Source organism: Anaerophilus nitritigenes (genome assembly GCF_004138215.1).
GTDB lineage: Bacteria > Bacillota > Clostridia > Peptostreptococcales > Thermotaleaceae > Anaerophilus > Anaerophilus nitritogenes.
The window spans coordinates 1-115,343 of record NZ_RYYS01000043.1 but is presented as its reverse complement, the minus strand read 5'-3'; the positions used below and the strand labels follow the sequence as shown (position 1 = coordinate 115,343).

The following is a 115,343-nucleotide window of genomic DNA, read 5'->3' as shown; positions in this document are numbered from 1 at the left end:
CCATTTATATTTACTTTAGCACCTTGAGAATTTTCTAAAATTTGTAATTCATCACGATATAAGGATTTTTTCTTTAAATTTTCTATTTTTTGAGAAAACATATTTACTCCTTTTTTATTATTAAAAAGTATTGTTGAAAAAGATGAGTTTGTTTTTTACTCTTATGTTATTAAAATATATAATTTTAATTTATTTGTCAACTAATTTTAAAAAACAGGTTAACAAAGTTAATGTTATAAGGTAAAATACTAATGTTAAATAATAGATATTATTAAGGAGAGTGCATAAAATGAATATTTTAAAAAATGTTATCAAAGAAATAATGGATGTTATGGGGCTTTCTCCAGAGGAAATTCAACTTTCTACGCATCTTTATGATGAGCTTGATGTTGATTCATTAGATATGTCCCAAATATTACTAGCTTTAGAAAATCAATATAAAATTGACCTTCCTGATGAAGAGTTAGATCATATCGAAACAGTTGAAGATTTAGTTAAAGTAGTGGAAGAAAAATTAAAGGATAAGGAATATTAAAATGAATAACAGAGTAGTTATAACAGGGTTAGGGGTTGTTTCTCCTATTGGAATTGGGTTAGACTCCTTTGAAAAAGCAATGATGGCTGGAAAGTGTGGGATAGATTTTATCAAAGCCTATGATGCTACAAATGAGAAAGTTAAGTTAGCAGCAGAAATATTAGATTTTGATCCTCAAGATTATTTTAGTCGCAAACAAATAGGTCGCATGGATCGTTTTGTACAATTGGGAATAGTTGCTGCTAGAGAAGCAGTAAAGGAATCTAGGCTAAATCTTAAAGAGATTGATTTAAATTATGTAGGCGTAAGTACTGGAACTGGGGTAGGAGGTATAGGTACTTTATTAAAAGAAACTAAAAAACTTATGAAAAATGGACTGAATTATGTAAATGCCTTATTTATACCAAAATTTCTACCTAATATTTTAACAGGAAATATTGCCATTGAATTTGGAGCAATGGGTCCTTCTTATTCACCAACAACAGCTTGTGCGGCTGGAACAGATGCTATTGGAATTGCCTATAAACTATTAAAATATGGGGAAGCTAAGGTAATGATTGCAGGAGGAGCAGAGTCTTGTATTAATCCTTTGATGATTGCAGGGTTTACAAATATGAATGCTTTGACTCAAAGTACGAACCCTAAAAAAGCTTCTATGCCCTTTGATGTAAATAGAAGTGGATTTGTTCTTGGAGAGGGAGCAGGAATGCTAGTTTTAGAAACTTTAGAACATGCTCTTGAAAGGAAAGCAAATATTTTAGGGGAGATTTTAGGATATGGGCAGTCTTGTGATGCTTATCATTTAACATCTTCAACGCCTGGTGGAGCAGGAGCAATAAAGTCTATGGCTAATGCTATTGATGATGCCAATCTTAAAATCAGTCAAATTGATTCAATTAATACTCATGGGACTTCCACATTGATTAATGACAAAAATGAGGTTCATGCAATTATGAGCTTGTTTAAAGAACATGCAATTCATCTTCCTGTAAATTCTACTAAATCTATGATAGGACATCTTCAAGGTGCTAGTGGAGCTGTTGAAGCTATTGGATGTATTTTAGAACTGAAAAATCAATATTTACACCCTACTATAGGTACACAAACAATAGATCCAGACTCTGTTTTAGATTATTTGTTAGGGAAAGGACGTCCTGAAAGACTTAATTGTATTCTTAGTAATTCATTTGGTTTTGGAGGACATAATAGTTCAATAGTTTTTGCAAATAACCATAGCTTGTAACTTAAAAGCTATGGCTACTTTTGTTTTATGATATAGGAATATGAATATCTTTTAAAGAGATATTTTGTTTTATAATATTTTTTAAATCTTCTCCAGATAAAACTTCTTGTTCAAATAATTTTTGGGCAATACATGTAAGACAATCTTTATTTTCGGAAAGTATATTTAGAGTACTTTCATAGGCTTGATGAATTATTTTTTGTATTTCTTTATTGATTTCTTTCATATTTCCATAAATCATTTTTTCATTAAAAGTCCTATTTCCAAGCTCACTCATACCATATTCGCATACCATTGAAAGTACAAGATCTGTTGCTTTGTTTAAATCATCTTTTGCTCCAGTTGTAATTTGATGAAATATAATTTCTTCTGCAGCTCTTCCAGCAAGAAGAATTTTAATTTTTTTTATAAGATCTTCTTTAGAATAAAGAAATTGATCTTCAAAAGAGGTACTTAGTACATAACCTAAAGATTGATGAGTAGGAACAATAGAGATTTTTTCAATATTATAAAGTTTATAAATACTGCCTACTAAGGCATGACCTGCTTCATGAAAGGATACAATTCTTTTTTCTTTTATATTTACAGTAGGATTTTGAATTTTTAGTCCTGCAACTACTTTTTCAATGGCATTATGAAAATCTTCTTGTAAGATCGTAGATCGTTTATGTTTTACAGCTAATATAGCAGCTTCATTGACTATGTTTGCAATATGAGCACCTGATAATCCGTGAGTCTTTGAAGCAATAGAAGAAAGATTGATTTCTTCTGATACAGGTTTGTTCCTTGTATGAATTTTTAATATTTGTTCTCTTGCTATTTTATTAGGGTTGCCTATATATATGTGTTTGTCAAATCGACCAGGTCTAAGGAGAGCAGGATCTAAAATATCTATTCTATTTGTAGCTCCTACAACTACAATGATATGATCATCCTCACTTTTAAAACCATCCATCTCTGTAAGAAGTTGATTTAAGGTTTGATTACATTCTGCTTGACCTTCTTCTACACGCTTTGAACCTATGGCATCAATTTCATCAATAAATATAATAGAGGGAGACGATTCTTTTGCCTTTTGAAATAAATCTCTTATTCTTCTAGCTCCAACACCTACATATTTTTCCATAAATTCAGAGCCACTAGAAAGTAAAAAACTCGCATCTATTTCTGAGGCCAATGCAGATGCTAAAAGTGTTTTGCCAGTTCCTGGAGGACCATGTAGTAGAAATCCTTTTGGAATATGAGCACCCATTTTTTTATAGTCTTGTGCATATCTTATAAAATCAATGATCTCCATGAATTCTTCTTTTACTTCTTCAAGACCTGCTATATCCTTTAATGTTACAGCTGATTTTAGTTTTGTTTTTTCTTTTTCTTGTTGTTCATGAGGTTGTTGGACATGGGCATAAACTTTTGATTTATTACTTTTTCCATATATATATAGTAGCTGAAGCAAACCTATGGTAATAGAAAATACAATGATTTTATCATTATTAAACAAAGAAAAGGTTTTCCTAGTAAATATTAAGAAAATACCTATTACAGAATAAAGTAGATTAAAAAAAAGAATGATATAGAAAAAATTTTTCTTCATAGAGGCTCCTCCTTTATGAACCAGTTTTAAAACAGCTCGTTTACTTAAAAGATATTCTATGAAATTATATATAATACCTCCTTAAATCTAAATTTTATTTTAAAAAATATATAAAATTATTGGAGAAGGTTTACATTTTAAAAGAGAATGATATAATAAATATAAATTTAAGACCAATGGAGACCCATTGGTCTTTCCAATGTGAATATATTCCCAATATTGAGGAAATAATTATTCAATAACATAGAAGTAGGTGACCACTTAAAAAAAATAGTTGACACATGAATTTTATGTTATAATATAAGGGTTATAAAGGATAGAGAATATCGAAAGAATAATGATTGATAGAGGAGGAAAAAAGGAATGAGTTCAACTGTTGTAAAAAAAGAAAATAATGAAATAACTTTAAAAATTCAAGTAAGTGCTAAAGATTTCGAGGAAGGAATACAAAGTGCATATATGAAAATGAGAAAAAACTTTAATATTCCAGGGTTTAGAAAAGGTAAAGCACCTAGAAAAATTATAGAGCTTCAATATGGAGTAGAAGTATTTTATGAAGAAGCAATTAATCATGTATTTCCTAAAGAATATGAAGATGCAATCACAGAGCATAAATTAGAACCAGTAGATCGACCATCTTTAGATGTAGAAGATATTGAAAAAGGTAAAGATGTAGAATTTACTGTTACTGTTACAATAAAACCTGAAGTAACTCTTGGAGAGTACAAAGGTATAGAAGTAGAGAAAAAAGAGTATAATGTTACTGATGAGGATATAGAAAAGGAAATTGAAAGTTTAAGAGAAAGAAATTCAAGACTTATCTCTGTAGAAAGACCTGTAAAAGAAAAAGATACTGTAATTATGGATTATGCAGGTTTTGTAGGAGAAGAACAATTTGAAGGTGGTACTGCTCAAAATCAAACATTGGTTATTGGATCAGGACAATTTATACCAGGATTTGAAGAACAATTAGTTGGAGTAGAAAAAGGATCTCAAGTAGATGTGAAAGTAACCTTTCCACAAGAGTATCATGCACCAGACTTAGCAGGAAAAGAAGCTATATTTAAAGTAACCATACATGAAGTAAAAGAAAAAGAACTTCCAGAATTAGATGATGAATTTGCAAAAGATGTCAGTGAACATGATACATTAGAAGCACTCAAAGAAGATATAAAAAAGAAACAACAAGAAGCTGAAAAGAAAAGAGAAGAACAAGATCTTAGAAATGCAGTAATAGAAAAAGTAGCACAAAATGCACAAATAGACATTCCAGAAATTATGGTAGAGCATGCAATTGATGATATGATCAATGAATTTAATTATCAACTTCAATACCAAGGATTAAATTTAGATACATATCTACAATATACGGGAACAAAAATGGAAGATATGAGACAACAAATGAAAGAAGAAGCATACAATAGAGTAAAAACTCAATTAACTCTTGAATCAATTGGAAATGTTGAAAATGTAGAAGTAGCTGATGCAGATGTAGAAAAAGAAATTGAAAATTATGCGGTACAATATAAAATGGAGTTAGAAAAATTCAAAAAAACTTTAAGACCTTCTGATTATGAAAATATTAAAGAGGGTATTAAGGTAAGAAAAACAGTAGATTTCTTAGTAGAAAATGCTAAGATTGCTTAAAAATTTTACGGCTAGGAGGGATTGAGATTATGGCTTTAATTCCAATGGTAGTAGAGCAGACTAATAGAGGTGAAAGATCCTACGATATATATTCTAGATTATTAAAGGATAGAATAATATTTTTAGGAGATGAAGTGAATGATCATACTGCAAGTTTGATTGTAGCTCAATTGTTATTTTTAGAAGCAGAAGATCCAGATAAGGATATAATGATATATATTAATAGTCCTGGAGGATCTATTACAGCTGGAATGGCAATTTTTGATACAATGCAATACATCAAACCGGATGTATCAACGATTTGTATAGGAATGGCTGCAAGTATGGGTGCATTTTTACTAGCGGCTGGAGCAAAAGGAAAAAGATTTGCTCTTCCTAATGCAGAGATTATGATTCATCAGCCTTTAGGTGGAACGCGCGGTCAAGCTGAAGATATTAGAATTCATGCTGAAAGAATTATTAAAATGAGAGAGACAATCAATAAAATCTTAAGTGAGAGAACTGGTCAGCCTCTTGATAAAATTTCAAAAGATACAGATAGAGATAATTTTATGGAGGCAAAAGAAGCTGTCGAGTATGGTTTAATAGACAAGGTGATCACTTCTAGATAATAGGAAAGAGAGGTGAGAAAATGTCAAGATTTGACGAAAAAAAACAATTGAAATGTTCATTTTGTGGAAAATCCCAAGATCAAGTAAAAAGACTTATTGCGGGTCCTAGTGTATACATTTGTGATGAATGTATTGAACTTTGTCAAGAAATTATTCAAGAAGAGTTTGATGAAAGTATTGAATTAGATCTTACAGATCTTCCAAATCCACAAGAAATTCGGAAGATTCTTGAGCAATATGTTGTAGGACAAGACAAAGCAAAAAAAGCTTTAGCAGTAGCTGTATATAATCATTATAAAAGAATTAATCATCAAGGGAATAATGATGATGTAGAACTTCAAAAGAGTAATATACTTATGCTTGGACCTACAGGATCTGGAAAGACATTACTTGCTCAAACTTTAGCAAAAATATTAAATGTTCCGTTTGCTATCGCAGATGCTACTTCTTTAACAGAAGCAGGATATGTAGGAGAAGATGTTGAGAATATCCTTTTAAAACTGATTCAGGCTGCTGATTATGATGTTGAAAGAGCAGAAAAAGGAATTATCTATATTGATGAAATAGATAAAATAGCAAGAAAATCAGACAATCCATCTATTACTAGAGATGTAAGTGGAGAAGGAGTTCAACAAGCACTTTTAAAAATATTAGAAGGAACAGTAGCAAGTGTACCTCCACAAGGAGGAAGAAAACACCCTCATCAAGAATTTATTCAAATTGATACTACAAATGTTTTATTCATTTGTGGAGGAGCATTTGATGGAATAGAAAAGATTATTCAAAAAAGAACAGGTCATAAAGCTATGGGATTTGGTGCTAATATACAAAAAAAGGAAGAAAAAGATATAGGCGCTCTATTAGATCAAATTCAACCAGAAGATTTACTTCATTATGGATTGATTCCAGAATTTGTTGGAAGACTTCCAGTAGTAGTAACTTTAAAACAATTAGATGAAGAAGCTTTAATCCAAATACTCAATGAACCTAAAAATGCTTTAGTAAAACAATATAAAAAATTGTTTGAAATGGATAGTGTTGAATTAGAAGTAGATGAAGAAGCACTAAGATCTATTGCTCAAAAAGCTATCGAAAGAAAAACAGGTGCTAGAGGTTTAAGAGGTATTATGGAAGGAATTATGATGAATATCATGTATGATATTCCATCTAGAGATGATATTACAAAATGTATTATTACAAAAGATAGTGTTGAAAATGGAACAGAACCTACTTTAGTTCTTTCTGAAAATAAAAAAAGAAAAAAGAAAAAAACAGAAGAGACTGCATCATAAAAAAACCGTCAATCATTGATTGACGGTTTTTTTAGATTAAAAGATCTATCTATAGTCTAATAACTCTATTGCAGCTGTGAGCATTGGTATGATTTGTTTTTTTCTAGAAACAATATTTTTTGCAAAAGCTCCTTGCTTATGATCTATATGAAAAGCATATGATACTAAGTTTTCATTAGATAAACTATAAAAGAAATAAGACCCTTCATGAATAATATCTGTAACAGTTAAAATAAGAATATCATATTGTTGTTGATCTCTGAGTTGATTCATAAATTCTATTAATATAGATTGTTTCTTCGTTACTTCTTCTATATCCAAAGTAAATATTTGAGATATGCCTATTTTCATATTATGAATTGAAAAATCCTTAAAATCTCTAAAAAATATTTCCTCTTCTGAATATCCTTCTAGAGCTGTTCCAGCTTTAAACATCGCCATGGCATATTGATCTAGATCTAATTGAGTAATTTTATTTAAATCTTTGACGGCTTGGATATCTCTTTGTGTACAGGTAGGAGATTTAAAATAAAGTGTATCAGAAATAATGCCACTTAACATAAGGCCAGCCATAGAATAAGGAATAGGAATATGGTTAGACTTATATAATTCATAAATAATAGTACAAGTAGAGCCAATAGGCATATTTATAAAATTGATAGGTAAATTTGTAGAAACGCCTCCTATTTTATGATGATCAATAATTTCTAGTATTTGAGCTTCTTCGATGCCTTCAGCACTTTGAGAAAATTCATTATGATCTACCAATATAACTTGCTTTTTTCCAGGATTTAAAAGATGTTTTCGTCCTATAAACCCTATGAATTTTCTATTACTATCTAGAATAGGATAGTTTCTAAAATTAGTAGTGATAATATCATCTTTTATGTCGTCTATATAATCATCTAAGGAAAATTTCATCAATGAAGATGTTTTCATGATTTTAGAGACAAAATTACATTGTTGAAAAAGTTTACTAACTGTATAAGTATCCTTTGGTATTTTAATGATAGGAACCAAATGTTTTTTTGCAAGTTCAATGTATTTATGAGGAATCTCAGATTCTCCGGTAATAATTAAGAGTTGAACTTTATTTATAATAGCCATTTCAATGATATCATATCGATCTCCTACAATAATAATGTCATTTGGACCTAGTAAACCCTCGATAGATTTATAGTAATAAGCCATAACAGATACGCTACCTTCTACAAGATTATGTTTATCAGGGATATAAAGCGGAATTCCACCAAGATCATTCATAATATTAGATAAAGAAGTTTTGATATGATAAAAATCTCCATTGATCATTTCCATAGCAATATCTTTCATGGTAAGTAATCCTTCTAAAAATCCATGTTCATCTACAACGGGAATGGTTTTGATTTGGTTAGATTCCATATGATGATAAGCATGAAGAATAGAATGATCTTTTTTGATAGGAGATACTTTCGTATATTTTAAATCCCTTACTTGTATTTTTACATTTTCAAGGTAGTTGGGATGAGAAATTTCGAATTTATCTAGTACATATATAGACTCTTTTTGTATTTTTCCTAAAACTTGTGGAACAGTGGATTCACCCATTTGATTTTTAAAATAAGAGTAAGCAATGGATGAACATACTGAATCCGTATCAGGATTTTGATGACCAAATATAAGCGTTTTCATAATACACCTCTTTCTAGTTCTTTTAAAAATGATATAAATAGTTTTATGATTTGATTACATTTATTAAAATATTTATATATTTTATCATTGTACTCGTTAGGTTTCAACATTTTTAGTTTATTCAGTAGATGAATAAACTAAAAATGTGTAGAAAAAGAAAAATTGGTGTATAAATAATAAAACAGATAGAATAGGATATACTCTATCTGTTAGAAGATTGAATCATTCTCCAAACACTTGTTTTTGTAGTGCTGCTCCTGTAGGAGTAGCAGCCACTCCTCCAAGAGCAGTTTCTCGTAATGAGCATGGGAGACTTTTTCCTACTTCATACATAGCAGATACTACATCATCAAAAGGAATGTAGCTATGTACTCCACTTAAGACCATATCCGCAGTAGTAAGAGCAGAAACAGTTCCAGATGCATTTCTCTTTGCACAAGGAATTTCAACTAGTCCTGCTACAGGATCACAAACGAGTCCTAAAATATTTTTAATTACAATAGCAGCTGCATCTAAAGCCTGTGATACACATCCTCCCATCATCTCTACTACAGCAGCTGATGCCATAGCAGCAGCTGATCCACATTCTGCTTGGCAACCTCCCTCAGCACCTGATACAGTAGCATTTTTAGCAATAATCATACCTATTCCTGTAGCCGTTAAAAGACCTTTGACCATATCATCTTCAGATAAATTTAATTTCTCACCAGCAGAAATAATCGTTGCAGGAACAATTCCGCAAGATCCAGCTGTAGGAGCGGCGACAATTCTACCCATAGCAGCATTTACTTCTGAACAAGAAAGAGCTCTAGCCATTGCTTTTACCATAAATTCTCCTGTAAGAGTTTTTTTATTTTGGACATATTTATTGAGTTTAAAAGCATTTCCTCCAATGAGTCCGCTATAAGATTTTACTTCTTTATGTAAAGCTTCTTCAGCAGAAGCTTCCATTACCTTAAAAGAATTTCTCATTCTTTCAAAAACATCTTTTTCATTTAAACCACTATCTTTTGATTCTGATTGTAAAGTATATTGCCAAATCGTTATTTTTTTTTCTTTACAGATATTTATCAATTCTTTCCCAGAATTTACAAACATATTTATTCTCCTTCCGTCATAGGGTTGATAATTTTTACATCATCAATCAAAGATATGGATTTTATTGCTTGTATCACTTCATTAGATAAGGGAGCATCTGTTTCGATGACCATAGTAGCTTCTATACCTTTTTTCTTTTGATAAACTTTCATATTGGCAATATTAATGTTTTTTTCAAATAATACTTTTGTAATCTGCCATATAACTCCTGGAACATCTTTATGCTTAGTAATAATAGTAGGATTATTTCCTGTAAATTCTACAGAAGTACCATTAATATCAAAAATAAGAATGTTTCCTCCTCCAATAGAAGAGCCTGTAATTTCTGAAGTAGAACCATCTTTTTTGATAATCATAAATTTTACTGTATTGGGATGGACATTGCCTAAATCTGTTTCTATGAATTCAAAAGAAATACCCTCTTCTTTTGCTAATTCAAAGGAATTTTTCAGTCTTTCATCCCATGGATCTAGTAGTAATATACCAGCTACTAGTGCTTTATCAGTTCCATGTCCTTTATATGTTTTTGCAAAAGATCCATGAAGTAAAAATTTTACCTTTTCAATATTTCCTCCAGAAATAATTCGAGCAGTTTTTGCTAGCCTTGCAGCACCAGCTGTATGAGAACTAGATGGTCCAACCATAATAGGTCCCATAATATCAAAGATACTGTAATTTTTCATTGGTATCCCTCCTTATTATGAGTATAAGAATAAAATCTTAATAAAAATTTTGAAAATTTATTAAAAGTTAAATTTGAGTTATATGTAAATAATATACAAATAGATACACTGTTTCATAATATGGCAACGAAATTATACTTAATTTCATTATAGCATACTCGTATTTTTTGTATATTATTTTCAATTATGTATACATTACAAAATAATATGAAATAAAGCCAAGAAGAAATAAAAAATATCATTTCACCTATAGATTTAATGAAAAATATTTTTCAAGTATGATAAAATAGTCATATAAGTTTATAAGAGCTTGCACGAATAATGATGAATATAGATTGATCAATAAAAGAAGGAGAATAATATGAGAAGAAGAAAGAAAAAAGGAGCAGATGAAAAACTACTTAGTTATAGTACTTATGTGATGCAAGATCCTTTTTTATATAAAGGAAAATGGAAAAAAAAATTTAAAAATGAAAATCCTATTTATTTAGAATTAGGTATGGGAAGAGGAAAGTTTTTAACAACTCTGGCTCAAATGTATCCAAATGTAAATTTTATAGGAATGGAAATGAAAGAAGAGGTTTTATTAAAAGCTGTTGAAAAAGCATATGAATTGAGTCTTGAGAATATACTTTTTATATGGGGAGATGCAAAAGAACTACAGGAGTATTTTGAAAAAAATGAAGTACAAAAGATATTTATTAATTTTTGTGATCCTTGGCCTAAAAAGAGATGGGCCAAAAGAAGATTGACTCACCATAATTTTTTAAAGATGTATAAAAATATATTAGAAGAAACAGGTGAAATTCATTTTAAAACGGATAATGAAAAATTATTTGAGTTTTCATTAAATGAGTTTAGTAATGAATGTATGTATTTAAAAAATATATCATTAGATTTAAAAGAAAGTGATACTGAAAATGTTACAACAGAATATGAGGATAAATTTATGAATCAAGGGCTTAAAATATATAGATGTGAAGGAAAAATAGTAAATAATAACAACTTGTAAATTCTATTGACTTTATTTTAAAACTTTCATATAATATCAACAGTGAAAAAATTAAATAGTATCTTATCCAGAGAGGTGGAGGGACTGGCCCTATGAAACCCAGCAACCTAGAATTTAATTCTGTGGTGCTAATTCCATCAGGTATTACCTGACAGATAAGAATGGAAGATGACTTCTTGCATTATCTGCAAGGAGTTTTTTAGTGCGAATTTTTATTAAAAGTTAGGAGGTAGAATAATGAATAGAAATCAAAAAAAAGGAAATATATGGGCATTGATTCCGCTAGGGGTATTTCTAATAATGTATCTAGCAACATCTATTGTTATAGGGGATTTTTATAAAATGCCTGTAAGTGTAGCTTTTTTAGTAGCTAGTATTGTAGCCATTGGCATGAATAGAAATACCAGCATTCATGAGAAAGTAGAAGTGTTTTGCAAAGGAGCAGGAAATCCAAATATTATTTTAATGTGTATTATTTTTATTTTAGCAGGAGGTTTTGCTCAAGTAGCAAGAGAGATGGGAGCAGTAGATTCAACTGTAAATTTAGGTCTTAGTATATTGCCAGGAAATATACTGATTGCAGGAGTTTTTATAATAGGATGTTTTATTTCTCTATCTGTAGGTACTTCTGTAGGAACTATTGTAGCACTTGCTCCTATGGCAGTTGGAATTGCACAAAAAACTGGAATTCCTATGGGACTTGCATTAGGAGCAGTTGTAAGTGGAGCTATGTTTGGAGATAATCTTTCAATGATTTCTGATACAACAATCGCTGCCTCAAGAACACAAGGATGTCAAATGAGAGATAAGTTTAAGATGAATTTTTTTATTGTTATGCCAGCTGCAATTATGACCGCAATTTTATTTGCATCTAAAAATGTAGGAAATATGGTTCTAGATGGAAACTATGAATATAGTTTATTGAAGGTATGTACGTATTTAGCAGTTTTAATAGGAGCCTTATTAGGAGTTAATGTAATGATTGTTTTAGTAGGAGGAACTTTATTTGCAGGAGTAGTTGGTATGTATACTCATGCTTTTGATATATGGGGTTTTGTCCAAGCTGTAGGAAAAGGAATTATGGGTATGTCTGAAATTATTATCATATCTATTTTAATAGGAGGTATGGTAGAAGTTATTAAGTATAATGGTGGAATAGATTTTTTACTTGAATTTATTACAAGAAGGATTAAAAGTAAAAAAGGGGCAGAACTTGGAATTGCTCTTTTGGTAGGAATTGTAGATATTTGCACTGCTAATAATACTATTGCTATTGTAATGGCAGGGCCTATTGCAAAAGATATTGCAGATAAATATGATATTGATCCTAAGAGATCAGCAAGTTTGCTAGATACTTTTTCATGTTTTTGTCAAGGGATTATCCCTTATGGAGCCCAACTTTTAGTTGCAGCTAGTGTAGCTGAAATATCATCTTTGTCTATTATGAGATATTTATATTATCCTTATTTAATGGGTATTTGTGTAATACTTGCAATTGTATTTGGAATCCCAAGAATTAAAGAGAATTCTATAAAAGATCTAAAATTTGAAAAATAACCCCAATTTAAGATTGGGGCTTTTTATTCTTTAGTAAATTATATAAATGAATAAATTTAGGATGGTGAGGAAATGAAATTTAGTGCATATATTTATAAAAGGCCAAATATAAAAAAGTATGAAGAAAAATTTAATGATTTACTTCAAAAATTTCATGATGCACAAAGTTTTGAGGAAGAAGATAGATTTTTACAAAAGATCAATCAATTAAGAAATGAATTTGAAAGTATGAAAACTATTGTGTATATTCGTCATTGTATAGATACAAAAGATTGTTTTTATAAAGAAGAACAAAATTTTTTTGATGAATATACTCCTATTTATGAAAATTTAGTTTCAAAATATTATAAGGCGTTAACAAGAGCAAAATATAAAAATGACTTAGAAAAGAAATGGGGAAGTCAACTTTTTAAAATTGCTCATATGAAAAAAAATATAGTATCTTTTAAAATTTTAAAAGATCTTAAGATGGAAAATCAGTTGATGAGTGAGTATACAAAACTATTATCCTCAGCAAAAATATATTTTAAAGGAGAATATCAAACTCTACCTCAAATGAGATCATTTCAAATGGATATAGATAGAAATACAAGAAAGAAAGGTGTAGATCAAAAATATAATTTTTTTATGAAACATGAAAAATGTTTTGATGAAATGTATGATAAATTGGTAAAAATAAGAAATCAAATGGCTCAAAGTATGGGATATAAAAATTTTGTACAATTAGGTTATGACAGAATGCTGAGAGTAGATTATAATCAAGAGATGATTGAAAATTTAAGACATAAAATTAAAAAATATATTGTTCCTTTGAGTAATAAATTAAGAGAAGAACAAAGAGAAAGATTAGGGTTAAATAAGTTATATTATTATGATGAACTTATTTATTTTAAAGAAGGAAACGTAAAATTAAAGTTAGATGCAGATGAAATTTTACATAAAGGACTAAAAATGTATGAGGATTTATCGAAGGAAACAAAATGCTTTTTTGAACATATGATCAAAAATAATTTATTAGATGTATTAAGTAAAACAGGAAAATCTCCTGCTGGATTTTGTACTTATATAAAAAACTATCAAACACCTTTCATTTTTGCAAATTTTAATGGAACAGCAGATGATATAGATGTACTTACCCATGAAGCAGGTCATGCTCTTCAAATGTATTTAAGTCGAGATTATTTCATTTCTGAATATAATTTTCCAACATTGGATGCATGTGAAATTCATGGGATGAGTATGGAATTTTTTACATATCCTTATATGGATAATTTTTTTGTAAATGCAGATGAATATAGACAAGTTCATTTAAGAGAATTTTTACATTTTATTCCTTATGGAGCATTAGTAGATGAATTTCAACACTATATTTATGAAAATCCAAATATTTCTATGAAAGAGAGAAAATATTTGTGGATGAAATTAGAAAATGAATACATTCCTTATAGAAACTATGGAGAAAATGAGTATTTAAAACACGGAGCTTATTGGCATCAACAAGGACATATTTTTAAAAATCCATTTTATTATATTGATTATGTATTAGCAGGAATTTGTGCATTACAGTTTTTTATTCAATCTAAAAAAGATTTTCAAAGTGCATGGAAAAATTACATAAATATATGTAAAGTAGGAGGTAGCAAATCATTTTTAGAACTTGTAAATATAGGGAAAATACAATCTCCTTTTGAAGAAGATTGTATCAAAAATATAATAGAAGAAATAAAAAAACAACTTTAAAATAAATTGAAAATATAAAGAAAAAACGAAATTATATATAATAATAGAAGAAAAACTTTAAAAAATGAATAAAATCTGTTAATATCAAAGTATATAGATTAAATCAAAGAAAATAGAGATATACAATAAAAAATCTATAAAAAGGAGAGATGTGTATCGTATGAAATTTGATAAAACAGAATCTATTATAAAAAAATATAAGGTAAGCAATCAAAATAGATATTTAATTACAGCAGGATACTGTATGTATTTAATAGTATTTGGATTATTGGTAGATTCTCCTCAAAACATATTAAATGGAATTTATAAAATTATTCTACAACCAGATACTTTAATTACAGACTATATTGGAGTAGGAGGTATGGGAGCTGCTTTTGTTAATTCAGGACTATTAACACTTATATTTGTATGGATGTTATATCATTTTAAAATTTATTTTAGTGGAGCTACTATGGCTTCTTTATTTTTAATACTAGGTTTTAGTTTTTTTGGTAAAAATTTATTTAATGTATGGTTTATTGTAGTGGGTGTCTATTTATATGCAAAAGTACAAAAGGATAAATTTTTAAAATATATCTATGTAGCTTTATTTGGAACAGCTATGGCACCTATAGTTACAGAAATGTTTTTTTATACTCATTTTTCTATTTATGGAAGAATAGTGATTGGAAGTATAGTTGGAGTCAGTATAGGGTTTATTTTACCACCGTTATCTGCTTATATGATGAAGGTTCATCAAGGATTTGACTTATATAATATAGGTTTTACAGCAGGAATGATTGGAACTATATTTGTTTCTGTATTTAAGTCATATGGATTTGAACCACATATGCAATTTATATGGACTACAGGAAATAATAAAATTTTATCTGTATTTTTATTTTTTATGTTTTCATCTATGATTTGTATTGGATTTTACTTTAATGATAAATCTTTTAAAAGAGTAAAAGATATTATGAAATATGAAGGAAGATTGATTACAGACTTTATATTGTTAGAGGGATTTGCTCCTACCTTAATAAATATGGGTATAAATGGTTTATTATCAACTATATATATTCTTTTAGTAGGAGGAGATTTAAATGGACCTACTATTGGAGGAATTTTGACAGTATCAGGATTTGGAGCATTTGGAAAACACTCTAAAAATATTATTCCTATATGGATAGGTGTTTATATTGGAGCTCTTACAAAAATGTGGAGTATAAATGATGCTTCTATTTTGCTTGCAGCTTTATTTGGAACGTCACTAGCTCCTATTGCAGGAGAATTTGGATGGAAATATGGTGTTTTAGCAGGTTTTATTCATTCATCAGTAGTATTAAATGTAGGTATTTTGCATGGAGGATTAAATCTTTATAATAATGGTTTTGCCGCAGGTATTGTAGCAGCAGTATTACTACCTGTCATTCAAGCTTTTAGACAAGAAGGGATGATTGATCATGAAACACACTAAACAAAGGATCAGTAAGATTGTAGACGAGATGTTAAATTATTTTTTCTTAATAGGTGCTACAGATATTGAAGTTCATTTAAAAGATGAAGAGGAGTTTTATAAGATTTTTCTAAAAAGTAATTATACAAAAGGACAAGAAAATAGAATAGAAGAGTTGATTCGATATTTAGAAGCTCCAAAACAAGAAGAGATGGAAGAATATTATTGGGAGCTTGCAGGAGCTTGTGATATGGATACAGAACTTACTTTGATAGGGATGATGATTGATAAAGGGGAAGTGAATTTTACACAAGATAAAATAGAACTTACTTTATATAAAAAGAAATAAAAAATGATGAAACCACCCGTTTGGGTGGCTTTGTTTACATATAAAGTTTATTCATAAGGTTTTTAACTGTTCGTTCAAATGCAATCAAATAATATTTATTGTTTAAATCTTTTTCTAATTGTTTTATTTTTTCTAATTCTTGTTCAGAAAGAGTAGCAAAAGGGGGATATTGTTTTAATTGTTGATATTGTTGATAATTAATATATTGAAGCTGTAGGACATGATAAAGACATCTTTGGTATCTTAAGAATAAATCATAATTAGATGGATAACAATGCATCTATACACCTCCTCTTTTGTAAAATTATATGTATGATCATGAAGCTTTGTCCATTTTATTTTTAAAAAATTTTATCATTATGGAAAAACGTTGAAAAAAAAACCCTCTTTCTATATAATAATGTACTATAAGAAAGAGTTTGAAAATAAGTACATAGGATACATATAAGAGAATAAATTTTTTGAAATTACAAAAAATAAGCGATATCAGTGTACATAATGAGGAGTTGATGATTTTGGTAGACAAAAAAATGAAAAAACATGAATTGCCCCTGATTCCTTTAAGAGGACTTTCAGTTTTTCCATATATGGTATTACATTTTGATGTAGGGAGAGAAAAATCCATTAGTGCTTTAGAAGAAGCAATGATCAATGATCAAATGGTGTTTTTAACTACCCAAAAAGAAGCGGAAAAGGATAATCCAACACAAGAAGATTTTTATCAAGTAGGAACTATATCTAAGATTAAACAAATGTTAAAGCTTCCTGGAGATGCTATTAGAGTATTGGTAGAAGGTGTAAGCCGAGCAAAAATTATAGAAATTGTATCAGAAGAGCCATATTTCAAATGTGAAGTAGAAGAACAAATTTATGAAGAAGAAATAGAAATAGGCAAAGAATTAGAAGCATTTATGAGGACTGTCATTAATTCTTTTGAAGATTATGTAAGTCTTAGCAATCGTACTTCTCCTGAAGCATTTATGAATATCACAGAGATAGAAGAGCCTGGAAGACTTGCAGATGTAATTGCTTCTCACCTGGTTTTAAAGATTGAGCAAAAACAAGAAATATTAGATGCATTTGATCCTAAAGATAGATTAGAAGTTTTATACAAAATATTATTAAGAGAGATCGAAGTATTAGAAATTGAAAAAGATATTAATAGCAGAGTGAAAAAACAAATTAATAAAGTACAAAAAGAGTATTACTTAAAAGAACAATTAAAGGCCATTCAAGAAGAATTAGGAGAAGAAGGAGGTTTATACGAAGAAGTAGATGAATATAAAGAAAAAATAAAAAAAGCAAAACTTCCTTCTGATGTGGAAAAAAAAGTAAATAAAGAATTGGACAGGCTTTTTAAATTGTCTCCAAATTCAGCAGAAGGAGGAGTCATTAGAACTTATGTAGATTGGATACTAGATCTTCCATGGGCAAAACAAACGAAAGATACTATTAATATAAAAAAAGCAAAAAATATATTAGATGAAGATCATTATGGACTAAAAGACGTAAAAGAAAGAATACTAGAATATCTTGCTATAAGACAATTGGCAAAGGAAATGAAAGGACCTATTCTTTGTTTGGTAGGACCTCCAGGAGTAGGAAAAACTTCTATTGCAAAATCTATTGCCAGATCCTTAAATAGAAAATTTGTCAGGATGTCTTTAGGAGGAGTAAGAGATGAAGCAGAGATTCGTGGACATAGAAGAACTTATGTAGGAGCAATCCCAGGAAGAATTATGTCTGCTATGAAAGAAGCAGAATCTAAAAATCCAGTATTTTTATTTGATGAAATAGATAAATTAAGTAGTGATTTTAGAGGAGATCCAGCTTCAGCTCTTTTAGAAGTACTAGATCCAGAACAAAACAAAGAATTTACAGACCACTATCTAGAAGTTCATTTTGATCTTTCAAAAGTCATGTTTATTACTACTGCAAATAGTTTAGGAACTATCCCAAGACCACTTCTTGATCGTATGGAAGTTATAGAGGTATCAGGATACACAGAAGAAGAAAAATTAAAAATTTCACAAAGATATTTGCTACCAAAGCAAAAGAAAGAGCATGGACTGAAAGAAAATGATTTGCAAATATCAGAACAAACTATAAGAGATGTGATTAATTACTATACAAGAGAATCAGGAGTAAGAAATTTAGAAAGAAAAATAGCAACTCTTTGCAGAAAAACAGCAAAAAGAGTTGTTGAGGAAAAAGTAAAAATTGTTCGAATCAACACTAAAACTTTAGTTAATTATCTTGGAAGTAAAAAATATAGATATGAAAAAATTAAAGAAAATCATGAAATAGGTATTGCTACAGGCTTAGCTTGGACAAGAGTGGGTGGAGAAACTTTATCTATTGAAGTGACAACGATGAAAGGAAATGGAAAACTAGTTCTTACAGGACAACTTGGAGATGTGATGAAGGAATCTGCACAAGCAGGAATTAGTTATATTCGTTCTAAAATTGATGATCTTCATATTCCAGAAGATTTTTATCAAAAGTTAGATATGCATCTTCATATTCCAGAAGGAGCCATTCCAAAAGATGGACCATCAGCAGGGGTCACTATGGCAACAGCAGTGATCTCAGAGCTTACAAAAATACCTGTAGATAAAAATGTAGCTATGACAGGAGAAATTACATTAAGGGGAAGAGTTCTTCCAGTAGGAGGAATTAAAGAAAAGGTATTGGCAGCAAATCGTGCAGGTATTACTAAAATACTTCTTCCTATAGACAATCAAAAGGACATAGAAGAAATACCAGAACCAGTAAGAAAAAAAATAGAATTTATACTCATTGAAAATATGGATCAAGTATTAGAGCATGCATTGGTTCGGAAGGAAGAAAAAAATGAAGATTAAAAGTGCAGAAATTATTATTAGTGCAGTAAAAAAAGAACAATATCCAAGCATAGAGGTTCCAGAAGTTGCTTTTGCAGGCAGATCAAATGTAGGAAAATCATCACTAATCAATCTTTTATTAAATAGAAAAAAGCTTGCAAGAACGAGTTCAAGTCCAGGTAAAACTCAAACTATTAATTTTTATGGTATTAATGAAGAATTTCGATTTGTAGATTTACCTGGATACGGATATGCAAAGGTGTCTAAAGCTCATAAAGAGCAATGGGGAAAAATGATGGAAACCTATTTAAATCATAGAGAAAATTTATTAGAAGTTTTTCAACTTGTAGACATTAGGCACACACCAACTATTCAAGACAAACAAATGTATGAGTGGATCAAATCTGTAGGCTTTAATGGAATTGTCATTGCAACTAAGCTTGATAAAATTAAAAGAGGACAAAGACAAAAACATATTCAAATGATTAAAAAAGAATTAAATATGACTTCAGATGATATTTTAATTCCTGTGTCAGCAGCAAGTAGAGAAGGAAAAGAAGAAATATGGAAAATTATTACTGAAATTTTTGAAGTTAATGGTTTTCAATTTGAACAAAAACAATCACTATAAATTTTTATAGTGATTGTTTTTATATAAGAAATTTATATATATCTTAAAGAAGTGGATCTTTTCTTTTTTTAAATAAAGTAAGTTCTCCTCCTAGTTCAGCTAAAAGCATAGCAAAAATAATCAAAAATCCTCCAAACATTCCTTTAGAGCTTAAAATTTCTCCTAATAAAAAATATCCAAATATACTGGCAAAGACAGGTTCGCCTGTAAAAATAAGAGCTGTATGGGTAGCTGTAGTATATCTTTGTACAGCATTTTGAATAATAAAGGCACCAGAAGTACATATAAAGCTTAAAAATAAAACATCTGTCCATACTTTTGTACCTGTAGGAATAATAGGATTTTCAAATATTAAGCTTACAATGGCACTTAATATACTTACGACTGCAATTTGTAAGATAGCAAGATTAATAGGATCGACTTTTACTGCATATTTTGAAATAGCTAAAATTTGAAAAGCAAAACAAAACGTACATAAAAAGGTGTAAAAATCTCCTATATTTAAAGAAAGTTCTCCATCTAGGGTTAAAAGAGCGAGTCCAAAAGTAGCAATAATAATTCCTATGATACAAGGAAGATTAGGAAGCTTTTTTAATAAAAGAGCAGAAAAAACAGGAACAAACACTACAGATAAACAGCTGATAAAAGCTGATTTAGAAGCTGTAGTATAATTAAGCCCAAAGGTTTGTAATGCATATCCTAAAAACATGATGATACCAATGAATATTGCATATTTTATTGTAGCTTTATCTAAATTTAACATTCGTTTATAAAAAACAATTGCTGAGCTAGCAGCAGCAATAAAAAATCGAACAGCTAAAAAATTAAAAGTAGACATGGCATCTAAAGAATTTTTCGTAAGAATAAATGATATTCCCCAAGTCAGTGTTACTACAAATAATGCCAAATCTGCTTTATATTTCATCTTCATATAATGCTCCTCCTTATGGTATACTAATATTCCAACAAATATTCTATCATAAATATAAAAAAATTACATTATATTGTCGCATATACTTATGTATAAAATATATAATGTAAAGAGCTTCCATATATATTTATGGAAGCTCTTTAGAAACTATTCTACAATTTCAAACATATCTTTAGAAACGCCACATACAGGGCATAACCAGTCATCTGGAATATCTTCAAATGCCGTACCAGGAGCAATACCGCTATCTGGATCGCCTACTTTAGGATCATAAATATATCCACAGGGTGTACATTCATATTTTTTCATAAAATGCTCTCCTTTCAAATTTACTTATGTATTATAAAAAAATTTATTCTAAACTAATTTTACCCAACTATTTACTGTCCTAAACAAAAATAAATAATTGTATATCTACAAAATTGACAGAAAAATAGTTCTCATATACAATTTTAGGAAGAAAGTATTTTATCAAAAGATTGATTAAGTAAATTTTGCTTTGATACATTATAGAAATTATGAATAAACCATAGTTTCTTATGTATTATAAAAAAGAAAAAGAGAGGAAAATATATGAATCCATTGATAAAGATGTTTCTTATTTTTGCAAAAATAGGTACTTTCACATTAGGTGGAGGATATGCTATGATTCCACTGATCCAAAAGGAAGTTGTAGAAAAAAATAAGTGGATAGAAGAAGAAGAGTTTATAGATATTATTGCTTTATCTCAAACTGTTCCAGGAGCTTTGGCTATTAATGCTTCCACTTATATAGGCTATAGGCTTTTTGGAATATGGGGAGGCATTATAGGGTGTTTAGGAACTATGCTTCCTTCTGTAATTATTATTTTAATAGTAGCTACTTTTTTTACTCAATTTCAAAAAATTTCCTTGATTCAAGCAATTTTTAAAGGAATAAGACCAGCTGTAGTAGCCTTAATTTTAGTAGCAGTGATAAAACTATCTAAATCTATTCCTACAAATAGGCTTTATATTCTATGGATTTTAACTAGTGTTATTGGAATTAGTGTATTTCATATACATCCTATTTTGATTATCATATTTTCAGGAATTTTAGGATACAAATTGTTCAAAGGAGATAAAGATCATGGAAGTGATTGTTAAAATATTTTTTACTTTTATAAAAATTGGGGCATTTAGTTTTGGTGGAGGACTTGCTATGCTTCCATTTATAGAAAAAGAAATTGTATACAATCATCAGTGGATTACCTCGGAAGAATTTGTCGATATTATTGCCATTGCACAAATGACACCAGGCCCTATTGCTATCAATTCATCTACATTTGTAGGATATAAAGTGCAAGGAATTATAGGGGCTATGGTTGGAAGTATAGGAATTGTGATTCCATCTTTTATTCTAATTATTATTTTAGCAAAATATTTTACAAATATGAAAGACAATAAAGCTACTAAAGCTGTTTTTAAGGGAATAAGACCAGCTGTGCTAGGACTTATTTTAAGTGCTGCAATATCTGTTGGAAAAACTGCTTTATTGGATATGAAAAGTGTATTGATTGCACTTATTGTTTTATTTTTACTCAAAAAAGTTAATCTACATCCCATATTGGCAATTGTAGTTGCTGGAATTATGGGGGCGATTTTATATTAGAAAAGGGGGTAGAAAATGAAATACTCAAAGAAAATTTTCATTCTTATATTTGCTACCAGTGTAATAGTAGGAAGTCTTATTGGTATAATGAAATGGGGAACAAATAAAGAAATGAAACTTATGATTCATAATGAGGAAATAAAAGGGTATTCTTCTCCAATTGTAGAAAATAAGGAAATTTATTTGTCCTTTGAAGTTATAAAAGATCATCTTTACCAAGATATATTATTAAATGCAGAGCAAAAAAGAGTGTATATTCATCTTGGCGATGAGCTGAATATCAACATACCTATAAAAAAAATAGATGATCATAATTATGTTCCAATCAAATTATTAGAAAAGGTTTTAGGATTATCTATAGAACACAATAAAGAAGATATTGTATCTATAGATAAATCTTTTGTGAATATGGAAAATGTAAAAGAAAATATATCTGTAGAAAGAAAGGCTTTTTCAAAAAATGGGAAAAATATAAATATTGCGTGGGAATATATTCATGAAGAGTCTAAGGATATTTCACAAGAAGATAAGATTCATTCATTAGATGTATTAGTACCTACATGGTTTAGTATAATAGATGATCAGGGGACGGTTAAGAATAAAGGGGACAAAGCATATGTAATGAATGCTCATAAAAAGGGATACAAGGTATGGGGACTTGTAGACAATAGCTTTGATCCTAAACTGACATCTACTATATTAAATGATATAAATGTAAGAAACAAAGTAATAGATCAGATACTCATCTATGCAGATCTATATGAATTAGATGGAATCAATATTGACTTTGAAAATATATATTACAAAGATCAAAAAGCTTTGGTAGATTTCATGAAAGAGTTAAGTCAATATACAAAAGAGAAAAATATTGTTTTATCTATTGATGTAACAGTTCCATCTAGTAGTGAACAATGGTCTAAGGTATATGATCGAAAGGCTTTAAGTGAAATAGTAGATTATGTAGCAGTAATGGCATACGATGAACATTGGGCTAGTAGTCCTGTAAGTGGATCAGTGGCATCTATTGGATGGGTAGAGAAGGGAATACAAAATAGTCTAGAATCTATTCCAAATGAAAAAATTCTTTTAGGATTGCCTTTTTATACAAGGATTTGGAAAGAGTTTGATGGTAAAGTAGAATCAAAGGCTATTTCCATGAATTATGCAAAACAAATCATAGAAGAAAAAAATGCATTAGTGAGTTGGAATGAAGAAGTAGGACAATATTATGCTCAATATGAAGAAGATCATATGGTCTATAAAATATGGCTTGAAGATCCAAGATCTATTGCTTTAAAAGTAAGTCTTATAAAAAAATATGATCTTGCTGGAACGGGTTCGTGGAGAAGAGGATTTGAAGCAGAGGAAGTTTGGATGGTTTTACAGAAAATGACTAAAGATCAAAAAACTTATGCTCAATTAGGATATTAAGGAGAAAGCTTAGCTTTCTCCTTAATAATTTAGTATAATAAATAAGAGGTGGTACGATGTATTTTGCTTATATGGTACGATGTAGTGATACTTCTTTATATAGTGGATATACAAAAGGGATCACTCCTATGAAAAGAGTAGATGTACATAATAATGGAATAGGTAGTAAATACACTAGAGCGAGATTACCAGTAAAATTAGTATATTATGAACAATTTCAGACTAAAAGAGAAGCTATGAAAAGAGAATATGAATTTAAAAAACTTACTAAAATACAAAAGGAAGAACTAGTAAAAGAATTTGGGTTAGAATAAAACAATAACAATTATGTTATAATGTAAGAAAGACTATGAAAAATAAAAATATCGAGCATATCATATGCTCGATATTTTATTGTAACATATAGATGAATGAGTTATTAATTGCATAGAAAGTGGAGTGTTTACATGAACAAGGCTTTATATATTACAGAAAAACCTAGTGTGGCATTAGAATTTGCAAAAGTTTTAAATATTAAAGGAAGTAAAAAAGATGGTTATATTGAGTCAAATGAAGCAGTTATTTCTTGGTGTGTAGGACATTTGGTAAATATGAGTTATCCAGAAAAGTATGATCCGAAATATAAAAAATGGAATTTGGAAGATCTTCCATTTTTACCAAAAGAATATAAATATGAAATCATAAAAAATGTTCAAAAACAATTTAATATTGTAAAGACTCAAATGAAGAGAAAAGATATATCTACCATATATGTGTGTACGGATTCAGGGCGTGAGGGAGAATATATATATAGATTAGTAGATGATATGGTAAAAGTAAATAAAATAAAAAAAAGAGTTTGGATTGATTCTCAGACAGAGGAAGAAATAAAAAAAGGTGTAAAAAATGCAAAACCATTAGCTGAATATGACCATTTATCAGACGCAGCTTATCTAAGAGCTAAAGAAGATTATTTGATGGGAATTAATTTTTCAAGGTTACTTACTCTTTGCTATGGAAATCAATTGAGCAAGGAATTAGGGAAAAAATATGTAGTAATTGCTGTAGGAAGAGTTATGACGTGTGTACTTGGAATGATTGTTCAAAGGGAGAGAGAAATTCGTGATTTTGTAAAAACTCCTTATTATAAGATTTTATCAAGCTTTTTATTTGAAGAAATATTAGAATATGAAGGAGAATGGAAGTCTTTAGAAGGATCGAAATATTATATGTCTAATTTATTATTTAAGGATATTGGATTTAAAGAAAAAGAGGATGCAAAAGAGTTTATACAAGAACTAAAAAAAGATAATGAAGAATGTATGGCGATCATCGAAGATGTGAAAAGAAAAAAAGAAAAGAAAAATCCTCCTCTTCTTTACAATTTAGCAGAACTACAAAATGAATGTTCTAAGAAATTTAAATTAAGTCCTGATGAAACACTTAAAGTTGTTCAAAAGCTATATGAAAGAAAAATGCTTACTTATCCTAGGACTGATGCTAGAGTTTTGTCAAAGGCTGTAGCAAAAGAAATCCATAAAAATATAAAAGGTCTTTTAAATATCAAAAAATCATGTAATTTAGATAAAAAAGATGAAAAAATTAACGAATTTGTACAAAAAATAGTAGGTGAAGAGTTATATAAAGGACTAGAAAAAACAAAATATGTAAATGATAAAGCTATTACAGATCACTATGCTATTATTCCAACAGGACAGGGAATAGGAAATTTTAATAAATTAGCAGAAACAGAAAAAGAAATATTTTTGATTGTAGTAAGAAGATTTTTAGCAATATTTTATCCACAGGCTGTATTTAGTCAATTAGCCATTACGACTCGAATAAAGGAAGAACGTTTTTTTACTACTTCTAAAGTGTGTATACAAGAAGGATATTTAGAAGTATTAGGAGAAAATAAAAAAAGTGAAGGATCAAAAGCAGATCAAATAGAAACTCTAGAAAAGTTAAAAAAAGGACAAAAGATAAAATTTAAAGATATATCTATAAAGGAATCTGAAACAACTCCACCCAAAAGATATAATTCTGGTTCTATGATTTTGGCTATGGAGAATGCAGGAAAACTTATTGAAGATGATGAATTAAGAGAACAAATCAAAGGAAGTGGAATAGGAACGAGTGCTACAAGGGCTGAAATATTAAATAAATTACAAAAAATTCAATATGTAAAATTAAATAAAAAAACACAAATCCTTACGCCTACTCAAATGGGAGAGATGATCTATGATGTAGTTTGCAAGTCTATTCCTTCTTTGTTGAAACCAGAACTTACTGCAAGTTGGGAAAAGGGGCTTGGAATGATTGCAGACGGAGAGATAAAGTCTGATGAGTATATGAAAAAATTAGAAGCTTATATTATGAAAAATACACAAAAAGTATTAGAATTTAGTAAGGGAAGAAATTCTATGAATTCATATCCAACGACAAAGTATAAAGAAAACAGAAAAAATAAAAATTCATTAGGAAAATGTATAGCTTGTAGAGAAGGAGATATTTTAGAAAATAGAAAAGCTTTTTATTGTAGCTATTGGAAGAAAAATTGTAAATTTACTGTATGGAAAAATAGTTTAGAACTATATGGTCAAAAGGTAACAAGCGAAATGATAGAAACTATTATTAAAGACGGACAAATCCATAATTTTCATATGGTTTTACCTCAAACAAAAGAAAAATGTAGAGCAACTCTTCAATTTAAAGAAGATAAAAGTGGAGATTTACAATTTAAAAACGTAACAAGAATAGAGAAATGAGAATGTATTTCAAAAAATTTGACAAGTATTAGAAATTATAGTATAATAATAACAAATTGAAAATTTTGTACATTAGGTACTACTTAAGTTTAATAGGGAAGTTCGGTGAAACACCGACACAGCCCCCGCTACTGTAAATGATGACGAAACCTTTGAAACCACTGTGAAAACGGGAAGGTAAAGGGAGTAGAATGATTCATGAGTCAGGAGACCTGCCTATTGTCAATATTGCTACCTTCGGTGGGGAGGTAATGCGTAATGTTTTATAACTATACGTAAGTGAAACCCTGCCTAAAAGCAGGGTTTTATTTAATATTATGAAAAATGGTCTAGTTTTTCAGAAATTTTTCCTCTTTTTAAATCTCTCATGTATGGAGAGATTTTTTTTTATTTCCCTATAAACATTTGTGTATACATTTTGCCGTACTTACCACCATTCTTTACACCAATACCTACATGAGTAAAATTAGGATTTAAAATATTTTCTCTATGTCCTTTAGAATTCATCCATGCAGTATGAGCATCTTGAACAGATGGATTTCCAGCGATATTTTCACCAGCATATGCATATTCAACACCAAATTGTTTTAACATATCAAAAGGACTACCATAGGTTGGAGAGTTATGGCTAAAGTAATTATTGTCAATCATATCCTGTGATTTTAGTCGAGCTACTTTGGTAACCTGCAAGTCTAATTGAAGTGGTTTTAGACCTTGTTTTGTCCGTTCTCCATTTAAAAGACGAAGTATTTCATCTTCATTGGAAGTAAGTTGTCCTACCGTGTCTGTAGGTGTTTGTTCTTGTGTAGCTCTTGTGGGTGTTTGTTCTTGTGTAGTTCTTGTGGGTGTTTGTTCTTGTGTAGCTCTTGTAGGCTGTAGATGAGGTTTTGCGTCGTCTGAAGATACAGTTCCTACTTTTTTATCTTCTGTTTCAATAATATAAGAATTTCCCATTTCTCCTATGACATCATAAATTTCTCCCTTTGAGAGATTTTTTACAATAGGAGAGTTTTTGTCTTGTCCTGACCTACAAGTTGCATTGTCTTTTGTAACTTCAATTTGTTTGACTTGTCCTTTTTCGAAAATTGATGAAGTTAAGGGCTTTGGTTTAGGCTTTTGTTGTGGAGTTGTACAGCTTGTTAATACAAAAATTGAAAGAATGAAAAAGATCAATATTTTTTTCATATTTTTATCACCTCGATGATAGTATTACCTTTCAAAAAAAAATAATTTACACATTAATGTGTAAATTATTGTATAAACAAATAAAATATGGAATTCTAAATATTATATTTTATATTTTATATTTTTTTAATTCTCCTCTTAAGCTATTTGCTAATATTTCAAGTTGAGCAATATAATCCATCAGATCTTTGATTTTACTAGAATATTCTATAACATTGGCACTCATTTCTTGTGTTGCTGCAGAATTTTCTTCTGCAATAGCTGCTAATGAATGTATATTTTGGAATACACTTGAAATCTTTTGAGTTTCAGATGATAGAGCTTCTACTAAAGAAACAATTTGATTGGATACAATAGTAATTTCATTGGTTGCCTTCTCATTATCTATTGCTACTGTATCTAAAATTTTATTATTATGTTCAAGATTATAAAATTGATGAGTTACTTGTTCAATCATCTGTTTTACATCATTTGTAAATACTTGAAGGTTTTGGTTGATGGTTTTTACTGCATTTTTAGAATCCTCTGCAAGATTTCTAATTTCTTCCGCTACTACTGTAAATCCTCTTCCCATTTCTCCAGCACGAGCAGCTTCTATGGCTGCATTTAAAGCTAAAAGGTTAGTTTGATCAGATATTTGTTCTACAGTAGTGACAATATCGATAATATTTTGAACTCGATTCGATAAATCTTCTCCTTGTTGATTCACAATAGAAAATTCATTTTTCATTTGTAATAAACTATTAGCTACATTTTGTACTTCTCCATAAGACTTACGAATATCTTCTACTGCTTTTTCAAGTTGAATTTTACTAGTTGCTTCTTGTTCTGCTAAATGATTGAGTGTTTCTATATTATCATTGAGAGTATGCACAGAACTTTCTGTTTCTTCAGCTTGATGAACAGCTCCGTTGGCTACTTCTTGAACTAAACTTGATATTCCATCAGATACACCTTTCATTTCATTGGCAACAGTAGAAAATTTCACAATGAAATTGTGCATATCATCTGTTCCCCCTTTTAAAAATAGGAAATCCTTTTGAATATTTTCTTTGATTTGATTAATAGATTCTATATAATTCTCAAATTCATCTCCAGTTTGTATTTGGGCATGTCCTTCAAAATCTAAATCAGACAATTTAGTTAGTTCTTCTTGAACATTTTTTATTGGAGATAAAACAATACTACTTATAAAAAATGAGATACCTCCTATAAGAAGAGTTTTTATAATAGAACCTAAAAGTGAAGTATTTCCAAATGGAATCAATAATAAAATAAAAGTAAGTACAGCTATAGATAAAGCAATTTTTACAGGGACACTTTGAATAAAACCATAAGATAAAAGATGATTGATTTTATATTTTTTGCTCATTTTATTATCTTTTTCAAGAGTAATATGTACCTTCATATACTGAGTACCATCTTTTTGTTGTCCTTTTTCTAGATGTTCTACTTCTATTTTTTCGTTAAAAAAAGAAGCACTTCCTTCTAATAATCCTAAGAAGTAATCAAACATTCCGCGTTTGGATTGATATAAAATTTCAATTTTTTTAGGGCCTACCTCTTTTGCAATGAGCCTTGGAGGTTTTGCACCACTTATCATTTTGGTAAGCTGTGAATGGACATGATCCATCATCATCAAAAAGCTTTTTAGGCTATATCTTTCAAAATAAGATGGAAACCAAGAACGAAATGTTTCGATATTGTTTTTTCCTAATTCATGCCATATAGAAGATGATGTTTTTCCAGTGATTTTTCCTATAGATTCTATAACTTTTATAGGTTCATCATCAGGAATATCTTCTAAAGGAGTAATGACTTTATCACTGTCCCAGCCTACTGATTGTGTAGCTTTTTGAACAATTTCTTTTCCGTATAATTTTTCTAGACTGTTTACCCAAGTAGATACTACAGTACCCTTCATAACGGTTCCTCCTAAACATTCAATTTGATTCATATATTAATAATTTTATTATATTATATATAAGCATACAAAACAATCATATACATAGTATGTATACCTAAAGAAAAATTTTTAAAACATGTATAAAAAACAAAAAGTTGGAAAAAATTAAGATGTAAGAAAATCCATTCCATTTAAAAGTCTTTGAACTTTTAAATGCACCTTATTCCCACCCACAACTCATCATAAGAAAAGGGTAGCTATTAAGTTACCCTTTTCTTGTGCAACGAAAAAATTTTTATTGAAAGAAGGAATAATATGACAAACCTTTGGATTCCAGATCGAGTATATTTTGAACCTGTTGCCATGGAATTTTCTATCGGCAAAAGAATATTGTCATTTTGTAAAGAACATAATATTCCTATTTTACAAACTACTTCTCACAATCAAGTAAGAGATATTCCAGGAAAAACAGCAAAAGAGAAGTTTGCCAATGCAAAAAAAACATTAGTTGTAGGAACAAAAAAAAGCTTAAAACTAGAGGTGTGTAAGCCTTCAGCAGATTATCAGTTCTCCCTTATGACCAATTGTCCAGGAAATTGTGAGTATTGTTATCTTTATACAACTCAAGGGAAAAAGCCCTATGTAAGAGTATATGTAAATACAGATGAAATTTTTAATACCATTGAAAAATACATCAACGAAAAAGCTCCAAATACAACAGTGTTTGAGGTAGCTAGTACGGGAGATCCTTTAGCTGTAGAGCATATTACAGGAAGCTTAAGAGAAACAATTGAATATTTTGGAAAAAACGCACATGGAAAATTAAGAGTAGTGACCAAATTTTCAAATGTAGATTCTATTCTTGATGCAAAGCATAATGGAAATACTAGATTTCGCTTTTCTATTAATTCAGATTATGTAAGTCATAATTTTGAGCATAATACAGATTCTTTACAAGATCGATTAAAGGCTGCAGAAAAAGTAGGAAAAGCTAGATATCCACTAGGATTTATTATTGCACCTATTATGATTTATACCAATTGGAAAGAAGAATATGAAAAATTAATACAAAGTCTTTATGAACATATACATTTTGTAGAGAATGATTCTATTACTTTTGAACTCATACAGCATAGATTTACCAAAAATGCAAAAGAAATTATTTTGAATCGTTATCCAAATACGAAATTAGATATGGATGAAGAAAAAAGAAAATTGAAGTATGGAAAATACGGCAGGATGAAATATGTTTATCCAAAGGAAGAAGCAGAAGAAATAAAAAATTACTTATCTGATTTGATTATGAAATATTTTAAAAATGCAAAAATTGAGTATTTTACATAAGCTCCATTGCCCAAGAGTTTAGAATATGGTACAATTTACTAAAATTCGAAGGAATGGAGGACTTATATGAAAACAGATATTCAAATTGCACAAGAAGCCAAAATGCTACCTATAAAAGAAATAGGAAAACAAATGGGACTAGAAGAGGATGATTTAGAGTTTTATGGAAAGTATAAGGCAAAAATTTCATTAGATGTATATAAAAAAAGAAAAAATAAACCTGATGGGAAACTAATTTTAGTTACTGCTATTAATCCTACTGCAGCTGGAGAAGGAAAAACTACTACCAATGTAGGACTTAGTATGGGACTAAATAAAATAGGTAAAAAGACAATTACGACTTTAAGAGAACCATCTTTAGGACCATCTTTTGGAGTAAAAGGAGGAGCTGCTGGAGGTGGTTATGCTCAAGTAGTTCCTATGGATGATATTAATCTTCATTTTACAGGAGATATTCATGCTATTACAACTACAAATAATTTATTAGCAGCTTTATTAGATAATCATATACATCAAGGAAATATGCTTAATATAGATCCAAGAAAAATCACATGGAAAAGATGCTTAGATATGAATGATAGAGCCCTTCGAAATATTATAATTGGCCTTGGAGGAAAAATGAATGGAGTTCCTAGAGAAGATGGATTTGATATTTCTGTAGCATCAGAAATTATGGCTATATTATGCCTTTGTGATGATATTGAAGATCTTAAAAATAGATTAGGAAAAATGATTGTAGGATACACATATGATGATGAGCCTGTTACAGCAAATGATTTAAATGCTACTGGATCTTTAGCTCTTCTTTTAAAGGATGCAATTAAGCCTAATTTAGTACAAACATTAGAAAATACACCAGCTATTTTACATGGAGGACCTTTTGCTAACATTGCTCATGGATGTAATAGTGTAATTGCTACAAAAATGGCTTTAAAGCTTTGTCATTATGTAGTGACAGAAGCAGGATTTGGTGCAGATTTAGGAGCAGAAAAATTCTTTGATATCAAATGTAGATTTGCAGGATTAAAGCCTGATGCCACAGTCATTGTAGCTACAGCAAGAGCACTTAAAAATCATGGAGGAGTTTTGAAAAATGATTTAAATGAAGAAAATTTAGAAGCTCTTGAAAAAGGATTTGGAAATTTAGAAAAACAAATAGAAAATATTAAAAAATATGGAGTTCCTACAGTAGTAGCCATAAATAAATTTCCTACTGATACAGAAGCTGAACTAAAGTTTATAGAAAAAGCGTGTGCAAATTTAGAAGTAGATGTAGTATTATCAGATGTATGGGCTAAAGGAGGAGAGGGAGGTATATCTCTTGCTAAAAAAATTGTAGATTTGTGCGAAAACAATTCATCAAATTTTAAACCTCTTTATGACAGCAATCTTTCTATTAAAGAAAAAGTCTGTATTATTTCCAAGGAAATCTATGGAGCAGATGGTGTCGAGTTTACACCTAAAGCACAAAAGGAAATTCAAAAGTACGAAAAATTAGGGCTAGATAAAATGCCTATATGTATAGCCAAAACTCAGTATTCTTTATCAGATAATCCAAAGCTTTTAGCAAGACCAAAAGGATTTACCATTACTGTAAGAGATATAAAAGTTTCAGCAGGAGCTGGATTTTTATTAGTTTTAACAGGAGATATTATGACGATGCCAGGATTTCCAAAAATACCTGCTGCCAATCATATTGATCTATTAGAAGATGGAACCATTGTAGGACTATTCTAGAATAGGGGTGAATAAATGTCCATTATTGTAAACGAAGAAAATAAAGTATATGAATGGGAAGACATTTCAAAAATTATTCATGACACAACAGAATTTGATATTGTAAAAGATATTTCAGATAGGACAAAGAGAGAAGATGTATTAGCCTTTATATTGCAGTGTGATACAGAGTCTTTAAAAAATGAATTAAAAGAGGAGACAGACATTTCTATAGAAGAAAATGAAGAAGAGTATATATCAGAGCTTATGAATAAAGCAGATGAATATGCTGTAGAAATAGAAGAAAGTTTACCTGAGGATTTGCTAGCTTATTATTATGCTTATGAATATGATGAAGATCAAGAAATTATTAAAAGTATTTTAGTAGTAGCTTTTGAAGAACTTGGAGAAAGAAAGCTTAAAGATATAGGAAATAGAATGATTACTGTAGTAGGGGATTAAGATGAAGATTTTTCTTCATCTTTTTTTAAATGAAAAATAAAGAAGATTATGATACACTATGTAGATATAAAGAAAAAATAGAGGTGGAATAATGGGAAATAAAAATAGTAGTAAATGGATTGCACTTTTTATGATTTTATTTATTTTTCAAACAAAAGCTTATGCAGATTCAGTAATATTAGATAAAAATAATATGAAACCATATGAAAATACTTCTATAGAAATAATTTCTACAAATAGCCAAATACATATAAAAAATCAAAAATGTTATATTGAAAATGATTTGATTTTAAAAAATCATAAAAAAGAAAAGATGACAATGGGTATGGCATCTAATCATGTATCTGATTTGAAAATTTTATTAGAAGGAAAAGAAATATCTACTTCTATAAAAAAAGGACAAAAAAATCAAAACTGGTATGTTTGGGAGATACCAAATACTAAAGAACAAGTAAATTTAAAGATCTCTTATTATAAAGAAAATAAACTAGATTCTTCAGAAGGCGAAAAAATTAGGTATTCTATACCTAAAAATCATATTCATTATGGAAAAGTAACTTTTATGTTTGATGAAGGATTAGACCCACAAGACATAAAAATAAAAGAATATGATAAATATGAGGATAAAGAAACAGTGAATATAGAAATGATTCCTAAAGAGAATCAAATCATTTTTACTTTTTATGATTATACGGATGATTTTAATATTGAATTATATTATAAAAATGATAGAAAAATAGAAAAAGAAAAATTATTGGATCAAGAAAAAAGAACTAAAAAAGAAATAGAGGAAATAAAAGACTTAGGACAAAGAGCATATGATGCTTATATGAAAGAAGAATATGAAAAAGCTATTTCTTATATGGAAGATACCCGTGTGTATCAAAAAAATAAGGACAAAGAAGTTTCTGAGTATGCTTTGAAAATGACAAATTTTTTAGATTATTATAGAGGATGTATCTATAAAATACAAGGAAATCAAAAAGATGCTATTTATTATTTTAAAAGTAGTGGAATTCTTTATAATAGAAATCTTTATGATCTTTTGGATGTTTATCATACTTATGGAAATATAGATGAATACATGACGCTTTTAAAAAAGATTGTATATGAAGAAGGAAAAGAAGATGGAATAAGAATATGGGCACAGAAAGAAATTAATAATCTTCCAGATAAATTAAAACAAAAGCATGGTTTAGAAACTTTAGAAAAAAAATCAGTAACAAAAAATAAAGAAAAATTTTCATTTCAAGGTTTTTTATTTTTCAATACTGGAATCTCTATATTGTTATTAGTCGTATTTTGGAATATTAAAAAAGAGAAAAAATAAAACAGACAAAGAAATTTCTTTGTCTGTTTTATTTATAACATGATTTGTGCTAATATTCCAGCTGTTAAAAAAGATATGATAAAGCTTCCGATCCATATAAGAGCTGATTCTTGCCAGCTTCTTTCTTTAAAGATTACCATAATTGCTGCAATACAAGGTACAAATAAAGTAATAGCAACTAAAGAAATGACTACTTGTATAGGACTTAAAAGCCCCTTAGAAGCTAGTCCCGTAAGACCTGCAGCTCCAAAATCTCTTCTAATAATACCCATGATAAAGGTTTGAGCTGTTTCTTTAGGCAGTTTTAAAAAACCTACTGTAACAGGGGCTAAAGCATCAGATATTGCATCAAGTGCATAAGTATATTGAAGAATTGTAATGATTATAGCTCCTAAAACAAATAATGGTCCTGCTTCTTCAATAAACATTTTAGATTTTAGATATGTTTTCTTTATAACATTTTTTAAAATAGGAATTCGAATAGGAGGCAGATCAATCAATAAATCTGTAGATTCTCCAGGCATAATTTTGTTTAAAATAGTTCCAGTGAGTGTAAAGACAATAAATATTGTGGTTACATATAATAAAAGCATTTTTCCACCAAGTGGAGCAATAAGTCCTACTATGACACCAAGCTGTGCAGAACATGGAATGGCGAGACCTAAAAGCATAGTTGCAATAAATCTTTCTCTTTTAGATCCTAAAAGACGTGTAGTGATTGTTGCCATAGTTACACAACCAAAGCCTAAAATAATAGGGATAATAGCTCTTCCGTTTAAACCTAAAAAGGTAAGAAGTCTATCTACTAATGCAGCAATTCTAGGAAGATATCCAGAGTCTTCCATAATAGAAAGTACAAAGTAAAAACCAACTACTAAGGGAAGCAGTAAACCAAATAAATAAATAGGTGCCATTGTAAGGATTCCAAATTCTCCTATCAATAATTGTCCAATAAAGCTTTCTTGATGAATAAAATGGGTAGATAAATTCATAATAAAATCATAATAATATTGACCCATAATAATTTCTTCTGTTATCTCTACTACAGTTTGAGCTACAAATACTCCAATGAGCTCATAAGTTAAAAATAAAATAAAAAATAAAATAGGAATACCAGTAAGAGGCTTAAGCATCCATCTTCCAAGCTTTGTTCTAAAGGATGCACCTTGGTTGGTTTGTGATACAACTTCTTCAACAACATTATCAATTTTAGATCTTCTTAAATTATAAATTTCTTCTCTTTGACCATGCTGATTGTCTAAATGATGACGAGTGAGTACATTTTCATCTTCTTCTACTACTAAAAGTGCTTCAGCTTCTACATCTACTTTATCAATAACTTGATCCATTAGTTGCTTTACTTTAGGAATTCTATTTCCTACTTTTGCTCTTTCTAAAGCTTCTAGTATTTGATCTATTCCTTCTTTTTTTGTTGCAGTAGTAGGAATGACTTCAACACCTAATTCTTTAGAAAGCTTGTCTATGTTAATTTTAAGACCATTTCTTTGTACTTCATCCATCATATTTAATGCTACTACAACAGGAATACCCATATCTATAATTTGTTGAGTTAAAAAAAGATCTCGTTCAAGATGAACTGCATCTACTACATTTAAGATTACATCTGCAAATAAAATCACATCTCTTGCAACTCTTTCTTCATCATTGAAAGAGGAGACACCGTATACTCCAGGAGTATCCATGACAACATTATCTTTATATTGTCCCATACTGATATCTACAGTTGTACCTGGAAAATTTGAAACATCTACATAAAGACCAGTTAAAGCATTGAAAAAAACTGATTTTCCTACATTTGGATTGCCTGCTAAAACAATCTTTTTTGACCCATTTGGGATTGTCATATTGCAGACTGGATTGTGACAATTCATAAAAAACCTCCTTAATAAACACTATGATATAGATTGAATAGCTATTTTTTTTGCTAAATTTCTTCCAATGGCTATTTCCTGCATTCTATTTTGAAGGATAATAGGACCTGCAGGTAGTTTTTCGGAACAAATTAATTTTGCACCTTCATAGATTCCAAGACGAATAGCTTGGGCACGAATTGTAGCATCAGGAATATGAATAATTTCTAATTTTTGACCTTTGCAAATTGTATCTAATGTCATAAAATAACCTCCTTTAAAATACAAAATGAAAAATATTATCAAAAGAAAAATATATGTAACTTTAAGTCGATATCATAAGAATACAATGGATGAGAATGATTGTCAATATTTAATGTTGTATTTTGAAAAATGTTTATCTTTTAAAAATAAATAAAAATTGCAACATTTGAAACTTACAATATATAGTTCATACATATAACGATTATATAATTTAGAATAAATATTCGAAAGAAAATATTTTTAAGAACCATGATTGTGTTAAAGATTTTTCTAAATTAGCTCAAATGATGAAGTGTAGGTGTATATAAAGAAATTAAATAAAAATTGTGTTATAATAGGGGTATTAGCATTTTATAAGTGAGGAGGCATGGCCTATGAAAGTAAAGGATTATACCATCTATAGTCCATTGTCTATTGCAGAGAATAAAAGTTTGGATCATGTTAAAGCATTATTTGAAAATAATTTATTGGATTTTATACCTATTGTAGATCAACAACATCATGTTCAAAATATTGTATCTAGAAATAGTATATATGAACTTATATTAGACCAAAGTCTTCCATTTGATAGCATGGATGAACTCATTCAAGAGAAATTTGTAATGGTAGAAGAAAATGATCATATAGAGAAAATACTTCCAATTATAGATCAAAATATTATAGTAGTCGATCACAATAAATGCTTTAAAGGGTTTATTCAGAAAGATAAAATTATAAAAGATTATTTTCATAACCAACAATATACAAATTTAAAGATCATTACTCAAGCATTAGAAAATGAAAGAAATGCTACAGAAATATTAAAAACTATTATAGACAAAGCATATGAAGGAATTATAGTAGTTGATGAAAATGGATATATTACTATGATCAATACACCTTATGCAGAATTTTTGGAAAGAAACAAAGAAGACATTATAGGAAAACATGCCACAGAAATTATTGATACGACAAGACTTCATATAGTAGTAAAAACTGGGAAAGAAGAATTGGGAGAAGTTCAAAAGGTAAGAGGAAAAAATATTGTAGTTATGAGGGTTCCTATTTACAAAGAAGGAAAAGTAGTAGGAGCTATTGGGAAAATAATGTTTAAAGATATACAAGAAGTAAATGTATTAGCATCTCGCGTGAATCAAATGGAGAATGAACTAAAATATTATAAAAATGCACTTAAAGAAGTAAGTGGTGTGAAATATAGCTTTGAAAATATTATTGGAGTAAGTGATCAATTAAAAGAAACAAAATTTGTAGCTGAAAAAGCTACACATACTAATTCTAATGTACTCATTAGAGGAGATAGTGGTACAGGAAAAGAGCTTTTTGCACATGCCATCCATGCAGCAAGTAATCGAGTTATGGGTCCCTTTGTTAAAGTAAATTGTGCAGCCATTCCAGCAGAACTCTTAGAGTCTGAATTATTTGGATATGAAGAAGGGGCTTTTACGGGTGCAAAAAAAGGCGGAAAAATAGGAAAGTTTGAAATGGCAAATGGGGGAAGTATTTTTTTAGATGAAATTGGGGATATGCCTCATAGTATGCAATCAAAACTTTTGAGAGTTCTTCAAGAAAAAGAAGTAGAAAGAATAGGTGGAATGAAAAATATTCCTTTGGATGTAAGAATTATTGCAGCTACTAATAGAAATCTTGAAAAAATGGTTAAAAATGGAGAGTTCAGAGAGGATTTGTATTATAGATTAAATGTAATGAGTATTTATATACCTTCTCTTTCTGAAAGAATAGACGATTTGGAACCTCTTATTTATTATTTACTCCAAAAAATATCGGAACAAGTAGGAAATTATGTAACAAAAATTTCACAAGATGCTATGAATCATTTGAAAAATCATTCATGGCCAGGTAATGTAAGAGAACTTGAAAATGTTTTAGAAAGAGCTATAAATTTGGTGGATTATGGAAAACAAATAGAAATAGAGCATCTTCCTATGAATATTCGAAAAATACAAGTAACTACAAAAACAAGAGGAGATAAAGATCTAAAACAGATATTAGATGAAGTAGAGAAAGAAGTAATATTAGATTGCTTAAATAAGGTCAATGGAAATAGAACAAAAGCTGCTAAAAATTTAAATATTAGTAGATCAAGTTTATATGAAAAGCTTTGGAAATATGGAATTGAATAGATATTATTTTATAAAAAGAAGGAATCATAAAAGTCTTATCGAATAAGTACCTATATCAACTTTCTTTTTAGATTTGGATATGCTACAGAAGTGGGCACCTATAGGTGCCCAAATTTTTTTGTATATAAATTTTAAAAAAAATTAACATCTCCTGACAATTGATAAATGACGTCTTTTCTTTCTACAATGATTTGAATTTTCTTTTTCATCTCTTCATTTTTTTGTATATTTTGAATGAGTTCTTTGGTAGGGTTGATAGCAATTGGATATTTTACCATTTCAAACATAGAAAAATCTCCATTTGTATCTCCATAAGCATAACTTTTATCCATATGAATATTATATTTTTCTTTAAAGAAAAGCATAGCTTCTTTTTTATTCTCAGAGTCCCACATTTGTTTAATTTCACCTGTAAAATTGCCAGTGTCATCTATTAAATATTCAGTTCCTTTAAAATCATGAACTCCATATTTATTGGCCATTTTTTCTACAAGATGAGTAGGGCTTCCCGAAATAAAAATAACTTTATGACCTTGCTGTTGATGCCATATAATTTTTTCACGAGTATATCGATAAACTCGATCTCCTTTTAAGTGAATGACTTGATTTGCAATAAAATCTATTTGAGCTTTATTAAGTCCTTTCATAGAATCAATATAAAGATTTGCAATTTCAAGAAGGTAATCATCATAATTTCCTTGTCTTTGATCCCAATTATTATAAGTACTTTTTACATGATTGTGCCAAAGGGCAGGATCTAATACTTCATATTTTAAAAGTTTTTTAAAATGTTCTACCATTAAAGAGTTTCTGTATAAAGTTCCATCAATGTCAAAAAAAGCTGAAATTCCCATATTTTCCCCCTCCAGTATATTTAAATAAATATAATGTATATGTATGGTAATATAATATAATATATTATATTGTATACTATATTTTTATCTTTGATAATAGCACTTATGGATGATATTAACAATAATTTTGAAGTAAATTTTAACTTATAAATATGATATTATCATAAAGTGATAGTTCAAAAATCAAATTACAAATATAACATAGGATAGGAGGATTTTTACTTAGATTAAAATGTATAAACTACATATATTGTAAAAGTTTAAGGTTTATTTAAGGTTAAGATGATAATAATTTAAGTTTTATATATTATAATGATTAATATATGAATGATGAAGGTATTTAAAATAAAAAAGGAGGAATACATGTGCTAACAACAGAGCAAAAATTATGGTGTGGAGTAGCCCACTTAGGATGGATGTTGGGGGTTCCTATTTTAGCACCTCTTATTATTATGCTTGTATCTGATGATTATTTTGTAAAAAATCAAGCAAAAGAAGCATTGGCATTTCAAATAGGAATGGTTATTTTTACATTTATTTTTGGAATTTTAAGCATTATACTTATTGGATTACCTTTCTTAGCATTACTTTCTTTAGGAGGATTAATTTTTCCTATTATTGCAATGATGAAAATATGTGATAATGTAGATTATTCATATCCTATTACAGGAAATTTTGCACGAAAAAATTTATAGTCTATCAAGGAATTCACAAAAATAAGTCAAAATATTTTTAGTAGAATCTTTATGATTCAGAGTAGAACCTAAGAAGATGTTTAGTTTGTATAAAATTAGTATATGAAAATAATAGTGATATATCAGATCATTTAAGGAGTGGTAATGAATATGAAAAGAAAATTTATATCAACAGCTATACTTATGATTTTAGCAGTATCAGTTTCTATAGCAGGATGTAGCAAAATGAAAGAAAATAAAACAGAAGATAATAAAACTAACGTTCAAGAAACAGATCAAAAAATTGATGATATTGAAAAAATACAAAAATTTGAAAGTTTTGGGTTAGAGTATACACTATCTGATTCTTGGGCAAAAGCCTTTAAAGAAAATACACTTAGTCCAGAACCATGTGGAGGATTAGAGGAAGATAAAGAAAGAGAGATATTTGGTGAATTTGGATTTACATTTGTATCGAAAGAGGATATTAACAAATTACAAGATCAAATGGAAAATGCAAAAACTGAGGAAGAGCAGATGAAAGTAATAATAGATTTTCAAAGCAAGTCTAAAAGATTATTAAATATAGTAATTTTTAATAAAGACAAAGTAACAGATGAAACAAAAAATAATATAATTGCTGAATTTACAGATCATGAAAAATTAGGGGAAAAAGGTAATTATCAATTTTATTTCTTATATAATGACAAATATGATGATACAGGATTAAGTGATAGCTCCAAGAAAGAGTTTAAAGAAATAGTGGATGGAATAGATGAATTTAAGAAATCAATAAAAATTTCTACTCCAGTAACAGAAGAAGAAAAAATTAAAAACAGTGGAGTAGGAAATATTGGTGAAATCAAAACAAAAGATATTCATGGGAAAGCGGTAGATAAAAGTATTTTTAAAGAATACAAATTAACTATAGTAGATATTTGGGCAACTACTTGTGGACCTTGTGTACAAGCGATGCCTGAGCTTCAAAAGTTACAAGAAGAATTAAAAAAAGATCAAATAAATGTACTAGGGATTGTGGCGGATGCTGTTGATGATGAAACGATTGAGATTGCAAAGCAAATTGTAGATAAAAAAGGAGTAAAATATACAGACTTAGTACCAGATGAAACTTTAAAAAATGGTATATTAAAAAGTATCACAGGAACTCCTACTTTTATTTTTGTAGATAGAGATGGCAATATAGTTGGAAATCCAATTATTGGTGCAGATATGGAAAGAATAAAGAAGCAAGCATTAGATTTAGGAAAACATACAAAATAATTATATTTTGCTATTGAATTTTTTACAAAAAATCCTTTAAAGGAGGACACTATATATGGTCAAAGGTAAAACATTAACTTATGGAGTTTTACTAGGGAGCATATGTTTAATAGGAGCTGGAATATATAGAAATGAAGTGAATATAGTTTTAAAAAAAGCAGTCAATTTATGTTTGGAGTGTATAGGAATTGGATAAAAGAATTTTAACTCAGATCATTGCAACTATAGCTATGAATGGAAATATAAAAGGTTTTTTTGAAGGAAGTATATTTAAAGGGAATTCTAAAAAACTATGTGTTCCAGGATTAAATTGTTATTCTTGTCCTGGAGCTTTAGGATCTTGTCCAATAGGTTCTCTTCAAGCAGTGATAGGAAGTATAAAATATAATTTCTCATTTTATATAATTGGATTTATGTCTTTGATGGGTATTTTATTTGGAAGACTGATTTGTGGATGGATATGTCCTTTTGGATTTATTCAAGATTTACTTTATAAAATACCATTGCCTAAAATAAAGGTAAATAAAAAAGCAAATAATTATTTAAAATATCTAAAATATGTTATTTTGCTTGTATTTGTCATATTGCTTCCTATGTTTTTAGTGAATGATGTAGGAATGAGTGATCCTTATTTTTGCAAGTATATTTGTCCAGCTGGAACACTAGAAGGGGGAATACCTTTAGTTTTGATGAATGAATCATTAAGAGATACAATTGGATTTTTATTTGCTTGGAAAATAACTCTTTTGATCATTACTATTATATTTTCTATACTGATATACAGACCTTTCTGTAGATATATTTGTCCTTTGGGAGCATTTTATTCTTTATTTAATCCTATAAGCTTTTATCAATTTAAAGTAGACAAAAATCAATGTACTATGTGCAATTCTTGCTCAAAAAAATGCAAGATGAATATAGAAGTTTATAAAAATCCTAATAGTATGGAATGTATAAGATGTGGAGATTGTGCACAAATATGTCCTACAAAAGCAATTACAAAAAACTTTTCCACAAAAAATTTATAATTTAAAAAACCACAAACATAATGTTTGTGGTTAAATATATTCTGCAAAATTTTTTCCAAGGTCAACGCATTTCTTTAAAGTTTCTTCAGAAGGTGTAAATTTCTTATCTAAGGGTTCAAAAGGCATTTTAAAAGCCATTTGTTTTAAAATGTGATGTGCCATTTTGATTCCTTCTCCACTCCATCCATAGGAACCAAAGACCCCTGCAATTTTACCCATATTTGCCATAGGATCAATAATAGATAAAAGATCCCATATAGGTTTTACCATTGTTTTATTGATAGTAGGAGAACCAATCAAAATGCCTTTAGAGGTATTTATAATTTCATGAAGAGTTTGAAGATCTTCTTTTTCTGCATCTACAAATTTTACTGTTACACCAGAATTTTCTAAGCCTTCTTTTATTTTTAGGGCCATAATTTGTGTATTTTTATAAGCAGACAGATAAATTATAGCGACTTGTTTTTGATTTCTAGTAGACATCTCTTCTTGGGACCATTTAAAATAGTTTTGTATATTTTCATCGGGTTTTTCTGATAGGATAGGACCGTGAGAAGTTAATATCGTTTTTATAGGAAGATTTTTAATTTTTTCATGAGCTTTTAAATAATGTTGAGCAAATGGTTTCATAATACAATTGTAATAATGTTTAGATGCATCTTCATATTCTTTTTTATAAATATCTAAAGGATCTATACTACAGTAATGAGATCCAAAGCAATCACAACTAAATAATATTTGATCTATTTCACTATAGACAAACATAGTATCAGACCAATGTAGAAAAGGGGCAGTGATAAAGGTAAGCTTTCGACTACCAATATCTAAAACTTCTCTATCAGTGATGATATGTATTTTAAATTCTTGATTGATTTGTTCTTTTAAAAAGATACTTGCAGCTTTTGTACAAAAAACTTCTACATGAGGATTTAATTCTAATATGTATTTTAAGCTTCCTGCATGATCAGGTTCTGTATGATTGATAATTACATAATCAATAGATTCAATAGCTACCAATTGAGTAATATTTTCTAAAAATTTGTTTTTAAAGTTAGATTTAGCTGTATCAATTAAAACCTTTTTTTCATCGTCAATAAAATAAGAATTATAAGTAGAACCATAAGGAGTACGCATGATAATATCAAAAACTTCTAAATTAGGATCTAAAACACCTGTCCAATAAATTTTATTTTCGATTTCAAAAGTACCCATAAAAAGTTTCCTCCTTGTTTTTTATATTTATATACTAGTATATACCTTATGATAAGAAAATATCTTCTACTCAATAAAGGAATCATTCCTTTGAAGAATATTTATAAGATTTTTAATGATCCGAGCCGTCATTCCCCATATTATATAGTCTTTGTATTGATAAAATAAAACTGGATATTTACCAGTACGCCACTTATAATCTTTTCCACTAGGAATCATATGGAAAGGAAAATCAGTGGGCATTTGAGCATGGAGATCTACATAGTGAAGAATAGGTTTATTTTTTATAAAAAAGTTTAAAGGAACTGTAAAAATTTTAGATACTTCATCTTTATTAAAATGAATTTGTGCTGTATGTATATTTTTAAGAGTTCCTAAAAAAGGATAGAGAATAATATTGTAAGGAAGCACTAAAAAGTCTAAATCTCCTAAAATATTGATATTTGTAGATGAAATATTTAATTCTTCACAAGTTTCTCGAATGGCACATTCTTTTGGAGACTCATCTTGTTCCAATTTTCCTCCAGGAAAACATATTTCTCTTGGTTGTATATTTAAATTTTCAGAGCGAACTTCAAATAAAAGTTCAAGTTCATCTTTAACTTTTACAATAGGTACCAAAACAGAAAAAATATTATAGTTTCCTTCAGGATGAGCTTTTCTTTTACTTATTCGTTGTTTTATATTGTCTATATCCATAAAATCACCCAATCTTAAAGTTTATGTTAAGGTTTATGTATAAAAGCACTTATCTATAGTATACGATACTTTTTTAAAATTACAAATATTTTTCATATTACAAAAAATTATAAATAAAAAAGAACAGGAAAACCTGTTCTTTAATTTTTAAAACTATGTATAGGTGCAGGAATTCTTCCACCACGATTTACAAATTGAGAACTAGAAAATTGACTTACAGGCATGATAGGAGAACTACCTAAAAGACCTCCAAAATTAACTTCGTCACCTATTTTTTTTCCGTGTACAGGAATAAGTCGTACAGCAGTTGTTTTTTGATTGATTACACCTATAGCTGCTTCATCAGCAATAATACCAGAGATGGTTTCCCAAGGAGTATCTCCAGGGATAGCAATCATGTCTAGACCTACAGAGCATACGCAAGTCATAGCTTCTAATTTTTCTAAATTTAATGAACCAGCTTTTACTGCATGAATCATACCCTCATCCTCGCTGACAGGAATAAATGCACCACTTAATCCACCTACACGTGATGATGCCATAACTCCTCCTTTTTTTACTGCATCATTTAGTAGAGCAAGGGCAGCAGTAGTTCCTGGAGCACCACAACTTTCAATACCTATCTCTTCTAAAATTCTACCTACACTATCACCTATAGCAGGAGTTGGAGCAAGGGATAAATCTATAATCCCAAATGGAACGTTTAACCTTTTAGATGCTTCATTTCCTACTAATTGTCCCATTCTAGTAATTTTAAAAGCAGTTTGTTTAATCGTTTCACAAACTTCATCAAAGCTTTTACCTCTTACTTTTTCTAAGGCTGATTTTACTACGCCAGGACCACTTACACCAATATTGATAATAGATTCTGCTTCTCCTACACCATGAAAAGCACCAGCCATAAAAGGATTGTCGTCTACTGCATTGGCAAATACTACAAGTTTTGCACAACCGATGCTATCCTGATCTTTTGTAAGAAAAGCAGTTTTTTTAATAATTTGTCCCATATCTTTTACCGCATCCATATTGATTCCAGCTTTAGTAGTGCCAATATTTACAGATGAGCAAACTACATCAGTAGAAGATAAGGCTTCTGGAATGGAATTTATAAGAATTTTATCTCCTTTAGAATAGCCTTTATGAACTAAAGCAGAGAAGCCTCCTATAAAATTTATACCTACAGCTTTTGCTGCATCATCTAATATTTTTGCAAAAGCTACATAATCAGTATCATTACTTGTTTGTGCAACAAGAGAAATAGGTGTTACAGAAATTCTTTTATGAATAATAGGAACTCCATATTCTTTTTCTATTTCTTCGCCTACTTTTACTAGATTTTGTGCATAATTTGTAATTTTATCATATATTTTCATTCTTGATCTTTTACCATCTGTATCACAACAATCTAATAAAGAAATTCCCATAGTAATTGTTCTGATATCTAATTTTTCTTTTTCAATCATGTGGATAGTTTCTAGAATGTGATTAGAATTCATATTTTTCATCTCCTATTGTGAAATTTTGTGCATAGCATTAAAAATTTCTTCATGTTGAATCTTAATAGAAACGCCTAAATCCTCACCTATGGTGCTTAATTCTTTTTGAATAAATTCAAAACTACAAGTGATCTTTTGAAGATCTACAATCATAATCATTGTAAAGTAGTCTTGTAAAATAGTTTGACTAATATCTAATATATTGATTTGATGTTTAGCCAAAGTATTTGTAACTTTAGAAATAATTCCAATCTTATCTTTCCCAATTACTGTAACTACTGCTTTCATAAAAATCATCTCCTTATGGAATTTAATATAAACAAAAAAGACTATATAAATATAGTCTCTGAAGAGTTTTTGTAAATGAAAAGGTAACATTTTAAGAAAGTCAGTTTCATTTATAAAAATCCTCTGTCCTTTTACCTGAGAGATTCACCATTATATGGTTTTCCCCTTCGGTGCTCATAAGAGTCTCTCCAGAGGTTCGTCCAGTAGCGGTCGATGATCTTCCACTACTTTCATCCGATCCTATTTAATTATGTTAAATATTCTAACATAAAAGAGACGAAAGAATCAAGTACAAATTATAAAAGGATTATGATTAATGAGAAATAATATGAAAAATTAAATTGGAAATATATTTAATTAATTGAATATATTGATGTTTTATATTTTTGACAAAATCCGATATACTATAACAAAGGAGGAGTGATACAATGAAGAAAGTATTAATCAGTGCAGCTCTAGCCCTTATATTATCGGCAACAGCGATGCCATTAGGTGCTGAAGCTGCTACACAGTATTATACTGTTACATCAAGGAATACAACATGGAGATATGTGAAAAGATATCAACCTAAATTTAATTGGTATAAAACCAATAATAATACGGTAGTAACATCTCAACCAAAACAAGAGACAAATCAAAGTAAGCCAGCTGATGAACAACAAAATGTTCAAACCCCATCTAATACAACACAAACGACTCAAAACAACTCATCTACTCAAACATCTCAAACAGATACACAGCAACGTGCATATGAGAAAGAAGTAGTAAGACTTGTAAATATTGAAAGAGAGAAAAATGGACTTAAGCCATTAAAAGAAAATGAAGAACTTTCAAGAGTAGCTAGATTTAAATCTGATGATATGAAAGATCAAGGTTATTTCTCTCATACTTCACCAACTTATGGCTCACCATTTGATATGATGAAAAATTTTGGTATAAAATATTCTTATGCAGGAGAAAACATAGCAAAGGGTCAAAGAACTCCTGAAGAAGTAGTAAGGGCATGGATGAATTCAACTGGACATCGTAAAAATATTTTAAATGTAAATTATACAGAAATTGGTGTAGGATACACAAAAGATGTCAAAGGAACAGCTTATTGGACACAAATGTTTATGAAACCACAACAATAAGAAATACATAGCATGACACGTGCATGCTGTATTTCAAAAAAACTGAGGATATTTCCTCAGTTTTTATCTTTTTTTGAATTCTTTTATTTCAGCTCCAGTATGTTTAGAACCATAACATTCAAGTACGGGTAGAACAAACATAAAACCTACTCCAGGTTTGTGGATATGATCTAATTCTTCATTGATCATGTCTACAGCTTTTCTCAACTTTGCTTCTTCTCGAATGACACTAATGATTAATTTATTGTAGGGTTTATTTCCATCTACGAGTTTTCTAATACTAGAAAAAATAGGAATATCGATATCATGTTCAATAAGTACTTTTCCCATTCCTACACTGTCTATAGTGGTAGCCCCTACACCAATATCATAAAATATATTATGGATATCATCAAGCTTGTGTATGTCATTTAAAATTAAAAATAAAGCATACATAAAAAAACTCTCCTTTCATTATAGATGATTTTCTTTAGCTTTTATTATAGCATTTTTAGTAGCTAAAGGACCTATTATTTCTGTAACAATAGTAGTAGATAATAAGATGGTAATTACTAAAGAACCTAATGGTGTTCCTGGAAATTCTCTACTTACTACTATAGCAAGTCCTACAGCAACTCCTACTTGAGATAATAATCCAAAGCCTATATACTTTTTAACGACTATTGGAGCATCAGAAACAATTCCTCCCAAAGAAGCACCTAATATTTTTCCTAAAATTCTAAATACTAAATAAGCAATACCTAAGACACCAATTTGAGGAAGTAATGATATATCTAGTCTTGAGCCTGCTAATGTAAAAAAAGCTGTAATAATTGGAGGAGAGAAGCTTTCAATACTTGAAAATACTCTCCGAGAATTATTAGATATATTGACTACAATAATACCTAAAGACATGGCACAAAGCAACGGAGAAAGACTAAATTTCAATGCAATACCTACTAATAAAATAATGGAGCCTACAATAAAAGGAAGTAACTCTGTATCTTTTTTAGATATCTTAATAAGATAAGTCAAAACAATTCCTAAAATACTTCCTATCACAATAGATAAAACAATTTCTATAATAGGATGAATGAATATCTTTTGAATGGTAACTGCTTCATGGTTGATAAAGACTTTTGCAATAGAAGAAGCAACTGAATAAATCATAAGACAAATAGCATCATCTACAGCTACAACACCTAATAAAGTACTTGTAAGACAACCCTTTGCACCATATTCTCTTAAAACCATAACCGTGGCAGCAGGAGCAGTAGCAGAAGATACAGCTCCTAAAATTAAAGCAGTAGAAATATCTTTAGTAAAAAGATAAGTAACACCGCTAACTAATAAAAAAGCTCCAAAAGCTTCAAAAAAAGCAATAATAAAGATGGATTTTCCAAGTTTTTTCATAACGGAAAATTCAAGTTCACTACCAATATTAAAAGCAATTATTCCTAATGCAAAATCACTTAAAAAAGATAATTGTTCAATGATAGTATAATTTACTAAATTAAAGCCTGACTTACCTAATAATAATCCTGCAATAATATATCCAGCAACAGCTGGAACTTTTAATTTGTTCATAAATTTTCCAAACAAAATACCTACAATAAGAGCAATGCCTAAACTTATAAATGGATTCATATATATACACCTCACTTTTTTATAGAATATAAATAAAACGTCTAACTTATATCATATTCCTTTTCAAAATATAAGTAAAAGATCATTTATTTGTAATATATAGTATAGGCAAGGCTTAGATATCATAAGAGAAGTTTTAATGAGATGCATACAAGATATCTATCGATTGCTTTGATTTGCTAAAAAAGCACCCATAAATGGGTGCTTTAGACTTAAGCAGTTTTTCTTAACTTTTCTTTTTCTTCTTTTGTTCTTAATCTTACTTGTGGTTCAGCTGGTAATCCAAACATAGGAATCAATCTATCAAGACCAGTTAAAGTAAGAATTAATATAGAAGCTACAGCTACCATAGCCATAACATTGTATCTTATAATATCAAAAGCAGCAAACTCATGGAGTGGATATACAGCAGATGCGATACCTACATAGAATCCAATGTATACATGCCATGGAATAAGCTGAGAACCAAACACTCCTAAAGCATCTCCAAAAGTGGCATTTCTTAAACGAAGTTTGTACATATCTTCTTCACTAGCCTCTACGTTTTCATCTGTTAAAGATTTAATAATAGGTCCAATCGTAACGATTTGAGCCATTTCATCTGAAAGTGCAGCATTACCTACAATAGAAAGTATACCATTATAGAACATAAGTTGTCTAACACTTCCAGCAATATTAGAAATTAAGTTAGAGATTGGAGTAAATGCTCTCATTTTACCCATGATACCACCAAAAGCTCCTACCCACATCATCATAACAATAACCCAAGATCCAGCACCTTCGAAACCTGAATATACAAGATCTAAGAAACTACTTACATTTTCAACAGTTCCTGCAACAAGACCTAATATCAAAGAAGCTATAATTCCAAGACCAAGACAAGCAAGAGTAGGAAGTCCTTTAATAGCTACAACTAATACAATTAATAAAGGAATAACCATATAAGTAGGAACACCTTCTTGTACTTGATTTAAAAGCGAAACAGCAGCAGGTCTAGCTTCATTTAAATTATCCCATACTTGTTGTGGAATTTGACTAATAGCTTCAGCAGCATTCCCAGCTGTATTTGGAAGTCCCAATGTTATACCAATACCAAAGATTAAAACAGCTGCTACAACAAGACATAAAACAGACCAAACTCCTTGGTGCCTAATTCTATGAATTACTTCTACTTTTTGAATTCCTGAGCTTACTACTGTAGTATCTGAAATAAGTCCTATATTATCTCCAAAGCAAGCACCACCTGCAATAGATGCAGTAGTTAGCAATAGATCTCCACCAACAATATGATTTAACCATAAAAAGATGGGTGCACAAGCTGCAAATGTTCCCCAAGAAGTACCAGTTGCTACAGAAAGAATAGAAGTAACAATAAATCCAGTAACAGCAACTGTTTTTGCAGTCATACCTAAGCTTAAAGCTATATTTATAATAGCTGCACCTACACCAGTAGACATAAAGGCTTCTGCCATAGCATAAGCTGCCATTAAAATAAAGAATACAAGTTGCATCTCTTTAACGTTTTCCACTGCAGAATCAACTATGTCTTGGAAACTAAATTTTTCAGTAAGAATAGCAATAATTGCTGCATACACAGTAGACAATGGAGCTGCTAATAAAGCATCCATTTCTGACATCATAAGTCCCGCCATTAAGAAAACAGGGGATAATTTTAAAAATCCTATCATTGTTAAAAGTCCTCCTCTTTAAAGTTTTTTACTTTTCAAAGAATGCAATTACAAAGTTTTTAGATTTTAACGAATATTGCGAGGCCTCCTTTCTGATATGGATGTATAAATGAATGGCATGTAGCAATAAACTGTTAATGATTATAGTATAACATATTTTGAACAGATGTAAAAATTCAAAATATTTATAATAAAACAATAAATATTATAAATCAATAGGCTGTAGGGGTTGAAATTATAACATTTTCATGAAATAATAGAAAAAATAAAAAGGAAAAGGTTTACCTGTGTTAACAAAAATTAATATTACTTAATATTTAAAAAATTTAGTAAATAAAAAATATTAAGCAAAAACCATGATGTTGCTTTTGAAATTTCAAATTTAAACTATTACGAATAGTGATACAAAAATAAAAGTATTCAATGATTTCCTATATATGTATAAACAATCCAATTAAGATGCCGATAACATAATAATAGAATAATAATATTTAGATATAGAAATTTATGATGAATGAAAGGAGTATCGTATGAAAGTAAATTTTGAATATGAAGAAAATGAATATTTTCCCATTCATTCCATATCTATTATAGGAGATTTTAACAATTATGATACGAACAAAGGAAAAATGATAAAAAAAAATAATAGATGGTATTTTAATTGCAATCTTTCTTCTGGAGAATATAAATATAAATTTTTAATAAATGGAGAATTAAAGCTTAATGATCCAACAGCTAATATTTATGTACCAGATGAACATGAAGAGTTGTGGTCTATGATTTTAATCAATGAACAAGACCAAAGACTTTATAATAATACTCAATATACTACTCATATTAAAGCCTATCATATAACATCTATGGTCAGTGAGGAAAATATAATATCTAATAAAAAAAATTTTAATATTTTATTAGACAAAAAAGTTGTAACGAGGTTTGAATTTAGTAATGTAACAGGAGTACATACAGTAACAACTGCATGGTATACTCCTACAGGAAAATTATTTCAAACTACAGAAAACAATTTATTTAATTCATCAAAAGATGATCAACCCATTATGATGTGGTTTTGGATGGATTTAGAAAATAAGACAAGAGAAATTCCTTATGGGATATGGGCAGTTAAATTATTTATAGATGGAGCGTTTATACTAGAAGATAAATTTAATGTATCAACTACAAGTTCATATTCATCAAAAGGTGAAATGATATATTAATAAAGAAGGAGTGAGGAGTATGATAAAAAATTATAGTGCAATAAATCATTTGACAGCTATTCAGCCTAGTAAAATGACTAAAATGAAGGATGTAGAGGGGCGTGAATATAAAAAGAAGGTAGAAAATAAAACGATAAAAGAAATTGAAAAGGATGTTAAAGCTGTAGATGTTAGAAATAAGAATGAATTACAAAATATTGAAAAAAAAGACAATAGAGCTACAAAAAGTTCTATAAGAGATTCTATAAAATCAGCATATGAATCCCTCTCATTTACATTAGACAAAGTAAAAACTGTTGGGAACACAGCCATATCTATAGGAGAAAGTGTTAAAAGTATAGTAACTTCAGTAGTAGATATTGCTAAGGATACGATGCATTCAGTAAGTGAGAGTATGAAAGCTACTTCTGAATCTGTAAAAAATAAGATTACACACACAGCATCTTCTATAGCAAGTACAGTAAAACAAGTGACCACTACAGCATCAGATTTAAAGGAAGCAGCATTGGAGATGAAAAATTGTGCTGAATCTATTGTTAAAACAACTGTTCAGACAGCAGTTTCAGTAGGCAAGGATATTACAACATCAGCATTTATTATTGGACGTACAGTCAATCAAATAAAAAGTGGATTAAATGATCCTACTATGGGAGTAATAGGAAAGGGAGCAAACACTATATATGCTATCAAAAATGGAATAGATGATTTAAAAGAACCCATTAGTAAAATACCGAATACCCTTTCTACAGGATATACAGATATAAAAAAGAATTATGATAAAATAGTAGATACAATTAAAAATTCATCATCTGAAATACAAACAATTCAACAATCAATTGTATCTGTAGGGAAAGAAGTAATAAATACAGCTAAAAATGTAGCAGTTGAGATTAAAGAGACAAGCACAAATGTTATGGATACTTTAAAAAATTCGGCATCAGAGATTAAAAAAGTAGTAGACCAAGGGTCTAAAGATATAGTAAATACTTATGAAGAGGGTATCAATAAGCTGAATGAATTACAAAACAACAAAAAAATAAATGTAGAGCATATCACTGCATTTGCTTAAAAATGTATATCTTTTGAAATTTAATTATTTTATATCATATATATAAGATGCTACTCCTGAAAAAAGTAAGGAGTAGCATCTTTTAGTAGTTTTTATAGGAACATGATTATAAAAGAAATCCTTAAATATTTATTAAGTTGTAAGGATATATTTACAATGATCATTAAAAAAGATACAATCATAAATATGAGTAGAATGGTATGGAATCGTGTAGATAATCGTTATATTTTAGAAAAGTAAAAAATTAATATAAAGAGGTGAATATATGGCTAACAACCAATTGGAAAATATTGAAAATAATATAAAAGCACCTAGCCGTGACACATTTCATTCTAAAATTGGATTTATTTTAGCGTGTATTGGTTCAGCAGTAGGAATGGGGAATATTTGGTTATTTCCCTATCGGGTAGGTCAATTTGGAGGTGCAGCTTTTTTAGTTCCATATTTTTTATTTGTAATTGTTATTGGTATTACAGGTGTAATTGGAGAGATGTCTTTTGGAAGAGCAATGGGCACAGGTCCATTAGGAGCTTTTCAACGAGCATTAGAAAGAAAAGATATAAAAAAAGGATATTTATTAGGACTTATTCCAGTAATTGGTTCATTGTCGATTGCTATTGGATATGCAGTTGTTGTAGGCTGGATTCTTAGATTTACCATAGGTTCCATCACAGGAGCTGTGATATCAACAGCAGATAGTAGTGCTTACTTTGTAGAAATTGCTGGTGAATTTGGAAGTGTAGGGTGGCATTTTACTGGTTTGGCTCTAACTTTTATGGTTATGCTTATGGGAGTATCTAAAGGGATTGAAAAGGCCAATAAAATTATGATGCCTGCTTTCTTTGTACTATTTCTTATTCTAGCTGTTCGTGTAGCAACTTTATCAGGTGCAATAGAAGGGTATAGATATTTGTTTGTACCTAAATGGGAGTTTTTGAAGGAGCCTAAAACATGGATTTTTGCTTTAGGACAGGCTTTTTTTTCTCTTTCATTAGCAGGTTCTGGAACAATTGTTTATGGTAGTTATTTAAAGAAAACAGAAGATATTGTAGATTGTGCAAAAAATGTTGCTTTTTTTGATACTTTTGCGGCTATATTGGCAGCATTAGTTATTATACCATCTGTGTTTGTATTTGGTATGAATCCAGCAGCAGGGCCACCCCTTATGTTTGTGATTATGCCAAAAGTATTTAAAATGATGCCTATGGGCCAATTATTCTCAATTGTATTTTTTATAGCAGTATTGTTTGCAGGTATAAGTTCACTTATGAATTTATTTGAAACACCTATTGAATCATTACAGCATAGATTTAAGCTTTCAAGAAAAGCTTCAGTAACAATTATTGCAGCTATTAGTTTTTTTGTTGGATTGATGATTGAAAGTGGAGATAAGTTAGGGCTTTGGATGGATATAGTATCTATTTATGTAATTCCTTTAGGAGCATTATTAGCAGGAATTATATTCTTTTGGGTGTGTGGATCTGAATTTGCTAGAGAACAGGTACAATTAGGACGAAGAAAAAAGATTGGACCATGGTTTGAGCCTATGAGTAAGTATATATTCTGTGGACTGACAATTGTTGTATATATTCTTGGTATATTTTATGGAGGTATTGGTTGATAAATATTTGGAGTAGAAATTAATAAAAAGATCAATGGATTAAAAGAAACAAGTATTGAAAATTAGATATTTTAGTATAAACTACTCTGAAAGTGATGGAGTGTGTTTTTTATAGGCTGAGAAAAAGGAAAATGAGATAGATTTGTAGAATAAAAAATAGGTAGATGGATGTATATATTTATGAACATGCAGTAAATATAGTAATAACTAAGATCCAAATTAATAATGGTAGGTGAAAAAAATGAGTAAATCTAAAGATAGTCAATGTAAATCTATTGCAAAGTATGAAAAAATAGCACTAGATATAGCATATAGTATCTATAATGATGAATGGAAAGTTGGAGATATGGTTAAGGGTAGATCAACCTTAGCTGGAAAGTATAGTGTTTCACCTGAGACCATTAGAAGGGCACTAAAACTCCTAGAAGAACTTAAAGTAGTATCAGTAATAGATAAAAAAGGAATATTAATTCAGTCTAAAGAGGCAGCTAATACTTTTATTAAAGAGTACAAAACCAAAGATAGAATATTAACTCTTAGAGAAGATATTACAAATCTTATAGAAGAAAAAAACATTATTGAAGAAACCATTGTGAATCGATTAGATGATATTATTGAACAAGCAATGATTTTAAGAAATATCGGAATTATTTATCCTTTAGAACTAAAAATATCTAAGAATAGTCATATAGTAGGAAAATCTATTGGAGAAGTAAAGTTTTGGGAATATACAGGTGCGACGATTATAGGAATTCATAGATGCGGACATCTTTATCTTTCACCTGGACCTAAATTAATTTTTTATCCTAATGATATTGTTTTTTATGTAGGAAATGCAGCAAATATATCTGAAAAAGTAAATAGATTTGTAAATGGATAAAAGACCCCTTGTTATGTTAAAAATAACAAGGGATTTTTAATTTTATAAATATTTATATTTATAAAAAAAAATCATACAACTCTATTGATTAATGAAAGTTGCATCATGTATAATAAGAGAACAAACTTGTGAAACAAATATAAATAATGAGATAAGTTTGTTTTAAATGAAAGGAGGTATATATGTATGGAGTTGAAAAGAGGAATATTGGCAAAATACAATGGTAACAATACTACAAACCATCCATATATAATGAGATTAATAAAATTAGAAGAATTAGAAAAAGTAGTATCATTTCAAAATTTTGTTTATGATCTATTAACAGATAAGCAAATTTTGTATATCGTTTCATATGAAGATATGATAGAGGATATGAAATTAGGAGCTAAAATCATTGGTATTTTTAATAAAGAGGATGAGTTAATTGCGTATCGTCATATATCTTTTCCTGGATTATCAGATCGTAACTTAGGAAAAGATATTCAACTACCTGAAAATGAGCTAGTGAAAGTAGCTCAATTAGAAAGGACTCTTGTTCATCCTGATTATAGAGGAAATAACTTACAAAGAATTACATTTCAAGGAGCGATACCTTTACTAAAGGAACTAGGCTATAGACATCTATTAACTACTATTTCTCCGTTTAATTTATTTAGTCTTTTGAATACTATGCAAAATGGACTTAAAATTAAAGCATTAAAACAAAAATATCAAACAGGAAAAGATACAAATGATGGTTTATGGAGATTTATTCTTCACAAAGATTTAGAATCTATAATAGATATAGACTACACTCAAAGTGTAACAGTACCTTTAGAAGATCTTGAAACACAACAAAATTTGATAAATGATGGATTTATTGGAGTTGAGCTATTTACACAAAGCAAATCTGTTAAGTATATAAAATAAAGAAAAAATGGTATAGGATGACTATATCATTCTTTCTTTTATACATAGTAAATGATGTACTTAAAAAAATGAAGATTTTGTTTAAAGGATGCTTTTGTTATTTTCTTTAAATATAGTATAATAGATTGGGTATATTTATTGGATGTAAAAATAGAGGCTTTATTTTAAAGGGAGGATATTTTTAAATATGGAAATGATATCTTTGATTATTCAATCTATGATCTTAGGAATTGTAGAAGGGTTAACAGAATTTTTACCTGTTTCATCTACAGGACATCTTGTGATTTTTCAAAATTTAATAGGTTTTAAAGGAACAAGTGCAAATTATGTTGAGATGTATACATATGTAATACAACTAGGGGCTATACTTGCTGTAGTAATTCTTTATTGGGACAAAATAAAAGATACTCTTATAAATTTTTTTCCACAAAAAGTTGGTTATGAAAAATCAGGTTTTAGATTTTGGTTTATGATTTTTATTGCTTGTATTCCTGGGGGAATCTTTGGTATATTATTAGATGATTTAGCAGAGGAGTATTTATTTTCACCTATATCTGTAGCTATCACTTTATTTTTTGGTGGTATATGGATGATTTATGCTGAAAAGAAATTTAGAAGAAATAGGCACATAGGAAGAGAGTTAAGAGTTACAGTAAAACAAGCATGGATTGTAGGTTTATTTCAATGTTTAGCCATTATTCCAGGTATGTCACGTTCCGCATCTACCATTATAGGGGGATGGGTATCAGGCCTTTCTACGGTTGCAGCAGCTGAATTTTCATTTTTTTTAGCTATTCCTGTTATGGTAGGAATGAGTTTTTTAAAGCTTGTTAAAATGGGTGGATTATTCATTCTTACATTTGAAGAAATTATTTCTTTGGCGGTAGGGTTTATAGTTTCTTTTATAGTAGCTTTAATCGTTATTGGAAAGTTTATTGCATATCTAAAGAAAAGACCAATGAAGATATTTGCCATATATAGAATGATTTTTGCAATCATAGTTTTAGCATCTGGATTTTTAGGAATATTTCATTAAAATAAAATGGACAGTAGAGTGATTAAACTGTCTATTTTATTTAGGATTTATTGACATTTTTTATAACAAGAAATATAATATCATTATTATATCTGAATAATTGTTCATAATTTCACAAAATATAAGATAAGTGTATAATAACATTGTGGATGAAACAGTTACAATAAGGAGGAATTATGTATGGCTGAAAATAATATTGATTTTGAAAAATGTGATTGCAATGTTATTCATGAAGATGTTATAGAAAAAGTGAAAGAGGAAATGACTTGTGAGGAGAAATTAAATGATTTAGCAGAGTTTTTTAAAGTATTTGGTGATTCTACAAGAATAAAGATCATTTGTGCCTTGTTTTCATCAGAAATGTGTGTATGTGATATCGCTAGTTTACTAAATATGACTCAATCTGCTATATCTCATCAATTACGTGTTTTAAAACAAGCAAGACTTGTAAAAAATAGAAAAGATGGAAAAGTAGTATATTATTCTTTAGATGATGAACATGTTCAAAAAATATTTGATCAAGGTTTAGTACATATTAATGAAAGAAGATAAAAAACAATTGTATATTTAATAAAATTGTGGATAAGTCCATGATTTTTTTTAAAAAGACATAAAAATAATAAAAAACTGTAGACAAAATATTTTGTTTGCAGTTTTTTTGTTCTCAATATACAAAAAAATAAAAAATATAGAATGTACTAACATATGAATATATTTTCACATATAGTATTGACATACATAAAATGAGGGCATATAATAACAATATAATATATGAACAGTTATTCATATTTGTTAGAAGTATGATTATACATAATAGTAACATTGATTATGTTAAGAATAAGCATGAATATCACTTTGAACAAAGAATGAACAAATAATCATATATTCAGACATGAAAAAGGAGGGAATTTTATGAGTAAAATGCAATGGATGCTTGAAAATCTTGATTGTGCTCATTGTGCGTCGAAAATAGAAGATAAGATTCAAAAAATAGAACATATAGAAAAAGCAACTGTAAATTTTATGACGAAAACTTTGATACTTACATGTAAAGAGGATAGGGATTTAGACAAAATTGAGGAAGAAATAAAGGATATTGTTCACAAATTAGAACCGCATGTGGTGGTAAAGAAAAAAGTAGATAAAACGAATTTGAAGATTTCACCAAAAGAAATAAGCTGTTGTGGTGAACATGATCATCATCATAAACACCATACACATAATCATTGTGATTGTTATCATGAGCACCATGAACATAATGATGAGCATGGACACAGTCATGGAGATGGAGATACGAAAAAAACAATTTTAAAGCTTTTAGTAAGTGGGGCAATATTTACTGTTGGACTTATTGGAAATTTTAAAGGAAATGTAGAATTAGCAATATTTTTAAGTGCTTATATCATTGTAGGAGGGGAAGTTGTTTTAAGAGCTTTAAAAAACATTATGCGTGGGCAAGTATTTGATGAAAATTTTTTAATGACTATTGCAACTTTTGGAGCATTTGCTACTAGGGAGTTTCCAGAAGGGGTAGCAGTTATGCTGTTTTATCAAGTAGGAGAATTATTCCAAGATATAGCAGTAAATAAATCTCGTAAATCTATTACATCATTAATGGATATTAGACCTGATTTTGCAAATGTCAAAAGAGATGGACAATTGACTAAAGTATCGCCGGAAGAAGTATTAGTTAATGAAATGATTGTTGTGAAGCCAGGAGAAAAAGTTCCATTAGATGGAGTGATTGTAGAAGGAAAATCAATGGTAGACACTTCCGCACTTACAGGAGAATCTATGCCTCGTCATGTAGAAGAAGGAGAAACTGTTTTAAGTGGATTTATCAATCAAAGGGGTGTTATTTGTATAAAAGTAAGTAAAGAGTTTGGAGAATCTACAGTTTCTAAAATACTAGAGCTTGTAGAAAATGCAAGTAGTCGTAAAGCGAAAGCTGAGAATTTTATCACAAAATTTGCAAAATATTATACTCCAGCTGTAGTAATCATAGCAGCTATGTTGGCTATTATACCTCCAATTTTTATAGAGGGGGCAACTGTTGTAGAGTGGTTATATAGAGCCTCTATATTTTTAGTTATTTCTTGTCCATGTGCTCTTGTTATATCTATTCCATTGGGATTTTTTGGTGGAATCGGAACTGCTTCTAAGTATGGTATTTTAATTAAGGGTAGTAACTATTTAGAAGCACTTAATAATGTAGAAACAGTGGTATTTGATAAAACAGGAACACTTACCCAAGGAATATTTCATGTGACACAAATAGATGCAACAAATGGATTTAATAAAGATGAAGTTTTAAAATATGCAGCGTATGCAGAAAGTTATTCTAATCATCCTATCGCTATTTCAATTATTAAAGAGTACAAAGATAAAATTAATAAAGATCAAATCAATGGGTATGAGGAGATTTCTGGATATGGAATAGTAGTCGAAGTAGAAGGCAAAAAAGTTTTAGTAGGTAATAATAAGCTCATGTATCATAAAAAAATAAAATTTGAAGAAATGGATGATGTAGGAACTATATTATATATAGCCATAGATGAAGTTTATGCAGGAAGTATAGTTATTGAAGATACAATAAAAGAAGATAGTATAGAAGCTATTAAAAGTTTAAAAAACAATCAAGTGAAAAATATAGTTATGTTAACGGGAGATAATGAAAAAATAGCAAATAAAGTAGCAAAAGAGTTAAAAGTAGATAAAGTGTATTCGGAATTATTACCCCATGAAAAAGTAGAAAAGCTTGAAAATATGGATCAACAAAAAACATATGGGAAAAATATTGTATTTGTAGGGGATGGAATCAATGATGCTCCAGTTTTGGCAAGAGCAGATATAGGAATTGCTATGGGAGGATTAGGATCAGATGCAGCCATTGAAGCTGCAGATGTAGTGATTATGACAGATGAACCCTCAAAAATTGCTACCGCAATAAAAATATCAAAAAGAACAAAACGAATAGTAATTCAAAATATTATATTTGCATTAGGGGTTAAGGCATTGGTATTAGGATTGGGAGCATTTGGAATTGCTAATATGTGGGAAGCAGTTTTTGCTGATGTAGGAGTATCTATCATTGCAATACTTAATTCTATGAGGATATTAAGATTTCAAAAATAAAATGCAGCTAGAATTTTTATTCTAGCTGTATTTTTATATAGATGGAGCATTAGATTATATGTATAGATGAAAGTTGTATAAAAAGAAAATAGCCATCTTATTTTTAAAATAATCAGGGAAAAATATACTATAAAATGGATTAATTAGTAGAAATATACTATAATATATCTTGGAACGGAATTATTTTACATAAATATTAGATATTAAAAATGCTATAAAGTTACTAACTTTTTTAGAAAGTGGGGATAAAGATGAGAGAAAAAAATGAAAGACAAAAGTGGAAAAAAATCTTACAAGAAAAAGTACAACCAGCGTTTTTGGCTCCATGGCAAGAGGAGCACAAAGAAAAGGAGTTTAAAGAGATTGTTAGAGAAACACTATACAATATTAATTCGTTAAAAGGAGATAAAGAAGAACAAAAGTGTTTTTTAGGAGAATCTAAATATATTATCAAAGATAAAAATGATATTTTGACAGTACAGGAAAAAGCAAAAATGCCAGAAGAGTCTACTTCAATAAAAGAAGTTATGAAGGAGGTAGCTTCTTACTTTAATGGTATGTTTAATTGGGTACATCCAAAAGCTATGTTCAATGTAACACCACCTGCTGCTATTCCATCTGTAATGGGGAATTTAATGGGAGCTATGTTTAACCCTAATTTAGTAGAAGAAGAATATTCAGGAAATATAGCAGCTTTAGAGGTAGAAGTCGTAGGAATGATTTCAGACCTTGTAGGGTATGATACTAGTCAGTCTATAGGACATTTTACCTTTGGAGGAACAGGTGCTTATTTATTTGCCACCAAATTGGCTCTAACCAAATGTCTTGGAAAAGAAAGTAGATGGGAGGGAATTCGAAAAGATCCTCAAATTTTAGTATCAAAGGTGGGTCATTACGCTGTAAAGAATTGTACGGATTGGACAGGCTTAGGGATGAATAATGTAAGGGCTATAGATATTCAGGAAGATAGTTCTATGAATCTTGATCATTTAGAACAAGTAATGGAAAGGTGCTATGAAGAAGGTAAACCTATTGCTATGATTGTTGCAACTATGGGAACTACAGATGCTTTTGGGATAGATGATCTAAAGGGTATTGCGGAAATATGTGATAAATTTGTAAAAAAACACAACCTAAAAAATAGACCTTTTATTTATGCAGATGCAGTAATAGGATGGGCATGGAGTGTATTTAATTCGTATGATTTTAAAGAAAATGATATGGAGTTTTCAAAAGATACTTTAAAAGCCATAGAAGAATGTAGAGAGAAAATAAAATATTTATATCTTGCAGATGCTATAGGAATAGATTTTCATAAAACAGGATTTACATCTTATAATTCAAGTATGATTTGTTTAAAAGATCATAATTTATTAGATCTTGTGACTAGAGATAGAAACCAAATGGCGTATTTATATCAATTTAGTGCTTATACACCAGGGGAGTATACCTTAGAATGCTCAAGAGGAGGAAATTATGCTTTGGGAGCCTGGTGTAACTTAAAGTATTTTGGACTAGAAGGGTATAGGGCTATTTTAGGAAATCTAATAGAATCAGAAAAGTCTTTACGCAAAGTTATAGAAAATGAATCTTCTATGGTATGTGTCAATTATAAAGATCATGGATTGGTGACTTTGTTTAGAGTGTATCCAAAAAGCTTAAAAAAGATATTAGGAAGTGAACAATTTGCCAAGGAGCAGTATGATAAGGAGTTTAAAGATCCAAGTTATAAAGAATCTCTTGTTAAATATAATGAGTATCAATTTAAAGTAGTAAACGAGTTACAAAAAATACTATTTGAAGAAAATGGACCTGCCTTAAGTTTTACTAGTAACTTTAGAGTAACAAGTTATAAAGAACCTATAGCAGCTATAAAAGCTTATCCTATGTCACCTTATATGATATGTGCTGAAGACGAATTAAAGGAACATATTATTTCTTATATATTAAAGGCGGCAGATCGAGTAGATTGTTAACAATAAAAAAGTAAAATAGAAGGGGAAAAGACAGCTGATTAGCTGTCTTTTCCCCTTCTATTGGCATAAGAGAAAACATATGATATAATCCTTTTGCTAGAGTAAAATGATTTTGTTTTTAAAGGGAGGAGTCAATGAATTTTTAGTGGATAAAGTATAAGTGAAGATGAATAAGACTATAATTATTTTATATGAAATAATTCGTAAAATTTACAAAGTAGAAAAGTTAAGGAGGAATGATGATGAAGAAAAAGTTTGTTTTATTATGGATGATTTTATTTTTAATGACTTCAGTTTCATATGCAGATAGTTTTAAGGTAGTAACATTAGGTGCTGATTTGACTCAGGAACAACAAAATACTATGCTCAAAGAATTTGGTATAGAAGATGGAGATGGACAAATCATATATGTAACGAATGAAGAAGAAAGACAATATTTAAAAGATATTGTCTCCTTATCCAAAATTGGCAATAGATCTATATCTTGTGCGTATGTGAAACCTCTAGAAGAAGGATTAGGAATAAAGGTGTCAATTGCAAATTTGACTTGGGTAACAGAAGAAATGATTGCAAATTCTCTAACTACAGCAGGAATAAAAGATGTAGAGGTCAAAGCATCTGCACCTTTTAAAGTATCAGGTACTGCAGCATTAACAGGAATTATGAAAGGTTTTGAAAAAGCAACGGGAAAAGAATTAAGTCAAGATGCAAAAAATGCAGCCAATAAAGAAATTATTACAACAGGAGAGTTAGGAGATCAATTTGGAAAAGATAAAGCTGTAGATCTTATGCAGCAAGTAAAAAAAGAAGTAATAAGTAATAATGTAAAAACTCCCGATGATATTAGAACCATTATACAAAAAGTTGCAAAACATAATGATGTAAATTTATCAGAAGAACAGATTCAAAAGATTATAGATGTAATGAATCAGATTAGTAAATTAGATTTAAATATGAAAGAAATATCCAATCAATTAAAAGATATAAGAGGAAAGTTATCACAAGTGATTTCTCAAAATGAAGAAGCAAAATCTCTTTTGGCTAAGATTCTAGATATGTTACAAGGTATTATGAATAAAATTAAAAACTGGATATAGATATAAATATTAGAAAAGCATCTACCAATATATAGTAGATGCTTTTCTAATATTTGATTTTGGCAATTGGTTAGAAATATTATTTAAAAAACTTTTATAAAAATACAAAAAATAAGAATGATGATGAATATATGATTATGGATTTATTATTATAAGAAAATGTTAGTGTTGAAAATTCCAATAGATTAGCCACTTAATAAGATTTTTAAGGTATATAAAATTTGTTTTTAAAAGAATTTTGATATACAAAACAATGAAAAATTATAATAGAAAATATATAAATATATGCATGATGAAAATATAATTTTATGTTTTAAAATAAAAATTTTGTTAAAATATATTAAATAGTAACCAGTAAAAAATATAAAGATATAAAATCAGTAAACAAATGTTAAAAAGCAAAGATTAAAGAGGATAGTATTGGGATATATAAAACATACAACAAAATGATGCATAGAGGAGTGAAAATATGGAAAAAATAAAAATTGTAATTGTAGATGATTCCCCGTTTTCGATTAGTATTCTAAAAGATTTACTTGAGGAACAGGAATTTGAAGTAATTGGAGAAGCAAGCTCTTTAGAGGAAACTATAAAAGTTGTTAAGGAAAAAAAACCAGATGTAGTGACTATGGATATGACGATTCCAGGAACAGATGGATTAGAATGTACAAGAGCTATTCATCAGATAGATGAAAATATAAAAGTGATTATTGTAAGTTCAATGAAAGATGATGAAATTGTAAAAAAGGCAAAAGAAAACAAAGTAGCAGGATATGTACAAAAACCGGCTGATCCAGAGGAACTTTCTATTGTAATAAAAAGAGCAATGGCAGATGATAATTTATTAAAAGAGTTGCAAGGTATATATTGTGATTTATTTAAAGAAAGTTTAACAAATAATTTAAATCGAATAGCAAAAACAATTCCTATATATGAAGAGAGTATAAAATTAAGTGAAATAAATGATTCTAGAGGGATTTCTGTAGTTATAGGAATAATAGGAAAATGTTCTGGACGAATGGTTATGGATTTATCTTATGAGACAGGAAAAAAGATTACAGAAACAGCTTTAAAAAGAGAAGTAAAAAGTATAGATGAAGCATTAGCTATGGTGGGAGAATTTGCAAATATTGTTGCAGGAAATGCATGTTCTATGCTTAATAAAAAAAATAAAATATTCGGTTTGAGAGTAGCACCGCCTACTATATTTCATGGAGAATCCCTTCATTTATCAAAATCTAATATTCAAACTAATTCTATAGTAGGACAAACTGATTTTGGTGAAATATGTTTAAACATAGGATTTAAAAGGGGTGAAGAAGAATGGATGTAAGATGGATTAATCCATTTATTGAGGCTTTTTTAAACGTTATGCCTCAAATAGGATTTCAAGAAATTAAAAAAAATAATATAAGTGTTAAAAGTTCTAGTCTTACAAGCTCTGGCGTGATGATGAATTTAGGAGTGGTAGGAGATCTAAAGGGAAATGTAATCTACAATATAGATTTGGAAGATGCTAAAAAGATTGCCTCAAAGATGATGATGGGAGCTCCGGTTTTAGAATTAGATGATATGGCCCAAAGTGCTATTTCTGAGTTATCTAATATGCTTACTGCAAATGCCAGTATCAATTTTTCAAATATGAATATTTCTACAAATATATCAATTCCTACTCTTATGTATGGAAAGGATTTTGAAGTAAAGGTAAATGTAGATCAGTTTATATGTGTTCAAATGTTAGTAGATCAAATTCCTATAGATATTAATATTGCTGTTCATGAATAAAACTCAAAAGTTCTCTTTAATAGAGAACTTTTGAGTTTTTTGTATATTTTAAAAGAATATACAAAGGATAAGAATATAGGTTATTGATATAATAACTTAGAGTTTAGATATAAGTGTGAGGGATAATATGCTAAGAAAAATAGTTTTTTGCTGGATGATAGGAATAGTTACTTTAATAGGATGTTCTTTACAGCCATATACAAAAAATATGATTTATCCTCAAGAAGATACTTATTATGAAGAAAATATGAAAAGAGATTTGTTATGTTTGATGATGGCTTATCCAGAATATATCATAAATATAGAAAAAAAAGATGAAAATGTATATATAATTATGAAATCAGGAAAAAAAATACTTTACGATGACAAAAGAAAAAAAAGTTACCCAGAAAAAATAGACAATGGTGATTTACAAGATATGATGGAGGAAATTTATCCTATAGATCAGATCGATCATCTTATGGAGGAGAATTTTGATCCAGGGCGTATAAGACATTATGATTTGATGAAGGAAGTATATGGACAAACAAAAGATGATGTAGAAAAGAATATTATCAATGTGCAAACAAAATATCAAAAATTTCCTTTCAATAAAAATAATCAGGCAGCAAAAGCTTTAAAAGAGGCTATGGACGAAATAGAAAAATTGATAGAAAAAAATAAACAAATATATTCTTTTGTATATCCAATTAGTGGTACTTTTAATTATAGACTTATTTTAGGAACTTATAGATTGAGTCCCCATTCATTTGGAACTGCTATTGATCTTGCAAGAGATAAAAGAGATTATTGGAAATGGACAACTAGAAAAGAAGGAGAAAAAAGACTTTTAAGTTATCCAAAAGAGATTGTTACTATTTTTGAAAACAATAATTTTATTTGGGGAGGAAAGTGGGGACATTTTGATATCCTACACTTTGAATATAGACCAGAATTGATTTTGAAAAGTAAATATTTTGGAGATTATCATAAAACGACTAAAATATGGTATGAGGGTGTACCTAATAATGAAGGTATAAAAAAATATATTACAAAAATAGAAAATGCATTACAATAAAAAACAGGCATGTTTCTTAGAAACATGCCTGTTTTTTATACTCTAAATTTTTGAACCATTTCATTTAATTCTTGAGCTAAAGTAGCTTGACTTTCTGTTACTTTTGCTACTTCTTCTATAGCTTGACTCACTTCACCTATATTAGTAGAAATATGTTCAGATCCAGAAGAGGCCTGTTTGGTAGACTGTGATACAGATTCTATGGAAGTATTTATATTTTTCATAGAATCTGATATTTGATGAATATTTTTTGTGAATTCATTTACTAAATTACTTACATAGAAGGCATCTTTCATATATTGTCCTCCTACTTCTACTAATGTATCATAATCTGGATTGACTTTGTCATCAATAAATTTTAATAAATTAGAAGCATGATTAGAAAGATCTTCAAAAGCTTCTTGAACTTCCTTGATTACATTTTGAATGTTAGATACTGTATGACTAGAAGCTTCTGCTAATTTTCGTACTTCATCTGCAACAACTGCAAATCCTCTTCCTGCATCACCCGCTCTTGCAGCTTCAATAGCAGCATTTAGAGATAAAAGATTAATTTGTTCTGCAATTTCTGAAATACCATTAGACATTTCTTGTATTTGATTAACGATTTCTTTTTTTTCTATTGATTTTAAAATCCCTATTTGTCTTTCTTTATACAACTCTTGTGTAAGATGTTTAGATTTTTCTGCATTGTTTTTTAGTGATTTTGCTCTATTTTCAATTTTTTTTAGTACCATAGTTCCTTCCTCAGCTTTTTTTGCAAGGTCTTTTGAAGAATGAGCAACTTCTTTAACAGATAAACCAATGTTTTCAGTGGCTGTATTACTATCATTCATCCCACAGGCAATTTCTTGAGTAATATGATTAACAGTTTGTGTTTGAGCTGAGATTTCCTCTGTTGTAGCAGAAAGCTCTTCACTAGAAGCACTTAATTCATTAGCTTTTTCAATGACCTCTTTAATCAATTGATTTGTATTGGTAACAGCTTTATTCATAGCTTGAGCCAAATCACCTAACTCATCCTTTGAAGTTACCTCAATAGTATCTGTTAAATTTCCTTCTCCAAAGGATGTTACAAAATCTACACTTTTTTTAAGCTCCTTAGAGATGGAAGATGCAAAATATATGGCTATGATACTTCCAAATGAAATGACAGATAAAAGAATAATTAAGAGAAAGTTTCTTAAAGTAGCTACTTTATTAAAAGCTTCTTTTTGATTAATTTCAATAATTAAACCAGAATTTTGATCTCCAATTTTTACCATACCTAGAGTTCCTAATACAGAATCTCCTAAGTAGTTTTTATAGATTTGGTTATGATTTTTATCTATATTTCCATTTTTTATAATTTGTGCAATAGCATTTGCTCCTGTAGTTTTAATTTTTTTCTTAAGAGCAGCATCTTTTGCATATGAACCTAGAGTAGTATTTGTAAGCAACATACCATCTTCTCTTATAAGATAGGAATCAGCACTATTACCCATTTTATCTAAACCCTCATGAACAATTTGATCTAAAATTTTCTGACCCATTAAGAAATTAAGGGTTCCTATAAGTTCTTTAGAAGTTCCATCTTTATAGACAGGTGTAGATAATATAAAATTATTACTATTACTGATATCAGAATAAAACATTTCAGACCAATTTTGTTTATGCTCAAAGGCTTTCGTGATATAAGAACGTGTAGAAATATCTGCTCCTTCTCCAACTCTTTCACTATCATAGATAATCATTCCTTGATTATCTGTTAAAAAAATCTTTTCATAATCATAGGATTCTTTTGCTCCTTGTAAAAGTATGTCTAATTTTTCATAATTCAATTGCCATTCAGAAGAGGTTTTTTCTTTTTCTTTAAAAGTATCAATACCTTTGTAAATATCTTTTGTAGCTGCTAATATATGGGCATTTATTTGGGTGGATTCAAAATAGTTATTTAATTTAGATAAGGTTAAATTAAAATAGATACTATTTTTGTGAAAGATTTCAGATTCTATATTACTTTTTACTTTTTCATAAGAAAAAAAACTAAAACATAAAATGGGAATGAGCCCAGCAATAATAAAATTTAAAAGGAGTTTATGTTTTAATTTTAGTTTTCTAAGGAATTGATTCATAAGTATGCCCCCTTAAATTAGTAATTATATTAATATTCTTCAAAATGTTACAAAATCCTCCTAATTTTATGAATAAAAATAAAATTGTAAAAAGATAAAAAAACTCTCTGGAAATACCAGAGAGCTTTTTTTATCTTTTTTTACCACTTGAAAGTTCCATATTTACTTTTCTTCCTTTGATTCTTTTTTGATTCATTTTTTTAATAACGTTCTTTGTGTATTGACTAGGAATTTCTACAAAAGAATATTTATCAAACATATCTATTGTACCTACTTCATTTCCAGGAATATTGGTTTCTCCAGTAATTGCACCTAATAAATCACCTACTCTTACTTGATGACTTTTACCTACATTCATATATAATCGATCCATTCCTTCTTTAGCTCCTATAAAAGCTTTTTTTTCTTTAGTAGAAATCTCTAGATCATCTCCTTCTTTAATAGAAAGATTCATAGTTAATAAAGCAGCAGCGATTTTTAAAGGAGAATAATCATCAGTTGTATTTTCTTGAATAATTTTGATATAAGCATCAAGATTTTCTTTATCAATAATTTGTTTTGTTTTATCTAAGAAAGTACTTATTTTTGCTGAATTTACATCTTCAATAGAAGGTATATGGCCTTTTTTTATTTTTTTCTTTGTATACTGCATTACATTATGAATTCTTCTTTGTTCAGAACGATTTACTAAAGAAATAGCTTTACCAGATCTACCAGCTCTACCTGTTCTACCAATTCTATGAACATAATATTCTTCGTTCTCAGGAATATCATAATTGTATACCATTTCAATATCATCAATATCTATTCCACGAGCAGCTACATCTGTAGCTACTAATATGTTGACCATACCTCTATCAAATTTTGAAAGAACACTTAATCTTTGTGTTTGTTTGATATCTCCATGAATTTTGTCGCAAGAATAACCACGACTCATTAACATATCAGAAACGTCATCTACTCTTTTTTTAGTGTTACAAAAGATTAGAGATAATTTTGAATTATGAAGGTCAATTAATCGAGTCAAGACTTCAAATTTATGTTTTTCTTTGATGTCTAGATAATATTGTTCAACTGTATCCGTAGTAAGTTCTTTGCTTTGAATTTTTATATGTTTAGGGTTTTTTTGATATTTTTGTGCAATTTTAATAATGCCTTTTGGCATAGTTGCAGAAAACAATATCATTTGTTTGTCGTTGTGTATTTGATCTAAAATAGATTCAATATCTTCTCGAAAGCCCATGTTTAACATTTCATCTGCTTCATCTAATACAACTGTATGGATATCATCAAACTTAATAGTTTTACGATTCATATGATCCATAACTCTTCCGGGAGTACCTATTACAATTTGAACACCTTTTTTTAAGGCTTTAATTTGATTCGTAATAGAGTCTCCACCAAATACTGCTAAGACATGAAGATCGTGTAGATGTTTTGTAAGTTTTCTAAATTCTTCTGTGACTTGAACCGCTAATTCTCTTGTAGGACACAATATAATGGCTTGAGGATGCTTTAAAGATCTTTTTACTTTTTCAATGACAGGTATAGCAAATGCTAGTGTTTTTCCTGATCCAGTTTTAGATTGACCGATCATATCTAAGTTTTGCATAGCAATAGGAATAGATTCTTCTTGAATTTGTGTAGTTTCCTCAAATCCCATATCTTGTATAGCCTTTTTTAAATCCTGTGAAATATTTAATTCTTCAAATTTCATAAAATAATCCTTTCTTTATATGTATTTTAATTTAAATTAATTATTGTATACGAATAGACTAAGATAATATTTTAATATATCATTTGACTAACTAATCTATTATATTCGTTAAATCAATAAATATCAAGTCTCATATAATAAAAGTTTTAAAAATATTTTTTAAAAATAAATTTCCTTAACTATAGTATTTTCTTTTTTATAATAAATATTTCTATAAAAAATATTACTTTTCATCTTATATATAATTTTATCCAATATATAATTTTTTATAAAACTTAAAACACTAAAATAAGAACTAGGATATTCCTAGCTCTTATTTTAGTGTTTTAAGTTTTAGCAGTATTGTTGAAATATAACAACTAAAAGCAAGAAGAAAAGCAATAATTCTGTTTGAGTATGAAATAAACCACATCCATATTGAGATGCACTTGCCATTTTAACACCTCCTATATTACTTTTTCCTTGTTATACTTTATGAAAAATAAAGAGAAAATGTGATCAATAATATTTTTCAGATACAAAATGTTTTAAGAATGTTTTAAAATAGTTTTAATATTTAAAAATATTTTATTTTTATAAACAAATTTTAAAACGTTAGATAATATAAATGGTTGTTAATATAAAGATAATTCAAAGAAGGAGGTATATATATGAACAATGAAAACGTTTTAAAGGAGAAAAAACCAAGTTTTGCTGGTTCAATTTTTGTGATTTTATTTTTATGTTTAGTCATGTATATGCAAATATTTGTTTTACATCAAAATTGGGTAACACATATTAGTTTATTGTTAGCGACATTAGTGGCAACAATAGTGGCAATGGCTTATGGATTTACATGGGAAGATGTGCAAGAGGGAATTATATATGGATGTAATATAGCTATGGTTCCTATGTTGATTCTTATGTTAGTAGGGGTACTTATTGCTACTTGGATTCCAGCGGGAACGATTCCAACACTCATTTATTATGGGTTAAAGATTTTATCACCCTCTGTATTTTTACTAACTACAGCCTTTGTATGTGCAGTGGCATCAGTTTCTACAGGAAGTAGTTGGACTACTGGGGCAACTTTTGGAGTAGCTTTTATGGGGATAGGAATGGGCCTTGGGATTCCAGCTCCACTTACAGCTGGAGCTATTGTTTCAGGAGCAATTTTTGGAGATAAAATGTCACCTCTTTCAGATGCAACAAATTTAGCTGCAGGAGTTGCAGAGGCAGATTTATTTGACCATATCCGAAGTATGCTTTATACAACAGGACCTGCTTTTATAATTTCATTGATTTTTTATGCAGTATTAGGAATGAAATTTAGAGGAGGAATTATTGATACAAGTCAAATCGATGTCATTTTAAATGGATTAAAAGAAAATTATTGGATACACCCAGTTACTTTAATTCCACCTATTGTTGTTGTTATATTAGCTATAAAAAAGGTTTCAGGACTGGCAGTAATGGTAATTGCATCTTTTATTGGTGCTATGTTTGCAATCCTTTTCCAAGGATACGGAGTAGGAGAAATGTTTGTTTTTATGAATGATGGTTTTGTATCAGATACAGGAATAAAAGCAGTAGATGCTTTACTAAGTCGTGGGGGACTTCAAAGTATGATGTGGACAATATCTTTAGGATTTATTGCATTAAGCCTTGGTGGAATACTAGAAAAAACAAGGATGCTTGAGGTATTACTAGATAAAATTTCAAATATTGTAAGTAGCACAGGAGGGCTTATAACTACTCATGTTTTAGCAAGTATTGCAGTAAATATTTTCTCTGCTACTCAATATATGGCTGTTATTCTTCCAGGAAGAATGTTGGTTCCTGCTTATAAAAAGCAAAGACTTTTACCTCAAGTATGTTCAAGAACTTGTGAGGATTCAGCTACAGTAACATCACCTCTTATTCCTTGGGGATTATGTGGAGCATTTTTTACAGGGGTATTGGATGTACCTACCTTAGAATATGCACCTTATGTATTTTTAGCTTTTTTAACGCCTATTATTGCTATTATTTATGGTTTCACAGGAAAGTTTATGTTTAAAGAAGGAGATATTTCATCTGTAAAAACTTATCATGATGATGAAATGGAGAAAGAAAAATAGAAAAAGGGGGAGTGTAATTTGAATAGGGGATTAGAATGGATCAATGAAGAAAAAGTCATAGAACTTTTGATGGGCTTAGTAAAAATTCGTAGTCCATATTTTCAAGAAAAAGAAATTATGGAGTTTACCTATAAATGGCTAGCAGATAGAAATTTAAATCCACAATTTCATTATTATGAAGAAAAAAAAATAACGAAGTTTAAAGGGCTCAATATAGTTGGAAATTTAAGAGGAGAGAAAGAAGGTCCTAAAATCTTATTAAATGGACATTTAGATACAGTGAATATATGCGAAGGATGGACAAAAGATCCGTTAAAGGCAACGATAGAAAAAAATAAGCTCTATGGATTAGGAGCATTAGATATGAAATCTGGATGTAGTGCATTACTCCTTGCATTAGAAGCATTTCAAAAGACTATAAAATATTTTAAAGGAGAGATTATTTATTCTTTTGTATCAGATGAAGAAGGTCCCTATGGATTAGGAACTAATGCAATTATAGAGGATGGTATTACAAATAATATAGATGTGGCCATTGTTACAGAACCAAGTAGTGGATTTTGCTCTATTCCATTTCCATGTGTTTGTCTTGGAGCTAGAGGAGGATACAATTATACAGTTACATTGAAAGGAAAATCTGCTCATGCAGCAAATCCAGAAAAAGGAACAAGTGCTATTCTAGATGCTGCAAAGGTTATGATAGAACTGAAAAATTCAGAAATGATAGAAGATGAAAAACTTGGAAAAGGATCTATTTGTATTATAAAATCTGATGGTGGAGGTCAAGCTTGCAGTGTTGCAGATACAGCTTCTTTTACAGTATTTAGGCATGTAGTAAGAGGTGAAGACCAAGAATATTTAAAAAAAGAATTATTTGATGCAGTAAAGAGAGCTGATATACAATCAAAAGTAAGTATGACCTTTAGAGAGGCACCTAGTGAAGAAACACAAGGATTTAAACCTTATATAGTAGATGAAGAAGATCCATATGTGAAAAAGTTATCTCAAAGTATTAAAAAAATTTGTAATAAGAATCCTAATATTGGATATTTTTCAAGTATTGGAGATTTTAATTATTTAGGAGCTCGATTAAAAGTACCTACTTTTGTATTTGGACCAGATGGAGAAAATTATCATACAGCTGATGAGTATGTAAAAATTCATACAGTAGTTGAAACTGCACAAGTGATATATACGTTTTTAGTAGATATACTTGGCTAAATAGTAAAAGCTCATACAGGTTAGTGTGAGCTTTTGTTTTGCTGATTTGGATTGTATTTTCATTTTAAACAATGTTACAATATAAGGAAGAAACAAGATAAAAACTAATAAATTGGAAGAAGGATGATTTATGGGAAAGATTGACTTACTTGTATATAATGGAAATATAATCACACTAGATCCCCAAAGTCCTATTGCTCGATGGCTTGCTATTCAAGATGGGAAGATAGTGGATATAGGATATGAAAATGAATATAAGAAATATTTCCCTATTTGCATAGATACTATTGATTTAAAAGGAAGGACTATGGTTCCAGGATTTTATGATAGTCATGTTCATCTTGTCCAGACAGGATTGAATATTTTAAGTTTAGATTTAAGTCATGTAAAAAGTATTGAAGAGATATTAAAAAAGATTGAAGAGGAAAGTAAAATTACTCCTGAAGGGAAATTTATAAGAGCTATTGGTTTAGATGAATTAAAAATCAAGGAAAAACGACTACCTAATCGATATGAGCTAGATCAATGTGCTCCAAATCATCCTGTTTGGATTAATAGGGTAGAATATCATACAAGTATTGTAAATTCAATGGCTCTTCATATGCTAAAGATACCTTACAATACAGATGGAATTATTCGAAATGAAAATGGTACACCATCAGGAGTTCTTACAGGAAGAGCGAGTGCCATTGTACGAAAACAAATTTTGAATAAATTTTCTAATAGAATGAGATTAAAAGGTGTCAATAAGGTATTGGAGATAGCAATAGAAAAAGGAATTACTTCTCTAAATGCAATGGAAGGTGGTTTTACTTTTCATGATAAGGATGCCGAGTTTGTTTATGAAAATATGGACAACTTTCCTATTGATATTAGCCTTTTTTATCAAACTGTAAATGTAAATAAAGTAATAGAAAAAAAGTTATCTAGAATAGGAGGAGGAATTTTTATAGATGGTTCTTTTGGTTCTCGAACAGCTGCATTAAAAGAACCTTATATAGATGACTCTACTACCAATGGAAAACTTTATTTTACTCAAGAAGATTTAAATTCTTTTATTTTAAAAACATATGAAAAAAAATTACAAATTAGTGTTCATGCTATTGGAGAGCGGGCTATTGAACAAATTCTAACAGCACATGAATATGCTCAAAAAATTTATCCTAGAAAAAATCATAGAAATAGAATTGAACATTTTGAACTTCCTACCAAAGAGCATATTAATAGGGCAAAAAACCTTGGGCTTATTGTTTCTATGCAACCTTCTTATGAATATTTTTGGGGACATAAAGGACAAATGTATGAGAAAAGGTTAGGCGAGGAAAGAAGAGTAAAAGCCAATCCATTCAAAGAAATTTTGAAACAAGGTTTGATGATTGCAGCAGGATCAGAAAGTGATGTCACTCCACTAGATCCAATACTTGGAATTTATGCAGCAGTTAATCATCCAGTTAAAGAGCATAGAATAAGACCTTTAGACGCTTTGAAGATGTTTACCATTCATGGAGCTTATGCTGTATTTGAGGAAGATATAAAGGGTAGTATTGAAAAAGGGAAGTATGCAGATCTTGTAATTTTAAATGAAGATCCTTTAAAAATAGATTCTACACAGATAAAAAATATAAAAGTATTGGTTACTATAAAAGAGGGAAATATTTTATATGAAACTAATTTAAGATAGAGGATGATCATCATTGGCAAAGTTAGAGATATATATGCTTGGTAATTTAAAAATTATATGGAATGGAAAATCTATAGTAGAAAAATTAAGTAATAAAGCCACGGCACTATTGTGTTATCTGGCAGTAAATAAAGGGAAAAAATTTAGTCGAGATAAACTAGCAACCTATTTTTGGGATGCTAGTAATATGGATTCTGCTAGATATAATTTAAGATATAATCTTTGGTCGTTAAGAAAAATTATTAAACAAGATAAAGTGGGACAAAATATGATTATCAGTATAAAAGATACATGTATGATCAATCCAAATGCCAATCTTTATATCGATGTACTAGAGCTGAATGAAGTTTATGAGGAGATAAAAGATAAAAAAATTTATGATTATAAGAATGAATTAGAGAAAATAAAGAATTTATATAAAGGAGAGTTTTTAGAAGAGTTTTATATAAAAAAGTGTATAGAATTTAATGATTGGATTTTTTATGAAAGAGAAAAATATCAGAGAAAATATATAGATATTCTTCATAAGCTTATCTATGTTTATAAAAAAAATCATGAATATGTAAAAGCAATAGATTTATTAGAAGAAATGATTAAAATCAATCCATTAAAAGAAGAACTTTATGTAGAATTGATCCAGATTTATATAGAATTAGGAGATCGAGATGCTGCTATTCATCAATATGATAGATGTTGTACAACTTTAAGAGAAGAACTAAATATAGGTCCTATGGAATCTACTAAGAAAATCTATGAAAAAATAAAAGAAAGTAAAACAACCATTAATAGATTTGAAGTTTTTGAAGAAAAAGGAATAAATTTGAAATTAAATACAAATAGCCATATTATATGGAATCCCAAAGATAATTCTCAAAAGATACAAAAACAGATATATAAAGGAAAGAAAATTATAGAGAATCCTTGCTATCCATTAGGACTTGATTATTATTGGATCAGTAATTTAATAGAAATACTTATGATGAGATATGAAGAAGAAGACTTAAAAAAATTAAGATCTTATTACTGGAAGGATATACTAAGGATACAATCCAAAGTATTATCTATAGATGATACACTAGTAGTAACCGATCAGCTTAGTATAAAAACAGAAAAAAATAGAATTTTTAGTGGAGTAGAAAAGCTTTTGAATATCCTCATTGAAATAAAACCCATGGTTATTTTCATTAAAAATATTCACTATATAGATGAATATTCTTTTCAATTCTTGAAATATTATCTTTTTAAAAATCAATATGATACTTTACATTTAGTTTTATATGGAGATGAAAATCATCGTAGAATGAAAGAACTGAAAAAGATTGTAAATTTTTTGTAACCCATTTTTTACTATAAGAACATACAATAAGTATATAAAGTGATTGGAGGTTACAAAGTGGGACAAAATATATTTTACAAAGGAATTGGGATTGTAGTATTAGGTAGTATGATATTGTCTTTAACAGCTTGTACATCTTTTGTAAAAGCACAAGATGTACAAAATGAAAAGATGTATCAAGTAGAGATTGCCCAAGAAGATTTTATACTAGATAAAAAATATATAAAAGGAACTTTAAAGATTCCAGTTGTGAGAAATACTGAAAATGTAGAAGCTCAGGACCGGATCAATAATTTACTTAAAAATGAAATAATGGAATTTATAGATACAAAAACTAAGTTTTCGATATCTTCCCAAGAGGAAATAGATACACCAACTATTATAGGAAGTGAATTTGAAGTAACCTATCAAACAGATAATATTATCAGTTTAATCATTGAAAAAAATGTGAATGAAGGAAAAAAAGATGGATATGTTTTAAAAACTCCATATACTCTAGATTTAAAGACTGGAAAACAAATAGATCTATACAGGTTCTTTGATGAACAAGAAGACTATCAAAAAGTGATTAAAGATTATATTCATAACAAATATAAAAATAAATACAAGATCACTAAAGAGGCTATAGAAGAGAGTACTTATTATTTAAAAGAAAAAAATATAGGAATATGCTTTGAACCTTATTTAGTTGGTGGAGCAGAAAATGAAAAATGTATATTTGAAATTCCATTTGACGTTTTCAAAAAAAGAGTAAATACAAATATATCTCTTAAATCCCAAGCTGTAAAATTAAGCATAAAGACTATGAAAGAAGATAATGAATATATTATATCAAATATAAATATGCCAATTGTGTCAGGTTTGAAAAATGAAAAAATACAACAAAAAATAAATCAAATGTTTGAGAAAGATATACTAGATTTTAAAGATATGATGATTCAATCTGCAAAAGAAGGTTATGAAGATGCTAAAAAATATGGATATGAACTGCATCCATATTCTGCAGATGTTTTTTTCACAGAAAAGAAAAATGAAGAAAATATATTAAGTATTTATGTAGTTTATTATAGTTATACAGGAGGAGCTCATGGAAGTCATGATGATATTACTTATAATATAGATTTAAGAACAGGAGATATAATCAATCTTAAGGATTTGTTTAAAGATGGATATGATTATAAAAAGATTATTAGTGAGAAGGTAAGAAAACAAATGGATCAAATCAATCAAGAAGAAAAAGAAAGACTGATTCAAGAAGGGGAAGATCCTCAAAATATATATACTCAGTATGAAGGATTTGATAGGATTAGAGAAGATCAATCTTATTATTTAAAGGATGAAAGAATTGGAATTTATTTTGGACTTTATGAGATTGGTTCTTATGCAGAAGGAATTCCTACTTTTGAAATTCCTATTTCCGAATTAAAAGAAGGAATCAATGAAAAATATATAAGGGATTTTGAATAAAAAATAAGGCCAGGAATTCCCTGGCCTTTAGTATTAGTTAATACGTTAGTTTTTTTAGCATCCAGGGAAGAAGGACCCTAAAGTAGGGTAACAAAATAAAATGACTAAAAGTAAGAAGAAAAATAACAAGCTGTCACTATCTCCAAATAATCCACATAAAGGACCTTGGAATAAAACTACTAAAAGTAAAAAGAAAAATAACAAACTACTATCATTACAACCCAAGATATTGTTTGTGCATGATGCTTCTGCCATAGATTTCGCCTCCTTATTCAATATAACTTTTTAATAGGTATATTGTGTATCTACTACAAAGTATGCATGATAAAAATATTATGTGACACATAGAATTAGAAAATACTGTTAACATTTTTAGTGCTTTGAGAATAAGATAGTAAGGAAGAATATAAAAGAAGGTGAAAAAATGAGTAGAAATAATGAAGTATATATTGTACAACCTGGAGATACACTTTATTTAATTGCACAAAAGTTTGATACAATAGTGGAAAGTATTATGACTTTAAATAATTTAACAGATACATTAGTAGTACCAGGTCAAAAGTTGAAAATTCCACTTTATACAGAGGTGGTAGTCATTGTAGATATAGCAAATATTAGAATGAGAGGTGGGATTGATTATCCTATTGTGACACAAGTTCAAAGAAATGCTCGCCTTCCAGTAACTGCTTTTTCAAAAGGGTGGTATAAGGTAAGACTTTATAATGGAAAGCCAGGATGGATAGAGGGAACACTTGTTGAAAGATTTGTATATGATGGATCAAAACCTATCATTAGTAATCTTTCTTATTATACACTAGCAGAAGGGCCGGCACTTCCTAGTTCTTATGAATCTTTTGTAAAAAATACATCATTAATTTCAGAGGGAGCTTTATTTCTTTTTAGGATCGATAGAGAAAATCCCACACAAATTGAAAACTTTGGAGATTTCACAGATGAATATGTAAACAATATAGTTGAAATTGGACATCGTCAAAATGTGAAGATGATGCCTGTTGTGCATAATCTTCTTTATAAAAATGGAGGTACGAAGGTTTCTAAGGATGTAGTCAGAACAATTGTTTCTTCCAAACAAAATCGTCAAACATTCATTCAAAATATTATTAAGCTCATTGAAAAATACAATTTTGATGGTGTAAGTATGGATATTGAAGATGTGTATTTAGAAGATAGTAAAAATTTATCAGCCCTTTTTACAGAACTAGGAGTAGCTCTCAAAAGAAGAGGATATTATTTATCAGCAGCTATTCCTGCAAGAGTGAGCGACGAACCTTTTAATCCTTTTTCAGATCCTTTTGAATATGAACCTATTGGTAAAGCTGTAGATGAATTTGTAGTCATGTTGTATAATGAGCATGGATGGCCTGGAAGTGGACCAGGACCTGTTGTATCTATAGGATGGATGGATAGAGTTTTAAGATATACAATGACAAAAATGCCAAAAGAAAAAATTGTGGCAGCTGTTTCTGTATTTGGTTTTGATTTTAATCTTACTACAGGAAGAAATACCTATGTAACTTACAATATGGCTATGAATTTAGCAAGAAAATACAATAAAGAAATTATTTTCGATGAAAAAACGAAGACGCCTACATTTTCTTATGTGGATGAAAATGGAAATCAACATGAAGTATGGTTTGAAAATGCAGAGAGTATTTATATAAAAGCACAAAAGGCATGGGAACTTGGGATAAAAGGACTTGCTCTTTGGAGATTAGGAATGGAAGATCCTAATATGTGGAATGTATTTAAAGAAGATATAGTGATCAAAAGAGATTTTTAAGCTTATATTTCCTTGGAAATATAAGCTTTTTCCATGATCTATACAAAATTTTTCATATACATATATTTTTAAAAATGATAAAATAAATTAAGAAGAATAAAAAGATACGTGTTGAAGTGTTAAAATGGTTTATCATTAGATCAAAATAAGAAGAGGTGATGAACATGATATCAGTAGACAATGAGAATTTTCAAAAGCAGGTTTTAGATATAAAAACCTATGTAATCGTTGACTATTGGCATGAAGCATGTGCACCGTGTAGAGTGTTGATGCCAGATGTAGAAGAATTGGAGAAAAAATATGAAACAAAGATTCAATTTATAAAAGTAAATACAGCAAAGGCAAGAAGACTGGCTATTTCTCAAAAAATATTAGGACTTCCTACTATCGCTTTATATCAGAATGGGGAAAAAATTGATGAAGTAATAAAAGATGAAGCTACAAAAAAAAATATTGAAAAAATGATTCAAAAATATGTAGAGTGAAAAATGATTAAATTGTATAAAAATAGACCTTATATTTTTAAATATAAGGTCTATTTTCATAATCAGTTTTATTGTTGTTGATTGTATTGAGGTTCTTCGCTGCTTACATAATTGACTCTACTTTGAATGGTTTGAACAGCATTTTCCATAGTTGTAGATAGTTGATTAAACATTTGTTTTGCTTGTTGATCATCTGTATCTAATGAAAAAGTCTTTAAATCTGCAGCAAGACCTTTTGCACTAGCAAGAGTTTGTTCTAATTTGTTGATAGTAGTCAAAATAAAACACTCCTTCCTAAATAAATTTCTTTAATAGTATTTACAAAAAATCAAAAAATATTAATCAAAAAACACATAAAAAATGAAAACAAGGTGAATACTTTATGTCAAGGAGGTGTTTGATTTGCCAGAAAGAAATGATCAAAGAAATGATCAAAGAAATGATCAAAGAAATGATATTAGTATAGGAAGTATCATTACAAGAATACTAGTTTCAATGCTTGTATTAGCTATTGTAGCTTTTTTCACTCCGTTTTTTTCTATAAGAGGGTTTATGCCTCTATTTATGGCAGCTATATTTATAGGGGTTTTTGATTACTTAATAGAAAGAATGACAGGATTTGATACAACACCTTTTGGAAGAGGCATAACAGGATTTGTTGTATCAGCAGTGATTATTTATCTTACTGGAGTCTTTGTAAATGGAGTAAGGGTAAGTATGTTAGGAGCAGTTTTAGCAGCTTTGGCAATAGGTATTATCAATATGATTATACCTGGAAAACGTGTATTATAAAGCCTAGTATTCTAGGCTTTTTTAATATATAGAAATGATAGAAATGAATAATTTATGGATAATTTATATATATTTTTTAAATTATGTAAAATAAATATTGTATTTTATGAATGAACTTAATGAATAATTGAGAAAATAAGTATAAAGAAGAGGAGCTGAAATATATGACAGTAGGGGCAAAGGTTAAACAAACATTAGCTACTTTAAAAAGTGCACAAAGTACTTTACAAACCTATAGCATACAAAGTGAAGATGAAAAATTTAAAAATATCTGTCAACAAGCATTAGATATTACACATAATGCTATAGATGATTTAGAAGAAAGAATAAAAAAAATAGAATTTGAAGAACCTGAGTATAAAGGTTATTAAGGGAGAGAAAAAATGGAAAAGTGGATTGAGATTTTACTAAGATCAATAGGCTTATTTTTTATAACTTTTTTAATGATTAAAATCATTGGACAAAGACAAATAAGTAAAGTTACACCTTTTCAATTTGTATATTATACTACTATTTCTGTATTAGCCGCTTTAATTTCTGTTAATATGATTCCGAATCTCGCGTTTGGAATGATTGCTTTAGGTGTATGGACCATAATTCCTATTATATTTGAGTATGTTTCTTTAAAGAGCAAAGTTTTACATGATATGATTTATGGAAAAGAAAAGATACTCATTAGGAATGGTAAAATTATGGAAGAAAATATGAATCAGTTAAAGCTTACAGGGGAAGAACTTTTAAAAGAACTTAGATCTAAGAATGCTTTTAACTTAGCAGATGTAGAATTTGCAATTATGGAATCTACAGGTGAGTTAAATGTTTTACTTAAGGCAGATAAACAGCCTATTACTTCTTGTGATATGGGAAGAGTAGTTCCAAGTCAAAAAGTACCACAAACTATTATATTAGATGGAAATATATTAGATGAGCCACTTAGTACAATTGGATTGAATAGAAATTGGGTAAAACTTCAATTAGATGGACAAGGAATATCTTTAGATAATGTGTTTTTAGGACAAGTCGATGATGATTTGGAGTTGTATTTAGATTTGTTTGATGATGCAATTCAAGTTGCACAACCTAAAGTTAAACAATTACTTTATGCAAATCTTCAAAAATGTGAAGCAGACCTTTTAAGTTTTTTTATAGAAACAAATGATGAAAAGACAAAGAAGATATATCTATACAATTCTTTGCAGATCAAAGAATTGTTGAATAAATTAGAACCGTACTTATTACATTAGAGGTGATTTTATGTCAAGTCAAAAAAATAAGAAACTAACCCCTATACAACAAGAATATCAAGCTTTTGCGAAAGAAAGAGAACCAAAGAAAAGAGTAGGGAGAAATATATTAAGAGCATTTTTTATTGGAGGAATTATTTGCACCATAGGGCAAGGACTCCAAATGATTTTTATTAAATATTTTAATTTTACACAAACTACAGCAGGAAATCCTGCTACTGCTATTTTAATTATTGCAACGGTAATTCTTACAGGCATAGGAGCATATCATAAAATTGCTCAATTTGCAGGAGCAGGTACAATTATTCCTGTTACAGGATTTGCAAATACAGTAGCATCAGCAGCTATAGAACATCGTAGTGAAGGTTTTGTATTAGGAGTAGGAGGAAATATGTTTAAAATAGCAGGTCCTGTCATTGTATATGGTGTTTTTTCTGCTTTTGTGGTAGCTCTTATTAAAATTACAATTCAGTGGTTAGGTGGGATGTAAATGCTTAAAGGACATAGTTCTTGGGTTTTTGATTCAAAACCTGTGATTTTATCTTCAGCAACAGTAGGAGGACCATTTGAAGCAAAGGGGAATCTAGCAGATGACTTTGATATTTTACATGAGGACTTATGGTTAGGGCAAGACAGCTTTGAAAAAGCAGAAAAAAAACTATTAGAACAAGCTTGTGAAAAAGTTGTTGAAAAAGCAGGGTTGAAAAAAGAAGATATAGATTTTTTTGTTAGTGGAGATTTGATGAATCAAATTACACCAAGTAGCTTTACAGCTAGAACTTTAGGAGTTCCTTATTTAGGTATTTTTGGAGCTTGCTCAAGCTCTATGGAAGGATTATCACTAGCAGCTCTTTTGGTAGATAGTAAAGCTGCCAATCATGTTTTAGCAGCTGCCAGTAGTCACAATGCTTCTGCAGAAAAACAATTTAGGTATCCAAACGAATATGGAGCTCAAAAGCCTCCTACAGCTCAATGGACAGTTACAGGAGCAGGAGCAGCATTACTCAGTGCAAAGGGAGAAGGACCAAAAGTTACTGGTGCAACGATTGGAAGAGTCGTAGATATGGGAATCTCAGATCCTTTTAATATGGGATCTGCTATGGCTCCAGCAGCAGTAGATACGATACAAGCCCATTTTAGAGATTTCAATAGAGATCCAGCTTATTATGATGTGATTGCTACAGGAGATTTAGGAAAAGTGGGCCATAGGATTTGTAAAGATCTTTTGCAAAAGCATGCAATGAATATACCAGAGCATATTTTAACAGATTGTGGGGTTATGATATATAAAAAAGATCAACCTGTAATGGCAGGAGCTAGTGGGTGTGGTTGTTCTGCTACAGTAACGTATGGACATTTTCTAAACAGAATGAAAAGAGGAGAATTAAAAAGAATATTAATAGTAGCTACAGGAGCATTAATGTCTCCTATGTCTTATCAACAAAAGGAAAGTATACCTTGTATTGCTCATGCTGTGTCTATTGAAATGGAGGTATAGTTTATGGAAAAATTCTTTTGGGCATTTGTAGTAGGGGGACTTATATGTGTGATTGGTCAAATTATGTTAGATGTATTTAGATTGACTCCAGCTCATACGACTACTACTTTAGTAGTGGTAGGAGCCATATTAGGAGGACTGGGGCTTTATGATCCTTTAATCAAATTTGCAGGAGCAGGAGCATCTATTCCTATTTGTAGTTTTGGAAATGCTTTAGTGAAGGGTGCATTGGCAGAAGCAAAGACATATGGATTAATAGGGGTGTTAACAGGAATATTTGAAGTTACAAGTGCTGGAATTTCATCAGCTATTATATTTGGATTTATGGGAGCATTAATTTTCAAACCAAAAGGATAAGCAGGAATTACCTGCTTTTTTGAATTGACAGAATAAAAAAATTCTTTTTAAAATGCTTGTATAAACCTACAATTTATTATAAAATTGTATAATTATAAGTATAACCATATACTAAAATCATGGGTTATAAATGAGGAGTGAAAATCTGTATGAAAAAATTTAAAAGAGTTTTAGTAGCAAATAGAGGAGAAATTGCTATAAGGATATTTAGAGCATGCAGTGAGCTCGGTATTCGTACAGTAGCGGTTTATTCTGATGAAGATAAGAATTCATTATTTAGAACAAAAGCAGATGAATCATATTTAATAGGTAAAAATAAAGGACCTGTAGAAGCTTATTTAGATATGGAAGAAATCATAAATATTTCATTAAAGAAAGGTGTAGATGCGATCCATCCAGGATATGGATTTTTATCAGAAAATTCAGAATTTGCTAGAAAGTGTGAGGAAGCAGGAATTGAGTTTATAGGTCCTGATCATGAGATGATGGATCAATTAGGAGATAAAATAAAATCGAAGATGGTTGCAAATAAAGTAGGAGTGCCTACGATACCAGGAATCGAAAAACCTGTTACGTCTGATGAAGAAGCTATTGAATTTGCAAGATTTTGTGGATATCCTGTTATATTAAAAGCTGCTGCTGGTGGCGGTGGAAGAGGTATGAGAATTGTTCGGGAAGAAAAAGACCTTTTAATAGAATTCAAAAGTGCAAAAAATGAAGCAAAAAAAGCTTTTGGAATTGATGATATGTTTATTGAAAAATATTTAGAGAAGCCTAAACATATAGAAGTACAAGTACTGGGAGATAAATATAGTAATATTGTACATTTATATGAAAGAGATTGTTCCATTCAAAGAAGACATCAAAAGGTTATTGAGTTTACACCAGCTTTATCTATTACAGAAGAACAAAGAAGAAAAATATGTGATGATGCGTTAAAAATTGCAAGAGCAGTAGATTATAGAAGTGCTGGAACTGTAGAGTTTTTAGTAGATATAAAAGGAAATCATTACTTTATAGAAATGAATCCCAGAATTCAAGTAGAACATACAGTAACAGAAATGGTTACAGGAATTGATATTGTACAAAGTCAAATTTTAATTGCACAAGGATATGGTCTTGATTCTAAAGAAATTGGAATCAAAGGACAAGATGATATAAAACCAAGAGGATATTCTATTCAATGTAGGATTACAACAGAAGATCCACTTAATCAATTTGCACCAGATACAGGAAAAATCGATACCTATAGAACAGGTTCAGGCTTTGGGATTCGATTAGATGGTGGAAATGGATTTACAGGATCTATGATTAGTCCTTATTATGATAGCCTTTTGGTAAAAGCTACTTCATGGTCTAGAACTTTTGAAGATGCTATTCGAAAAGTCAATAGAGCTATTCGAGAAGTAAAGATTAGAGGAGTAAAAACGAATATTCCCTTTTTAGTAAACGTATTAAATCATGAAGAATTTAAAAAAGGAACTTGTCATACAGGATTTATAGAAGAAAATCCAGAACTATTTGATATTATGCCAAAAGCAGATAAAGAACTTAGGGTACTAAATTTTATAGGAGAAAAAGTAGTGAATGAAACAAAAGGAAACAAAAAAGAATTTGATGTTCCTAAAGTACCAAAACTTATAATACCAAATACATTAGAAGGAAGTAAACAAATTCTTGAAAAAGAAGGAGCTTTGGGTGTTGTAAAATGGATTAAAAGTCAAGACAAACTTTTACTTACAGATACAACTATGAGAGATGCCCATCAGTCTTTGATGGCCACAAGAATTAGAACAAAAGATATGGAAAGAATTGCAAAATCAACTTCTGTACTTGGAAAAGATCTTTTTTCTCTTGAAATGTGGGGAGGAGCTACTTTTGATGTAGCTTATCGCTTTTTAAAAGAATCTCCATGGAAAAGACTTGAAAGTTTAAGAGAAAAAGTACCTAATATTTTATTTCAAATGTTGATTCGAGGAGCAAATGGAGTAGGATATAAAAATTATCCAGATAATGTAATAAGAGAGTTTATTCAAGAATCTGCTCAAAGTGGTATTGATGTATTTAGAATATTTGATTCTCTAAATTGGTTAAAGGGAATGGAAGTTGCCATAGATGAAGTGTTAAAAAGCGGAAAAATTGCTGAAGCATGTATGTGTTATACAGGAGATATTTTAGATGATAAAAGAGATAAATATACTCTAAAATATTATGTAGATCTTGCAAAAGAAATTGAAAAAACAGGAGCTCATATACTAGCTATCAAAGATATGGCAGCTTTATTAAAACCTCATTCTGCTTTTAAATTAATAAAAGCATTAAAAGAAGAAATCAGTATGCCAATTCATCTTCATACCCATGATACAAGTGGAAATGGAGTAGCAACTGTTCTTATGGCTGCTGAAGCTGGAGTAGATATTATAGATACGGCATTTAATAGTATGTCAGGGCTTACTAGTCAGCCAGCACTCAACTCAGTAGTAGCAGCACTAGAAAATACCTCAAGAGATACAAAAATTTCTGTAGATCATATTCAAAAAATTTCTGACTATTGGAGAGATGTTAGACCAGTTTATGAAAAATTTGAATCAGGGCTAAAATCTGGTACAGCAGAAATTTATAAATATGAAATTCCTGGAGGACAATATTCTAATTTAAAACCTCAAGTAGAAAGCTTTGGACTTGGACATAGATTCAATGAAATAAAAGAAATGTATAAAAAAGTAAATGAAATGTTAGGAGATATTATCAAAGTAACTCCTTCTTCAAAAGTAGTAGGAGATATGGCAATATTTATGGTTAAAAATGATTTAACTCCAGAAAATATATATGAAAAAGCAGTAGATATGGCTTTTCCTGATTCAGTGGTAGCTTATTTTGAAGGGATGATGGGTCAACCTATGGGAGGATTCCCAGAAAAGCTTCAAAAGCTAGTATTAAAAGGAAAAGAGCCTATTACTTGTAGACCGGGAGAATTACTAGAGCCTGAAGATTTTCATAAGATTGAGAAATTGTTAAAAGCAAAATTTGATATAGAGCCTACGAAAAAAGATGTTTTAAGCTATGCACTCTATCCTAAAGTATATGAAGAATATATTGAGTATACTAAAGAACATGGAGATTTTAGTAGAATGGGAAGTGATATTTATTTCCATGGACTTAGTGAAGGAGAAACTTGTGAAATAGAAATTGAAGAAGGAAAGATTTTAGTCATTAAACTTTTAGAAATTGGAAGATTAGATGAAGAAGGAAATAGAACAGTTTTATTTGAAGTAAATGATAGTAGAAGAGCTATAAAAATTTATGATAAAGACCGTGGGACTGTAAAGAAAGAATTAAATTATGTGCAAAAGGCAGATCCTTCTAATCCATTAGAAATAGGAGCAAGCATTCCAGGAAATATCATTAAGATTTTAGTGAAACAAGGAGAAGAAGTAAAAGAAAAACAAATTGTAGCTGTTGTAGAAGCTATGAAAATGGAGACAAATATTACAACATCTACTAGTGGAAAAGTGGAGTCTATTCCTGTAAAAGAAGGACAACAGGTAAATGTAGGAGATTTAATTATTAAATTAAGCAACTAAAAATAAAATCCGTGCCATGGCACGGATTTTATTTTTAGTTCGTAAAAAGTCAATGAAAAAATATCATAAAAACAAATTTACATAAATAAAATTTTAAAAATTCGATATTTTTTTCAAAAAAATATTACAATATAGATAATTATTTTAATAGAAAGATTGAAAAACTAAAAGGATCAAATCATATTATAGTAAGATTCTCCAGGAATACAGCAGGGAGGGAAAACAAAAATGAATATATTTAACTGGATGAAAGTTCTTTTGAAAAAAAATCATATAATCAAAAAATTATTTTTTAAGAAAAAACAAAAAGATCATAAGAACTATAATAAAAATATACAAATGGCAATTGATACTATACCCAACCCGGTTATTTATAAAGATCCTAATGGTATGTACCAGTGTATAAATATAGCTTATATAGAGTATATGGGTTTAAAAGAAGAAGATGTAATAGGAAAAAATATATATGATATTCTTCCAAAGGAATTAGCAGATATACATTTTAAGATAGATCAAGAAGTTTTGAAAACGAAACAGAAAAAGATATATGAATCTAAATTAAAATATTTAGATGGAAAATTACATCAAGTTCTTTTTACAAAGGGGCCTATACTAGATGATCAAAGAGAAGTTATAGGGATTATAGGTGTGCTAGTGGATATTACAGAAAGAATCAATACAGAAAATAAGATAAAAAAAATATTAAGACTACAAGAGAGAATGATAGAAGTAAACCATGCTATTATGAAATCTACAAATATAGAAGAATTACTCAAATTGATATTAGATAAAATTATTGAATGTATACAAGATGCTCATAGTGGATCAATTCTTAATTTAGATAAAAAAAACCATTTAAGAATTAGAGTGTCTAAAGGATATGATGATGGAGCAGAAAAATTTTTTATTCCATTAAAAGAATCTTATCAATGGCATGCATCTAAAGGCGTTTGGGATCAAATTATTTGTATTGATCATATAGACGAAAAACAAGGAAAAATTTTTAACTTTATAGATGTAAAACAAAAAATGAAATCATTTATGAGTGCACCTATTGTAATAGACGGAAATTTAAAAGGTTTTGTAAATGTAGATAGTCATCAAAGCTATGCCTTTGATCAAACAGATATAGAGCTTATGAAATATATGAAAAATCAAGTAGAACTTGCTATGAGCAAATATAAGCTTTATGAAACAGCTATGTATCTTTCTAGATATGATACATTAACAAATGTATATAATAGAGGGTATTTTGAAGAACAGTTTAAAATTTATAAGAAAAATGCTATGAATAATCATGAAAGCTTTTTTGTGATTTTATTTGATTTAAATGGTCTTAAAATTGCAAATGACTATTATGGACATTTAGCAGGAGATGAGTTAATTAAAGGATTTGCTTTTTTTATGAAAAAAAAATTTAAAACATTAGGGATATTTGCTAGATATGGAGGAGATGAATTTATTGCGTTAGTTCAAGGAAAAGATAATCAAGCCATCCATAAATATATGAATGAATATATTTATTATTTTAAAAATAATCCTATTATATTTGATGATCAAAAGGTGATCTGTAGTTTTAGTTATGGAATTTCAAATTTTCCTAAAGATGGAAAACATTATGATGATTTAATAAAAATTGCTGATCAGAATATGTATCTATATAAACAAAAAATAAAAGAAATAGAGTCTAAAATTATCATTGACAAAAAATAAAACAAACCATAATATGGAATAAAAGATGTCGATAAAGGAGATTAGTATAAAAATGAATGATTTCATAAGAGCGTAAGGCTCTTTTTTTGTGGGGTTGATACTCTAAATATAGATATGTTATGATAGATAAGTATGTAACAAGTTTCGATAAAAAAAGATAGATAACGACATTTTTATAGATTAAAGTTTATGTAGCAAAGAAGGGAGAATCGAAATGTTTCAATTACCAAAATATAAAGCACCTAATTTTGATCAAGAAATATTTTTATCAGCACCCAATGCAGTCGTAGAAAAAGTAGTAAAGGATGGGGTAGCACCAGATAATTATCATACTACATCTATGTATCCAGAATATTTTAAAATCAATGGAAAATGGATTTTGGCAAATGAAAGTAGAATGGATGGAGTTCCTGTATTAGTAGGGGAAGATAAGATACAGATTAAAGAATTTAGAAATTTACATGTAGGAGACCAAGTAGTTGTAGGAAGAACAGAAGATGCCAGTGAAGGCATTTATCTTTATGCTAATGGGTTTGAAAAGGATAATCACAAAAAAGATATATTTGCCTTTAGAACAGGCAGATCTAGAGAAACTGCTTTTACAAAAGATTATGAAAACTTATATGAACTTTTACAGCATGAAAAAGAGAATGGGCATATTGTATGGGTATTAGGTCCTGCTGTATCCTTTGACCATAGATCAAGAGAGTCTATGGCAAGTCTTATTAAAAATGGATATGCTCATGCAGTTTTAGCAGGAAATGCTTTAGCTACTCATGATCTAGAAGGTGGAATTTTTAAAACAGCTTTAGGACAAGATATTTATCATCAAGATTCAAAGCCCAATGGACATTATCATCATTTAGATGCTTTAAACAAAGCTAGAAAATCAGGATCTATTGAGCAATTAATTGAAGATGAAAATATAAAAGATGGAATTGTACATGCTTGTGTAAAAAGCAATGTACCCCTAGTTTTAGCAGGATCTATAAGAGATGATGGACCACTACCTAGTGTATTTGCTAATGTATATGATGCACAAGATGCTATGAGAAATCATGCAAGACAAGCGACAACACTTATTTGTCTTGCTACTCAGCTTCATACAATTGCAACAGGAAATATGACTCCTTCTTATATTATGGTAGATGGAGAAATAAGACCCGTATTTATATATGCAGTAGATGTATCTGAATTTGTTTTAAATAAATTACAAGATAGAGGAACATTAGAAGTAACGACTATTGTTGCAAATATTCAAGACTTTTTAGGAAAATTAAAAGATAATTTAGTAAAATAAGCCTAGGAAAAATCCTAGGCTCATTTTTTAGTACATATCATCATAGTATTTTAGAGTTTCTAATGCTTTTGAAGATATACAATATTCATTATGGTGGTTTTTTACTAAATATAATACATCATCTTCTATATTCATATTAAATAAAATATTATATCCTATTTGGGGATGATGGTTTTTATAATATAGTGATTTTTGTATAAATTTAGGTAAAATATCTTTTTTAAAGTGTAACTTAATGCATATGACTACAATAGATTTATTTATAAGTGTAAGATTACTTTCTATTTTTCCTATATCATGTAAAAGGGCCGCTCTTATAAGCGTAATATCATCTGCAAACTTTGATTTACATCCATAAGCTACATAGAGACTGTGATATTGCTCGGATACTCTTAATTTCTTAAATAGTTCTATTTCTTCTTTATTTAAATATTTTTCTATAAATTTAATGTCTTCTTTTGTGATTTTTGCAAGCAGTCCTTGAATAAACTGCCTGATTCTATAGATCATAATATTTCCCTTCCTTGCCCCTCTTGTTTTTATCCAGTGACTTTTTTGAAAACAAATTGAAATGTTTAGTTTATTTAACAGATTTAAGATGAGCAATATCGGTCATATTTTTCCATAATATCTATCCTCTCAATACAGCTACTTTATATTATTTATATTTTATCATGAGAATGTTTTTTAGTCACTGTATTTTAAATGGTTAAAGTAGATTTTTATATAATGATGAGAATAATATATTTTGTATATAGAGATAATAAAAACAGTTGAGTAGTAGATCTTTGTAACAAATTATATTCATAGTCAATTATATAATTTAAAAAGGAGGAATTTTAATTATGGATAATGCTATGTTTTGCTGGCAGTGTGAACAAACTGCTGGTGGTAAGGGATGTACAAAATTAGGTGTGTGTAGCAAAGATCCAGATGTTGCTAAAATGCAGGATGTATTAATTTACTTATGTAAAGGTATCGGATTTTATGCTATGAAGAATATTGAAAAAGGCAATAAAATTTCACAAGAGATTGGAGAATTTTTTACAGAATGTGTATTTGCTACACTTACAAATGTAAACTTTGATGCTCAGAGATTTGTAAAATATGTACAGAAAGCCAATGAAGTAAAAAAACAACTTAAAGAGAGTGCAGGAAATATTGAAAATATTCCAGAAGGAGCAGATTTTATAGCACCGCAAACAAGGGGAGAAATACTAAATATAGCTTGCAGACCAAATTTAGGCGTTATGGATGATGAAAATTTAGATATGGATATTCGTTCCTTAAGAGAATTTCTAATTTATGGAATAAAGGGTATGGGTGCATATCATCATCATGCATATGTACTTGGAAAGTTTGATGAAGAAGTAGCTAATTTTATGTACAAGGCTCTAGGCTCGACATTAGACAAAAATTTAACTGCTGAAGTATATTTTGATTTAAATATGGAGCTTGGAAAGATAAATCTTAAGTGTATGGAATTATTAGATGTAGCAAACACAGGCACATTTGGAGATCCAGAACCCACTCAAATGCTAATAACAAAGAAAAAAGGACCATTTATTGTTGTTTCAGGCCATGACTTAAGAGATTTAGGAGATTTATTAGAACAATCAAAAGATAAAGGTATTAATGTATATACTCATGGGGAAATGTTACCCTGTAATGCTTATCCTGGTCTTAAAAAATATCCACATCTAATAGGCAATTTCGGTGGTGCATGGCAAGATCAACAAAAAGAATTTGATGGACTACCTGGAGCTATACTAATGACAAGTAATTGTTTGATGAAGCCAAGAGATAGCTACAAAGATAGAATATTTACCTCAAGTGTAGTTGGATATCCAGAGATGCAACATATAAAAGATGTAAATGGTAAGAAGGACTTTACACCTATTATACAAAAAGCATTGGAACTTGGTGGGTTTCCAGAGGATGAGCCAGAAAAGAAAATTCCTATGGGATTTGGTAGAAATGCTTTATTGAGTAATGCAGGTGTAATTGTTGATGCTGTTAAGGCAGGTAAAATAAGACACTTCTTTTTAATAGGAGGATGTGATGGTGCAAGACCAGGTAGAAATTATTTTACAGAATTTGCTCAAAAGACTCCACAGGATACAGCAATTCTAACTCTTGCCTGTGGTAAATATAGATTTAATAAATTGGATTTAGGCACTGTAGCTGGATTTCCTAGAATACTTGACTGTGGACAGTGTAATGATGCGTATACAGCAATTCAAGTTGCACTTGCATTATCAAAAGAATTTGATTGTGATGTAAATGACTTGCCACTTTCATTTATTATTTCATGGTATGAACAAAAGGCAGTAGCAGTACTTTTGACAATGCTTTATTTAGGGCTTCAAGATATTTACTTAGGTCCATCATTGCCAGCATTTGTTACGCCAAATATTTTACAAGTACTAGTTGACAAATTTAATATTAAGCCTGTTTCAACACCAGATGAAGACTTAAAAGTGATATTAGGATAATTAAAAGATAGAATGTGGAAGTGGTCAAAATTTGACCACTTTAAATTTTCCTTTTTTATTTTTCAAACTGATTATCTCCATTTCATTAATTTTTTCTCAAAATAAGCTACTCCTTGATACATAAGTGCTGCTAAAATAGCCAAGATAATTACACTCATCATAACCAAATCAAGCTTAAATACCTGTCCTCCATAGACAATAAGGTATCCAATACCTGCTTGAGAAACTAAAAATTCTCCTACAATTACTCCTACCCAAGAAAGTCCTACGTTGATTTTTAATGCATTGACTATAGTAGGAATGCTTGCAGGAATAATAACTTTTCGAAGGACTTGAAGCTTAGTAGCTCCAAAGGTTTCTAGCATTTTAATTTTATCTTGATCAACTTCTCTAAATGCACCATATACCTCTAAGATTGTAACAACAATAGATACAGATAAAGCAGTAACGATAATGCCTGTGATTCCTGCACCTGCCCATAAAATAATAATAGGAGCTAAAGCAGTTTTTGGAAGCGCATTTAAAACTACCATGTAAGGGTCTAATACTTTAGATATAAAATCAGACCACCATAGTAAAATAGCAACAATAGTGCCTAAAATAGTACCTAGTAAAAAGCCTATGACAGTTTCAAAGGTACTTATTCCAATATGTTTCATTAAAGAGCCATCTTTTAAAAGCTTTAAAAATAGATTCCACATTTGAGATGGATAGCTCGTTAAAAAGGTGTCTATAAGTTCAAGTCTAGCAGCTATTTCCCAAAGTAAAAAAAATACTACAATTAATGAAATTTGAGTAATCAATATGGCTTTTTTCTTTTTTTGATGTGCACATAAAAAGTCTAAATGCTCTTTTGAAAATTCATGATTGGTATTTTTACAGTTAATTTTATTGGACATGTACATCAAGCTCCTTCCATATAGTATTGAAATAATGTCTAAATTCAGGAGCTTCTCTAGAAGTAAGGGGAGTTCTTTCATGTTTTAGAGTTAACTTTATGGTATGAATACTTTTTACAGTAGCAGGACGATTGGTAAGAACAATAATTCGATCTGCCATAGATATAGCTTCTGATATGTCATGTGTGACCATGATAGCAGTCTTTTTTTCTTTTTTTAAAATTCTACCTATATCATCTGATACAGCAAGTCGAGTTTGATAGTCAAGGGCTGAAAAAGGTTCATCTAAAAGTAGTAGTTCAGGTTCAATAGCTAATGTTCTAATAAGTGCTACTCTTTGTCTCATCCCTCCTGATAGCTGACTTGGATAATGATCTTTAAAATCTCCTAATCCATACATATCTAATAGTTTTTGGGTCGTAGCTTGTGTTTTTTCATTCAATTTATTTTGAATTTCAAGACCAATTAGTACGTTATTTAAAATATTTCTCCACTCAAATAAATGATCTTTTTGAAACATATAACCTATTTTTTTATTGGAACCGTTTACTGCTTTTTCATTTACTTTTACTTCTCCAGAAGATGGTTTTAAAAGTCCTGATATGATAGAGAGTATAGTTGACTTTCCACAACCACTAGGTCCAACAATGGCTACCATTTCACCTTTATATACACAAAAAGATAGATTTCTAAGAGCAGGAGTTTCACGTTCTAATGTATGATAGTGCATAGATACATTTTTAACATCCACGATTTTTTCCATAGACAGATTCCTCCCTAAGCCGTAAAATCCCTATAGTCTATAGTATTCAATATGAATCTATTTGTTACTTGATGTGATGCGAGTTATTAGGAATAAAGATTGTATAATATTAGAGAAAAAGAGAGTATATATTGAATAGAAGAATAAATAATAGTAAGATAATGGTAAATAATAAAGGGGGCATGAGAACATGGAAAAATAAAATGGTATAAAAAAGAGAAGTTTTAATTACTTATTTTTACAATATTGTTAATGATAGTATATTTATATGAATGAAAATCATCTTATAAAAGATAGAAATTTTTATAGAGTAGTGAGTTATAATCTTCTAGATAAAAAGTATTTTAAATAGTACCATAAGATACGGAATAAATTGATTAAAATGGGTATCATAATATTAGAATAAAAATTTATGAAGAGGAGGGAGGTCCTACATTGGTTCAAATTGCTCCACTTATTCAATATATGGAAAGTAAGATTAAGTAAAAATAAATAGGAGGAAAATATATGAATACACATCTTATAAAAAATATTGATTTTGCGAAAGTAATAGAAATGGAATCTCTAGTAGAATACCAAGAGGGAAGAGTAGTTAGCAGGACATTGGCTCAAGGGAAACCATTAAGTGTCACTTTATTTGCATTTGATCAAGGAGAAGAAATTAGTTCACATTCCGCCGGGGGAGATGCATTAGTTTATATACTTGATGGGGAAGTACAAATTACTATAGGGGAAGAAGTCTTTACTGTCAAAAAAGGAGAAACTATTGTTATGCCTGCAAATATTCCACATGCTCTTTTAGCAACACAAAAATTTAAGATGCTTTTGACTGTTGTGTTTAGTCTTTCTTAAAAGGTAATATAGAAAAATTTGTATATTATGCATATTTTGATAAAAATCTTTTTAGCTTAGTATGATTGATCAGAGCAGTTCTTTGTAAATATAAAAAATGGAGAAATAGAAGCTCACAATATTTTTAGAAAATATTTTAAGAAGTGTATTATTCTTAAGCAAGAATGACTAAAATATTAATACTTGAATAATTAGAATAATATATACTATTGAAATTTTCTATAAATTATATTATTATAATATTATATAAAAAAATATAAGACTAGATGAGAATAGCGAGAGATATCTTTAAGTGGGTAGCCGAAGAAGCAATATAAAAACAGCCATGTTTTTGTAGAAACTTTCAGGCAAAAGGATCGCTATTTGATGGAACTCTGAAGAGTCCTATAGATGGACGCCGAAGGAGAAGAGTAAGTTTTTTAAAGCTCTCAGGCTATGAAACAGAGGAGTATAATGGCATGTTTATTTACTATGCCATTATACTCCTCTGTTTTTTATGTGGAAAATAAAAAATTAAAGGGGGAGGATGAAATGAATCAATTAAAAGAAACATCTTTATTGAATTATCATAAAAAATATGGTGGTAAAATTATTGACTTTGCAGGATGGGCACTTCCAGTGCAATATGAAGGTATAAAAGCAGAGCATGAAGCAGTAAGAAATTTTGCAGGGATCTTTGATGTATCACATATGGGAGAGATAGAGATTACAGGGAATCAAGCCTCTGATTTTGTACAAAATTTGATTACCAATGATGTTTCAGTACTTAATGATGATCAGGTTTTATATACTTTTATGTGCTACCCTCATGGGGGAATTGTAGATGATTTATTGGTATATAAGTTTGATAAAAATCATTTTTATCTTGTGGTTAATGCAAGTAATATAGAAAAGGATTTTAAGTGGATGAAAGAAAATGATTTAGGTTATGATGTGAAAATTAAAAATATATCAGATGATGTATCTGAAATTGCCATTCAAGGGCCCAATGCTCAACAAATACTACAAAAGCTAACAGATACAGATCTTTCAGAAATTAAATTTTTCTATTGTAAAAGAAATGTATCTGTAGCATCTGCAAATTGTTTAATATCAAGAACAGGATATACAGGAGAAGACGGATTTGAGATTTATTTATCTAATGAGGATATAAAGATGGTGTGGGAAAAATTAATGGAAGTAGGAAAAGAATATGGGATAAAGCCAGCAGGACTTGGAGCTAGGGATACTTTAAGATTTGAAGTGGCACTACCTCTTTATGGCAATGAACTTTCAAAGGATATTACTCCATTAGAAGCAGGATTAGGCTTTTTTGTAAAATTGGATAAACCAAATTTCATAGGAAAAGAAGCATTACAGAAACAAAAATCTGAAGGACTTAAAAGAAAGATTGTGGGATTTGAAATGATAGATAGAGGAATTCCAAGACATGGATATGAGGTTATTGTAGATGGTAAAAAAATTGGTTTTGTAACTACTGGTTATGCAGCTCCAACAGTAAATAAAAATGTTGGAATGGCAATGGTAGATATGGAATATACAAAGTTAGGTACAAACATAGACATAAAGATCAGAAACAAAATATTAAAAGCTCAGGTAGTAAAAAAGAAATTTTATCAAAAAAATTATAAAAAATAAGGGGGAGTAGAAAATGAAAATATTGGAAGGATTATATTATTCAAAGGAACATGAGTGGGTGAAGGTAGAAGGAGAAAAAGTTTATATTGGTATTACTGATTATGCACAGAATGCATTAGGTGAAATTGTTTATGTAGAAATGCCGGAGGTAGATGATGAATTTAGTGTTGGAGATGTTTTTGGAGTTGTAGAATCTGTAAAAGCAGCTTCTGATGTATACTTACCTGTTTCGGGAAAAGTCTTAGAAATTAATGAATTATTAGAAGATCAACCTCAACTACTCAATGAAAAACCTTATGAAAACTGGATATTAATAGTAGAATTGTCTGATCAATCTGAAATCAATCAGTTGATAGATTTCAAAGAATACGAAGAATTTTGTAAAAGTGAAAGTCATTAATATGGATTGATAGATGGGGGAGGGGGGAAAGTATGCATAAATATATACCCAATACAGAGGATGACAAAAGATATATGTTACATTCTATAGGGGCTAAGTCTATAGAAGATTTATTTGAAGATATACCAAAGGAGCTTCGATTGAGTAGAGAGCTGTATATAGGAAAATCTTTATCAGAAATAGAGCTTATCAAACATATGAAGGAATTGGCTAATAAAAATAAAAGCACCAATGAGCTTATTTCTTTCTTAGGGGCAGGGGCTTACGATCATTATATTCCAGCTATTATAAAGCATATTACTACGAGATCAGAATTTTTGACAGCATATACACCTTATCAAGCAGAGATTAGTCAAGGAACTTTAAGAGTAATATTTGAATATCAGACCATGATTTGTAATCTTACAGGTATGGATGTATCAAATGCTTCTATGTATGATGGACCAACTGCTTGTGTGGAAGCTTCCATTATGGCGTGTGAAAGCACAAAGAGAAAATCTATTATAGTATCTAAGACCGTTCATCCAGAGGTAAGAAAGGTTTTACATACTTACATGAAATTTAGAAAAATTGAAGTTGTGGAAGTAGATATGAATGATGGAGTAACAGATGTTGAAAAATTAAAATCTATAGCAGATAAAAATACTGCAGGTGTAATTATTCAGACTCCTAATTTTTTTGGAATCATAGAGGATTTAACAGAAGTAGAAAAAATTATTCATGAAAATAAGGGCATGTTGATTACTTATGTAGATCCAATTTCTCTTGGAATATTAAAAACTCCTAGACAGTTAGGAGCAGATATTGCAGTAGGAGAAGGTCAATCTTTAGGAAATAATCTTAATTTTGGAGGACCTTATTTAGGATTTTTAGCAACAAAATCTAAATGGGTAAGAAAAATGCCAGGAAGAATCGTAGGTCAGTCTATGGATCAAGATGGAAAGAGAGCTTTTGTACTAACACTACAAGCAAGAGAACAACATATTAGAAGATATAAGGCAACCTCAAATATTTGTTCTAATCAAGGATTAAATGCTTTAATGGCAGTTATTTATCTAACTACTATGGGCAAAAAGGGACTTAGAGAAGTAGCTACAAGATGTGTTCAAAAATCTCATTATGCACTAGATAAAATCACAAAGGAAAATAAGTTTAAGCCTTTATTCAATAAACCGTTTTTTAAAGAATTTGCAGTAACAAGTCATATAGAGAGTAAAGTTGTTAATCAAGAGCTTTTAAAAAATGGAATTTTGGGAGGATATGAAATAGGTAAGGATTATACAGAGTTTAAAAATGGATTGTTATTTGCTGTGACAGAAAAAAGAATAGATGAGGAAATCAATAAGCTTTCAAAAGTATTGGAGGGGATGAAATGAAATCATATGACAAATTGATTTTTGAACTTTCTAAAGAAGGTAGATGTGCATATTCTCTTCCAAATTGTTCCTTATGTAATAAAGAATTAATAGAATATATTCCTAAAGAGTTTTTAAATGAGGAAGAAGTCAACTTACCTCAAGTAAGTGAAGTAGATATTATTCGCCATTATACAAATTTATCACAGCTTAATTATGGAGTAGATACAGGGTTCTATCCTTTAGGGTCTTGTACAATGAAGTACAATCCAAAGATCAATGAAGATGTGGCATCTATTGAAGGGCTTTGCCATATACATCCGTATCAACCAGAAGAAACGGTACAAGGTTCTTTAGAGCTTATGTATAATTTATCCAATCTATTATCAGAAATATCTGGTATGGATAAAACAACTCTACAGCCTGCTGCTGGAGCTCATGGAGAGCTTACAGGACTTATGCTTATTAAAGCTTATCATGAAAGTCGAAAAGATTTTAAAAGAACAAAAATTATAGTACCTGATTCAGCTCACGGCACAAATCCAGCAAGTGCTGCTGTTGCAGGATTTGAAATTATTGAAATTCAGTCCAATAAAAGTGGTGCATTAGATTTAGATACTTTAAAATCTGTTTTGAATGATGAAGTTGCAGGACTTATGCTAACCAATCCAAGTACTCTTGGACTTTTTGAGAAAAATATGAAAAAAATTGCTGATCTTGTACATGAAGCTGGGGGACTTTTATATTATGATGGAGCCAATATGAATGCTATTATGGGAAAAGTAAGACCTGGAGATATGGGATTTGATGTGATGCATTATAATCTACATAAAACTTTTTCTACACCACATGGTGGAGGAGGACCAGGAAGTGGTCCAGTAGGAGTAAAAGAACATCTTATTCCGTTTTTACCTATACCAGCTATAGATAAAAAAGATGATAAATATATATTAGATTATGATCGACCAGATTCTATTGGAAAGGTGAAAGGGTTTTATGGGAATTATGGAGTTTTTATAAAAGCTTATGCATATATTCTTACAATGGGAGCTGAAGGTATCAAAGAAGTAAGCGAAACAGCAGTTTTGAATGCAAATTATATGATGAACAAATTAAAAGAATATTATTCTTTACCCATAGATCAAGTATGTAAGCATGAATTTGTTCTAGGGGGGTTAAAGGGAGATCACTTAGGAGTTTCAACCATTGATGTAGCCAAAAGATTAATTGATTATGGATATCATCCGCCAACTATATATTTTCCACTCATAATAAATGAAGCTTTGATGATTGAGCCTACTGAAACAGAAAGTATAGAAACTTTGGATAAATTTATTGAAGTGATGATAAAAATAGCAAAAGAAGCAAAGAAAAATATAAATCTTTTAAAAAATGCACCATACCATACACCTGTTAGAAGAATTGATGAAGCAAAAGCTGCAAGAAATTTAATTTTAAAGTGGGAAAAATAAAGACTTAAAAAGCTGTGAATGAGAGGTGAAAAGATGGATAGAGATATTGTTGTTTTAGGAGGAGGACCAGGAGGATATTATGCGGCTATAAGGGCAGCTCAACTAGGAGCAAAGGTAACATTAATTGAAAAAGAAACTCTAGGTGGGACTTGTCTAAACTTAGGGTGTATACCTACCAAAGCTTTATATAGGAATGCACAAATATTAAATACATTAAAGAATATAGATCAATATGGGATATATGTAAATGATTACAATATAGATATTTCAAAGATACAAGAAAGAAAACAAAATATTATCAAACAACTTGTAGAAGGCATATCTAAGCTTATGAACGCTAATAAAGTAGAAGTAATTTATGGAAAGGGTATATTAAAGGATAAAAATACAGTTTCTATAACCTTAAGTAATGGAGAACAAATAGAGGTCAGGGGAAAAAATATTATTATTGCTACAGGTTCAAAAGTATTAGTTCCTCCAATCCCAGGAGCTGATTTAGAAGGAATTCTTACAAGTAAAGAAATTTTAGATTTTAAAGAGATACCAAAGAGACTCATTATTATTGGTGGAGGAGTTATAGGAATAGAGTTTGCTACTATTTTTAATGCTTTAGGATCAGAAGTTACTGTGATTGAATTATATAATAATATTTTAGATAAAGTGGAATTAGATTTAAGCAAAAGATTGACAGTTTCTCTTAAAAAGAAAGGAATTCAAATATATACTGATACAGCAGCAAATAAAATTCAAAAAGAAAATAATGAGTTTGTTGTGTATGCACAAGGGAAAAAAGGAAAATTAAAAGTAGAAGCAGATTGTGTTTTATTAGCTAGTGGAAGAGCACCTCAAGTAGAAGGAATAAACCTTGAAGGATTAGAAATCGAATTTGATCAAAAAGGAATTAAAGTAGATGAAAATTTTAAAACAAATATAGATCATATCTATGCTATAGGAGATAGTATTGGTAAAAAAATGCTTGCTCATGTTGCTTCACATCAGGGAATGATTGTTTCTGAAAAAATAATGGGAATAAAAAGTACAATCAATCAAGAAGTAATTCCTGATTGTGTATTTACTTTTCCAGAGATTGCAAGTGTAGGAATTACAGAGCAAGAGGCAAAGAGTAAGGGGATTGCATATCATACAAGTAAATTTTTATTTGGAGCAAATGGAAAGGCGCTTACATTAGGAGAATCAGAAGGAATGGTAAAGGTAATAGCCAATGAAAAAGACGAAATCATTGGTGTACATATTATGGGACCTCATGCATCTGATTTGATTCATGAAGGTGCTTTAGCTATTGGTACAAAAATGAAAGTAGATAATATTTCAAATATCATTCATGCTCATCCCACTTTATCAGAATCTTTATCAGAAGCTATTTTAGGACTAAAAGGAGAAGCTATTCATATGGTACCTTCTAAAAGATAAAAGTAGAGATAAATAATAGATAAATAAAAGAAAGTAAGATGATTTCTTACTTTCTTTTATAATACGAGGGGGTGAATCTATGAAATTAAATGTTTTATTTCTTGGGAGATGTGAATATGAAAAAGCTTTAAAGATTCAATGTGAGCTTTTGAAAAAAAGGCAAAATCAAGAGATAGAAGATACATTGATTTTAGTAGAACATACACCTGTTATTACTGTAGGAAGACGAGGAGAAAAGGGACATATTTTAAAAAGTGAAGAATTTTTTTTAAAAGAAGGAATAGATATATTTCAAATCAATAGAGGAGGAGATGTGACTTATCATGGGGATGGACAAATTGTAGGATATCCAATTATTCATTTGAAAAGTATTTCTATGGGTATAAGAGATTTTGTTACCAATCTTGAGAAATTATTTATTCAGTTAATCAATGAAAAATATCATATTGTTGCAGGAAGAGATCCAAAGCATACAGGGGTTTGGGTAGGAGAAGAAAAAATAGTGGCAATAGGTTTAGCAGTAAAACGTGGTGTTACTATGCATGGATTTTCTTTTAATGTAAATACAAATTTAGATCATTTTAAATGGATTATACCATGTGGAATAGAGAATCGGGGAGTTACATCTATTCAGAATATTATTGGAAAAAATGTTGATTTTCATATAGCGAATCAATTTGTACTGAATTATTTTTTAGAAATATTTCATTATGATACATATAAAGAAGTAACCTTAGATCAATTGTTTTTAGAGGATAGGGGGGGAGATATATGAAAGTTCAAAGAAAGCCATCATGGCTTAGAATCAATTTAAGTCAAGGAAGAAATTTAGATGATCTAGAGAATTTAATTAAAAAATATTCTTTAAATACCGTATGTAAAGAAGCAAATTGTCCTAATAGAATGGAATGTTTTAGTAAAAAAACAGCAACTTTTATGATTCTTGGTAAAGAGTGTTCTAGAAATTGCAAATTTTGTAATGTTTCTCATAAAAAGCTAGAAAAAGTGGATGAAAAAGAGCCAGAAAATGTTGCAAATGCAGCACTAGAGCTTAAACTAAAGCATGTTGTAATTACATCTGTCACAAGAGATGATTTAGTAGATGGAGGAGCAGGTCATTTTGCAAAGGTTATAAAAGCTGTAAAACTTAATGATCCTAAAATAATTATTGAGGTATTGATTCCGGATTTTAAAGGAGACAATAAAGCCTTAAGCAAAGTTGTAAAAGAAAAGCCTGAGGTAATCAATCATAATGTAGAGACAGTTCCAAGGTTGTATCAAAATGTAAGACCTATGGCAATATATGAGCGATCTTTACAATTATTAAAGAATGTAAAAATAATGGATAAAAATATACTTACAAAATCCGGGATAATGGTAGGGCTTGGAGAAAAAGAAGAAGAAGTAATAGAGGTATTAAAAGATTTAAGAAAAGTGGGATGTGATTTTTTAACGATTGGACAATATTTAGCTCCTAGCAAAAATCATTATTCAGTTGTAGAATATGTACATCCACAAATATTTGAAAAATATAAAAAAGAGGCTTTTCAATTAGGCTTTAGATATGTAGCATCAGGACCTTTCGTAAGAAGTTCATATCATGCATCTGAGGCTATGAAGTATTCGTAATAAAATTGTGATTATAGTTGTTATACAATCCATAACTTTTGGGAATAGTAATGAATAACATAAAGAGATTTAGTACTTTGCAAGTTAATGAGGTGAAAGTGTTGGATTTGTATATTATTATATTTTTTAGAATTGTTTCTATTATGCTTCTTTTATTATTTTCAACCTTATTTATTATGGGAAAGAGGCCTATAGGAGAATTACCAGTATTTGACTTTTTATCTATTATTGTAATAGGAGCTATTGTGGGTGCAGATATTGCTGATCCTGAAATTAAACACCTTCCTACTGCTTTTTCTGTAATTATACTTTCAATATTTCAGAGATTAATAGGGTTTTGGATGACTAAGAGCAATCGAGTAAGAAAAACAATCACTTTTGAACCTACGATCATCATAAAAAACAGTAAATTTATATATTCAAATATTAAAAAAATTAATTATACGATACATGATATTTTAATGTTATTAAGAGAAAAAGATATTTTTGATATAAATAAAGTGGATTACGGAATAATAGAATCAAATGGCAACCTATCTATACTTAAAAAGCCTGAGTATGAAAATATAACTATTAAAGATATGAATAAAGTCATACCAGAGTCTAATATTTATTTTTCTATAATTATAGATGGTAAATTACAAAAAGATAAAATAGAAAAATTAGGTTTTTCTGAAGAAGGAATAGAAAATAAATTAAAACAACAAGGAATTAGTAGTTATAGTGAAATATTTTATGCATCTATAAACAAAAAAGGAGAGATGAGCATATCAACTTATCATGAATATTGATGGAACTTGGTATCAAGGAGAAGAGATCAGTTTCTATTCTGTAGCTAGAAATACTTTATAGGTACCGTACTAGATGACTATTTTAGTACGGTTATTTTATTGTCATAAAATATGACACCATCTAATATTTATTAAAAGATAGGGATGTGATTAGGGGATATATTTTCTTGAAAATAAGAGGTGGATCAGGTGAACCATAATGAATATATAAAATTAAAAATTTATGAAAGTACTGAAACAATAAACTATTTACAAAAAATAGATAATTTTGTTTTATGTATATATGAAAAATTTTACTATTATGAGCTTTTAACATATGAAACAAATAAACTAAGACAACTAATGAAGTATGCAAATAATATGAATAGTCAACAAGACAATTTTAAAAATCAAAAAGAGTTTACAATAGAAGAATTATCTCAATATGACGGATCAAATGCTAAACCAGCATATGTAGCAGTCAATGGGATTGTTTATGATCTGAGCATAGAGGCTACATGGGGTGGAGGTACTCATTTTGGCTTATATGCAGGAAAAGATTTAACAAATCAATTCATGAGTTGTCATGGAAATAAACAAGAAATTTTAAGAAATTTACCCAAAGTGGGGATTTTAAGGAAATAAAAGAGGAGGATCTATATTGTTTCATACAAAGTGTCCCATAGTAGATAGCAAAAGAACAATTCCTAGAAAAATAGTTGATTTAGCTATAGAATATATCAATCAAAACAAAATGAAAAAAATGAATCTTATATGGATTGAGGCATGTGGATGTGCAGGAAATATTATATCTTTATTAAATGGAGAAGATCCAGATGTAATATATTTTCTCAATAAGATGGTAAATATGACGTACAACAACAGTCTTATGGCACAAGAGGGAGAAAAAGCATTTGAGAAGTTCTTAGAAACATTGGATACGGAATTTATTCTTGTGGTAGAAGGTGCAGTTTCTACAAAAGATAATGGATTGTATAATGTGATCGCTAGATATAAAGGAAGACTTATAACAGGAATGAAAGCTGTAGATATGGCAGGAAAAAAAGCAAACTATGTTTTAGCTGTAGGTTCATGTGCATCCTATGGAGGACCTTCAGCAGCAAGGCCTAATCCATCCTTAAGTAAGAGTGTGTATGATTTTTTAGACAGAGAAGTGATAAGAGTTCCAGGATGTCCATCTCATCCACAATGGATCATAGGAACCATAGCTCATATTATATCTTTTGGGAAACCAACACTTGATCAAGAAAATAGACCCATACTTTTCTATGGGATTACCATTCATGATAGATGTCCAAGAAGATCATATTTCGATAAAGAGATATTTGCAACAAAATTAGGGGAAAAGGAATGTATGTTTAAATTAGGATGTAGAGGGCCTGTTACGAAAACAGAGTGTCCTATAAGAAGATGGAATGATAGCATCAATTGGCCTATAGGTGATAATACACCATGTATAGGGTGTGCAAGAAATGGTTTTCCTGACGCTATGGAACCATTTATAAGATATTAGGGGAGGATGATGATATGGGGGATAAAATTATCATCAATCCACTTACAAGAATCAGTGGATTTTTAGAAATAGAAGTCAATATAGAAAATCATGTTGTAGTAGATGCAAAAAGTAGTGGGATGCTTTTTAGAGGGTTTGAAAAAATGTTAGAAGGAAGACCTCCACTAGATGCCATATATTTTACTGAAAGAATATGCGGGATTTGTTCAACTGCACATTCTATAGCATCAGCTCTAGCACTTGAAAATGCATTAAAAGTAGTACCTAATGAAAATGATAGTATGATTAGGGATATGATTCATGGCTGTGAATTTTTACAAAATCATTTAAGACATTTCTATCAATATACTTTTCCTGACTATGTAAAAGGTCCACAAATCAATCCATTATATCAAGAATCTTATGGAGATTATAGACTTCCTAAAGAGATCAATGAAAAATTAAGTAAACATTACATAGAGTCTATAAAATATAGTAGAAAAGCTCATAAAATGCTAGCAATTCTTGGAGGGAAAGCTCCTCATAATCATGGTGTATTTGTTGGTGGTGTTACAGTAAATATGGATGCATCCATATTTATAGAATTAAAATCAATACTAGCTTCTATCAAGGATTTTATAAAAAATATTATGATAGAAGATGTTTATATTATATCTAAATATTATAGTGATTATTTTCATAATGGCAAAGGATATGGCAACTTTATGAGCTATGGAGTGTTTGATAACTACTATAATGCACCTTTTATATATGTAAAACCAGCAATTCTAATAAATAATCAAAGATATCCTTTTGATGAGAATAAAATTAGTGAAAATATATACAATGCTTGGTATAAAGGAGATAAGGTAGATATTTTACCTGAAGAAGGATATGTGGAGCCAGATATTCATAAAGAAAATGCATACAGTTTTATTAAAGCACCTAGATATAATGGATATCCAATGGAAGTAGGGCCTTTAGCTAGAGTATGGATTAGTGGAGATTATACTAGAGGAGTATCTACTATGGATAGAACCATTGCTAGAGCATTAGAAGCTGAGAAAATATGTAATACAATTGAAAATCTTTTAATAAAAATAAGACTAGATCCTACAAAACAAGAAAAATATCCAATACCAGATCAAGCATATGGTATTGGACTTAAGGGGACTACAAGGGGAGCTTTGGGTCATTGGTTATTTATAGAAAATAAAAAAATTAAAAGGTATACAATTATAACCCCTACAACATGGAATGTATCACCAACAGATTCAAATGGTATAAAGGGAGTTGTAGAAAAAGCGTTAATGGGAACTTATATTCAAGATATAAAAAATCCGGTAGAGATAGGAAGAATCGTTCGATCATTTGATCCGTGTGTTTCTTGTGCTACTCATATTACAAGTGACAAATATGATCATGTTCGTATAAGAGTTGTTTAAATATGATGAAAGTTATTGCTATAGGAAATAGAATTATGGGTGATGATGGAGTAGCACTATATGTTTTGGAAGAAATCAAAAATGAAATTAAGAAATTGAATTCAGAAATAGAAGTGATTATTGGAGAAACAGACTTTGTATATTGTTTAAATAAAATAAATGATCATGATTTTGTGATTATAGTAGATAGTACATATTTAGGGTTTAAAATAGGAAAAGTCACATTGTTTTCATTTGAAGAGGCTAAAAGATATTTAAATCATACTGCTTCGCAACATGAAATAAGTCTTATTCATATAATTACAAATTATAAAATCCATATAAGAGGATACTTAATTGGTATTGAAGCTTGTAATATTGATTTTAGTTTAAATCTTTCAGATCATTTACAAATTATATTTAAAGATATATGTAGTGAGGTTTTGAATAAAATAAAAATTAAAATGGGTGAATTCAATGCATGAAGTAGCTGTAATGACAGAAGTATTTGAAATCATAAATGAAAATATTAAAATCTACAATCTAAAAAAAATAGATCAAATATTATTAAAAATAGGAGAGTTTACTTGTGTAGAAGAACATGCACTGAGATTTTCGTTTGAAGTGATATCTAAAGGAACAATATGTGAAAATGCAAAATTAATCATACAAAAAGTAAAGGCTAGTGCTTATTGTGATAATTGTGGGGAAACGTTTTATATTTGTTATACAAATAAATTATGTCCAAAATGTAATCAATTTAGTTCAAATATTATAACAGGGTATGAATTGTTATTAGAAAAGATAGAGGGGGAGTAAAATGAAACAGATATTAATAGAAAAAAATATATTACAAAATAATGATGACATTGCAAGTAAAAATAGACAAATTCTAAAGGATAAAGGGGTATTTACTATAAATTTATTAGGAGCTCCAGGAGGGGGAAAAACTTCTGTATTAGAGCAAATCATAAAAAATATAAAACATAACGTGGATGTGACTGTGATAGAAGGAGATTTATACACTACGAAAGATGCACAAAGAATAGAAAAGCATCATGTAGATGTTATTCAAGTAAATACAGGAGGAGCATGTCACTTAGATGCATCTATGATAGACCAGGCTTTTGAGCATATAGATATAAATAATTTAGATTTTTTAGTTATAGAAAATGTTGGGAACTTAGTTTGTCCTGCATCTTATGATTTGAGTGAAGATATGAAAATAACAGTTATGAGTGTAACGGAGGGAAATGATAAACCTCTTAAATATCCAGCAATGTTTCAACGTTCAAATGCCTTAATACTCAATAAGATAGACCTTATAGATTCTACAGATTTTGATATAGAAGAATTTTATAAAGATGTATATTCATTAAATGAAAATATAAAAATTTTTAAAGTCTCTTGTAGAGAAGAAAGAGGTATAGATGAATTATGTAAATATCTAGAGAGTCAAATCAATGATAAGAGGAGGAATAAAGAATTTCAGTAAATACTATAAGAAAATATATAATAGTAAAAGGAATCGTACAAGGGGTTGGATTTAGACCTTTTGTGTATAAAATTGCTACATATAACAATTTAAAGGGATGGGTGAAAAATAGTTCAGAGGGTGTATATATAGATGTGGAAGGGAAAATAGGTGGTATTAATAATTTTATAGATCATTTAAAACATAAATCTCCTAATTTATCTAAGATAGATGAAGTATATATACAAGATAAAGAAATAATAAACTACAGAAGCTTTGAAATAAGACACAGTGATGAAGAAGAGGATACTATAACTTTCATATCGCCGGATATAGGAATATGTGATGATTGTCTAAATGATATAAAAGACATGAAAAACAGAAGATATAGATATCCTTTTACAAATTGCACAAATTGTGGGCCTAGATTTTCAATCATAAAAAAATTACCTTATGACAGAGCTGTAACCACTATGGATAAATTTCAAATGTGTTATGAGTGTCATCGTGAATATATGAATCCGTTAGATAGAAGATTTCATGCACAACCAAATGCTTGTGAAAAATGTGGACCAAAGGTAGAGCTTGTAGATAAATTTGGATATAGAATATCATGTAATGATCCTATAACACGCACTATCCAATTTATTAAAAAAGGTATGATCGTTGGAGTAAAAGGGTTAGGAGGATTTCATTTAACTTGTGATGCTAAAAATCAAAATGTTATACAAACACTTAGAGATAGAAAGTGTAGACCTACAAAGCCTTTAGCTGTAATGATGAAAGATGTAAATACTGTGAAAAAATATTGCAAATTAAATGAAAAAGAGGAAAAAATACTATCTAGTAATAAACGTCCTATATTGCTTTTAAATAAAAAAGAAGAAAACTTACCATATAATATAGCACCTAATATGAAACAGTTAGGAGTTATCCTTCCATTTACGCCACTTCATTATTTATTGTTTGAAGAAGGTATTGAAGTGTTAATTATGACTAGTGCAAATGTAAGTAAAATTCCTATGGTTTATAAGAATGAAGAAGCATTAAAGAAACTAAACCATATTGTAGATTATTTATTAATTCATAATAGAGATATATACATTCCAGTAGATGATTCTGTAAGTAAAGTTGTTTTAAATGAAGAAAGAGTGATAAGAAGTGCTAGAGGATATGCTCCAATATGTATGAATATGGCAAATATAAAAGATACGTTAGCATGTGGATCACATTTAAAAAATACATTTGCTGTATCTAAAAATCAAAATATATTTATAAGTCAGTATATAGGAGATATGGAAAATGTAGAGACATACAATCGATTTAAAAATAGTGTATCTCATTTTGAAAAAATCTATAATATAACTCCTCAAATCATTGCCTATGATATGCATAAAAATTATTGGTCCTTAAAATACGTACAGAAAAAAAATATAAATAAAATACCTGTACAACATCATCATGCACATATAGTAAGTTGTATGATGGAGAACAAAATAAAAGATAAAATTATAGGAATTGCTTATGATGGTGTTGGATATGGAACAGATGGAAAAATATGGGGATCTGAATTTTTAATATGTGATGATAAAGATTTTGAAAGAGTTGGACATATCAATGAAGTAAGCATGCCTGGAGGAGATGCTGCCACAAAAGAGCCATGGAAAATGGCTATCAGTTATATTTATCAAACGTATAAAAAAGATATATATGAAAACATACCATTTACTGTAAAATACAAAAATATAAAATCTATATTATCTATTATAAAAAACAATATTAATTCTCCAAAGTGTTCTAGTATGGGAAGGTTTTTTGATGCTATATCAGCAATAACAGGATATATTGGTAAAGTAACATTTGAAGGTGAAGCAGCTATAAGATTAGAAAATATTGCAGATGAAGAAGAGAAAAGTCAGTATAATTACAATATAGAATATATCCATCAAAAGTATGTCATAAATACAGATCATATTATCAAAGGAATTATAAAAGATATGAAAGAAGGCATGAATGCTAGTATTATATCTAAAAAATTTCATAATACAGTCATTGACTTTTCAGTGAAAATGTGTAGTATCATTGCCCCAAAATATAATATATATAAAGTTGCATTAAGCGGTGGTGTATTTCAAAATGAAATAATATTAAAAGGGATTTGTGAAAAATTAGTTCTACAAGGCTTTGAAGTTTATACCCATAAATTTATACCTTGTAATGATAGTGGCATATGTATGGGGCAATTAGTTATTGCCAATGCCAATTGTAAGGAGTGATAGGATGTGTATAGCAGTTCCGGCTAAAGTGCTACAAGTTTATGAAAATCAAGCTTTAGTAAACTTTGGAGGAGTCAAGACAAAAGTAGATACGTCTTTGGTAGATGGTTTACAGATAGGAGAATATATTTTATTACATGCAGGATGTGCTATACAAAAAATAGATCAAGAAGAAGCAAAAAAAACAGTAGAATTGTTTGAATATATTTTAAAAGAGTAATCTATAGAGGGATGATTTATGAAATACATAGAAGAATTTAGAAATCCTCAATTAGCAAAGAATATATTAAATAAGCTATCTTATAAAGTGAAAAAAGATCTAACCATAATGGAAGTGTGTGGAACGCATACTATGTCAATATTTAAAAATGGAATAAGAGATTTATTGCCTGAAAATATAAACTTAATATCAGGACCAGGCTGTCCAGTATGTGTAACATCTCAAAGTTATATAGATACAGCTATACAACTTTGTAAAAGAAATAATGTAATCATTACTACATTTGGGGATATTGTCAAGGTTCCTGGAACATATAGTTCACTTAAAATGGAGAAGGCTCTAGGAAAAGATATTCGTGTAGTTATTTCTCCTCTTGATTCCCTTAAAATTGCAAAACAAAATCCCAATAAGGAAATTATATTTTTAGCAATAGGTTTTGAAACAACAGCTCCAATCATAGCACTTAGTATTTATAAAGCTAAAAATGAAAACATAAAGAACTTTAGTGTACTACAATCTATAAAAACAATGCCAAATGTTATCAAGAAGATCGTAACGGATCAAGAAGTTCATATAGATGGATTTTTATGTCCAGGACATGTAAGTACGATTATAGGGGTGAAACCCTTTGAAATTTTATCTAAAGAATATAGTTTTTCATCTGTTATAGCAGGTTTTGAATATTGTGATATAGTAGCTGCTATATATTTTTTAGTAAAAATGATAGGCAAAGAAGAGTATGAAGTGAAAAATATATATCATAGAATTGTAGAATATAATGGGAATGAAAAAGCATTATCCATGATTCATGAAGTATTTATTCCTTCTGATAGTATATGGAGAGGTTTTGGAAGAATAAAAGATACAGGCTTTGAGTTAAAAGAAGAATATAGAAATTATGATGTAAAATCTAAATTTAATATAAAAATAGTACAATCTTCTATTCATAAGGAATGCTTATGTGGTGAAATACTAAAAGGTTTAAAAAAGCCTACACAATGCAAATTATTTTCTAAGATTTGTAATCCATCAAATCCAATAGGAGCTTGTATGATCTCACAAGAAGGAACTTGCTCTACATACTACAAATATGGAATAAGATAAGGAGTTTTCATATGAATGTCATTACATTATCACATGGAAGTGGGGGAGAGACAACCCATAAACTAATCAAAGATATATTTTATAAACATTTTGAAAATGATATATTATTGCAACAAAATGATTCTAGTATTTTACAAAAACTAGATGGGAAAATAGCTGTAACAACAGATTCATTTGTTATAAAACCTATATTTTTTCCAGGAGGAGATATAGGAAAATTATCTATATGTGGAACTATAAATGATTTAGCTGTGAGTGGAGCAAAACCAATGTATATCACAGTGGGTTTTATCATAGAGGAAGGACTGGATATAAATATCTTAGAAAAGATAGTGAGTTCAATGGCTAAAACGGCAAAACAAGCAAATGTAAAAATCATTGCTGGAGATACAAAAGTTGTTGAAAAAGGAAGTGTAGATAGAATATTTATCAATACAACAGGTATTGGTTTTGTAAAAGATGAAGAGTTATATTTATGTGCCAATAATATAAAAAAGGGAGATAAAATAATCATAAGTGGAACATTAGGAGATCATGGCATGTGTATTATGAGTCAAAGAAAAGGTTTAGATTTTGATGTAGATATAAAAAGCGATTGCAATGTATTAAATAGATTGGTTGATGATTTATTAAATATAAGTAAAGAAGTAAAAATGATGAGAGATCCAACAAGAGGAGGTTTAGCCACAACACTAAATGAAATAATAGAAGGTAGTCATAAGAGTATTGTTTTAAATGAAGAAGATCTACCTGTGAAAGAGGAAGTTATGAGTATGTGTGAAATGTTAGGATTGGACCCTTTATATGTAGCAAATGAAGGAAAAGTCGTAGTGATTGTATCAAGAGAGGATGCTTATAAAGTACTTGAAGCTATGAAAAGGAATCCTTTAGGAAAAGATTCTGCAATCATAGGAGAGGTAATAGATGATAATAAAAATAAAGTATATTTAAAAACTGAGATAGGAGGTACTCGTATATTGAATATGTATACAGAAGATTTACTACCTAGAATATGTTGATTTTGAAGAATATATTACTATAAAAGAAGAAATTAAATTTTTCTTCTTTTATAGATAAGAAATTTTAAAAAATATTGATATAAATAATGAAATGAATTGGCTAAAATGGGTATCATAATACTAAAATAAAAAATTATGAGAAGGAAAACATATGAATGCACATATTCCCCCATGCTCTTTTCGCGACCCAAAGATTTAAGATGTTTTTGAATGTTGTGTTTAGTCTTTCTTAAGATGTAATATAGAAAAAATTATATAACAAAATTTGGATAACATGCATATTATATCAGTAAGTTTGAAAAAGAGAGGAGATATAATATGTATTATGATCCTAGGTATTTTCAAGATTCTATGTCTTTGAATCATCAAAATGGATATGTATTAGATTGTAAAACAGGAGATGTAAATGGAGATGGTGTCATAGACTATGTATATTTAATAGGAGATAAACCTTATGAAGATAGTCCTTTTAGAGACAATATAAGGTTGAAGATTGTAGATGGAAAAACCCATAAAGAAACTATTATTCCATTAAAACAAAATGCAGGGTATGGTCCCAGTTTATTCTTAGGAGATTTTTCAAAAGATAAAATTAATGATATTTTAATCAGCATAGATTCTGGTGGCAGTGGTGGCTATGCTTTTTATTACATTTATTCTTTTGTAAATAATCAGCCTAAAATTTTATTTGATTTTGAAAAATTTAACGATGCTTTTGTATATGAAGTAAATTATAAAGATAACTATAGAGTAGAGGTAATCAGTCAAAGTACCAATACAAAATATATTTTAGATATTACTTATAAGGGAGAAGAATATTTATCAGAGATTTATGATGAAAATGGAAAACTTAAAGCACCTATACAAGGCTGGGTAAATCCATTGGGAGGATTGTATCCTATTGATTTTCAAAGGGACGGTACTTATGAATTATATGCTGATCAAAGAATTGCTGGAAGATATAATGCAGATGGATTAGGATATGTTCAAACATCTCTTGCCTGGAAAGAAAAAGAATTTGTGCCTTTTTTCCAGACAGTAGGAATATTTGGTGGTAGTATAGATGATGATGGGAAATTACCACTTCCAAATGAAGATATAGAACATATAAGAAAAGATCAATATGAGATGATTACAGGTACAATAAAAGAAATAAATACTAGAGAAGGAAAAAGATCATTGTTGATTGAAGATGAAAAGAATTTTGAATATATTTTTCATATCTATGAAAATACTATTATAATAGATTTTGAAGATTTAAAAATAGGTCAAAAAGTAGATATTATTTTTAATGGAATCTTAACAAGAAGTATACCTCCTCAAGGAACAGCTATTATTGTAAATGGATTGAAGGTATAAGATAAAGTTTATATATTTTTTAGAAAAGACAATGAAAATGAAATATTTCTTCATTTTTATTGTCTTTTTTAACTCTTTAAGAAATTATATAAATGAATAAATTGTGGATAATTTTAGAAAGTTAGATTTTCATCAAATTTTAAGCAACGGAAATTCTGAATGAAATGAAAGAATTTCGTTG

General features: G+C 29.3%; 103 protein-coding genes, 1 pseudogene and 5 riboswitches (1 of these 109 running past the window's edge). Of the genes and pseudogenes, 77 read left to right on the top strand and 27 right to left on the bottom strand.

Annotated features, from left to right (window positions below; genetic code table 11):
• Positions 1–101: the beginning of an 8-amino-7-oxononanoate synthase gene (gene bioF / locus EK368_RS14850; protein ID WP_165000363.1), read on the bottom strand. Its footprint begins 1,753 nt before the window's first position; 101 of the gene's 1,854 nt are visible here — the first part of the coding sequence; it begins with the start codon at positions 99–101; its stop codon lies off the left edge, out of view.
• 188 nt (positions 102–289) lie between these two features.
• On the opposite strand from bioF, the gene EK368_RS07380 reads away from it, so the two are divergent.
• Positions 290–535: an acyl carrier protein gene (locus tag EK368_RS07380; RefSeq protein WP_165000362.1), complete on the top strand. Its 246-nt coding sequence runs from the start codon at positions 290–292 to the stop codon at positions 533–535.
• Position 536: 1 nt separating this feature from the next.
• Positions 537–1,778: a beta-ketoacyl-ACP synthase II gene (fabF, locus tag EK368_RS07375; protein WP_129597992.1), complete on the top strand. Its 1,242-nt coding sequence runs from the start codon at positions 537–539 to the stop codon at positions 1,776–1,778.
• A 25-nt stretch (positions 1,779–1,803) separates the two neighbouring features.
• Here the strand turns inward: fabF and EK368_RS07370 are convergent, their stop codons facing one another.
• A complete protein-coding gene (locus EK368_RS07370; protein ID WP_129597990.1) occupies positions 1,804–3,372 on the bottom strand; it encodes an ATP-dependent metallopeptidase FtsH/Yme1/Tma family protein in 1,569 nt (522 codons plus the stop codon).
• Between the two features lie 363 nt (positions 3,373–3,735).
• Between EK368_RS07370 and tig the strand changes: the two genes are divergently transcribed.
• From tig to clpX, 3 genes are read left to right on the top strand one after another with little or no spacing between them, the layout of a single operon-like run.
• Positions 3,736–5,019 (top strand): trigger factor, encoded by a 1,284-nt coding sequence (gene tig / locus EK368_RS07365; protein ID WP_129597988.1) that lies wholly within the window; start codon positions 3,736–3,738, stop codon positions 5,017–5,019.
• Between the two features lie 29 nt (positions 5,020–5,048).
• On the top strand, positions 5,049–5,630 hold the full coding sequence (gene clpP / locus EK368_RS07360) for an ATP-dependent Clp endopeptidase proteolytic subunit ClpP (RefSeq protein WP_129597986.1): 582 nt from the start codon (positions 5,049–5,051) through the stop codon (positions 5,628–5,630).
• Positions 5,631–5,650: 20 nt separating this feature from the next.
• Positions 5,651–6,922 (top strand): ATP-dependent Clp protease ATP-binding subunit ClpX, encoded by a 1,272-nt coding sequence (gene clpX / locus EK368_RS07355; protein WP_129597984.1) that lies wholly within the window; start codon positions 5,651–5,653, stop codon positions 6,920–6,922.
• Positions 6,923–6,967: 45 nt separating this feature from the next.
• On the opposite strand, the gene EK368_RS07350 is transcribed toward clpX, so the two are convergent.
• The 3 genes from EK368_RS07350 to sdaAB form a co-directional block, all read right to left on the bottom strand.
• The gene (locus EK368_RS07350) at positions 6,968–8,593 is read right to left on the bottom strand and encodes a putative manganese-dependent inorganic diphosphatase (protein ID WP_129597982.1); all 1,626 of its coding nucleotides are present in this window, start codon (positions 8,591–8,593) and stop codon (positions 6,968–6,970) included.
• Between the two features lie 222 nt (positions 8,594–8,815).
• Positions 8,816–9,691 (bottom strand): L-serine ammonia-lyase, iron-sulfur-dependent, subunit alpha, encoded by an 876-nt coding sequence (sdaAA, locus tag EK368_RS07345; RefSeq protein ID WP_129597980.1) that lies wholly within the window; start codon positions 9,689–9,691, stop codon positions 8,816–8,818.
• Between the two features lie 2 nt (positions 9,692–9,693).
• Positions 9,694–10,374, bottom strand: coding sequence for an L-serine ammonia-lyase, iron-sulfur-dependent subunit beta (sdaAB, locus tag EK368_RS07340; RefSeq protein ID WP_129597978.1), 681 nt, complete (start codon positions 10,372–10,374; stop codon positions 9,694–9,696).
• A gap of 361 nt (positions 10,375–10,735) precedes the next feature.
• Between sdaAB and trmB the strand changes: the two genes are divergently transcribed.
• The 5 genes from trmB to EK368_RS07315 all read left to right on the top strand — a co-directional run bounded on the left by trmB (position 10,736) and on the right by EK368_RS07315 (position 16,467).
• Positions 10,736–11,386 carry a tRNA (guanosine(46)-N7)-methyltransferase TrmB gene (trmB, locus tag EK368_RS07335; RefSeq protein WP_129597976.1) on the top strand — a complete coding sequence of 217 codons (651 nt, stop codon included), beginning with the start codon at positions 10,736–10,738 and terminating at the stop codon, positions 11,384–11,386.
• A gap of 60 nt (positions 11,387–11,446) precedes the next feature.
• Positions 11,447–11,548: riboswitch (SAM riboswitch) on the top strand.
• Between the two features lie 72 nt (positions 11,549–11,620).
• The gene (locus EK368_RS07330; protein ID WP_423243539.1) at positions 11,621–12,943 is read left to right on the top strand and encodes a Na+/H+ antiporter NhaC family protein; all 1,323 of its coding nucleotides are present in this window, start codon (positions 11,621–11,623) and stop codon (positions 12,941–12,943) included.
• Positions 12,944–13,015: 72 nt separating this feature from the next.
• Complete coding sequence (locus tag EK368_RS07325) at positions 13,016–14,683, top strand: M3 family oligoendopeptidase (RefSeq protein WP_129597972.1); 1,668 nt, start codon at positions 13,016–13,018, stop codon at positions 14,681–14,683.
• A gap of 160 nt (positions 14,684–14,843) precedes the next feature.
• The gene (locus tag EK368_RS07320; protein WP_202976443.1) at positions 14,844–16,139 is read left to right on the top strand and encodes a DUF1576 domain-containing protein; all 1,296 of its coding nucleotides are present in this window, start codon (positions 14,844–14,846) and stop codon (positions 16,137–16,139) included.
• Positions 16,126–16,467, top strand: coding sequence for a hypothetical protein (locus EK368_RS07315; protein WP_129597970.1), 342 nt, complete (start codon positions 16,126–16,128; stop codon positions 16,465–16,467). Before EK368_RS07320 ends, EK368_RS07315 begins: the two co-directional genes overlap by 14 nt.
• Positions 16,468–16,501: 34 nt before the next feature.
• Here the strand turns inward: EK368_RS07315 and EK368_RS07310 are convergent, their stop codons facing one another.
• A complete protein-coding gene (locus tag EK368_RS07310; RefSeq protein ID WP_129597968.1) occupies positions 16,502–16,747 on the bottom strand; it encodes a hypothetical protein in 246 nt (81 codons plus the stop codon).
• A gap of 229 nt (positions 16,748–16,976) precedes the next feature.
• Here EK368_RS07310 and lon point away from each other — a divergent pair, with 229 nt between their 5' ends.
• On the top strand, positions 16,977–19,331 hold the full coding sequence (gene lon / locus EK368_RS07305) for an endopeptidase La (protein WP_129598031.1): 2,355 nt from the start codon (positions 16,977–16,979) through the stop codon (positions 19,329–19,331).
• A complete protein-coding gene (gene yihA, locus EK368_RS07300) occupies positions 19,321–19,941 on the top strand; it encodes a ribosome biogenesis GTP-binding protein YihA/YsxC (RefSeq protein ID WP_129597966.1) in 621 nt (206 codons plus the stop codon). Before lon ends, yihA begins: the two co-directional genes overlap by 11 nt.
• 43 nt (positions 19,942–19,984) lie before the next feature.
• Here the strand turns inward: yihA and EK368_RS07295 are convergent, their stop codons facing one another.
• Entirely contained in the window at positions 19,985–20,872 is an 888-nt protein-coding gene (locus EK368_RS07295) for a DMT family transporter (RefSeq protein ID WP_129597964.1), read from the bottom strand.
• 147 nt (positions 20,873–21,019) lie between these two features.
• The gene (gene rd, locus EK368_RS07290; RefSeq protein ID WP_129597962.1) at positions 21,020–21,181 is read right to left on the bottom strand and encodes a rubredoxin; all 162 of its coding nucleotides are present in this window, start codon (positions 21,179–21,181) and stop codon (positions 21,020–21,022) included.
• 264 nt (positions 21,182–21,445) lie between these two features.
• On the opposite strand from rd, the gene EK368_RS07285 reads away from it, so the two are divergent.
• From EK368_RS07285 to EK368_RS07265, 5 genes are all read left to right on the top strand, one after another.
• Positions 21,446–21,997: a chromate transporter gene (locus EK368_RS07285; protein ID WP_129597960.1), complete on the top strand. Its 552-nt coding sequence runs from the start codon at positions 21,446–21,448 to the stop codon at positions 21,995–21,997.
• Positions 21,981–22,502, top strand: a complete 522-nt coding sequence (locus EK368_RS07280; RefSeq protein WP_243109377.1) for a chromate transporter — start codon at positions 21,981–21,983, stop codon at positions 22,500–22,502. The genes EK368_RS07285 and EK368_RS07280 overlap by 17 nt, the downstream gene beginning before the upstream one ends.
• 15 nt (positions 22,503–22,517) lie before the next feature.
• Positions 22,518–23,933: a glycosyl hydrolase family 18 protein gene (locus tag EK368_RS07275; protein WP_129597958.1), complete on the top strand. Its 1,416-nt coding sequence runs from the start codon at positions 22,518–22,520 to the stop codon at positions 23,931–23,933.
• Positions 23,934–23,989: 56 nt separating this feature from the next.
• Positions 23,990–24,247, top strand: coding sequence for a GIY-YIG nuclease family protein (locus EK368_RS07270; protein WP_129597956.1), 258 nt, complete (start codon positions 23,990–23,992; stop codon positions 24,245–24,247).
• Between the two features lie 132 nt (positions 24,248–24,379).
• The gene (locus tag EK368_RS07265) at positions 24,380–26,680 is read left to right on the top strand and encodes a DNA topoisomerase (protein WP_129597954.1); all 2,301 of its coding nucleotides are present in this window, start codon (positions 24,380–24,382) and stop codon (positions 26,678–26,680) included.
• 57 nt (positions 26,681–26,737) lie between these two features.
• A riboswitch (cobalamin riboswitch) is annotated at positions 26,738–26,914 on the top strand.
• Between the two features lie 153 nt (positions 26,915–27,067).
• Here the strand turns inward: EK368_RS07265 and EK368_RS07260 are convergent.
• Positions 27,068–27,865 carry a CAP domain-containing protein gene (locus EK368_RS07260; protein WP_129597952.1) on the bottom strand — a complete coding sequence of 266 codons (798 nt, stop codon included), beginning with the start codon at positions 27,863–27,865 and terminating at the stop codon, positions 27,068–27,070.
• Positions 27,866–27,974: 109 nt separating this feature from the next.
• Positions 27,975–29,789: a heme NO-binding domain-containing protein gene (locus EK368_RS07255; RefSeq protein WP_129597950.1), complete on the bottom strand. Its 1,815-nt coding sequence runs from the start codon at positions 29,787–29,789 to the stop codon at positions 27,975–27,977.
• Positions 29,790–30,086: 297 nt separating this feature from the next.
• Here EK368_RS07255 and splB point away from each other — a divergent pair, with 297 nt between their 5' ends.
• The 4 genes from splB to EK368_RS07235 all read left to right on the top strand — a co-directional run bounded on the left by splB (position 30,087) and on the right by EK368_RS07235 (position 34,623).
• Positions 30,087–31,115 carry a spore photoproduct lyase gene (gene splB / locus EK368_RS07250; RefSeq protein ID WP_129597948.1) on the top strand — a complete coding sequence of 343 codons (1,029 nt, stop codon included), beginning with the start codon at positions 30,087–30,089 and terminating at the stop codon, positions 31,113–31,115.
• A gap of 66 nt (positions 31,116–31,181) precedes the next feature.
• Positions 31,182–32,852 carry a formate--tetrahydrofolate ligase gene (locus EK368_RS07245; protein ID WP_129597946.1) on the top strand — a complete coding sequence of 557 codons (1,671 nt, stop codon included), beginning with the start codon at positions 31,182–31,184 and terminating at the stop codon, positions 32,850–32,852.
• Positions 32,853–32,867: 15 nt separating this feature from the next.
• Positions 32,868–33,293 (top strand): hypothetical protein, encoded by a 426-nt coding sequence (locus EK368_RS07240; protein ID WP_129597944.1) that lies wholly within the window; start codon positions 32,868–32,870, stop codon positions 33,291–33,293.
• 91 nt (positions 33,294–33,384) lie between these two features.
• Complete coding sequence (locus EK368_RS07235; RefSeq protein ID WP_129597942.1) at positions 33,385–34,623, top strand: hypothetical protein; 1,239 nt, start codon at positions 33,385–33,387, stop codon at positions 34,621–34,623.
• A gap of 32 nt (positions 34,624–34,655) precedes the next feature.
• Here EK368_RS07235 and feoB read toward each other — a convergent pair whose 3' ends face one another.
• Positions 34,656–36,515, bottom strand: coding sequence for a ferrous iron transport protein B (gene feoB, locus EK368_RS07230; protein ID WP_129597940.1), 1,860 nt, complete (start codon positions 36,513–36,515; stop codon positions 34,656–34,658).
• Positions 36,516–36,536: 21 nt separating this feature from the next.
• The gene (locus EK368_RS07225) at positions 36,537–36,758 is read right to left on the bottom strand and encodes a FeoA family protein (RefSeq protein WP_129597939.1); all 222 of its coding nucleotides are present in this window, start codon (positions 36,756–36,758) and stop codon (positions 36,537–36,539) included.
• A gap of 374 nt (positions 36,759–37,132) precedes the next feature.
• Here EK368_RS07225 and EK368_RS07220 point away from each other — a divergent pair, with 374 nt between their 5' ends.
• Positions 37,133–38,899, top strand: coding sequence for a sigma 54-interacting transcriptional regulator (locus EK368_RS07220; protein ID WP_243109376.1), 1,767 nt, complete (start codon positions 37,133–37,135; stop codon positions 38,897–38,899).
• Positions 38,900–39,030: 131 nt separating this feature from the next.
• Here the strand turns inward: EK368_RS07220 and EK368_RS07215 are convergent, their stop codons facing one another.
• Complete coding sequence (locus EK368_RS07215) at positions 39,031–39,753, bottom strand: HAD family hydrolase (RefSeq protein WP_129597937.1); 723 nt, start codon at positions 39,751–39,753, stop codon at positions 39,031–39,033.
• 365 nt (positions 39,754–40,118) lie between these two features.
• Here EK368_RS07215 and EK368_RS07210 point away from each other — a divergent pair, with 365 nt between their 5' ends.
• From EK368_RS07210 to EK368_RS07200, 4 genes are all read left to right on the top strand, one after another.
• The gene (locus tag EK368_RS07210; protein ID WP_129597934.1) at positions 40,119–40,448 is read left to right on the top strand and encodes a DUF4870 domain-containing protein; all 330 of its coding nucleotides are present in this window, start codon (positions 40,119–40,121) and stop codon (positions 40,446–40,448) included.
• Positions 40,449–40,598: 150 nt separating this feature from the next.
• Positions 40,599–41,708, top strand: a complete 1,110-nt coding sequence (locus EK368_RS07205) for a TlpA disulfide reductase family protein (protein WP_165000361.1) — start codon at positions 40,599–40,601, stop codon at positions 41,706–41,708.
• Between the two features lie 55 nt (positions 41,709–41,763).
• Complete coding sequence (locus tag EK368_RS14845; RefSeq protein WP_165000360.1) at positions 41,764–41,904, top strand: CD1871A family CXXC motif-containing protein; 141 nt, start codon at positions 41,764–41,766, stop codon at positions 41,902–41,904.
• Positions 41,897–42,736: a 4Fe-4S binding protein gene (locus EK368_RS07200; protein WP_341472781.1), complete on the top strand. Its 840-nt coding sequence runs from the start codon at positions 41,897–41,899 to the stop codon at positions 42,734–42,736. Before EK368_RS14845 ends, EK368_RS07200 begins: the two co-directional genes overlap by 8 nt.
• Positions 42,737–42,766: 30 nt before the next feature.
• Here the strand turns inward: EK368_RS07200 and EK368_RS07195 are convergent, their stop codons facing one another.
• The 4 genes from EK368_RS07195 to EK368_RS07180 all read right to left on the bottom strand — a co-directional run bounded on the left by EK368_RS07195 (position 42,767) and on the right by EK368_RS07180 (position 46,431).
• On the bottom strand, positions 42,767–43,948 hold the full coding sequence (locus tag EK368_RS07195) for an FprA family A-type flavoprotein (RefSeq protein ID WP_129597930.1): 1,182 nt from the start codon (positions 43,946–43,948) through the stop codon (positions 42,767–42,769).
• A 66-nt stretch (positions 43,949–44,014) separates the two neighbouring features.
• Entirely contained in the window at positions 44,015–44,647 is a 633-nt protein-coding gene (locus EK368_RS07190; RefSeq protein WP_129597928.1) for an NUDIX hydrolase, read from the bottom strand.
• Positions 44,648–44,787: 140 nt separating this feature from the next.
• Positions 44,788–46,143, bottom strand: coding sequence for a PFL family protein (locus EK368_RS07185; protein WP_129597926.1), 1,356 nt, complete (start codon positions 46,141–46,143; stop codon positions 44,788–44,790).
• Positions 46,144–46,155: 12 nt separating this feature from the next.
• The gene (locus EK368_RS07180; RefSeq protein ID WP_129597924.1) at positions 46,156–46,431 is read right to left on the bottom strand and encodes an ACT domain-containing protein; all 276 of its coding nucleotides are present in this window, start codon (positions 46,429–46,431) and stop codon (positions 46,156–46,158) included.
• A 113-nt stretch (positions 46,432–46,544) separates the two neighbouring features.
• Positions 46,545–46,633: riboswitch (glycine riboswitch) on the bottom strand.
• Between the two features lie 226 nt (positions 46,634–46,859).
• On the opposite strand from EK368_RS07180, the gene EK368_RS15320 reads away from it, so the two are divergent.
• A complete protein-coding gene (locus tag EK368_RS15320) occupies positions 46,860–47,564 on the top strand; it encodes a CAP domain-containing protein (RefSeq protein ID WP_129597922.1) in 705 nt (234 codons plus the stop codon).
• 63 nt (positions 47,565–47,627) lie between these two features.
• Here EK368_RS15320 and EK368_RS07170 read toward each other — a convergent pair whose 3' ends face one another.
• The 3 genes from EK368_RS07170 to EK368_RS07160 form a co-directional block, all read right to left on the bottom strand.
• Positions 47,628–47,999, bottom strand: a complete 372-nt coding sequence (locus tag EK368_RS07170) for a hypothetical protein (protein ID WP_129597920.1) — start codon at positions 47,997–47,999, stop codon at positions 47,628–47,630.
• An 18-nt stretch (positions 48,000–48,017) separates the two neighbouring features.
• A complete protein-coding gene (locus tag EK368_RS07165) occupies positions 48,018–49,190 on the bottom strand; it encodes a cation:proton antiporter (protein WP_129597918.1) in 1,173 nt (390 codons plus the stop codon).
• 212 nt (positions 49,191–49,402) lie between these two features.
• Positions 49,403–50,878, bottom strand: a complete 1,476-nt coding sequence (locus EK368_RS07160; protein ID WP_129597916.1) for a Na+/H+ antiporter NhaC family protein — start codon at positions 50,876–50,878, stop codon at positions 49,403–49,405.
• 530 nt (positions 50,879–51,408) lie between these two features.
• Between EK368_RS07160 and EK368_RS07155 the strand changes: the two genes are divergently transcribed.
• The 13 genes from EK368_RS07155 (at position 51,409) to EK368_RS07095 (ending at position 66,660) form a co-directional block, all read left to right on the top strand.
• Positions 51,409–52,095 (top strand): early set domain-containing protein, encoded by a 687-nt coding sequence (locus tag EK368_RS07155; protein ID WP_129597915.1) that lies wholly within the window; start codon positions 51,409–51,411, stop codon positions 52,093–52,095.
• 19 nt (positions 52,096–52,114) lie between these two features.
• A complete protein-coding gene (locus EK368_RS07150; protein ID WP_129597912.1) occupies positions 52,115–53,164 on the top strand; it encodes a hypothetical protein in 1,050 nt (349 codons plus the stop codon).
• Between the two features lie 265 nt (positions 53,165–53,429).
• Entirely contained in the window at positions 53,430–54,785 is a 1,356-nt protein-coding gene (locus EK368_RS07145) for a sodium-dependent transporter (RefSeq protein ID WP_129597910.1), read from the top strand.
• 241 nt (positions 54,786–55,026) lie between these two features.
• On the top strand, positions 55,027–55,665 hold the full coding sequence (locus EK368_RS07140) for a GntR family transcriptional regulator (protein WP_129597908.1): 639 nt from the start codon (positions 55,027–55,029) through the stop codon (positions 55,663–55,665).
• Between the two features lie 186 nt (positions 55,666–55,851).
• Positions 55,852–56,574, top strand: a complete 723-nt coding sequence (locus EK368_RS07135) for a hypothetical protein (protein WP_129597906.1) — start codon at positions 55,852–55,854, stop codon at positions 56,572–56,574.
• Positions 56,575–56,761: 187 nt separating this feature from the next.
• Positions 56,762–57,610: an undecaprenyl-diphosphate phosphatase gene (locus tag EK368_RS07130; RefSeq protein WP_129597904.1), complete on the top strand. Its 849-nt coding sequence runs from the start codon at positions 56,762–56,764 to the stop codon at positions 57,608–57,610.
• 180 nt (positions 57,611–57,790) lie between these two features.
• Positions 57,791–58,162, top strand: coding sequence for an ArsR/SmtB family transcription factor (locus tag EK368_RS07125; RefSeq protein WP_129597902.1), 372 nt, complete (start codon positions 57,791–57,793; stop codon positions 58,160–58,162).
• Positions 58,163–58,522: 360 nt separating this feature from the next.
• On the top strand, positions 58,523–60,745 hold the full coding sequence (locus EK368_RS07120; protein ID WP_129597901.1) for a heavy metal translocating P-type ATPase: 2,223 nt from the start codon (positions 58,523–58,525) through the stop codon (positions 60,743–60,745).
• A gap of 251 nt (positions 60,746–60,996) precedes the next feature.
• The gene (locus tag EK368_RS07115; protein WP_129597899.1) at positions 60,997–62,721 is read left to right on the top strand and encodes a pyridoxal phosphate-dependent decarboxylase family protein; all 1,725 of its coding nucleotides are present in this window, start codon (positions 60,997–60,999) and stop codon (positions 62,719–62,721) included.
• A gap of 242 nt (positions 62,722–62,963) precedes the next feature.
• Positions 62,964–63,818, top strand: a complete 855-nt coding sequence (locus EK368_RS07110) for a DUF1002 domain-containing protein (RefSeq protein WP_165000359.1) — start codon at positions 62,964–62,966, stop codon at positions 63,816–63,818.
• Between the two features lie 469 nt (positions 63,819–64,287).
• Positions 64,288–65,151 (top strand): response regulator, encoded by an 864-nt coding sequence (locus tag EK368_RS07105; RefSeq protein WP_129597895.1) that lies wholly within the window; start codon positions 64,288–64,290, stop codon positions 65,149–65,151.
• Positions 65,142–65,603, top strand: coding sequence for a chemotaxis protein CheX (locus EK368_RS07100; protein WP_129597893.1), 462 nt, complete (start codon positions 65,142–65,144; stop codon positions 65,601–65,603). Before EK368_RS07105 ends, EK368_RS07100 begins: the two co-directional genes overlap by 10 nt.
• Before the next feature lie 127 nt (positions 65,604–65,730).
• Positions 65,731–66,660, top strand: coding sequence for a M15 family metallopeptidase (locus tag EK368_RS07095; RefSeq protein ID WP_129597891.1), 930 nt, complete (start codon positions 65,731–65,733; stop codon positions 66,658–66,660).
• Positions 66,661–66,695: 35 nt separating this feature from the next.
• Here EK368_RS07095 and EK368_RS07090 read toward each other — a convergent pair whose 3' ends face one another.
• Positions 66,696–68,774: a methyl-accepting chemotaxis protein gene (locus tag EK368_RS07090; protein WP_129597890.1), complete on the bottom strand. Its 2,079-nt coding sequence runs from the start codon at positions 68,772–68,774 to the stop codon at positions 66,696–66,698.
• Between the two features lie 130 nt (positions 68,775–68,904).
• Positions 68,905–70,491 (bottom strand): DEAD/DEAH box helicase, encoded by a 1,587-nt coding sequence (locus tag EK368_RS07085; RefSeq protein ID WP_129597888.1) that lies wholly within the window; start codon positions 70,489–70,491, stop codon positions 68,905–68,907.
• Positions 70,492–71,141: 650 nt separating this feature from the next.
• Between EK368_RS07085 and nhaC the strand changes: the two genes are divergently transcribed.
• From nhaC to EK368_RS07060, 5 genes are all read left to right on the top strand, one after another.
• Entirely contained in the window at positions 71,142–72,590 is a 1,449-nt protein-coding gene (gene nhaC, locus EK368_RS07080; RefSeq protein ID WP_129597886.1) for a Na+/H+ antiporter NhaC, read from the top strand.
• Positions 72,591–72,608: 18 nt separating this feature from the next.
• A complete protein-coding gene (locus tag EK368_RS07075; RefSeq protein WP_202976442.1) occupies positions 72,609–73,811 on the top strand; it encodes a M20 family metallopeptidase in 1,203 nt (400 codons plus the stop codon).
• 130 nt (positions 73,812–73,941) lie between these two features.
• Complete coding sequence (locus EK368_RS07070) at positions 73,942–75,492, top strand: amidohydrolase (RefSeq protein ID WP_129597884.1); 1,551 nt, start codon at positions 73,942–73,944, stop codon at positions 75,490–75,492.
• Positions 75,493–75,505: 13 nt separating this feature from the next.
• On the top strand, positions 75,506–76,828 hold the full coding sequence (locus EK368_RS07065) for an AfsR/SARP family transcriptional regulator (protein ID WP_129597882.1): 1,323 nt from the start codon (positions 75,506–75,508) through the stop codon (positions 76,826–76,828).
• Positions 76,829–76,885: 57 nt separating this feature from the next.
• The gene (locus EK368_RS07060; protein WP_129597880.1) at positions 76,886–78,295 is read left to right on the top strand and encodes a PdaC/SigV domain-containing protein; all 1,410 of its coding nucleotides are present in this window, start codon (positions 76,886–76,888) and stop codon (positions 78,293–78,295) included.
• A 54-nt stretch (positions 78,296–78,349) separates the two neighbouring features.
• Here EK368_RS07060 and EK368_RS07055 read toward each other — a convergent pair whose 3' ends face one another.
• Complete coding sequence (locus EK368_RS07055) at positions 78,350–78,550, bottom strand: hypothetical protein (RefSeq protein WP_129597878.1); 201 nt, start codon at positions 78,548–78,550, stop codon at positions 78,350–78,352.
• A 169-nt stretch (positions 78,551–78,719) separates the two neighbouring features.
• Here EK368_RS07055 and EK368_RS07050 point away from each other — a divergent pair, with 169 nt between their 5' ends.
• Positions 78,720–80,096 (top strand): glycosyl hydrolase family 18 protein, encoded by a 1,377-nt coding sequence (locus EK368_RS07050; RefSeq protein ID WP_129597876.1) that lies wholly within the window; start codon positions 78,720–78,722, stop codon positions 80,094–80,096.
• Positions 80,097–80,260: 164 nt separating this feature from the next.
• On the top strand, positions 80,261–80,581 hold the full coding sequence (trxA, locus tag EK368_RS07045) for a thioredoxin TrxA (RefSeq protein WP_129597874.1): 321 nt from the start codon (positions 80,261–80,263) through the stop codon (positions 80,579–80,581).
• Between the two features lie 68 nt (positions 80,582–80,649).
• Here the strand turns inward: trxA and EK368_RS07040 are convergent, their stop codons facing one another.
• Complete coding sequence (locus tag EK368_RS07040) at positions 80,650–80,859, bottom strand: DUF1657 domain-containing protein (protein ID WP_129597873.1); 210 nt, start codon at positions 80,857–80,859, stop codon at positions 80,650–80,652.
• Positions 80,860–80,983: 124 nt separating this feature from the next.
• Between EK368_RS07040 and EK368_RS07035 the strand changes: the two genes are divergently transcribed.
• The 9 genes from EK368_RS07035 to EK368_RS06995 all read left to right on the top strand — a co-directional run bounded on the left by EK368_RS07035 (position 80,984) and on the right by EK368_RS06995 (position 91,069).
• A complete protein-coding gene (locus EK368_RS07035; RefSeq protein WP_243109375.1) occupies positions 80,984–81,373 on the top strand; it encodes a phage holin family protein in 390 nt (129 codons plus the stop codon).
• Between the two features lie 164 nt (positions 81,374–81,537).
• On the top strand, positions 81,538–81,744 hold the full coding sequence (locus tag EK368_RS07030) for a DUF1657 domain-containing protein (protein ID WP_129597870.1): 207 nt from the start codon (positions 81,538–81,540) through the stop codon (positions 81,742–81,744).
• A 12-nt stretch (positions 81,745–81,756) separates the two neighbouring features.
• On the top strand, positions 81,757–82,617 hold the full coding sequence (locus EK368_RS07025; RefSeq protein WP_129597868.1) for a DUF421 domain-containing protein: 861 nt from the start codon (positions 81,757–81,759) through the stop codon (positions 82,615–82,617).
• Between the two features lie 10 nt (positions 82,618–82,627).
• Positions 82,628–83,107: a stage V sporulation protein AC gene (spoVAC, locus tag EK368_RS07020; RefSeq protein ID WP_129597866.1), complete on the top strand. Its 480-nt coding sequence runs from the start codon at positions 82,628–82,630 to the stop codon at positions 83,105–83,107.
• Positions 83,108–84,115 (top strand): stage V sporulation protein AD, encoded by a 1,008-nt coding sequence (gene spoVAD / locus EK368_RS07015; protein ID WP_129597864.1) that lies wholly within the window; start codon positions 83,108–83,110, stop codon positions 84,113–84,115. It abuts the gene before it with no gap.
• A gap of 3 nt (positions 84,116–84,118) precedes the next feature.
• Positions 84,119–84,472: a stage V sporulation protein AE gene (gene spoVAE / locus EK368_RS07010; protein WP_129597861.1), complete on the top strand. Its 354-nt coding sequence runs from the start codon at positions 84,119–84,121 to the stop codon at positions 84,470–84,472.
• A gap of 149 nt (positions 84,473–84,621) precedes the next feature.
• Positions 84,622–88,056, top strand: coding sequence for a pyruvate carboxylase (locus EK368_RS07005; RefSeq protein ID WP_129597859.1), 3,435 nt, complete (start codon positions 84,622–84,624; stop codon positions 88,054–88,056).
• Between the two features lie 228 nt (positions 88,057–88,284).
• A complete protein-coding gene (locus EK368_RS07000) occupies positions 88,285–89,769 on the top strand; it encodes a sensor domain-containing diguanylate cyclase (protein ID WP_129597857.1) in 1,485 nt (494 codons plus the stop codon).
• Between the two features lie 214 nt (positions 89,770–89,983).
• Complete coding sequence (locus EK368_RS06995; RefSeq protein ID WP_129597855.1) at positions 89,984–91,069, top strand: putative NPN-dependent ornithine cyclodeaminase; 1,086 nt, start codon at positions 89,984–89,986, stop codon at positions 91,067–91,069.
• 27 nt (positions 91,070–91,096) lie between these two features.
• Here the strand turns inward: EK368_RS06995 and EK368_RS06990 are convergent, their stop codons facing one another.
• Positions 91,097–91,579: an HD domain-containing protein gene (locus EK368_RS06990; RefSeq protein ID WP_129597853.1), complete on the bottom strand. Its 483-nt coding sequence runs from the start codon at positions 91,577–91,579 to the stop codon at positions 91,097–91,099.
• 335 nt (positions 91,580–91,914) lie between these two features.
• On the opposite strand from EK368_RS06990, the gene hcp reads away from it, so the two are divergent.
• On the top strand, positions 91,915–93,564 hold the full coding sequence (hcp, locus tag EK368_RS06985; RefSeq protein ID WP_129597851.1) for a hydroxylamine reductase: 1,650 nt from the start codon (positions 91,915–91,917) through the stop codon (positions 93,562–93,564).
• A gap of 71 nt (positions 93,565–93,635) precedes the next feature.
• On the opposite strand, the gene EK368_RS06980 is transcribed toward hcp, so the two are convergent.
• Positions 93,636–94,463, bottom strand: a complete 828-nt coding sequence (locus EK368_RS06980; protein WP_279222266.1) for an ABC transporter permease — start codon at positions 94,461–94,463, stop codon at positions 93,636–93,638.
• Positions 94,453–95,226, bottom strand: a complete 774-nt coding sequence (locus tag EK368_RS06975) for an ABC transporter ATP-binding protein (protein WP_129597847.1) — start codon at positions 95,224–95,226, stop codon at positions 94,453–94,455. Before EK368_RS06975 ends, EK368_RS06980 begins: the two co-directional genes overlap by 11 nt.
• A 507-nt stretch (positions 95,227–95,733) precedes the next feature.
• Here EK368_RS06975 and EK368_RS06970 point away from each other — a divergent pair.
• The 20 genes and pseudogenes from EK368_RS06970 to EK368_RS06875 all read left to right on the top strand — a co-directional run.
• Positions 95,734–96,078, top strand: coding sequence for a cupin domain-containing protein (locus EK368_RS06970; RefSeq protein WP_129597845.1), 345 nt, complete (start codon positions 95,734–95,736; stop codon positions 96,076–96,078).
• Between the two features lie 266 nt (positions 96,079–96,344).
• Positions 96,345–96,447: riboswitch (glycine riboswitch) on the top strand.
• A gap of 3 nt (positions 96,448–96,450) precedes the next feature.
• Positions 96,451–96,524: riboswitch (glycine riboswitch) on the top strand.
• 85 nt (positions 96,525–96,609) lie between these two features.
• A complete protein-coding gene (gene gcvT / locus EK368_RS06965; RefSeq protein WP_129597843.1) occupies positions 96,610–97,716 on the top strand; it encodes a glycine cleavage system aminomethyltransferase GcvT in 1,107 nt (368 codons plus the stop codon).
• 13 nt (positions 97,717–97,729) lie between these two features.
• The gene (gene gcvH, locus EK368_RS06960; RefSeq protein WP_129597841.1) at positions 97,730–98,116 is read left to right on the top strand and encodes a glycine cleavage system protein GcvH; all 387 of its coding nucleotides are present in this window, start codon (positions 97,730–97,732) and stop codon (positions 98,114–98,116) included.
• 32 nt (positions 98,117–98,148) lie between these two features.
• Positions 98,149–99,492 (top strand): aminomethyl-transferring glycine dehydrogenase subunit GcvPA, encoded by a 1,344-nt coding sequence (gcvPA, locus tag EK368_RS06955; RefSeq protein WP_129597839.1) that lies wholly within the window; start codon positions 98,149–98,151, stop codon positions 99,490–99,492.
• Positions 99,489–100,943, top strand: coding sequence for an aminomethyl-transferring glycine dehydrogenase subunit GcvPB (gene gcvPB, locus EK368_RS06950; RefSeq protein WP_129597837.1), 1,455 nt, complete (start codon positions 99,489–99,491; stop codon positions 100,941–100,943). Before gcvPA ends, gcvPB begins: the two co-directional genes overlap by 4 nt.
• 33 nt (positions 100,944–100,976) lie before the next feature.
• Positions 100,977–102,374, top strand: a complete 1,398-nt coding sequence (gene lpdA / locus EK368_RS06945; RefSeq protein ID WP_129597835.1) for a dihydrolipoyl dehydrogenase — start codon at positions 100,977–100,979, stop codon at positions 102,372–102,374.
• 79 nt (positions 102,375–102,453) lie between these two features.
• Complete coding sequence (gene lipB, locus EK368_RS06940; protein ID WP_129597833.1) at positions 102,454–103,149, top strand: lipoyl(octanoyl) transferase LipB; 696 nt, start codon at positions 102,454–102,456, stop codon at positions 103,147–103,149.
• Positions 103,146–104,003, top strand: coding sequence for a lipoyl synthase (lipA, locus tag EK368_RS06935; protein ID WP_129597831.1), 858 nt, complete (start codon positions 103,146–103,148; stop codon positions 104,001–104,003). The genes lipB and lipA overlap by 4 nt, the downstream gene beginning before the upstream one ends.
• Before the next feature lie 101 nt (positions 104,004–104,104).
• A complete protein-coding gene (locus EK368_RS06930) occupies positions 104,105–104,794 on the top strand; it encodes a YetF domain-containing protein (protein WP_165000358.1) in 690 nt (229 codons plus the stop codon).
• Positions 104,795–104,983: 189 nt separating this feature from the next.
• On the top strand, positions 104,984–105,418 hold the full coding sequence (locus EK368_RS15185) for a cytochrome b5 domain-containing protein (RefSeq protein ID WP_243109374.1): 435 nt from the start codon (positions 104,984–104,986) through the stop codon (positions 105,416–105,418).
• 16 nt (positions 105,419–105,434) lie between these two features.
• Complete coding sequence (locus tag EK368_RS06920) at positions 105,435–106,307, top strand: hydrogenase small subunit (protein ID WP_202976441.1); 873 nt, start codon at positions 105,435–105,437, stop codon at positions 106,305–106,307.
• A gap of 14 nt (positions 106,308–106,321) precedes the next feature.
• Positions 106,322–107,731, top strand: coding sequence for a nickel-dependent hydrogenase large subunit (locus EK368_RS06915; RefSeq protein WP_129597827.1), 1,410 nt, complete (start codon positions 106,322–106,324; stop codon positions 107,729–107,731).
• Positions 107,732–107,733: 2 nt separating this feature from the next.
• Positions 107,734–108,195: a hydrogenase maturation protease gene (locus tag EK368_RS06910; protein WP_129597826.1), complete on the top strand. Its 462-nt coding sequence runs from the start codon at positions 107,734–107,736 to the stop codon at positions 108,193–108,195.
• Positions 108,188–108,529 carry a hydrogenase maturation nickel metallochaperone HypA gene (hypA, locus tag EK368_RS06905; protein WP_129597824.1) on the top strand — a complete coding sequence of 114 codons (342 nt, stop codon included), beginning with the start codon at positions 108,188–108,190 and terminating at the stop codon, positions 108,527–108,529. Before EK368_RS06910 ends, hypA begins: the two co-directional genes overlap by 8 nt.
• A 1-nt stretch (position 108,530) precedes the next feature.
• The gene (gene hypB / locus EK368_RS06900; RefSeq protein WP_129597822.1) at positions 108,531–109,205 is read left to right on the top strand and encodes a hydrogenase nickel incorporation protein HypB; all 675 of its coding nucleotides are present in this window, start codon (positions 108,531–108,533) and stop codon (positions 109,203–109,205) included.
• The gene (gene hypF / locus EK368_RS06895; RefSeq protein WP_129597820.1) at positions 109,196–111,460 is read left to right on the top strand and encodes a carbamoyltransferase HypF; all 2,265 of its coding nucleotides are present in this window, start codon (positions 109,196–109,198) and stop codon (positions 111,458–111,460) included. The genes hypB and hypF overlap by 10 nt, the downstream gene beginning before the upstream one ends.
• 4 nt (positions 111,461–111,464) lie before the next feature.
• The gene (locus EK368_RS06890; RefSeq protein WP_129597818.1) at positions 111,465–111,680 is read left to right on the top strand and encodes a HypC/HybG/HupF family hydrogenase formation chaperone; all 216 of its coding nucleotides are present in this window, start codon (positions 111,465–111,467) and stop codon (positions 111,678–111,680) included.
• 18 nt (positions 111,681–111,698) lie between these two features.
• Entirely contained in the window at positions 111,699–112,784 is a 1,086-nt protein-coding gene (hypD, locus tag EK368_RS06885; protein WP_129597816.1) for a hydrogenase formation protein HypD, read from the top strand.
• Positions 112,785–112,795: 11 nt separating this feature from the next.
• Complete coding sequence (gene hypE, locus EK368_RS06880) at positions 112,796–113,803, top strand: hydrogenase expression/formation protein HypE (RefSeq protein WP_129597814.1); 1,008 nt, start codon at positions 112,796–112,798, stop codon at positions 113,801–113,803.
• 318 nt (positions 113,804–114,121) lie between these two features.
• Positions 114,122–114,856 (top strand): annotated as a pseudogene (locus EK368_RS06875) (VCBS repeat-containing protein); the annotation flags it as partial.
• Positions 114,857–115,343 lie beyond the last annotated feature (487 nt).

Bases quoted from the DNA above. Each gene is read 5' to 3' on its own strand.
- EK368_RS07380 (WP_165000362.1), top strand. From the start codon at position 290: ATGAATATTTTAAAAAATGTTATCAAAGAAATAATGGATGTTATGGGG.
- fabF (WP_129597992.1), top strand. From the start codon at position 537: ATGAATAACAGAGTAGTTATAACAGGGTTAGGGGTTGTTTCTCCTATT.
- EK368_RS07370 (WP_129597990.1), bottom strand. From the start codon at position 3,372: ATGAAGAAAAATTTTTTCTATATCATTCTTTTTTTTAATCTACTTTAT.
- tig (WP_129597988.1), top strand. From the start codon at position 3,736: ATGAGTTCAACTGTTGTAAAAAAAGAAAATAATGAAATAACTTTAAAA.
- clpP (WP_129597986.1), top strand. From the start codon at position 5,049: ATGGCTTTAATTCCAATGGTAGTAGAGCAGACTAATAGAGGTGAAAGA.
- clpX (WP_129597984.1), top strand. From the start codon at position 5,651: ATGTCAAGATTTGACGAAAAAAAACAATTGAAATGTTCATTTTGTGGA.
- EK368_RS07350 (WP_129597982.1), bottom strand. From the start codon at position 8,593: ATGAAAACGCTTATATTTGGTCATCAAAATCCTGATACGGATTCAGTA.
- sdaAA (WP_129597980.1), bottom strand. From the start codon at position 9,691: ATGTTTGTAAATTCTGGGAAAGAATTGATAAATATCTGTAAAGAAAAA.
- sdaAB (WP_129597978.1), bottom strand. From the start codon at position 10,374: ATGAAAAATTACAGTATCTTTGATATTATGGGACCTATTATGGTTGGA.
- trmB (WP_129597976.1), top strand. From the start codon at position 10,736: ATGAGAAGAAGAAAGAAAAAAGGAGCAGATGAAAAACTACTTAGTTAT.
- EK368_RS07325 (WP_129597972.1), top strand. From the start codon at position 13,016: ATGAAATTTAGTGCATATATTTATAAAAGGCCAAATATAAAAAAGTAT.
- EK368_RS07320 (WP_202976443.1), top strand. From the start codon at position 14,844: ATGAAATTTGATAAAACAGAATCTATTATAAAAAAATATAAGGTAAGC.
- EK368_RS07315 (WP_129597970.1), top strand. From the start codon at position 16,126: ATGAAACACACTAAACAAAGGATCAGTAAGATTGTAGACGAGATGTTA.
- EK368_RS07310 (WP_129597968.1), bottom strand. From the start codon at position 16,747: ATGCATTGTTATCCATCTAATTATGATTTATTCTTAAGATACCAAAGA.
- lon (WP_129598031.1), top strand. From the start codon at position 16,977: ATGATTTTGGTAGACAAAAAAATGAAAAAACATGAATTGCCCCTGATT.
- yihA (WP_129597966.1), top strand. From the start codon at position 19,321: ATGAAGATTAAAAGTGCAGAAATTATTATTAGTGCAGTAAAAAAAGAA.
- EK368_RS07295 (WP_129597964.1), bottom strand. From the start codon at position 20,872: ATGAAGATGAAATATAAAGCAGATTTGGCATTATTTGTAGTAACACTG.
- rd (WP_129597962.1), bottom strand. From the start codon at position 21,181: ATGAAAAAATATGAATGTACACCCTGTGGATATATTTATGATCCTAAA.
- EK368_RS07285 (WP_129597960.1), top strand. From the start codon at position 21,446: ATGAATCCATTGATAAAGATGTTTCTTATTTTTGCAAAAATAGGTACT.
- EK368_RS07280 (WP_243109377.1), top strand. From the start codon at position 21,981: ATGGAAGTGATTGTTAAAATATTTTTTACTTTTATAAAAATTGGGGCA.
- EK368_RS07275 (WP_129597958.1), top strand. From the start codon at position 22,518: ATGAAATACTCAAAGAAAATTTTCATTCTTATATTTGCTACCAGTGTA.
- EK368_RS07270 (WP_129597956.1), top strand. From the start codon at position 23,990: ATGTATTTTGCTTATATGGTACGATGTAGTGATACTTCTTTATATAGT.
- EK368_RS07265 (WP_129597954.1), top strand. From the start codon at position 24,380: ATGAACAAGGCTTTATATATTACAGAAAAACCTAGTGTGGCATTAGAA.
- EK368_RS07260 (WP_129597952.1), bottom strand. From the start codon at position 27,865: ATGAAAAAAATATTGATCTTTTTCATTCTTTCAATTTTTGTATTAACA.
- EK368_RS07255 (WP_129597950.1), bottom strand. From the start codon at position 29,789: ATGAAGGGTACTGTAGTATCTACTTGGGTAAACAGTCTAGAAAAATTA.
- splB (WP_129597948.1), top strand. From the start codon at position 30,087: ATGACAAACCTTTGGATTCCAGATCGAGTATATTTTGAACCTGTTGCC.
- EK368_RS07245 (WP_129597946.1), top strand. From the start codon at position 31,182: ATGAAAACAGATATTCAAATTGCACAAGAAGCCAAAATGCTACCTATA.
- EK368_RS07240 (WP_129597944.1), top strand. From the start codon at position 32,868: ATGTCCATTATTGTAAACGAAGAAAATAAAGTATATGAATGGGAAGAC.
- EK368_RS07235 (WP_129597942.1), top strand. From the start codon at position 33,385: ATGGGAAATAAAAATAGTAGTAAATGGATTGCACTTTTTATGATTTTA.
- feoB (WP_129597940.1), bottom strand. From the start codon at position 36,515: ATGAATTGTCACAATCCAGTCTGCAATATGACAATCCCAAATGGGTCA.
- EK368_RS07225 (WP_129597939.1), bottom strand. From the start codon at position 36,758: ATGACATTAGATACAATTTGCAAAGGTCAAAAATTAGAAATTATTCAT.
- EK368_RS07220 (WP_243109376.1), top strand. From the start codon at position 37,133: ATGAAAGTAAAGGATTATACCATCTATAGTCCATTGTCTATTGCAGAG.
- EK368_RS07215 (WP_129597937.1), bottom strand. From the start codon at position 39,753: ATGGGAATTTCAGCTTTTTTTGACATTGATGGAACTTTATACAGAAAC.
- EK368_RS07205 (WP_165000361.1), top strand. From the start codon at position 40,599: ATGAAAAGAAAATTTATATCAACAGCTATACTTATGATTTTAGCAGTA.
- EK368_RS14845 (WP_165000360.1), top strand. From the start codon at position 41,764: ATGGTCAAAGGTAAAACATTAACTTATGGAGTTTTACTAGGGAGCATA.
- EK368_RS07195 (WP_129597930.1), bottom strand. From the start codon at position 43,948: ATGGGTACTTTTGAAATCGAAAATAAAATTTATTGGACAGGTGTTTTA.
- EK368_RS07190 (WP_129597928.1), bottom strand. From the start codon at position 44,647: ATGGATATAGACAATATAAAACAACGAATAAGTAAAAGAAAAGCTCAT.
- EK368_RS07185 (WP_129597926.1), bottom strand. From the start codon at position 46,143: ATGAATTCTAATCACATTCTAGAAACTATCCACATGATTGAAAAAGAA.
- EK368_RS07180 (WP_129597924.1), bottom strand. From the start codon at position 46,431: ATGAAAGCAGTAGTTACAGTAATTGGGAAAGATAAGATTGGAATTATT.
- EK368_RS15320 (WP_129597922.1), top strand. From the start codon at position 46,860: ATGAAGAAAGTATTAATCAGTGCAGCTCTAGCCCTTATATTATCGGCA.
- EK368_RS07170 (WP_129597920.1), bottom strand. From the start codon at position 47,999: ATGTATGCTTTATTTTTAATTTTAAATGACATACACAAGCTTGATGAT.
- EK368_RS07165 (WP_129597918.1), bottom strand. From the start codon at position 49,190: ATGAATCCATTTATAAGTTTAGGCATTGCTCTTATTGTAGGTATTTTG.
- EK368_RS07160 (WP_129597916.1), bottom strand. From the start codon at position 50,878: ATGATAGGATTTTTAAAATTATCCCCTGTTTTCTTAATGGCGGGACTT.
- EK368_RS07155 (WP_129597915.1), top strand. From the start codon at position 51,409: ATGAAAGTAAATTTTGAATATGAAGAAAATGAATATTTTCCCATTCAT.
- EK368_RS07150 (WP_129597912.1), top strand. From the start codon at position 52,115: ATGATAAAAAATTATAGTGCAATAAATCATTTGACAGCTATTCAGCCT.
- EK368_RS07145 (WP_129597910.1), top strand. From the start codon at position 53,430: ATGGCTAACAACCAATTGGAAAATATTGAAAATAATATAAAAGCACCT.
- EK368_RS07140 (WP_129597908.1), top strand. From the start codon at position 55,027: ATGAGTAAATCTAAAGATAGTCAATGTAAATCTATTGCAAAGTATGAA.
- EK368_RS07135 (WP_129597906.1), top strand. From the start codon at position 55,852: ATGGAGTTGAAAAGAGGAATATTGGCAAAATACAATGGTAACAATACT.
- EK368_RS07130 (WP_129597904.1), top strand. From the start codon at position 56,762: ATGGAAATGATATCTTTGATTATTCAATCTATGATCTTAGGAATTGTA.
- EK368_RS07125 (WP_129597902.1), top strand. From the start codon at position 57,791: ATGGCTGAAAATAATATTGATTTTGAAAAATGTGATTGCAATGTTATT.
- EK368_RS07120 (WP_129597901.1), top strand. From the start codon at position 58,523: ATGAGTAAAATGCAATGGATGCTTGAAAATCTTGATTGTGCTCATTGT.
- EK368_RS07115 (WP_129597899.1), top strand. From the start codon at position 60,997: ATGAGAGAAAAAAATGAAAGACAAAAGTGGAAAAAAATCTTACAAGAA.
- EK368_RS07110 (WP_165000359.1), top strand. From the start codon at position 62,964: ATGAAGAAAAAGTTTGTTTTATTATGGATGATTTTATTTTTAATGACT.
- EK368_RS07105 (WP_129597895.1), top strand. From the start codon at position 64,288: ATGGAAAAAATAAAAATTGTAATTGTAGATGATTCCCCGTTTTCGATT.
- EK368_RS07100 (WP_129597893.1), top strand. From the start codon at position 65,142: ATGGATGTAAGATGGATTAATCCATTTATTGAGGCTTTTTTAAACGTT.
- EK368_RS07095 (WP_129597891.1), top strand. From the start codon at position 65,731: ATGCTAAGAAAAATAGTTTTTTGCTGGATGATAGGAATAGTTACTTTA.
- EK368_RS07090 (WP_129597890.1), bottom strand. From the start codon at position 68,774: ATGAATCAATTCCTTAGAAAACTAAAATTAAAACATAAACTCCTTTTA.
- EK368_RS07085 (WP_129597888.1), bottom strand. From the start codon at position 70,491: ATGAAATTTGAAGAATTAAATATTTCACAGGATTTAAAAAAGGCTATA.
- nhaC (WP_129597886.1), top strand. From the start codon at position 71,142: ATGAACAATGAAAACGTTTTAAAGGAGAAAAAACCAAGTTTTGCTGGT.
- EK368_RS07070 (WP_129597884.1), top strand. From the start codon at position 73,942: ATGGGAAAGATTGACTTACTTGTATATAATGGAAATATAATCACACTA.
- EK368_RS07055 (WP_129597878.1), bottom strand. From the start codon at position 78,550: ATGGCAGAAGCATCATGCACAAACAATATCTTGGGTTGTAATGATAGT.
- EK368_RS07050 (WP_129597876.1), top strand. From the start codon at position 78,720: ATGAGTAGAAATAATGAAGTATATATTGTACAACCTGGAGATACACTT.
- trxA (WP_129597874.1), top strand. From the start codon at position 80,261: ATGATATCAGTAGACAATGAGAATTTTCAAAAGCAGGTTTTAGATATA.
- EK368_RS07030 (WP_129597870.1), top strand. From the start codon at position 81,538: ATGACAGTAGGGGCAAAGGTTAAACAAACATTAGCTACTTTAAAAAGT.
- EK368_RS07025 (WP_129597868.1), top strand. From the start codon at position 81,757: ATGGAAAAGTGGATTGAGATTTTACTAAGATCAATAGGCTTATTTTTT.
- spoVAC (WP_129597866.1), top strand. From the start codon at position 82,628: ATGTCAAGTCAAAAAAATAAGAAACTAACCCCTATACAACAAGAATAT.
- spoVAD (WP_129597864.1), top strand. From the start codon at position 83,108: ATGCTTAAAGGACATAGTTCTTGGGTTTTTGATTCAAAACCTGTGATT.
- spoVAE (WP_129597861.1), top strand. From the start codon at position 84,119: ATGGAAAAATTCTTTTGGGCATTTGTAGTAGGGGGACTTATATGTGTG.
- EK368_RS07005 (WP_129597859.1), top strand. From the start codon at position 84,622: ATGAAAAAATTTAAAAGAGTTTTAGTAGCAAATAGAGGAGAAATTGCT.
- EK368_RS07000 (WP_129597857.1), top strand. From the start codon at position 88,285: ATGAATATATTTAACTGGATGAAAGTTCTTTTGAAAAAAAATCATATA.
- EK368_RS06995 (WP_129597855.1), top strand. From the start codon at position 89,984: ATGTTTCAATTACCAAAATATAAAGCACCTAATTTTGATCAAGAAATA.
- EK368_RS06990 (WP_129597853.1), bottom strand. From the start codon at position 91,579: ATGATCTATAGAATCAGGCAGTTTATTCAAGGACTGCTTGCAAAAATC.
- hcp (WP_129597851.1), top strand. From the start codon at position 91,915: ATGGATAATGCTATGTTTTGCTGGCAGTGTGAACAAACTGCTGGTGGT.
- EK368_RS06980 (WP_279222266.1), bottom strand. From the start codon at position 94,463: ATGTCCAATAAAATTAACTGTAAAAATACCAATCATGAATTTTCAAAA.
- EK368_RS06975 (WP_129597847.1), bottom strand. From the start codon at position 95,226: ATGGAAAAAATCGTGGATGTTAAAAATGTATCTATGCACTATCATACA.
- EK368_RS06970 (WP_129597845.1), top strand. From the start codon at position 95,734: ATGAATACACATCTTATAAAAAATATTGATTTTGCGAAAGTAATAGAA.
- gcvT (WP_129597843.1), top strand. From the start codon at position 96,610: ATGAATCAATTAAAAGAAACATCTTTATTGAATTATCATAAAAAATAT.
- gcvH (WP_129597841.1), top strand. From the start codon at position 97,730: ATGAAAATATTGGAAGGATTATATTATTCAAAGGAACATGAGTGGGTG.
- gcvPA (WP_129597839.1), top strand. From the start codon at position 98,149: ATGCATAAATATATACCCAATACAGAGGATGACAAAAGATATATGTTA.
- gcvPB (WP_129597837.1), top strand. From the start codon at position 99,489: ATGAAATCATATGACAAATTGATTTTTGAACTTTCTAAAGAAGGTAGA.
- lpdA (WP_129597835.1), top strand. From the start codon at position 100,977: ATGGATAGAGATATTGTTGTTTTAGGAGGAGGACCAGGAGGATATTAT.
- lipB (WP_129597833.1), top strand. From the start codon at position 102,454: ATGAAATTAAATGTTTTATTTCTTGGGAGATGTGAATATGAAAAAGCT.
- lipA (WP_129597831.1), top strand. From the start codon at position 103,146: ATGAAAGTTCAAAGAAAGCCATCATGGCTTAGAATCAATTTAAGTCAA.
- EK368_RS06915 (WP_129597827.1), top strand. From the start codon at position 106,322: ATGGGGGATAAAATTATCATCAATCCACTTACAAGAATCAGTGGATTT.
- EK368_RS06910 (WP_129597826.1), top strand. From the start codon at position 107,734: ATGATGAAAGTTATTGCTATAGGAAATAGAATTATGGGTGATGATGGA.
- hypA (WP_129597824.1), top strand. From the start codon at position 108,188: ATGCATGAAGTAGCTGTAATGACAGAAGTATTTGAAATCATAAATGAA.
- hypB (WP_129597822.1), top strand. From the start codon at position 108,531: ATGAAACAGATATTAATAGAAAAAAATATATTACAAAATAATGATGAC.
- EK368_RS06890 (WP_129597818.1), top strand. From the start codon at position 111,465: ATGTGTATAGCAGTTCCGGCTAAAGTGCTACAAGTTTATGAAAATCAA.
- hypD (WP_129597816.1), top strand. From the start codon at position 111,699: ATGAAATACATAGAAGAATTTAGAAATCCTCAATTAGCAAAGAATATA.
- hypE (WP_129597814.1), top strand. From the start codon at position 112,796: ATGAATGTCATTACATTATCACATGGAAGTGGGGGAGAGACAACCCAT.